Below are 108465 nucleotides of genomic sequence, written 5' to 3'. Positions count from 1 at the left end.
GCGCCCGATGCCCTTCTTCACGCGCTTGTGGGGTGGGAGCCGGGAGACGTCCTCGCCCTGGAAGATGACCGCCCCCTCGCTCGGGTACAGCGCCCCCGAGACGAGGTTGAACAGGGTGGTCTTCCCGGCGCCGTTCGGGCCGATGATGCTCCGGAACTCGCCGGCCTGGACCTCGATGGAGAGGTCGTCCGTGGCAACCAGCTCGCCGAAGCGCCGGGTGAGCTCACGCGTCTCGAGCACGGGGTCGCCGGTGTCGAACGAGTCGGTCGCGTCGTGTGCGGTCGCCATCAGTCACTCACCTCCGTGGGTTCGGCGTCGGGAGAGCCACCTTCCCCGCCGGACATCGCCTGCTGGCGCTGCTTGATGAGCGACGGCACCGAGACGAGGCCGCGCGGGACGAAGATGACGAACAGGACGAAGACGACGCCGAGGACGCCCTGCCAGTAGCCGATACCCTGTTCGAGCAGCAGCTCCTGCAGCGAGATGAACCCGGCCGCCCCTATCATCGGGCCGTACAGGGTCCCCATCCCGCCGAGCAAGGTCATGACGATGACCTCGCCCGAGAGGAGCCAGTCGAGGAACCCGGGCGACGCCCGACCCAGCGTCTGGGTCGCGCGCAGGCCGCCGGCGAGGCCACCGAGGGCCCCGCTGACGACGAACGCCCGGCGCTTGTACGCGGTCGTGTCGTAGCCGAGGAACGACGCGCGCTGTTCGGACTCGCGGATGGACTGCAGGACGCTCCCGAAGGGGGCGTCGATGAGGCGGCGAGCCACGAAGTACGAGACCACGACCAGCACGAGCACGACGTAGTAGTTCAGCATGATGTCGCCGAGCAGGGCGACGTTGCCGAACTCGGGCCCGGACGTGAGTCCGTAGTACAGCTCGCCGGCCCCGATGCCGTCCTCACCCTGCGTGAGCGGCGGGATGGTCGGGACGCCGATGGAGGCGAGGAACGGGTTGATCTCCGCGCGCAGGCCCGGCATCTTCACCGTCAGGCTGGCGAACAGTTCGGCGAACGCCAGCGTGATCATCGAGAAGTAGACGCCGGAGACCCGGATGGACAGGTACCCGACGACCCACGCGATGAGTGCCGCGACGAGGATGCCGACCAGGAGCGCGATCCAGACCGACGGGAGCAGGTACAGCGCGAACAGCACCGTCGCGTACGCGCCGACCCCGTAGAACAGGACGTGGCCCAGCGACACCAGGCCGGTGTAGCCCATCACGAGGTCGAGACTGAGCGCGAACAGCGCCCAGATGAGGATGTCGACGAGGAACGTGTTCACGAAGTACGAGCCCCAGAGGTTCCCGATGCCGAGTGGCGCCAGGAACAGCAAGGCGACGACGCCCCCGCCGAGCAACTTCCGTTGCTGTGGCGTGAGCAGGCCGCCGCCGGCGCCCGTGAGCAGGTCGCCACCGGACTCGCCGGGGTCGTGCCACTCGGGGCTGCCGAACAGGCCCTGCGGGCGGACCAGCAGGACGCCGATCATCAGCAGGAAGACGACGAGCCCCTCGAGGAACGGGAGTTGCCAGCGTACCAGCGTCTGGACGACGCCGACGAGCAGGCCACCCGCGACCGCGCCGCGGAAGCTCCCGAGGCCGCCGAGCACCACGACGATGAACGCCGGGATGATGACGCCGGCACCCATGCCGGGGTCGACCGACTGCCGGCCGGCGAGGATGACCCCGCCGACGGCGGCCAGGAACGCCCCGAACGCGAAGACGAGGGTGTAGTAGCGGTCGATGTCGATGCCGAGGTGACGGACCATGTCGCGGTCCATCGAGCCGGCGCGGACGACGAGCCCGAACCGGGTCTTCTCGAGCACCAGCCACGCGCCGGCCGCGACGACCGACCCGGCGATGATGACGAAGTAGCTGTACAGCTGCTTCTGGAAGCCGAGGATGGTGATGGTCCCCGAGAGCGCGCCGGTGTCGAGCGTCCCGAGGGACTGTGTCCCCCATATCAGCTCGATGGCGTCCACGAAGATGAGCACCAGCCCGAACGTCAACAGGATGTGATACAGCGGGTTGCGCCCGTAGAGCGGCCGGATGGTCAGCCGCTCCATCGCGCCGCCCAGGACCGCCACCGCCAGTGGCGCGACCAGCAGGGCCACCCAGAAGTTGCCGATGCCGGCCGTCGAGAGGGCGACGGCGAGGTACGCGCCCAGGGCCAGCAACTCGCCGTGGGCGAAGTTGATGACGTCCATCACGCCGAAGATGATGGACAGACCCGCGGCGAGGAGGACGTACACCATCCCGACGGTCAGCCCGTTGATGAGCTGGTCGAGGATGGCTGCACCTGAGACCAGTGGTAGCGTCGACATCTTAGAGCGAGCACTCGGTTTCGTCGCAGGGGATCATCGCGTCCTTGCCCTCGACCTTCTTCAGCAACTCGACGTCCGCCATCTCGCCCGACTCCGGTTCGACACACTTGCCCATCCAGGTCGGGTTGAGCGCCTGGTGGTCGCAGGCCCGGAACTGGTTGGTCCCGAGGATGCTGTCCATCTCGAGGCCCTCGAGCGCGTCGATGACGTCGTCGACGTTGGTCGAGCCGGCCTCCTTGACGCCCTCGGCGGTCATCATGATGGACTGGTAGCCGACCCGGGCGAAGTTGTCCGGGACCGCGTCGTACTCGCTCTTGTAGGCGTCGACGAAACTGTTGTTCTTCGGGTTGTCGATGTCCGCGACGTAGCGGACGCCGCCGTAGGTCCCGTACGCCTTCGGGCCGAGTGCGCCGCGGACGACCTGGAAGGTCATCGTCGGCGCCATGATGTCGACGTTCTCCGTGAGGCCGCTGTCGACGGCCTGGCTCACGAACGAGATGAGGTCGCCGCCGGTCATCCCGAGGACCACGACCTCGGCGTCGGAGTTGTCGATCTGTGAGATGTACGAGTCGAAGTTGCTCGCCCCGAGTTCGGACTTGGAGGTGCCGACGACGTTGACGTTCGAGTCGGCCTCCTCCATGCGCATCTGGACGCGGTTCTGGACCGAGGTCCCGTAGGCGTAGTCCGCGATGTGGAACCAGACGTCCGTCCCGAGGTTGTTGACCGTGTACTCGGAGACGGCCTCCGCGATCTGTGCCGTGTTGGTCTCGGCACGGAAGACGTACTCGTTACACCCACTCCCGGTGATGGGCACGGCGGCCCCACCGGGGTTGTAGATTACCTGTTCGTCCTTCGCGAGTTCGTTCAGTGCGAGCGCGACGGAACTGGAGATGGCCCCCATGACGAAGTTGGCGCCGTCCTGTTCGACCGCCCGGCGGGCGGCCTGTACCGACGCGGTGTCCTCCGTCTTCCCGTCCTTGTACACACCCTCGATCTCGAAGTCGAAGTCCTCGGACTCCTGGAGCGTCTTGATGGCCAGCTTCGCACCGTTGCGCTGGCCCGGCGCCAGACCGCTGTATGCGCCGGACATCGGACTGACGACACCGTAGGTCAGTGTGTCGTCGGTCCCGCCTGCGCCGCCGATGTTACCCAGACAGCCGGCGAGGCTCAGTGCACTGCCGCCCGCTGCAAGCTTCAAGAACGCGCGACGAGACCCGATGCTCGTCTCTTTATTCCGACCCGAAACCAGATGGTCATTGTTTCCCCGTGCCATGGATGATTCATTATTAAAAATAGGGTAAAGCCGTTCGCCCCTGCATAGACGGGGTTTATATATGGGCTCGGCGAACACATCAAATGGATGCAAGGCTTGTGTCTTGCGAAAACGCCTAGTAGGTGGTTCTCAGTTGGTGCCCCCGACCGCCCCGACTTATAGCGTATCCGACTGTTGACTGTTGGCGGGGTTGGTCACCAGATGCGAAGACGGGGCGACGATTCGACGCAGCGTTGGCAACGACTGGCGTCCCGAGGACGCCATGGAACCACCAGTTATCACGTTACTCGGTGACGCGGTAATCCTTATCATATCGCGTCCCCTACAGAGACCATCATGACAACCTCGACAGAGTACGAGTGTCTGAGTTGCGGTCTCCGGACCGAAGACCCCGACGAGAACGAATGCCCGAAGTGCGGTGGCGAGCTTCGGAACGTCTCCCTTCCCCGGGAGTAACCAGGGTCGGGATTCTTACTATTCTGCCGCGACGGCGTCCTCGCTCCCCATGTAGACGACGGCGACGAGGGCCAGTCCGAGCACCAGCGCACCGCCACCCACGGCCATCGCCATCCCCTGGCCGCTGACGGAGTTCGCGAGGGTGAGGACGCCCGCGACGACCGCCCCGCCGCCGAGACCGACACCGAAGCGGTCGAGGAAGCCCGCCCTGGCGGGGCCGTCGGCGGGGTCCGTGGTCGCCTCGCGCTCCTCGCGGAGGTCCTCGACGGCGTGCCGGAGGTCGGCGAGGTCCTGCTCCGTCGCGACCGACTCGCGGAGGTCCGCGAACCGGTCCTCGGTGACGACCCGTGATTCGAGCGCGTCGAGCGCCTCGGCGGTCGCCAGCCGGTCTTCGAGGGCGGTCAGCTCCTCCCCGGTGAGCATCGAGTCCCGGACGTCGGCGAGGTCGTCCGCCGTGACCAGTTCCTCGCGCAGGGAATCGAGGTCCTCCCCGGTGACGACATCGGCCTCCAGGTCGTCGAGGCGCGCCGAGAGCGACGAGTGCGAGTCGCGGAGGTCGGTCACCGCGTCGGCGTCGGCGGTGGCGGCCGCGACGTCCTCGAGTCGGGTCGCCAGTTCTGCGAGGTCCTCGGTTGTCACGGGGTCGCCATCATCGAGTTCGGCCTCGACCGCCGCGACTGACTCCTCGAGGGCGTTCAGGTCGGCGCGGAGGCGCGAGACGTCACCGGCGAGGTCGTCCAGGTCGTCCGCGTCCGGGGTCGCGGCCGCCTGCTCCTCGAGACGCTCGCGGACCGACGAGAGGTCGGACTCGAGGTCGGCGACCGCGGCGTCGGTCTCCTCGACCGCGTTCTCGACTGCCGAGACGGTCTCGGCGTCGGGCACGTCCTCCTCGAGCGCGTCGTCGAGGGTCGCCAGCTGGGTGGCGAGCGAGTCGACCTCGTCCCTGACGGCCGCGACCTCTTCCCCGACGCTGTCCACGTCCTCGGTGACGCGCTCCTCCACCGTCTCGACCTCGTCCTCGACGGTCGCGGTGCGTTCCCGGAGTGCGGCGACCGTCTCGGCGTCGGCGCTGCCCGCTTCGAGGTCGGCGAACGACTCCTGCAGGTCCGCGATGGCCATGTCGACCTCCAGCACGTCCGACCGCAGCGCCTGCAGGTCCTCGTCGGTCGCGCCCTCGTCGGCGAGGGTCTCGACCCGCTCGGCCAGCGCCGCGAGGTCCTGCGAGAGCGAGGCGACCTCGTCGGTCTCGGCCGCCGTCTCGGCGAGGCGGTCCAGCCGGTCCCGGGCGTCGGTGAGGTCGGCGCGGACCGCATCGACGCTCTCGTCGACCGATTCGAGGTCGTCGGCCAGCGAGTCGGTGTCCTGCTCCAGTGCGTCGACTGCCGACTCGACCTCGTCGATGCTCGCAGCCTGTGTCTCGCGCTCCGTGGCTGCCTCGTCGGCCCGGGACGTCAGCGACTCCTGGCCGGCCTGCAGCGTCTCCACGTCTGCCCGGACGTCGTCGACCGACGCCGTCACCTCGGCCACGTCGGCCGCGAGGTCGTCGGTGGTGGCGGCGGATGCATCGAGGGCGGCCAGGTCGTCCCGGAGCGAATCGAGGTCCCCGGCCACGGAATCGAGGTCGTCGGTGGTGGCGGCGGATGCATCGAGGGCGGCCAGGTCGTCCCGGAGCGAATCGAGGTCTGCCGCGGCCGTGTCGAGGTCCTCGCGGATGCTGGCGATCTCGTCCTCGCGGTTGCCGAGACGCTCGAACATCTGCTCGATGGCGCGGTTCGAACTCTCGCCTTCGGGGTCGCCACGTGCCGGAGGCGGGGACGTGTCGTTCGTGCCTGCCGCGGCTGTCGCCGTCGTACTGGCACTCGCGGCAGTCAGCGACTGCTGGCTGTCCTCGCCGGCGTCACCGTCTCCGGATTCCTCCTCCTCGCTCGCCGCGATTCCCTCGTCACCGTCGACACCCGACTCTGCGGCGGCGAGGGCTCCCAGCGCCGCGCTGTTCGCGGGGTCATCGGCCAGTCGTACGTCGTCGACCGAGAAGGGAAGCGGGGCCGCGTCGAGTTGCGCGCCGAGGAGCATCTCCATGCCGGGGACGCTCCCGCTACCGGCGACGACGACCGTCGCGGCGACCCCGGACTGCAGGTCGCCCTCGTCGGCCTCGCGCTGGATGGCCGCCGACACGTCCGCGAGGAGGTCGTTGTAGGCGTCGGCGAGTGCACCCTCGACGCCGTCCGAGCTGGTGTCCAGCCCGAGGGTGAACTCTTCGCGTGCGTCCGCGACGGCCTCGACCGACTCGCCGGATTCCGCGGCGGCCTGCTCGACGAGCCAGTCGCGGCCCTTCCCCAGCGAGAACCCGAGGACCGGGACGCCGTAGAACGCCAGACAGACCGTCGTGACGGCGGGGCGGACCGCCACGCCGAGGCCGGTGTAGTTCCCGTCCGAGAGCGCGTCGTAGAGGACCGCGAGCCCGGTGTTCACCGGCGTCGGGTCGTAGCCTTCCCCGGAGAGGCCCTCGGCGACGGCCTCGCGGTGGTCTGTCGTCGGTTCGTCGGCGTCGAGGAATCGCCCCGGCGTGGTGAAGCAGACGGCCTCACCCTCGTCGCCGGCGAGCACGTCGTCGGCCAGTGCGCCGATGAGTGCGGCGTCGTGCTCGCGGGGAATCACCACGTCGTTGGAGAAGAGCGGTTCCGGGTCGGCATCGGTCGCCTCGGCGACCGTCGACGCGTCCCCGCCCAGGACGAAGACGGTGTCGTCGCGCTCGATACAGCAGAGGTCGGCCGGGTCGAACCCGGCGTCCGTGAGTGTCGCGGTCGGGACCGCGACGACCGACGCCCCGGCCGTGGTGAGCGTCGCGTCGCCGTCCCCGGCCCGTGCAGCAGTCAGCACCGCCGTCCCGATGTCGAGTCCAGCCACCATGTCGAATCAATCGTTCCCCCGGTTGTCGGCCATCTGTCTTGGTGTTTGTGTCGGCAAGATAGTACGATAGGTGCCGGGAAGGCGGTCGCTGCTGCGATTTCGGCTCGATATCCCGGACCGGCTGGTCTGCGTCCGTAATCCGCAGACGGATGCTGGCGTCGGTGACCCGACCGCACCACGCCCTCCCCGGCCGACTCCGTCCGTTCCGCGTTCGCTCCACTCCAGTCCTCCCTCGCGCGATTCGAATCGCGGTCTCTCTACCGGTCGACCGACTCGTCAGCACGCGCCACCACACCAGACAAGAAGCAGTCGTCGCGGGAGTGTCCGAGGAGCTCGAATCGACTCCGTCAGACCGGGTCCAGTCCCGCTTCCTCCCGCAGCACCTCGATGTACTTGCGGAAGCCGGATTCGAGGTCGTACTGCACCTCGTACCCCGTATCTTCCTGGAACTTCGTCATGTCCAGACGCTGGGTCCAGGGGAGTTCGCCCTCGTCGGAGACCTCGATGTCGGCGTCGGGCATGATCTTCTCGACGGTCTCGGCGGCCTCGCGGATGGTGGCGAGCTCGCCGCGCACGTTGTAGACGCGCTGGCTGAGCTCTTCGTCGGGGGTGAACGCGGCGAGACGGAACGCCTGGGCGATGTCCTCGACGTGCTGCCAGTCGATCTCCTGGTCGCCGTACTCGACCGAGAAGGACTCGCCGACGGCGGGCTTCTCGATGATGTTCGCGAGGAAGGCGCTTCCCCCAGTTTCGCGGTAGGGACCGTAGGCGACGGTCGGTCGGATGGCGACGTGGGACAGGTCGTGGTCCTCGTGGTAGACGCGGGCCTGGTGCTCGTTGTACTCCTTGGTCGCGCCGTAGAGGGTGTCCGGGTAGACGAGGTCGTCCTCGGAGACCCACCAGTCCGAGCCGTCGTCGTAGTTGTGCGGCGGGGCGTACACCGCGGCGGAGGACGCCCAGGCGACGCGCTCGACCTGGTCGTCGAGGGTGCGCGCGGCCTCGAAGATGTTGTTCGTGCCCTCGATGTTGACCTGCATCGCGGCGCGGGGGTTGTCCCGCGCCGTGTTGGTCAGCAGGGCCGCGAGGTGGACGATGTGGGTCGTGCCGGTCTCCTTGACCGCGCGGACCACGTCTGTCGAGTCGCTCACGTCGCCGCGGCGGATGGTCACGTCGTCGGCGATACCGAGTTTCGAGAGGATGCGGTCGTCGGTCGAGAGGTCGTAGGCGACCACGTCGTGGCCGTGGTCGACCAGGTCCTTCGCGACGTAGGAGCCGATGAAGCCCGTACCACCGGTGACGAGTACCGTGCTGTCTGCCATGGTCGCAAATTCTGCCACAGGTCGCAAAAACCTTCCCGTCGCCCGGTGGCGACCCACCGCTGACGGACCCCAAGATTGAGGCCCTGGCGACGTGACCCACCACCATGGTAGAGGCTGGCGAACACTACCGGCCGCCACCCGACAGCGACCATCCGGCGGGCGTGTACCGGGTCGTCGGACGGGCCGACGACCGGGTCACCCTGCTGCGGGTCGGCGACGCGGCCGAGAACCGCGCCGTGACGGGCGAGGTGGTCCACGTCTCGCACGAGGCACTCGCGCGGTTCGAGTCGGTGCGCGAGCCCCGGACCGGGCTCGCCGGCTTCGTCAGGAACGTCGGGCAGGGCCTCGTCTGGTCGGTGCGCGGCGTCTTCCAGCGGTGAGACAGGCCGCGAGGCGGGCCGAGACGCAGGTCGAGAACGTTTCGTCCCTCTCGCAGAGGAATCGACGCACGCCCGCCCAGAGGTTCTCCGATGTTGACAGCTCAGCACGAATTATCAAGAGGGAGACGGTCGAACCGTGACCCGTGGCCGAACACGACGTCGATACAGACACGCTGCTGGGGGAACTCGACACCGCCGAGGAGGGCCTGTCGAGCGACGAGGCGGCGAGACGGCTGGAGGAGTACGGACGGAACGAGTTCGTCGAGGGCGACCGCCGGAGCGTCGTCGACATCTTCGTCGCCCAGTTCGAGAGCGCGCTCATCTGGGTGCTGATCGCGGCGGCCATCGTCGCCGCGGTGGTCGGACACGGCGTCGACGCCGCGCTCATCACCGGCATCGTCGTCCTCAACGGCATCTTCGGGTTCGTGCAGGACTACCGGGCCGAGGAGAGCCTGCGCGCCCTGCGCGAGCTCGCTGCGCCGACCGCGACCGTCCTCCGGGACGGCGAACAGGTCGAGGTGCCGGCGCCCGAGGTCGTCCCCGGCGACGTACTGGTACTGACGGCGGGCGACGCGGTCCCGGCCGACGCCCGGCTCCTGCGGGCGAGCGACCTCGCGGCCGACGAGGCCGCGCTCACGGGCGAGAGCCTCCCGCAGTCCAAGGAGACCGGCGTCCTCGACGCCGACACCGCGGTCGCCGACCGCGACAACCTCGTCTACAAGCAGACGACCGTCGTGCGCGGGTCCGGGCGCGCGGTGGTCTACGCGACCGGGATGGACACGCAGGTCGGGGCCATCGCGGCCGAGCTCGGGACCGTCGAGAACCGCGAGACGCCCCTCCAGGAGGACCTCGACAGGTTCGGCCGGCGCGTCGGCCTCGGCGTGCTCGTCCTCGCGACCATCATCGGCGGCGTGCTCGTGGCCGGCGGCGCGAGCCTCCTCCGGGCGGGCCTCACGGCCATCTCGCTGGCGGTCGCCGCGGTCCCGGAGGGGCTCCCGGCGGTGGTCACCCTCACGCTCGCGCTCGGGGTCCGCCGGATGGCCGACCAGAACGCGCTCGTCCGCGAACTCCCCGCGGTCGAGTCGCTCGGGTCGGTCGACGTGGTCGCCACCGACAAGACCGGGACCGTCACCGAGGGCCAGATGACCGTGACGAAGGCGTGGGTCCACGGCCGCGAGTTCGCCGTCGAGGACACCGACCTCGACCACGAGCGCGAGCGACTCCTGTTCGAGATCGGCGCGGTCTGCAACGACGCTACCGGCGAGAACGGCGACCCGACCGAGGTCGCACTGGTCGACTCGGCGGCGGCGGTCGGTCTCGACCCCGGGACCCTCCGCGAGGAACGCCCCCGGACCGACGAGATTCCGTTCTCCTCGGAGCGCCGGCGGATGGCGACCGTCCACGACGACCGCAGTTTCGTCAAGGGCGCTCCGACGACGGTCCTCGAACACTCCTCGCAGATTCTCACCGAAGACGGGCCGGTCGACCTCGACGAGGCGACCCGCGAGCAGGTCCACGAGATGGCCGACGGCTTCGCCGACCAGGCCCTTCGCGTGCTGGGATTCGCCTACGGCGACCCGGCAGACCCCGAATCCGACCTCGTGTTCGTCGGCCTGCAGGGGATGCAGGACCCGCCCCGGCCCGAGGTCCGCGGCGCCATCGCGGAGACGCGCGACGCCGGCATCGACGTGAAGCTCATCACCGGCGACAACCGCCGGACCGCGGCCGTCATCGGCGAGCAGGTCGGGCTCTCCGGCGAGGTCGTCACCGGCAACGACATCGACGCGATGGAGGAGGGCGACCTCGACGAGGCGGTCGAGACCCACGACGTGTTCGCCCGCGTCCTCCCCGAGCACAAGGTCGCCATCTGCCGCGCCCTGCAGGCGAACGGGCACACCGTCGCCATGACCGGGGACGGCGTGAACGACGCACCGGCGCTGAAACACGCCGACGTGGGCATCTCGATGGGCGAACGCGGGACCGAGGTCGCCAAGCAGGCCTCCGACCTCGTCCTGCTCGACGACAACTACGCGACCATCGCCCGGGCCATCCGGAACGGCCGGACCATCTTCGACAACATCTGGAAGTTCGTCGCCTACCTGCTGTCGGCCAACGCCGCGGAGGTGCTGCTCGTGTTCATCGCCTCGCTGTACGGGCTGCTCATCCTGCCGCCGGCACAACTGCTCTGGATCAACCTGCTCACCGACGGCCTGCCGGCGGTCGCCCTCGGCGTCGACCCCGAGAGCGGCGACGTGATGGACCGGCCGCCTCGCGACCGGAGCGAGGGCATCCTCGACCCGCAGATGCGCCGGACCATCGCCGGGCTCGGCCTCTCGTCGACCGTCGTCATGCTCGGGCTCGTCTACTGGTTGGTGACGAGTGGCAGCACGACCGAGTACCTCGTCACGATGGTGTTCACCACCTTCGTCGTCGTGGAGTTCGCGAAGCTCTACGTCGTGCGGTGGATCCCGGGCCACCCCGAGCCGAACCGCTGGCTCGCCGTCGCCGTCCTCGCCTCACTCGTCTTGCAACTGGCGGTGCTGTACGTCGGGCCGCTCCAGCGCGCCTTCGACGTCGTGCCCCTGACGCTCGCGGACTGGGGCATCGTCGGCGCGACGACGCTCCTGACCGCGATTCCGATGGTCGGCGTCGTCTGGCTGCTCAGGAAGCGCGCACCCGGAACCGGGAGGCAGGCGGTCGGGGAGGCGCGGCCGCAGCAGGCCGACTGAGTTCCCCCCTGTCTGGTCGCTACTTCTTACCGCGGCCGGGGTGGTCGTCGTCGGATCTCCCCTTCCCGCGGCTTGGGTGACCATCGCCCGACGTTCCTTTGCCGCGGCCGGGATGGTCGTCGTCGGATCTCCCGTTGCCACGGTCCCCGAGCTGGAGAACGGTCTCGGTCGAGGTCTCCCGGCGGACGTCCCGGTGGTCGAACAGCAACTGCTTGTACTCGAAGTCGACGAACATGTCCAGCTGGTCGTCGTAGTGCTCGCTCTCGGTCCCGTCCGGGGCGACGTAGCCGGAGTTCCCCGGTGGGAGGACGTTCTCGGCGCGGGGGTCGTCACCGAGGCGGACGAAGTGGTTCTCGGTGCCGCGGTTCATCCAGGGCATGTCGCCGGCGTCGCCGACCCCGATGGGCATGCCGAACAGCGCCATGTTGTCGAGAGAGTCGATACGTGCCGGCTCCCGCCACGAGTCGACGTCGCTGCCGTAGTCTCTTTCGAGGTCGTCACAGGCCTCCCGGAAGGCGTCGACGAAGGCCTGTTCGGCCCCGTCGCTCGCGTAGTCGGCCGCGAGGTCCAGTTCGGTCTCGTCGGGGTTGAGCACCCGCATCAGCGTCCCGCGGCCGTACCGGTAGGTGAGGAAGAACGAGGCGAGACCGTACGCCCCGCCGAACTCGTCCGCGAAGACGTTCTGTGTGACCTTCGAGAAGGCGGCGTCCCAGACCACGTAGCCGACGGGATACAGGCCGGAGAAGTCCTCGCCGGCACCCTGTCGGTAGTGGTCCCACCCGGCGACCGCGTCGCGGGCGGCCTGTTCGGTCTCGGTGAGGTCGGCGCCTTCGAGGGCGTCGAGGAGGGCGTCGCGGTACCGGATGCTCCGGAGGTCGGCGAACGAGATGTCGTAGACCACGTCCTTCAGGTCGTCGTAGCCGACCGACCCCGTGGTGTCGAGTTCGTGCTCGACGAGGTTGATGATGCGCTGGACCCGGTGGTCGGTGCCCCAGGAGTAGCTGAGGTCGCCGTTGTTCCAGTCCGGGGCGGGCTTGTTGTTCCACTGGGCCGAGTACCCCCGCGGCGGGTTGATGCTGTAGGGGACCTCACCGTCAGCGGCCCGGAGGTAGTCGTCCTCGGTGAGTTCGTACTGCGTGCCGTCGGCCGGCAGGCGGGTGTCCCACTCGACGGATTCGGCGTCGGGGTAGCGCCCGAGGTGGAAGTAGCCGATGTCGCCGTCCTCGCCGGCCCACATGAAGTTCAGGGCGTAGTCGCACTGGCGGGCCGCCTCGCCGTACTCCTCGACGGACTCGGCGAACTGGGACTCGAAGAACGCCGCCCACGAGTTCATGTCCCGCCCGGCGTAGGACTTCGTCTGCGCGATGGCCTCGCCTGCCTCGGGGTTCCACTGGGTGACGACGCCGTGGTGGGTCCGCCGGAGCGTCACGGTCTGGTCCGCGCCGTCGGCGACCGGGATGGTCTGCTCCTCGGCGTACACCTCGCGCTCCTCGCCGCGGAACTCGTAGGTGTCGGGGCCGTCCTCGTGGGTCTCGATGGACTCGACGAACGTCTGGATGCAGTTGTCGATGCCGGCGGTCGAGGTGAACGCGCCGTTGCGATTGCGCCCGAACATGATGAACGGGTAGCCGGCGACCGTGATGCCCGCGACGTCGAAGTCCGGGCCGTGGAGGCCGGCCTCGTACATCACCGACGGCGTGGAGAAGCCCATCTGCGGGCCGCCCATGAGTATCGCGTCGCCGCTGTCGGTCACCTCGCCCTGGACGGCCAGCGCGTTGCTCCCGTACTTGATCGGCAGGCCGAGGTCGTCGAGCCCCTTCGCGAGCGTCCTGACCCGGTCCATCTCGGCCTCGTGGACGCCTCGCGCGTCGGTCGGGACGCGGGTCTCGCCGCCCGTCACCCGGTTCGTCGGCTGGTTCTGCTCGCCCGTCGCGCCGCGTTCGTTTCCTGCTGCGGCCGTCGCGCCCGCACCGGCGTCGTCCCCGGCCGGGGTGTACGGCGGCACGTAGGCGTCCTCGGGCTGGACGCTGGAGGTCGGCGAGCCGGGGTCGTTCCCCCAGTTGAGGTCGTGGAACAGCTCCATCGCGCGCTCCTCGCCGACCTGCCCTCCGAGGATGTCGACGACCAGCGCGCCCAGGGTCTCCAGCTGGAACCCGCTGAAGAAGGCCATGCTGGCGACGTACATCCCCGCCACGTCCTCCTCGGTGAACGGGTCGGGCTCGAAGCCGTTCTCGACGAACCCCCGGTGGAACTCGCGGTCCCCCTCGCGCACCGACTCGATGTAGCGGTTGATACCCGAGGCGAACGCCTGGAGGATGGCCCGGTTGTCCGGGTCCATGTTCTCCAGTTGCTCGGGCAGCGTCGTCTCGGTGAAGGTGTTCTGGCGGGCCGCAGCGTCGAACTCGACCCAGTCCGCCCCGAACACCTCGGCGACCGTCCCGTGGTAGTACCGCCGGTAGAGTTCGAGCTGGAACAGGCGGTCCGTGGCGACCGCGTAGCCGAACCCGAAGAACACGGGCGGCCGGCCGTCCGCGTTCGGTGCGTAGATGTGCGGTACCCCGTAGCCGTCGCGCCGGATGGTGACCGTCGTCGGGTCGCGCTCGTCCCCGCCGTAGGCGAGCGTCGTCTCGCTCGCGACCGAGGCTGCGGCCAGGCCGGTCCCCGCTCGGAGCAGGTCGCGGCGCGAGACTGTCCCCCGTCCATGGCTGTCACTGTCTGCCATACATCTGCTGACTGACCTGTGTCTTGTATAGCCGACCCCCGCTCTATGGCCGTTTTTTACGAACTGGTTGTCCTATAATGTTGTTCGTACAACAGGAATCTGGGGCCCGTTCGGCCGCACTCGGCGTCGCTCACCTCAGAGACGGTTCGCGGTCGACTCGACCCAGCCAGTCACGAAGAGGACGCCGCCGATGGCGACCGGCCCGAGCCCGAGCAGGGCGACGGTGCCCGGCAGAGATGTCCCGAACCCGTCGAAGACCAGCGAGCCGGCCGTGACGCGAAGCAGTGGCTGGTAGGGGTCCGGCGGGCTCACCGCCCAGAGCAGGGTCCAGCAACTGCCGAGGAGGAGAAACAGGAGTCCGAACACCGCCCGCCCGTTCATACCCGGTCCACGACGACGGGCGAGAAGAAGCTACTGCCCGGGTGCGGGCGGCGATCCACCTACTCGTGCAGGCCGCCGACCTCGGCGTAGAACGAGGACTGCAGCGTCTCCGCCATGTCCTCCTCGCGGTCGATGCGCACGTCGAGGACGGTCGGCACGTCCGCGGCCTTCGCCTCCTCGAGTGCGGGCACGAGGTCGGCGGGCTCGGTGACGTGCTGGCCCCGGCCGCCGAGGGCCTCGGCGACCTTGACGAAGTTGGTGTCGTGGAACTCCACGCCGGGGATGGAGTCGTCCATCTGGCGGACCATCCCCAGACTCGTGTCGTTGAGCACGACGAACGTCGGGGCCACGTCGTGGTCGACCGCGGTCTCGACGGCGGTCATCGTCATCGTGAAGCCGCCGTCGCCGGCGACGCAGATGGCGTCCTTGCCGAGGAGTGCGGCCGTCACCGCGGCGGGGGCCGCCCAGCCCATCCCGCCGACGCCGCCGGAGCCGAAGTACGTCTCCGTATCGGGCGTCTGGAGGTAGTTCAGGAGCCAGAAGCGGTTGTTCCCCGAGTCGGCGGTGACCACGGTGTCGGAACCGACGACCGACTCGATGGCCTTGCAGGCGCGCTGGGGCTTGATGGGGACGTCGTCGGACTCGCACTCGGGCACCGCGAAGTCCTCGCGGGCCTCGGCGGCGCGGTCCAGCGCCCACTCGTTGTCGGCGGCGCCTTCGGTCGCCAGCGCGGCCAGCGACTCCGCAGCGTCACCGATGAGGCCGACGTCGGCGGGGTAGACCCACCCCGCGTTCCGGGTGTCGATGTCGGCGTGGACGATGGTCTGTTCGTCCGGGCGGATGAACGACTCGGCCTGCCAGTTGGTGTCCATCGGGTTCATCCGGCAGCCCACCACGAGCAGCGTGTCGGCCTCGGAGACGACCTGGTTCGCGCCCTCGTGGCCGAACGAGCCGATGACGCCGGCGGCGCGCTCGTGCGTCTCCGGGATGGTCGACTTGCCGAGGTAGGACGTGGTGACGACCGCGTCGTAGGCCTCGGCGCAGGCGACCAGTTCGTCGTAGGCGTTCGCGGCGTGGACCCCGTTTCCGGCGAGGATGACGGGACGCTCGGCGGTCTGGAGCGCCTCGACCGCGTCGACCACGTCCGAATCGGTCGGCTGGGACTGCCAGTTGCGGACCTGGCGCTCCTCGTCCCACACCGCCGGGGTCGAGTCATCGGGGAACTCCTCGGAGACGGCGTCCCCGTCGAGGATGACCGCGGTGGGGCCGGGACGGCCGGCGGTCGCGTGCTTGAACGCCAGCTGGAGCGACCGGACCGTCTCCGTGGGCGTGCGCGGGAACCACCACTCCTTGGTGACCCCGTCGAGGATCTTCGGGAGCGAGAGCCCGCCGTAGTCGCCGCGGGACTGCTGGTAGGGCGCCAGCGTGGAGTAGTCGCCGCGCTCGGAGGCCTCGGTGATGGCGACCATCGGGGAGGAGGCGAGCCGGGCCTCCATCTGGCCGATGTTCCCGAGACTGCCGATCCACGGCCCCTGCCCGGCCAGCACGCCCGGCTTGCCGGTCATGCGGCCGTAGGACTCGGCCATGACGCTCGCCTCGCGCTCGTCTCGCGGGCGCACGACCCGAATCTCGGGGTGCTCGGACAGCTCCTCGAACACCTCGATGACGCGGCCGCCGGGGTAGCCGAAGACGAACTCCGTGTCGAGGGCCGCGAGCCCCTCGACCACGCGTCCGGCCGTCTTCATGCGTCGTCGTCGAGCTGGACCGTCTCCTCGACGTACAGCGTCGGCCCCTCGTCGGGCTTGGCGAACGTCTCGAGGTCGGCCATGACCTCCTTGCCGACCTCGGAGTCGAACGCGGCCTTCAGGTCGCCCATGTCCTCGAAGTACAGTTCGACGATGCCGTCGTACTCGCTGTGCTCCGGGCTGTTCGGGACGCTCGTGACGTACTTCTTGGCGTTGGGCAGGTCTTTCGCGAGCGGGACGTGCTCCTCGTACCAGTACTCGACGAACTCCTCGTGGGTCAGGTCGTCCGCGCGGACCAGCAGGTTCACCAGTTTTATCATGACAGTAAAAAACGACGGGCGGCGAGGCCTTGGTTGTACCGGTGCGGCCGGTTCTGGACGCGGGGAGGCCGGGGCGGTGGAGACGGCTCAGCCCCGGTCGTACGTGCCGGTGAGGCGCGTCTCCGCGATCTGTGCGTCCCGGATGGCGCTGCGGACCTCGTCGCCTGCCGCACCGCCGGCCACGTCCAGGTCGCTGTCGCACGCGTAGAGCGTGAACCGGTAGGTGTGCGCGCCGTGGGCCGTCGGCGGGCAGGGCCCGCGGTACCCGACCGAGTCGAACCCGTTCTCCCCCTGCCGGGCGTCGCCCAGCGAGGGGACCGTCTCGCCGTGGGGGACCTCCTCCGGGAGGTTCACCGTGTCCGGCGGGAGGTTCCACAGCAGCCAGTGGTCGAAGGTGCCGCCCGGTGCGTCGGGGTCGTCGACGACGAGGGCGAGGCTGGCGGTCTCCTCGGGGATGCCGCCGATGGTCAGTTCGGGCGAGACGTCCGCACCGTCGCAGGTGTACCGGGCGGGAATCGACGCTCCCTCGTCGAACGCGGTGGCTTCGATGGCGAACTCGCTCGCGGCTCTGGATGACATTGTCGTACCTGTGGTAGTTGGCGTTCTGGTGGCTGTCCGCCGGGTCTGCGTCGGCGCCCCGGGACCCCCGAGACACCCTGCGACGGCGGTGAGTCCACTGCCCACGACGAGCAGTGCCGCACGTCTCGTCGCCATACCAGAGTTACGGTAGGTGTCGCCAAGAGCGTGGGGGCTTATATATCCCGCAACGGAACGTCAGGACATGACGAAGCTTCGCAAACCCACCGCCCGCAGTTGCGAGCGGTGCGGCCGGAAGGAGGCGTGGAACGACGAGGTCGAGTCCTGGCGCATCGTCGACGACGAGGTCGGGAACCCCTGGTGCATCCACGAGTGGGACATCGACGGGACGTTCAACCCGATAGAGGAGTAGCGAGACCCCCGAGAGCGGTCGGGGAGCGAAACGACCTGGTCCGGAGTCGGGGAACCACCGACGCCGACGGAGCCTTTTCGTGCCCGGCCTCGAACCATCGCGCATGCCGACCGTCTACATCACGGCGCCGCCGGACGAGGCCGGCCGCATCGCCAGAACGCTCGTCGAGGAACGCCTCGCGGCCTGCGTCAACCGGGTCCGCTGCCGGTCGACGTACCGCTGGGAGGGCGAGGTCCACGACGACGACGAGGAGATACTGCTGGCGAAGACGACCGACGCGGGCTACGACGCGCTGGTCGCGCGTGTCCAAGAACTCCATCCCTACGACGTGCCGTGCATCGAGCGGTTCGACGAGGCCGACGTGACCGACGCCTTCGGCTCGTGGCTCGCGGAGTCGGTCGAGTGACGTGGGGTCACCGGGCTCTCCGGTGCGCGACGACGGCCCCGGTTCCGCGGTTCCAGTGGACCCACGAAAAGTAAGGGTTAAAAACGCCGCGAGACACCGGTCACATATGGCTGGAACTATCGAAGCGCTCGTCCCGGGCGGGCAGGCCAACCCTGGCCCGCCGCTCGGCCCCGAGCTCGGTCCGACACCCGTCGACGTGCAGGAAGTCGTCAACGAGATCAACGAACAGACCGCCGCGTTCGACGGGATGGAGGTCCCCGTCACCGTGGAGTACGAGGACGACGGCTCCTTCACCATCGACGTCGGTGTCCCGCCGACGGCCGCGCTCATCAAGGACGAGGCCGGATTCGAGACGGGCAGCGGCGAACCCCAGGAGAACTTCGTCGCCAACATGACCATCGACCAGGTCAAGAAGGTCGCCAAGCAGAAGCAGACCGACCTGCTCTCGTACGACCTGAAGAACGCAGCGAAGGAGGTCGTCGGGACCTGCACCTCGCTGGGTGTCACCATCGAAGGTGAGAACCCGCGCGAGTTCAAGGAGCGCCTCGACAGCGGCGAGTACGACGAGCAGTTCACCGAGGAATAAGCCGACTTCTCTTCGCTTTCTCCCCGTGGCTAGCGGTCGCGCCGGTCGGCAGGGCCGCGTCTCGTCAGTACCCGAGCGAGTCGTCGAGCAGTCGCCCCGCCAGCAGCAAGGCGACCCCGATGCCGACGGCGAGCGCGGCCAGCATCGTCACGGTGAGGCCGGTGCCCGAGGCCGCGAACGCGCCGCCGCCGTGGGCCGGCCGGAGCGTCTCGAGCGCGCCGGGAGCGACCGACGCGACACCAAAGTAGCACACCGTGACGAGGATGGCGATGGCGCCGGTCCCGAGACCGAGCATCGATGCCACGTCTTCGACGTTCAGGAGCCGATGTGCGGCTCGTTCTCCGATGTCGTCCAGTCGGAGCCGTGCCAGTGCAACGGCGACCAGTGCTGTCCCCGCGAGTACCTCCACGCCCAGGCCGAACAGCCCGAGCAGCACGACCTTCGGTGACGCGACCGATGGGTCACCGACCGCCAGCTCCGGGGGTGCCGCGAGGGCCAACGGCAGGATAGCTACCAGCGAGGCGGTAATCACGCCCTGGTGAGTCAACTTCCGCGCGAGCGACCCGGAGAAGAAGCTATATCGGCTGACGCGGAGCCGTTCGTAGGTGTTTCCATGTACTATCGCTTTCGAGATATGATCGTCTACTCTGTCGTTATTGTCTCCCATCGGTCCGTTCTCACCCGGTGTTCTCACCCTCGTTGGGATTGTGGTCAGAAGACCGCGCAAGGACAAAAATTCACTGGTCCGGCGGGTGATTCCTCGCTGACGGGTTCACGTCATATCCTCTAACCATCCGCCGAGACAGTCCCACCACCTATCAATTAGCGAACTGTTAGCTATGCCTGTACGTTCCGTACAGTGCGTGTAATGGCGCAAGTTGGAGCTGAATCACTCTGGTTGCTGATCGGTACCATCGGAATGACCATCGGGACACTGTACTTCGTGGGTCGCGGCCGCGGTGTCACCGACAAGAAGATGCAGGAGTTCTACATCATCACCATCTTCATCACGGCCATCGCCGCCGCGATGTACTTCCTGATGTATACCGGGTTCGGGGTCACCACCGTCACCGCCGGTGGCGAGGAACTGACCATCTACTGGGCCCGCTACGCGGACTGGCTGTTCACCACGCCGCTGCTGCTACTGGACCTCGCACTCCTCGCGGGTGCGAGCCGTAACACCATCTTCACGCTCGTCGGCCTCGACGTGTTCATGATCGGGACCGGCCTCATCGCCGCCCTCGAGACGACGCCCGCCTACCGCATCGTCTGGTGGGGCATCAGCACCGGTGCGCTGCTCGTGCTGCTGTACTTCCTGGTCGGCACGCTCTCGAAGCAGGCCAAGACGAAGTCCCCGCAGGTCCAGACCCTGTTCGGCCAGCTCCGGAACATCATCATGGGCCTCTGGCTGCTGTACCCCGTCGTCTGGCTCATCGGTACCGAGGGAACCCTCGGTATCCTGCCCCTGTACTGGGAGACGGCCGCGTTCATGGTCCTCGACCTGAGCGCGAAGGTCGGGTTCGGGATGGTGCTGCTCGGCAGCCGCTCCATCCTCGAGGACGCCGCCGGCGTCACCCCGAGCGAGCCCGAGCCGGAAGCCGACGTGGCGGCCTGAGCCGCCACGCGGTATCGACGGTTCCCCACGAACCACCGACGATTTTTTCGCCCCGGTCATCGGGACCGAATGACACGAAACGCCCGGCACGTGAGCGAGCGCGCCGGTTCGCGGGTCGCGTGCGGGTTCGCTTCGACGGCTTTAAGTTTCCACTGGGCCACCGTCCGGACGAGACAGGCTTTTGCCTGTTTCACTGACCCGTAGGAGCACTACGCGTACTACGGAGGTGAACGATGGCAGACCAGGACATAGTAGACGCAGTCTCTCGCGCTCTCGAGGACGCACCCGAGCGGAACTTCCGCGAAACGGTGGACCTCGCGATCAACCTGAGAGATCTCGACCTTAACGATCCGTCACAGCGTGTCGACGAGTCCGTCGTCCTGCCGTCCGGAACCGGCCAGGAGACCCAAATCGTGGTCTTCGCCGAAGGCGAAACCGGCCTTCGCGCAGAAGACGTCGCTGACGAGGTATTCAGCGGCGACGAACTGGCCGATCTGGGCGACGACGACGACCGCGCAAAGGACCTCGCCGACGAGACAGACTTCTTCATCGCGCAGGAGGACATGATGCAAGACGTCGCTCGTCATCTCGGTACCATTCTGGGTCCACGCGGTAAGATGCCGACCCCGCTCGGCCTCGACGAAGACGTCGTTGAGACGGTGAATCGCATGAAGAACACAGTGCAGCTCCGGAGTCGTGACCGGCGGACGTTCCACACTCGTGTCGGTGCAGAAGACATGAGTGCGGACGACATCGCCGACAACATCGACGTCATCATCCGTCGCCTGCACGCCAACCTCGAGAAGGGCCCGCTCAACGTGGACTCCATCTACGTGAAGACCACGATGGGCCCCTCGGTGGAGGTGAACGCCTGATGAGCGCAGAAGCCGAACGCAAGACCCAGAACCTTCCGCAGTGGAAGAAGGACGAGGTCGACGAGCTCGTGGACATCATCGAGTCCTACGAGTCCGTCGGTATCGTCAACGTCGCCGGCATCCCGAGCCGGCAGCTGCAGGCCATGCGTGCGGACCTCTACCCGGACACGCAGCTGCGGATGAGTCGGAACACGCTGCTGACGCGTGCACTCGAAGAGGTCGACGACGGCATCGAGGTGCTCACCGAGCACATCGAGGGCCAGGTCGGCCTCATCGGGACCGACGACAACCCGTTCGCACTGTTCAAGATTCTGGAGGAGTCGAAGACGCCCGCACCCATCAACGCCGGGGAGGTCGCCCCGAACGACATCGTCATTCCGGAAGGCGACACCGGCGTCGACCCGGGTCCGTTCGTCGGCGAGCTCCAGCAGGTCGGTGCGGCAGCTCGCATCATGGATGGCTCCATCCACGTCACCGAGGACTCCAACGTCCTCAGCGCTGGAGAGGAAGTTTCCGAACAGCTCTCCAACGTCCTGAGCGAACTCGGCATCGAGCCGAAGGAAGTGGGTCTGGACCTGCGCGCCGTGTATTCCGACGGCGTCGTGTTCGACCCCGAGGACCTCGACATCGACGTGGACGCCTACCGCAGCGACGTCCAGACCGCAGCGGCTCGCGCACGGAACCTGTCCGTGAACGCGGTGTACCCGACGGCTCAGACGGCCCCCACCCTCATCGCGAAGGCGACGGGCGAAGCCAAGAGCCTCGGCCTCTACGCCGCCATCGAGAGCCCGGACCTCGCGGACGACCTCGTCCGCAAGGCCGACGCGCAGGTTCGCGCGCTCGCGGCCAACATCGACGACGAGGAGGCACTCCCGGAGGCGCTGCGCGGCGTGTCCGCGCCCGCGGCCCCCGCCGAGGAGACCGCCGAAGACGAATCGACTGACGACCAAGACACGACCGAGACGGACACCGACGCCGACGCCGCCGACGAGGAAGACGACGACGACGGCGACGAGGAGGACGGTGCAGCCGGTCTCGGAAACATGTTCGGATAATTAACAATGGAGTACGTTTACGCAGCACTCATCCTGAACGAATCGGGCGAAGAGATCAACGAAGACAACCTGACCGCCGTGCTCGACGCAGCTGGCGTCGACGTGGAGGAGTCCCGTGTGAAGGCGCTCGTCGCCGCACTCGAGGACGTCGACATCGACGAGGCCGTCGCAGAGGCCGCTGCCGTCCCCGCGGGCGGTGCAGCCTCCGGTGGCGCCGCCGGCGGTGCCGACGAGGGTGGCGACGAAGGTGGCGACGAGGAAGAGGTCTCCGACGTGCCGGACACGACGGACGAAGACGAGGGCGAGGAAGAAGACGAGGACGCCTCGGGCGAGGGCCTGGGCAACCTCTTCGGCTGAACTCGCACGCCACACACCAGCAACGATTTTCTTTCGACGCAACCGGGTAGCGACGGCGTCGTGACCGACACCGACGACGACCGTCCAGTGGCGACGCCATCCTTTAAATCCGAGACCGCGGCCAGAGTCGGCGATGGCCACGCCCGAGACCGACCTGTTCCTGCTGGCGTCGGTCGTCGCCGGTATCGCGCTGGGGACGGCGAGCGGGCTGACGCCGGGACTCCACGCGAACAACTTCGCGCTGTTGCTGGCGGCCGTGGCGCCCGCGGTGCCGGCGCCGCCGACGGTCGTGGTCGCCGCGATGCTCGCGGCCGGGGTGACACACACCTTCCTCGACGCGGTGCCCGCACTGGCGCTGGGGGTGCCGGACGCGGCGATGGCGGCCTCGGCGCTGCCGGGGCACAGATTGGTACTGGCGGGGCGGGGCCGCGAGGCCCTACGGCTGTCGGTGCTTGGCAGCGCCGGGGCGCTGGTCGTGTCGGTCCCGGTGGCGGTGCCGGCGACCGCGGCGATGACGGCGGCCTACCCGACCATCCGGGCGCACCTCTCGCTGGTGCTGGCCGGCGTGGTGGCGCTCACGCTGGCGACCGAGGTGACGTGGCGCGCCCGTGGTGGCGGGCTGGTCGTCCTCGCGCTGGCGGGTGGGCTCGGCGTGGTGGCGCTCCCGCTGGAACCCAGGGCGCCGCTACCGGCCAGCGTCCTGACCCCGCTGTTCGCGGGGCTGTTCGGCGCGCCGGTCCTGCTCGACGCGCTGGAGGGCGCCGGGGTTCCGCCACAGGACGGCACCGGCCTCCTGCTCGCGCCCCGGTCGGTAGCTCTGGCGACGGCCGCCGGGGCCTGCGCGGGTGGGGCCGTGGGCTACCTCCCGGGCGTCTCCAGCGCCATCGCGGCGACCGCGGCACTGGCGGTCCTGCCGGGCGACGCGGGCGACCGGGGCTACGTCGTCGCAACGAGCGGGGTGAACACGGCGAACTCGATATTCGCACTCTTCGCGCTCGTGGCACTCGGGACGCCCCGGACCGGGGTGCTGGTCGCGGTGGACAGGGTCGGTGGGGCGCCGGCGCTCGGCACCGCCCTGCTCGTCGTCGTACTCGCGGGAGCCGTCGCCACCGGGCTGGTCCTCACGGTCGGGGACCGCTACCTCTCGGTCGTGGGTGCGCTCGACCCACGGCGGCTCTCCGTCGGCGCGCTGGTGCTGCTCACCGGGCTCTCGTGGCTGTTCGCCGGCGGCGTCGGACTGCTCCTGTTCGTGACCGCGACCGCCATCGGACTGGTCCCGCCGCGGCTCGGAACCCGGCGCGTCTACTGCATGGGTGTGTTACTCGTTCCACTGGCGCTGTGACCGGAAAGACAACCGTTAAAACCAGCCGGACGGAAAGCCACGGTATGAGCGATTCCGAACAGCGTGCCCGGCGACGGTGCGTCTCCTGTGGGATCAACATCTCCGGGACGAACGCCGCCGCGTTCAAGTGCCCCGACTGCGGGACACAGATCTACCGGTGCGCCAAGTGCCGAAAGCAGAGCAACCTGTACAACTGCCCGAACTGCCAATTCGAGGGTCCGTAACAATGGGAAAAGTCGCCGCCAAGATCAAGGTAATGCCGAACAGCCCCGACATCGACCTCGACGAGCTCCAGGAGCGCCTGGAGAGCTCGCTCCCCGAGGGTGCGAAGATCAACGGCGTCGAGCGTGACAACGTCGCGTTCGGCCTCGTCGCCCTCTTCCCGACCGTCATCGTGCCCGACGACGCGGGTGGCACGGAGGCAGTTGAGGAGGCCTTCACCGAGGTCGAGGGCGTCGAGTCCGTCTCCGTCGAGAACGTCGGCCGCATCTGAACTGGCCGAACCACTCCTGCGTTTCACGCCTCCTTACTGGCGAGACTGCGACAGCGACTCGTATATCTCCCGGATAGCGTCGGTGCCCGCGTCCGCGGTCCCGCCGTGGTAGCAATGCGTCGTCTCGACGTCGAGGTCGGCGAGCGTGCCGACCGACTCGATGGCGGTCGCCATGTCGGGGGTGTACTCCGGTTTCGGCCCCACGAACCCGTCGTCGTTGTTGAGCGCGTCCGCGGCGACGAGGAACCGGTGGTCGGGGAAGTACAGCGAGACGTGCCCGGGCGCGTGACCGGGGGTCTCGACGACCCGCATCGGGCCCGCGTGGGTCCGGAAGACCTCGTCGCCGACCAGTTCGAGGTCGACTGGAACCGGCGGGTAGCGTTCGGCGTCCGGCGGTGACTTGACGGGCTGTTCCTCCCCGTCGACGTAGGGGACCTCGTCGGCGTGGGCGACGACGAACACGTCGGTCGCCTCCTCGAGTTCCGAGAGGCCGCCCGCGTGGTCGCCGTCGTGGTGGGTGAGCATGACCGTCGAGACGTCCGCGAGGGCGAAGCCGAGGTCGTCGAGCGCCGGTTCGAGCCGGTCGACCGCGCCGGGCAGTCCCACGTCGACGAGGACCAGCCCGTGGTCGGTCTCGACGACGGTCGGATGGATGGTCAGCTCGCGGTCCCCGAAGTCGAACTCGAGCGAGAGGGGGTGGACGCCGTCCGGTGTCATGTGGTATCGTGGGACGGCCAGCAGAAAAGTCGTTGTGCCCTAGAGGCCCGCCGCGTCGAAGGCCTGTTCGAGGTCCGCTTTCAGGTCGTCGACGTGCTCGATGCCGACCGAGGCGCGGATGAGGCCGTCGGTGAGCCCGGCCTCGAGACGTTCCTCGCGCGGGATGGCCGCGTGGGTCATCGCCGCGGGCTGTTCGATGAGGCTCTCGACGCCGCCGAGGGACTCCGCGAGGGTGAACACCTCGGTCTCGGAGACGACGGTGCTGGCCTGTTCGAGCGTCCCGTCGACCTCGAAACTGAGCATACCGCCGAAGTCGTCCATCTGTGCGGCCGCGACGTCGTGGCCGGGGTGGTCCTCGAGGCCGGGGTAGAAGACCTCGGAGACGGCGGGGTGGTCGTCGAGCCACGTCGCGATGGCGCTGGCGTTCTCGCAGTGACGGTCCATCCGCACGGGCAGGGTCTTCGTCCCGCGCAGCACGAGGAAGCAATCGTGCGGGCCGGGCGTCGCGCCCACGGAGTTCTGGTAGAAGCCGATGCGCTCGTCCAGGTCCGCGTCGTCGGTGACGAGTGCGCCACCGACCACGTCGGAGTGGCCACCGAGGTACTTCGTCAGCGAGTGGCTCACGATGTCGGCGCCGAGTTCGAGCGGTCGCTGGAGGTACGGCGTCGCGAACGTGTTGTCGATGGCACAGAGCGCGTCGTGCTCGTGGGCGACCTCGGCGGCGCCCTCGATGTCGACGATGGACATCAGGGGGTTCGTCGGGGTCTCGAGCCAGAGGAGTTCCGTGTTCGCCTGCATCGCGTCAGCGATGGCGTCGAGGTCGGTCATGTCCACGAACGTGAACTCGAGGTCGTAGTCCTCGTACACCTGCGTGAAGATGCGGTGGGTCCCACCGTAGACGTCCTCGCCGGTGACGACGTGGTCGCCCGATTCGAGCAGGTTGAGGACGGTGTTGATGGCCCCCATCCCGGAGGAGAAACAGCGCCCGAACTCGCCGCCTTCGAGGCTCGCCAGGTTGGCCTCGAGGTCGGTCCGCGTCGGGTTCGCGGTCCGGGAGTACTCGTAGCCGCGGTGGTCGCCGGGGCCGTCCTGCTTGTACGTCGAGTTCGCGTAGATGGGCGTCATCAGCGCGCCCGTCTCCTCGTCCGGTTCCTGCCCTGCGTGGATCGACCGCGTCTCGATGCGATGGTCCTCGTCGTCGGTCATGTGCGGGGCATCGATGCCGGGACGGGTTACTCTTGCGTTGCGCGCTGGCGCAGCGGCGTGGCGAGTCCTCCGATGCGGCGCAGGGTCAGCCGGACCGGCTGTCGTCACCCGGGGAGGTGGGTTCGAGTCGCATGACCGCCGCGGTGAACAGGCCGGCGAGGCACCAGACCGTCACCGTCAGGACGAACAGTGGGTCGGCCCCGGCGAGTGGTTGCGTGGCCGCGTTCGTCGCCTCGGCGGGGGCGGGCGGGTCGACGTCGGTCACGTAGACGCCACCAGTGAGGGCAGCGCCGAGGCCGGCGAGGAGGGCGGCGTACCGAGCGCGGGACATGTTGCATGGTTCTCATTCACATGATAAAAACGTCAGACACTCTTCGGGAACCGTGAACGTCGGGTCGGTCGCGTCTCAGGCCGGCAGCGACAGCCGCATCTCCAGTTCGCCGGGGCCGACGACCTCCCCCTCGAAGCCGACGGACTCGTAGAGCCCGATGGCGGCGTCGTTGGAGTGCTCGACGTAGAGACGAACCTCCGGGACGTCGCGGTCGACCGCCATCGCGAGGACCTCGGTGAGTATCCGGGTCCCGATGCCAGCGTGGCGGTAGTCCTGGTGGACGAAGATGGCGAGTTCGAAGGCGGCCTCGTCCGTGGGCACCAGGACGGCATGCCCGACGACCCGCCCGCGGTGCCGGCCGAGGGCGTGGAACCCGATGGAGAGGGCGTCGAGCCACTCGCGGATCCGCGACTCGCGGACCGGTGGGAGGCCGTGTGCCCCGCCCGGGGGGTCGAACTCCGCGTACATCTCGACCAGTTCCTTGACGTCCTCGGTCGTCAGCTCGTCACGGCGGGCGAGGCCGACCGTGCGGCCGGTGCGGTCGTGGAACCCGGACGCGCCGGTCCCGTCCGCGGCTGGCCACTCGTCGAAGTCACCAGTGGTGCTGTTGGTCGTCCCGATACTATTTTCCAGATTACGACTACGAACATCCATATTTTGAACCCGATAGCAACTGATTGGACACAGTATAAAGAACTTTCCAGTCGAGTGTTCCATTCTGTATAAGGTCTTCCCAACCCCTGGGTGACGTTGCCGGTCGGCCCGACGGCCCGATACCCAGCGAGACGGCCGGGAACGGGGGCGAGCGAACAACGTGCGTTTTATAATGGCGACGGGACAAGAGGGGCGTACGACTATGCCGAACTCGCACGGACCCCTCAAGAAGACACGCAACAAACTCAAGAACCACCCCCGAGAGCGCGGTACCTCCCCGCCGCAGCGCGCGATCCAGGACTTCGAGGAGGGCCAGAAGGTCCACCTCAAGATCGACCCGTCGGTCGCGAAGGGTCGGTTCCACCCGCGTTTCTCCGGTCAGACCGGCGAGGTCGTCGGCAAGCAGGGCTCGGCCTTCCTCGTCGAGATCACCGACGGCGGCAAGAAGAAGAAGCTCATCGCCGCGCCGGCCCACCTCAAGGCCCAGCAGTAACCCCATGACGATATTCAAGGAGAAGCTCGACGAGGAGTATCTCACCGTCTCCGAGACGAAGGAACTCCTCGCCGATATCGAGGCCGAGCGGGCAGTCGACGAGGACCGCGAGATGCGCTACGAGCTGGCTCGCGCCATCGAGCACGTCAACCGGTTCACCGTGCTGAGCGTCGAGGACTCGCAGGCGCTCGTCGAGGAGCTGCAGGAACTGGAGAAGGTGGACGAGGCCACGGCCTACAAGATCACCAACCTCCTCCCGCAGGACCGCACGGAACTCCGCTCGCTGTACGCACAGGAGCGCTACTCGCTCTCCGGCGACGAACTCGACGAGATCCTCAACGTCGTCGCGAAGTACGTCTGAACGCGAGTATCGTCTCCGCCGTAGATTTCTCCGGTGGTCTCCACCCGGTCCGCAGCGTTTGCTCCGGCCCGCGATGGGTCGACGAGGGTTCCACACGCCAATCTTTTAAATACGCGGTCCCCCTATCATAGAACTAGAATGAGCGATTCCGAACGCGACGAGGAGCCGCCGGTCCAGGCTGTCGTTCTCGACATCTTTCCGAACGGCCGGTCCAGCGACGGACGCAGTGGATACGGCAAGGACCCGCTCGCGTACGCCCTCGGCACGCGCGACTTCCGGCTGTTCGAGGTGACCTTCGAGTCCACGCCCGAGGTCGGCATCGACGACTACGTCGACGTCGACCCGCCCGCAGAGAACGTCAAACGCATCAGGAACGTCGAGTACGACGACCTCTCGGGAGGTGCACAGTCCGAACTGGAGTACGTCGTCGCCGACATCGTCGAGGCGGACGAGGACCGGTTCGTGGACTTCTACAACGACGCACAGCCCATCACCCTGCGGCTCCACCAGCTGAACCTGCTGCCGGGTATCGGCAAGAAACTGCGCAACTCCATCCTCGACCAGCGCAAGCAACAGCCCTTCCAGAGCTTCGAGGACCTCGAAGAGCGCGTCGCGGGCCTGCACAACCCACAGGAGGTGCTGGTCGAGCGCATCATCGAGGAACTGCGCGACGACGACCTCAAGTACAAGACGTTCGTCGGGCGGCGCGACGAGTAGGCAGTTTTACCCCGTTCGGCCCCGTAGCCGGCGCCAATCGATGAGAGACCCCGACGGACTGCTGTCGCGCGCCGGTGTTCGTGGTGACCCGAACCGCGACCAGCACTTCCTCGTAGACGACCGCGTCCTCGACCGACTCACCTCCTATCTGCCCGAGGACGCCGACACGAGCCACCTGCTCGAGATCGGTGCCGGGAACGGCGCGCTGACCGACCGACTGCTCGCCCGCGGCGACCACGTGACCGCCATCGAGCGCGACGACCACCTCGCCGACTTCCTCCGCGAGGAGTTCGCCGCAGAGCGCGACGACGGCCGCCTCGACGTGGTCGAGGGCGACGCCCTGCGGGTCGACCTGCCCGACTTCACGGCCTGCGTCTCGAACCTCCCCTACGGCGTGTCGAGCCAGATCACGTTCCGGCTGCTCCCCCTGAAGAAGCCCCTCGTCCTGATGTTCCAGCAGGAGTTCGCCGAGCGCATGGTCGCCGAGGCGGGCAGCGACGACTACGGCCGTCTCTCGGTGTCGACCCAGCACTACGCCGACGTGGAGATCGTCGAGACCATCCCGAAGGAGGCGTTCTCGCCCCCGCCGGCGGTCGAGAGCGCGGTCGTCCGCTGTACCCCGCGCGACCCGGACTACGAGGTCGAGGACGAGCAGTTCTTCCTCGACTTCGTGAAGGCGGTGTTCACGCAGCGCCGGAAGACGATGCGCAACGCCATCCGCAACACCGCCCACATCTCCGGGCTGGACGACGCGGACGCGGTGGTCGACGCCGCCGACGAGGACCTCATGAGCAAACGCGCCGGGAACCTCGAGCCGGCGACCTTCGCGGAGCTGGCCACGCTTGCGGCCGACGTCGGCCGTGGTGTGACGGATGGCTGAACTGGCGTCCTGGGACGCGCTGGCGCGGGAGGTGAACTCGCTGTCGACGCTGGTCGACAGCACGCTGTTGAAGCTCCTCCTGACCCTCGCGGCGTTCGGCGTGATGGCCGGTCTCGGCTACGTCACGAACCGGGTCCAGGACCGCATGCGCGACGAGTTCGGTGACGCGCTCGCGGACGTGTTGACCATCCTCGTCATCGCCGTGACCTTCGGTGGGGCCGCGACCGTCGTCGTCGGCCTCTGGGGGTCGGCGGACGAGGTGGTCGCCGCGATGCGCGGGCTGCCAATCAACCAGGACGACGGGCCGCGCATCGCCATCTCCGCCGTCGTCGCGCTGACCGTCCACCTCGTCTCGCGGGTGACGAAGCGGATCCTGGAGGAGTTCCTCGCCTCGACGAAGGCCCTCTCCGACCACCAGCGCCAGCTCACCTACCGCATCACGCAGGTGGTGCTCTGGACCATCGGCCTCATCGTCATCCTCGGCATCTGGAGCGTCCAGCTGACCGGGCTGCTGGTCGGGGCCGGCTTCGCCGGCATCGTGGTCGGGATGGCCGCCCGGCAGACGCTCGGGGCCGTGCTGGCCGGGTTCGTGCTGATGATAGCCCGACCATTCGAGATCGGCGACTGGGTCGAGATCGGCGACAGCGAGGGCATCGTCACCGACATCTCCATCTTCAACACCGCCATCCAGACCTTCGACGGCGAGTACGTGATGATCCCCAACGACATCGTCAGCGGCGAGCGCGTGGTCAACCGGTCCCGCAAGGGGCGCCTCCGGCTGGAGGTCGAGGTCGGTGTCGACTACGACAGCGACGTGGAACACGCCGTCGCCGTCGCCGAGGACGCCCTCGACGACTGCGAGGACATCCTGTCGGTGCCGACCCCGCAGGTCATCGTCAAACGCTTCGCCGACTCGGCGGTGGTCCTCGGCGTCCGCTTCTGGATCGACAAGCCGAGCGCCCGGCGCAAGTGGCGGGCGCGGACCGAGGTCGTGACCGCCCTGAAGTCGGCGTTCGAGGCCGAGAGCATCAAGATCCCCTTCCCGCAGCGCGAACTCTCCGGGCGCGCCGAGGCCGGTGGCTTCCAGGTCACCGGCGAGGCGGTCGGGGTGGAGTCCTCGGCCGAGGCCGCCGCCGACGGCGGCGGTGGCGAGGGCGGCAGGAATAGCGACGGAGGTGACTCGTAGATGCCGAAGGACCTCGCTGACCGTCGCGGCGTCGAGACCGAGGTGTACCAGCCCGCGGAGGACTCCCACCTGCTGGCGGAAGCGGCAGCAGCCGACATGGGCGAACGCGAGGCTGGCGAAGCCCGCCGCGCCCTGGAGGTCGGGACGGGCTCGGGCTACGTCGCCGAACACGTCGCGGCCGAGACAGGGGCCGAGGTGGTCGCTTCAGACCTGAACCCGCACGCGTGCAGGCAGGCGCGTGAGCGCTCGGAACACGGTGTCGCCGTCGTGCAGGCCGACCTCGTCTCGCCCTTCCGCGACGGCGCCTTCGACGTGGTGCTGTTCAACCCACCGTACCTGCCCGAGGACGCGGCGGCCGCCCGCGACGACTGGATGGAGGTCGCGCTCACGGGCGGGGAGGACGGCCGGGCCGTGGTCGACCCGTTCCTCGATTCGGTCGGTCGTGTACTCGCACCCGATGGCGCGGTGTACCTCCTCGTCTCGAGCCTGACCGGCGTGGACGAGGTCGTCGACCGCGCCGCCGAGAACGGCTTCAGCGCGGTCGCGCTGCGCGACGAGTCGTTCCCGTTCGAGACGCTGACCGTGTTGAAACTGGTTCGCTAGCTCGGATTACTACTGCGCATTTGCGAGGTTCGAAAATATTAAAGCCCCGCATTTCCAAGCGACGGGTACGAATGACAGAACTCGTCTCTACGACACTGGGACTGTTCCCGCTCCCAGACTGGGCGAAATCGGACCTCTCGGACCTCAAGGGCCACCAGAAGCACGACCTCATCTCCGGCGACGAGGGCGAGGAGATCCAGGCCGTGTACGAGCAGGCCCGCGAGGAGGTCGTCACGGCGCAGGTCGACTCGGGCGTCGACCTCGTCGGCGAGGGCCAGCTCCGCTGGGACGACATGCTCGCACACCCCCTGACGGTACACGACAGCGTCGAGACCCGCGGCATCGTCCGCTACTACGACAACAACAACTTCTACCGCGAGCCGGTCGTCCAAGAGGAACTCACCTTCGACGGCGACGTGGCCGCAGAACTCGAGGCCGCCACCGCACTGGTCGACGACGGCCTGCAGGCCGTCCTCCCCGGCCCGTACTCGCTCGCCGACCTCGCCACCGACGAGTACTACGGTGACGAGACCGCGTTCCTCCACGCTGTCGCGGACTTCCTCGCCGGCGAGGCCGCGGCCTTCCCCGAGGTCGAGACCCTGTTCCTGCTCGAACCCTCGCTCGTCGAGAACGCACCCGCCGAGGGCCTCGACGCGGAGGTCCCCGAGGCCGTCACGACCGTCGCGAACGCTGTGGACGCCGAGGTCGTCGTCCAGCCCTACTGGGGCGCGCTGGAGGAGAAGGTCCACGCGCACCTGCTGGACGCCGAGGTCGACGCCGTCGGCTACGACTTCGTCAGCGACCACGAGCAGAACCTCTACAACCTGCAGGAGTACGGCACCAAAGACGACATCTCGCTCGGCCTGCTCGACGGCCAGAACACCCTGGTCGAGGAGCCCGAGGCCGTCGTAGAGCGCGTCGACTGGGTCCACGAGAACCTGCCCGTCGCCGAGTTCGACACCGCCTACGTGACGCCGAACACCGAACTGTTCTACCTGCCCTACGCGAAGTACGAAGACAAACTCGACGCCGTCGCCGAGGCCGTTGCCCTCGCCGACGCGGAGGTGACAGCATGAGCCAGAACCCCAACCGCGACCAGTTCAAGCCGGAGGACCACCCGAACGAGCACTTCATCCTGACGACCGTCGTCGGCTCCTACGCCAAGCCCAAGTGGCTCAACCGCGCGAAAGAGCAGTACGAGGACCCCGACTCGAAGTTCGACGAGGACGACTGGCAGGAGGCCAAGGACGACGCCTCCCGCCTCATCACCGACGAACACGAACGCGCCGGCCTCGACGTCGTCGTCGACGGCGAGATGCGCCGCAACGAGATGGTCGAGTTCTTCGCCCACCGCATCGACGGCTACGAGTTCAACGGGCCCGTCAAGGTGTGGGGCCACAACTACTTCGACAAGCCGTCGGTCGTCTCCGAGGTCGAGTACGACGAGTCCTGGCTGGTCGACGAGTACGAGTTCACCGCCGCGGTCTCGGACGCGCCGGTCAAGGTGCCCATCACCGGCCCGTACACCCTCGCGAACTGGTCGTTCAACGAGGCCTACGACGACGACGAGGAACTCGCCTACGACCTCGCCGACCTCGTGAACGAGGAGATCGAGAAGCTCGTCGACGCCGGCGCGCGCTACATCCAGATCGACGAGCCCGCGCTCGCGACGACGCCGGACGACCACGCCATCGTCGGCGAGTGTCTGGAGCGTATCGCGGACGACATCCCGGACGACGTGCGCATCGGCCTGCACGTCTGCTACGGCGACTACTCCCGCATCTACCCCGAGATTCTCGACTACCCCGTCGAGGAGTTCGACCTCGAACTCTGCAACGGTGACTACGACCAGCTCGACGTGTTCACGGACGACGAGTTCACGAAGGACCTCGCACTCGGCGTGGTCGACGCCCACGTCGCCGAGGTCGAGTCCGTCGAGGAGATCAAGCGCAACATCCGCAAGGGCCTCGAGGTCGTGCCCCCGGAGCGCCTCATCGTCTCGCCGGACTGCGGTCTGAAGCTCCTGCCCCGCGAGGTCGCCTACGAGAAGATGGCCAACCTCGTGCAGGCGACCCGCGAGATCGAGGCCGAACTCGACGCCGGCGAGATAGACGTGCCCGCCGCCGAGCCGACCGCCAGCGCCGACGACTGAATCCCCGTCGTCGCCGTTCCTACTCCTTTCGTGCTTTCAGCGAGAACGTCAGCGGGAGTTCCACCGCCACATCCTCGGGCAGCCACCAGTAGCCCTGCTCGTCCTCGGTCATGCCCTCGTAGCATCGCCACGTACAGAACGGGTGCTCGTGGAGGAACTCGATCCGCAGGCCGCGGGTCGCCAGTTCGGTGACGATGTCGCCGAGCGTGTGTGCCCACTCGTAGTGTTCGCTGTGTTCGAATTCGGCGTCGGCGGCGTAGCTCCCCTGGACGTCGAAGTGCAGGGGTTCGTCCGAGAAGTACGGGTACGCGAGTTCGGCACTGTCGCCCTCGACCGACGCGAACGTCCCCGCGACGGGGTGGTTCTCCGCGATGTAGAAGACACCGCCGGGCGCGAGGTGTCGGTCGACCGTGTCGGCCCACGCCGCGAGGTCGTCCAGCCACGCGAGCACCCCGTAGGAGGTGAACACCACGTCGAACTCGCGGTCGAGGTCGAGGCCCAGCACGTCACTCTCGACGAACTCGGCGCGGTCGGCGAGGCCGGCCTCGTCCGCCAGGATGCGTGCCTCCCGGACCGCCTCACCCGAGAAGTCCACGCCGACGACCTCGGCACCCTCGCGGGCCCACGAGAGCGTGTCCATGCCGAAGTGGCACTGGAGGTGGAGCAGGCTGGTCCCCTCGTCGACGTGGGGGCCGAGTTCCTCGCGTTCGAGCGGCCAGAGCGACGACTCGCCGTCGAGGAAGCCGGCCACGTCGTAGTAGTCCGTCTCGGGGTGGACGCGGGCGCGTTCGTCCCAGTTGCGCCGGTTCGACTCGTAGTAGTCGTCCATACCGGCCCGGGGGCACGGCAGGACAAATGTCTTCAGGTCCGGTGGGTCGGGGTCACGCGCTCAGTTCGCCCGCGGGAGGGTGATGTGGACCTTCGTCCCCTCCGGGTCGTTCACCGCGAAGGAGATGTCGCCGCCGGCCGACCGGACGGTCCAGTTGACCAGCCAGAGGCCCAGCCCGGAGCCGTGTTCCAGCGGCGTCTCCTCGCCGTTCTCGAGCACCTGTCGCTCGGCCGGCGGGATACCGGGTCCCCTGTCGGAGACGGTGATGGTGACCGATCGCGGCGTCGACTCGACGTCCACGGCGACCGAGGGGTAGGGGTCGTCGGTGTGTTCGACGCCGTTCTCGATGAGTTCGAACAGCGCCCACTCCAGGGTGGAGTGGCCGAGGACGCGCTCGTTGGCGCTCGCGGGCGTGAACACCGACGCGTCCGGATAGCGCTCCTGGACGCGTTCTGCGGCGCTGTCGACGGTGGGACCGACCGCGATGTCGCGCCGTTCCACCTCGGTGTCGTCGAGTGCCCGTTCGACGTAGCGGGCCCGGTCCGACCAGTCGACGAGCTGGTCGGCGGCGTCGAGCATCGCGTCCAGATGGGGCACGCCGGCGTCGTCGACCGTCGGTTCGATGAGGTCGCCGTGGCCGAGGATGATGTTCGTCTCGTGGCGGACGTTGTGGCGCAGGACCCGGTTGAGGACGTTCAGGCGCTGCTCGCGCAGCACCCGGTCGGTCACGTCCTGCAGCGTGAGCAACCGGCCGACGAGCAGGTCGTCGCCGCGGTGCATCGGTTCCGACTCGACGGTGAAGTAGCGCTCGCGGCCGCCGTCGTCCTCCAGCAGGAGCTTGCGCATCTCCTCGGCCTCCGCGACCGCCGCGAGGTCGGCGTCGACGTCGGCGATATGCTGGCCGACCGGGTCCGCCACCCGGAGCACCTCCTCTGCGGCCCTGTTGGTCTCGGTGATGCGGCCCTCGGCGTCCAGCACGATGACGCCCGCGGCCATGCGTTCGACGACCGCGTCCGCCGCGACGGTCCGCGAGACGGGGAGCACCGAGAACAGCCGCTGGCCGAACAGCGCCACCCCGAACGCGACCATCGACACGGCGAACGCGAGCGGGCCGGCGTTCAGGCCCGGGACGGGATGCACGTCGAGGACGGTCATGACGCTCCCGACCCACGGCACGGCGACGCCGAGGAGCACCGCGCTACTCCGGCCGCGGTACAGCTGTGGCACCGCAACGGCCAGTTTGACGAGGATGGCCGAGCCCAGGAAGACCAGCAGGTAGACGTACCCGATGGACGCCCAGTAGGCCGGGCCGTGTGCGACCACCAGGTCGGAGAGCCCGGGCCCCGCCGGCCGGAACCCCTCGACCGTCCGGAACCAGCCGTGGCTCGCGTTCGTGAATAGCACGGTGAGGGTGAGGACGGGCTGGACCGCGAGCACGGTGAGTGCCCGCGACGAGATGCGGTCCTTGCGGCCGGTGTACGCGAGGGTGAACAGCAGGAAGGCGGGCGCGACGAGCAGGATACCGACCCACTCCACGTTCGCCAGGAGGACGGCGATCTCGCGGTCGGTGGTCCCGACACGCAGGCCGTGTGCCGCAGTCCAGACGACGATGCCGACGGTCACCCCTGCGAAGGGCGTCGCGCCCGGGACCGCACGCTCGCGGAGCGCGTAGGCCGCGAGCGCGAGCATCGCACCAGCGACGACGAACAGTGCCGCAGTGAATGGGTTTGCGAGGAACATCGAAACTGGGCGGACAGACCCGAACGCTGTCGTTGTGTGGAAGTATCGGCACGCCCACTTGGCTCTATTTGCCGTTCAGATGATAGCTCGGGACAGCGCCCCGAACAGGGGGAGGACGATGCCGATGGCGACCGGTAGGAGGGCGAGCGTGCCCAGCCCCGCGAACCCGTCGAGGGCCCCGGCGAGGGCCAGGTCGGCGAGGAACCCGAGCAGCACCAGCCCGGCGAACGCCAGACTCGCCCCGAGGCCGCGTCGGAGCGAGGACTGGGGGAGCGCCACCAGCGCCCCGGCGACGACCAGTCCGAGCCAGTGGACCCAGGCGAGCGCGAGGCCGAGCACAACGGCCGACACCGTGGCGAGTCGGCGGCGCCGGTCGTCCTCACGGAGGGGCGCGAGCGCGTCGCTACCGCTCATCGCGACACCTCCTCGAACCGCAGGTCGGTGCCGTCGGGGAGCGACCGGTCCATCGGCTTGTACCGACCGTTCGCCCAGTCCGCGAGCTGGTCGGCGTAGCTGTCGGAGAAGTAGTCCCCCGAGTTGCCACCCGGGAGGACCGCCTGCGAGCCCCCGTCGAAGGTCGCGACCATCCGCCAGCTCGCGCCCGTGGAGCCCTCGCTGTGGAAGTTGCGGACGGTACCGGGCGAGCCGGCGGTCCGCAGTTCGTCGTAGTTGAGGAAGTCCTGGTCGAAGGGGTGGGTGAACCGGACGCGATTCCAGTCCCCGTAGTCTTCCCAGCCCTCGTCGGCGATCTCGGCCGTGGCCTCGTCCATCGCGTCGATGGCGTGTGTCACCGGGTCGGGGCCCTCCTCGAACCAGTCGCCCCCGGTGGCCAGCGTCCCGAGCACCCAGTCGTTCGGCTTCCCGAAGTCCTCCGGCAGCCCGGCGTCGGCGAATCGCCCCTCGAACACCTGCTCGCGGTAGGCCCGGAGCCAGCGTTCGAACACCAGCGCCCCGACGGAGTCCGGGCGCATCTCGCCGTCCCAGTCGAGCACGGTCTCGAAGGGGTCGTACGGGAGGTCGGTCGTCGGCGAGTCGTCCGTCTCTGCCGCCGCCTCCAGAACCGGCCGGAACAGGGTGAACCGCGGGTCCTGGGTGTCGAGCTGGACCTCACGCAGGAACTCGGCGTCCATCGGCTGGTCGCTCGCGGCGCGCTCGTCAAGCAGGTCGTAGATACGTGCTCCGCGGAATGGCGGCGCGTACCCCGCCGAGATGTAGTGTTCGGGGTCGTTCGTGAGGCGCTGGTTCGCGGTGGCGAGGTAGTCGGGGTTCTCGACGCCCGGCTTCTCGTCGAAGGGGACGAACCCGTCCCACGAGGACTCGCCGTAGGGCGTGTAGCCATCGCCCCACTCGCCCTCCTTCGCCGAGCCGTCGAAGACCCGCGTGCCCTGGACGACCTCGCCGTCGGTCGTCCGGATGGGAATCTGGCCCGTGACCCAGTAGTAGGTGTTACCGTCGCGGTCGGCGTAGACGAAGTTCTGCGTCGGTTCGTCGAACAGTCGGATGGCCGCCTTCGCCTCCTCCAGGCCGTCGGCGAGGTTCAACTGCCGGACCGCGTCGACGGTCCGGGTCGCCGAGAGCCCGGTCCAGGCGACCCCGAGTTCGTCGGCGACGCGCAGGTCGTCCCCGTCGGGGAACTGCGAGAGGACCGCGCCGTGGACCGACCGCTTGACCGTCACCTCGCGGTCCTCGCCGTCGGCGACCGCGACCGTCTCCGTCCGGCTCTGGAACTGTCGTTTCTCGTCGCCGTAGTCGTAGGCGTCCCCGGTCGGGGAGTCGTACGTGTAGAAGTCGACGACGTCCGCGCCGGTGTTCGTGAAGCCCCACGCCCCGGCGTGGTTCTGGCCGATGATGACGAAGGGCACGCCCGGGAAGCAGACGCCGCGGACGTCCAGCGGGTCCGGGCCGACGACGTGCTGTTCGTACCACACCGGCGGGACGGTCAGGTTCAGGTGCGGGTCGTTGGCGACGATCGGGTCGCCCGAGTCGGTGTGCTCGCCGGAGACGACCCACGAGTTCGACCCGATGCCCGGCTCGGTCTCGAACTCGGCCAGCCAGGAGAGCATGCCGGGGTCCGGGACCGCCGCGTCCTCGTGGCGAGTCGATTCCGGCGGCTCTCCACCCCGGATGATGGGCGTGTCGTGGCCCATGAGCCGCGGGTACAGCGTCTCGGTCGTCTCCTGACCCAGTCGCTCCCGGGCCAGCGCCTTCCGGAGTGTCCGGAACGACCCCGTCAGCCCCCACGATATCTGCTTCGAGATGACGAGCGAGGCGGCCGGCGTCCACGCCTCCTGCTCGTAGGAGAGCAGCCGGTATTCGAGCGGTTTCGTCTCCTGCTCGCGGGCGGCGTTCACCCCCTCGACGTACGCCTCGACCATGTCGCCCGTCTCCGAGCCCTTCGTGCGCTCCCACGTCGCCTCGGCGGCCGCGGCGAAGTCCAGCTGGCGGTGGAACACGTCCGAATCGACCGCCCGGTCGCCGAACACCGCCGCGAGCCGCCCCTCCATCAGGCGCCGGTAGAGGTCCATCTGGAACAGCCGGTCCGCCCCGTGGCAGTAGCCGACCGCGAAGTACGCCGCCGCCTCCGAATCCGCCTCGATGTGCGGGACGTGGTCGTCGTCGTACCGGACCGTCGCCGGTCCGTAGGGGCTCTCGACGGTCCCGTCGGCTCCCGACTCCGCGGCGCCCCACACCGACCCCGACCCCGGCGCGAACCGGTCGAGGTAGCTCCGCGCCTCCGTGAGTGTCATCCCCCCGATACCCGCCCCGAGGACCGCGGTAAGGAGGGCCCGGCGGGTGGTCTCTGTGTTCATCACCCACACACAAACGAGGGCAGTATTTATAATTTGTTTCGCTGCCGACAGTCGCGCCGCTACGGGATGTGGATAAAACGGGAGAAACGGCGCGGTTATTCGTAGAGCCAGGTCGCGTCGACCTGCTCGTAGTCGACGAGCTCCTCTTCGTCGAAGAAGAGGTCGATCTCGCGCTCGTTCGAGCCGGGGTCCTCGTGGTCGGAGCCGTGGATGACGTTCCGACCGAGGTCGAGACCGAAGTCACCGCGGATGGTGCCCGGCGCGGACTCGGCCGGGTCGGTCTCGCCCATCATGTTGCGGACCTGCCGGATGGCGTCCTGGCCCTCCCAGACCATCGCCATCACGGGACCCGAGGTGATGAAGTCGACGAGGCCGTCGAAGAACGGCTTGCCCTCGTGCTCGCCGTAGTGCTCCTCGGCGAGGTCCTGGTCGATCTGCATGAACTTCGCGCCGACCAGTTTCAGGCCGCGGTCCTCGAAGCGGGCGATGATTTCGCCGATGAGGCCGCGCTGGACGCCGTCGGGCTTGACCATGACGAACGTGCGCTCGTGGTCGTCGCTCATTCTTCAGTGTCCTCCTCGGTTGCTGCCTGGGGGGCACCGCCTTCTTTCGTCCACTCCAGGTCACGGGGCTCGCGACCCAGGTCCGCGTTCTTCTCGCACTTCGCGGAGCAGTAGTGGACGGTCGTGCCGTCCACGTGGACGAACATCGTGCCCGTCCCGGGAACGATCTCGTCACCGCAGTACTCACAGTCGCGGGTTCGAACCATTATTGTCCTCCGATGGAGTCGGCCTCGCGGGCAGTCTCGCGCAGCTGCAAGACGTCACCCTCGCGAACGGGGCCGAGGCAGTTTCGCGTGATGATGCGACCCTGGTTTTCCCCCTCGCGGATGCGGCACTTGACCTGCATGGCTTCGCCGTGCATGCCGGTCTTACCGACGATCTCGATGACTTCCGCGGAGGTGGAGCCGTCTGTAGACTCTTCGGCACTCATGGATTACCTCTACAGGTCCTCGACCTTGCCGGCGATGTCCTCGACGTCGCTCGAGGCGTCACCAGCGTCGACGATGGCCGCGGCCGCGCTGCCGACCTCGAGGCCGGCGGCGTGCCCGACGTCGTCCTGCGTCTCGATGAAGACGACCGGGATACCCTTCTCACTGGCGAGTTCGGGGAGGTGCATGACGATCTCCTCGGGGGAGACGTCCTCGGCGACGTAGACGATCGAGGCGTTGCCGCGCTCGACGGCCTTCGTGGTCTCGTTGGTTCCTTTCTTTACGCTACCTGTGTCTCGTGCGACCTCGAGGGCCTCGAGGGCGTCCTCTTGGAGGTCGGCTGGGATCTCTTTGTTGACGTAGACTGGCATGGTTGTTCACCTACTCCCACGCGTGGGCTCGCGCTCCCCTGCCGTCGTGGGGCCGAATCCCCACTGACCACCGGCTGGGTAGTCGGCGGCCGGAATCCTGTGCGGCTAGGAGCATCATCAACCCCGCGTAGGGCGTATCTCGTTTGTACTGGGCCACCCCTTATAAGGGTGTTCAAACGCTCGCAGGCGTGCGAAAACGACGCATGCAGAATCGGCACAGATTCCGGTCGACGGCACCGGCTCGCGGGCTGGTCGCCCCGGTCGTGTGAGAGTGCCGGAGAAAGAGGGTGGTCAGCGCGCGAACGAGAACGGGTCCGGGATGATACCCATCGCGAACCACAGGTCGTTGTGGCCATAGCCGTCGATCTCGACGATCTCGCCGTCCTCGAACCGGCCGGTGTAGGCGAGTTCGCAACGGAACTGCTCGCCGGTCGGGTCGAAGACGAGCTCCTCGCCCTCGATGACCAGTCGCCACTCGTTCTCGAAGGTCCCCTCGCGGACCGTGCGGACCACCACGACGTCACCGTCGACGTGGATGCTCTGGACGCGCTCGGTCATGTCCGGGACGGCCTCGTGGAACCGGATGATGCGGTCCGCCAGTTCGCTGGGCCCGAAGGCCCTCTCGGGGTCCGACATGAGGACGCAGTCCTGCGAGAAGTACTCGTAGAAGACCGTGGGGTTCCCCCCATCGTGGCCCTGCTCGACGAGGCGGCGGACGATGCGTTCGTATTCGGTGCTGCTCAGGTGTTCTTGCCCCCCAGGCATGGGTGAGAGTAGTCGCGCGTACACTTATAGTTGACCGCATGATGTGTCGGCAGAGCAATACTCTCCCACCGGGAACGACAACGCACTTCCTGCCCGCTCGTCAAGGCCAGTACATGGACGCAGCCGAGGTTGCGACCGGGTTGCGAGACGAGGCCCGGTCGGTGAACGAGCGACGGGTACTCGTGTTGACAGGTAGTCGCGACCGCTGCGAGGCGACCGCCCGGCAGGTCCTCGACGCGCTCTCGGTCCCCATCACGGCGACCGCGCTGGTGAGCGAGCGTGACTTCCTCCGGTGCGAACAGGTCGGCCCCCGGCAGGCGGGGTCCATCCTCGGCACCACCCACGAGTGCATCGTCGTCGACGCCCACGACCAGTTGCGCCCGAACACCCTCGGGCAGGTGGTCGGCGCGGTCGACGGCGGCGGCCTGCTCGTCCTCCTCGCGCCGCCCCTCGACGAGTGGCCGACCCGGCGCGACGACTTCGACGCCGGGATGGCCGTCCTGCCGTTCACGGTCGAGGACGTGACCGGGCACTTCCGGGAGCGGTTCGTGGAGACGCTGCGGGCGCATCGCGGCATCGCAATCTACGACGTGGATGCTGACACCGTCGAGGCCGACGGGTCGACCCACCCGGCCCCGCGCCGACTCGACCCGCCGGTGCCACACCCCGCGCAGTTCGAGTTCCCGGAGGCGGCGTACGACGCCTGCCGGACCGCCGACCAGGTCGAGGCCGTCCACGACTTCGAGTTCCTGCGCGAGCCGTGCCGGGCACTCGTCCTGGAGGCCGACCGCGGCCGCGGGAAGTCCAGTGCGGCCGGCATCGCGGCCGGCGCGTTCGCCGCCGAGGGACAGGACGTGCTCGTGACGGCCCCGAGCTACCGGAACGCGGCGGAGGCGTTCGACCGCGCGAGAGAGCTGTTCGAGACGCTGGGCGTGGCCGGCGACCATCCCGACGAGAACACCCACCTCGTGACGACGACCGGCGGCGAGGTCAGGTACGAACCGCCGCCGGAAGCCGCCGCAGAGGCCACCGAGCCGGACCTCCTCGTCGTCGACGAGGCCGCGGCCATCTCGGTCCGGCTGCTGGACGAGACCCTCGCGGCCGACCGGGTGGCCTACGCCTCGACCATCCACGGCTACGAGGGCGCCGGCCGGGGCTTCTCGGTGCGGTTCCGGGCCCACCTCGACGAGAGCGCCCACGAGGTCCGCGAGAACCGGCTGGCGACGCCCATCCGGTACGCGGCGGGCGACCCGGTCGAGGTCTGGTCGTTCAACGCCCTCGGGCTGGACGCCCGGCCCCCGGTCGACGAACTCGTCGCGGACGCCACGGTCGACTCGGTCGAGTACGGCCGCCCCACGCCCGAGGACCTGCTCGCCGACCCCCAGCGCCTCCGGGAGACCTTCGGCCTGCTCGTCCTCGCGCACTACCAGACCCAGCCCGACGACCTCGCCCGGCTGCTCGACGCCCCGAACCTCTCGGTGCGGACGCTGACCCACGACGGCCACGTCGTCAGCGTCGCCCTGCTGGCCCGCGAGGGCGGCCTCGACGAGCAGACCCGCGAACGCATCTACGAGGGCGGGCGCATCAACGGGAACATGATACCCGACGTGCTGACGAGCCAGTTGCGCGACGAGGCCGCCGCCGGCCCGGTCGGCGAGCGCGTCGTCCGCATCGCGACCCACCACGCCGCCAGAGAGCGCGGCCTCGGCTCGCACCTGCTCTCGTGCATCCGCGAGGAGTTCGCCGACGACGTGGACTGGCTCGGGGTCGGCTACGGGGCGACCCCCGACCTGCTCCGGTTCTGGGACGCGAACGACTACCACACGGTCCACCTCTCGACCACCCGGAACGACGTGAGCGGGGAGTACTCCGCCGTGATGCTCTCGCCGTGTTCGCCCGCCGGCGAGGCCCTCCACGACCGGCAGGCCGACTGGTTCGCCCGCCGCATCGGCGGCGTCCTCACCGACGCCCTGCGCGACATGGACCCGGACGAGGTCCGTGCCGCGCTGGCGGCCTGCGACGCCGACGTGTCGCTCTCCCTCGACGAGCTGGCGTGGCGCGCGGTCGCCGGGACCGCTTACGGCCCCGGCCTCTACGACGTGGCACCCGGGCCGTTCCGCGACCTCGTCGTGAAGCACCTCGTGGATCCGACCGGGAGTGGGCCCGCCCTCGACGCCGAGCACGAGCGCGTCCTCGTCGCCCGGGTCCTGCAGGCCCACGACGCCGACGCCGTCGCCGACGAACTGGACTATCACTCCGCCCGGATGGCGATGCGGGCCGTCGGCGAGGGACTGCGCCAGCTCGTCGACCACTACGGCGACGAGGCGGCCATGGCGGAGCGCGACAGGCACCAGTAGCGCTCACCAGTTCCCCCGCAAGAGGCTCTTACGTCCTCGATTCCTACCCTCAACGGATGGAGGGGGTGTCGAGACGGCGATTTCTCGCACGGGCGGCCACGGGCGTCGGGAGCACGTCGCTCGTGAGTGGCTGTCTGGACCTGGGGGACGGCGGCGGGCCGACCATCCCGGTCGACCGCCGGCTCAGCGTCGGCTCGAAGCACTTCACCGAGAACCGCATCCTCGGCTTCATGACCTTCGAAGCCGTCAACCACGTCCTCGACGTCCAGCCGGTCCACGAGATCGGCTACGGCCGCACCAGCACCATCTGGGAGGCGCTGGTCGAGGGCGCCGTCGACACCTACTGGGAGTACACCGGCACCCTCTGGTACGTCCACCTGCAGGACGACGGCCCCCCGGCGCGTATCGACGACCCCCTCACGCTGTACCAGCGCGTGCGGAAGGACGTGCGGGCGGCCTACGACCTGGAGTGCTTCTCGCCCGCGCCCTTCGACAACCCGTACGTGCTCTGTGTTCGGCCCGAGTGGGCCGCCGAGACGGGCATCTCGACCCTCTCCGGGCTGTTCGAGTACGCCGCCGACGGGAACCCCGTCCCCGTCGCGGTCGGCCCGGAGTTCTACCACCGGGCGGACGGCTGGCCGGGGCTGCTCGACCACTACGGGGTCTCCGAGGGGACGAGACGGGCGTGGGACCCGACCGTGGCGGTCGTCAACCTCGTGCTGGGCTACGAGTTCCTCGTCGGGGAGACCATCGACGTCGCGATGGGGTTCGGCACGGACCCACAGATACCCATCAACGACCTGGTCGTCCTCGAGGACGACCGTGACTTCTTCCCGCCGTACAACCCGTGCCCGGTCGTCCGGGCCGGCGTCCTCGACCGCATCGACGGGCTCGGGGAGCTGCTGGACCGCCTCGGCCCGACCATCGAGACGGCCGAGGAGATGCAGGCGCTGAACGCCCGGGTCGTCGTCGGGGGCGAGGACGCCCGGGACGTCGCACTCTCGGTCCTCCGCAGGGAGGGTATCCTCGGATGAGGCCGCTTCGACGCGTCGAGGAGTCCATCTCCCTCCAGCTCGGACTCGCCCTGCTGGTCGTCGTCCTCCTCCTCGCGGTCGTCGGGGCCGGCACGTGGCTGGTGACCGCCGACGCGGTCCAGACCGACGTGAGGACCAAGCTCGTCTCGCAGTCGGAGGCGGAGGCCGACGGCCTGAACGACTGGTTCGCCAGCAACAAACTGTTCGTGCGGCTGGTCTCCGACGACGGCGTCTTCGCGACGGGTGACGACGACGCCGTCCGGCGCTACCTGCACCGCAACGCCGCGAGCGACGACGTCGACGTCCTCGGGTTGCACTACATCGACATGCGCGAGAACCGGGTCCTCGTCTCGACCGTCGAGGACGCGGCGGGCGAGGACCTGTCCGACCGCCCGTGGCCGCCGCGGCTCCGCTTCCAGGGCTTCGGGGACGTGTACGTCTCCGAACCGTACACCTCGCCCCGGAACCGGACCGTCGTCGCGTTCGTGAGCCCGACCGAGACCATCAACGGCGCACTGGTCTCGGTGGTCGACGTGACCGAGATCGGCGAGTCGTTCCGGTCACCCATCCCCGGGACCGTGACGCACGTCATCGACTCGCGGGGCATCGTCATCTTCTCCGAGAATCCCGAGGAGCGCCTCCAGCCCTACCTGACCGACCAGCAGGCCATCCCCGAGGCGCTGGTCCGCGCGGTCGACGGCGAGTCCGGCTTCCAGGAGACCTCCCTGAAGGAGCGAGAACTCGGCTACGACGTGGTCACGGCCTACGCCCCGGTCGAGGGGACCGACTGGGTCGTCATCATGCAGGCCCCCACGTCGTCGGCCTACGCGGTCCTCGACCGCATCGTCGTCGGCATCGTCACGTTCGTCGGGCTGGCACTGGCCGGCGTCCTCGTGGTCGCACTCACCTTCGGCCGGACGACCACCCGGGACATCAGCGAACTCACCGAGACGGCCGAGGCGTACGCCTCCGGTGACTACGACGCCGAGCCGTCGCTCGACCGGGACGACGAACTCGGGACGCTCGCGGCCCAGATGGGGGCCATGCGCGACGCGCTGGAGTCCCGCATCGACGCCCTCGAATCGGCCCGCGGTGACGCCGAGCGCCGGAAACTCCAGTTGCAGCGCCTGCTCGCGAACCTGCCGGTCGTGCTGTTCGTCGTCGACGCCGACGGCGAGCTGGTGGACGTGCAGGGGCACACTCCCGAGGGGACGTTCGCCCTCTCCGACGCCGTCGGGGCCCGCGTGGAGGAGCGATTCGGCCGATACCCCGAACTGGTCGACGCCTGCACCCGGGCGCTGTCGGGGGCCGCGAGCAGCGTCACGGTCGACGTCGAGGGCGGCATCTTCCACGTCCAGGTCCAGCCCATCCAGGAGGACGGCGAGGTGGAACAGGCCATCGCGGTCGCCAGCGACGTGACCCGGGAACACAACCGCGAACAGCAGATACAGGTACTGAACCGGGTCCTCCGCCACGACCTCCGGAACCGCCTCAGCGTCATCGTGAACTACGCACGCCACGTCGCCGAGACCGTCGACGACCCCGACCTCGACGACGCCCTCGACCGCATCGTCACCCAGAGCGAGGAGCTCGTCGAGACCAGCGAGAAGGCCCGGAACGTCCAGCGGGCGCTCGACAGCGCGGGCGAGTCGGTCGACATCGTCGAACTCGCCGCGGACTGCCTGGACGCGTTCGAGGAGACCCATCCCGGCGTCGCGGTCGAACGCTCGCTGCCCGCGACCGCCCCGGCGAAGGCGACGGTCCACCTCGGCATGGCGCTGGAGGAACTCCTCACGAACGCGGTCGAACACACCCAGGACGGGTCGCCGACGGTCCGGGTCTCGGTCGCGAACACGCTGTCCCACGTGGACCTCGTCGTCGAGGACGACGGCCCCGGGATGCCCGCCTCCGAGAAGCGGGCCATCGTCGAGGGCGAGGAGAAACCCCTCGCCCACTCCAGCGGCCTCGGGCTCTGGTTCGTCTACTGGCTCGTCACCGCCGCCGGTGGCCAGTTCGCGTTCGAGGAGAGCGACCTCGGTGGCCTCGCGGTCCGGCTCTCGTTCCCGCGAGCCGAGGGATAGCTTCGAGGGCGAGGACGGTCAAGAGGGGGTATGGAGTGTTCCGAACCGGACTGCGACCGCGAGGCGGCGGTCAGGCTGCACGTCCCGTGGGACGAGGACCGGAACGTCTGCGTGGCGCACGCTCGAAGCCTCGGACAGCAAGACGGGGTCGTCACCGAACCCCTCGACGGAAAAGAGTCGGAGTGGCCCTGACGCCGACCGGTCTACAGCCGCACCGCCATCATCACTTCGTCGACGTAGTCGCCGTCCATCTTGTAGTGGTCCTCGCGGACGGCCTCGGTCTCCCAGCCGTGCTTCTCGAGGAACTGGATGGCGCCCTCGTTGGTCGCCGGGACGCTGTTGTAGAGCTTCTCGTACCCGTTGCGCTTGGCCCAGTTGACGCCGCGCTCCAGCAGGTGGCTGCCGATGTCGTGGTCGCGGTACTCCCCGAGCACGCCGACGGTCAACTCGGCGGTGTGGTGGAGCTTCGACAGTTCCGGCACCCGGATGTGGACCCAGCCGACCACGTCCTCGTCCACGGTCGCGACGAAGAACATCCGCGATTCGATCTCGTTGTGTCGTAACAGTACCTCCTCGTGGTCGAGGATGTCCGCGACCTCCTCGGCCTCGATGTAGGTCCCCTCGTCGGCGACGTGCCGGATGGCGCCGATGAGCCCGGAGAGGTCGGACTGGTGGGCCTGCCGGATGACGAACTCCACCTCGTCGCTGACGTGCTCCTCGGCGGCGGCCTCGTCCTCGAAGGCGACCTTCAGGACGCCGCCCTCGTCGGTCAGGTAGCCGTCGCGCTTCAGGATGGCGACGTGGTGGCGGACCGCCCGCGGGTCCATCTTCAGGGCCTGCTCGACCTCCTTTCGCTTTACCGTCCCGTGGCTCTCGACGTACTCGTAGAGTTCGCGCCGGTCCTCGTGGTCGAAGCTCAGTTTGTCAGTGAGTTTCATGGGTAGTGATACCACGGCACTGTACTTAATGGTTGTTCGGGTAGGTTCGAGGATTCGATACCCGTCACCCCTCGACGCTCGCGGGCCCGACCTGCCGTCGGATCCAGAAGAAGACGGTCCCGAACGAGAGGACCAGGGCGCCGCCGAAGACCAGCACTCCCTGTATCGTCACCGTCATCAGGACGAGGGTGTAGGCGACGAAGAGGACGACCAGCCAGACGAACGTCGTCCACGAGTCCAGGGTCGTCTCGACGTACTCGAGGCGTTCTTCGGGCGTCATCGGGCGCACCAGTTCCGGCATCGTGCGGAGCCGCCGGCGCTCCCAGACGAAGACGGTCCCGAACGAGAGCCCGATGGTCACCGGGACCACGAGCCAGCCCTCGGGGACCACCTGCGAGAGCACGAAGCCGAAGGACGCCATCGCGAGCAACAACAGGACGAACACCCGCACTCGCTCGATGGTCTCGACTGCGGTCATCACGTCCACAGAGGGACGCGACCAGAATGAACAGCACCCTGATTTCTCAGAAGAGAATAGGGACCGCGGTCAGTGCCGGTCCGGCACCGTCGTCAGCAACTGTGCCACGTCGACCGCGTTGTGCGTCTCGACGAGCACCTCTGCAGCCGTCCGGAGCGCGAACGTCGTGTTCAACTCGACCCCGTAGCAGTTCGCGTACAGTTCGAGCCAGCGGTTCAGTATCGATTCGAGCCGGCTGCACTGGGCCGCCGGCAGCTCCGGGCCGCCGGTCCGGCAGTCGACGTAGAGCACGACCGTCGGGCCGACGCCCTCGCGGCAGTAACGCTTCGCGCGCACCTCGGGCTCCTCCGGCGGCTCGAACGCGTCCTCAGCGCGTGCGACCGCCGCCTCGAGTTCGTCGACGCGGGTCGCGACGCCGCCGCGCTCGTCCGGCACGGTCGAACTCATCCCTGCCTGTACTCGACGCCCTTCCCGCCGCGCGGGTGCTCCCAGTGGGTGTCGGCGACCACGGCACAGGTCCCGCACTCGACGCAGGGCTGCGTGTCGAGGCTGACGAGTTTCTCCTCGGAGCCGTTCGTCTTCACCGTCTCGGCGCGGTAGCAGCCCCCACCGAAGCCCTCGGCGGAGACCGGACAGGCCGTGACGGCGGTCCCGCTGGCCGCGAAGGACTCGTCCTCCAGCGTGATGTGCGGGTTGCCGATGTCGGTGTCGTAGGTCAGGTCACCGATGCGCTCCTCGAGGCTCGGCGTCTCGATGGCGTTCTCGCTCTCGACCCTGACGCCCTGGGTCTTCGCCAGCAGGACGGGGATGGTGACGTACGCCGGCCGGATGTCCGGCAGCATGCTCATCATCCGCGGGGAGTTGAACGCACGCTTGACGATGGACTCGGTGATGCCGAGCCCGAGCGCGGCCTTGCCGACGGGCGACTTCGCGACCGCCTCCATGACGTTCGCCAGCGTGTCGTTCTCGGTGACCGGCCGGGTCATCTCGTAGGAGCTGGGGCGGAGCTTGTCCATCACGCCCTCGCGTTCGAGCATCTGGGTGTATCGCTGGCCGGCCGTGACGCCGGAGCGACCCTTCGCCGTGACGAAGGCGTCGGCCGCGAGTGCGCCCGCGGTGACCGCGTGGTTCATCCCCTTGATGATGGGCCCCTGTGCCTGCATCTGGCCGGCGGCGTCGCCGACGACCAGCAGGCGGTCGCGGTGCGGGCTCTTCAGCGCCGCCTTCTTCGAGTCGGGCACGAGCTTCGCGGAGTACTCCAGCTCGACGTACTCGTCGGGGAGCCACTGGCCCATGTGCGGGTGCGTGAGCAACGCGTCGAGCAGTTCCTGCGGCTCGGCGCGCTCCGCGGCGATGCTGTCCAGGTGGAACACGGTCCCGATGGAGAGCGTGTCCTCGTTGGTGTACATGAACCCGCCGCCCCGGACGCCCTGGAACAGGTCGCCGGAGAACAGGCGGGCGACGCCCTCCTCCTCGCCGATGTCGAAGGTCTCCTCGATGTGACCCTCCGGCAGGTCGACGACGGCCTTGACGCCCTGGAAGTACTCGTCGGGGTCCTCCCAGTCCATCAGGCCGGCCTCGCGGGCGAGTTCGGAGTTCACGCCGTCGGCCGCCACGACGATGTCGGCCTCGATGTCGTCGAGTTCGTCGCAGGTGACGCCGATGATCTCGCCGTTCTCCCGCAAGAGGCCGTTGACCCTGACCTCGGTCAGCAGGCCACCGCCGGTCTCGCGGCACTTCTCGTGGACGCGCTCGGCGAGCCAGGAGTCCATCTTCCGCCTGAGGACCGCGTCACACCACAGCGTGTCGTTCTCGTGCAGCGGCGTCAGGTCGACCGTCTTGACCTTCCCGTCCGCGAGGTTGTCCATGTAGTAGTCGGTTATCTCGCGCTCGGCGGCCTCCTCGCGGAAGCCCGGGAACAGGTCGTCGATGGTGTACGGCGCGGACCGCTCGGCGTAGATGAGCCCGCCGGAGACGTTCTTCGAACCGGCGTCGACGCCGCGTTCCAGCACCAGGGTCTCGACGCCGTGGTCGGCGAGCCGGGCCGCGGCCGCGGCGCCACCGGGACCGGCCCCGACGACGACGGCCTCGTAGTGCTCTCGATCAGTCATCGTCGTCACCTCCGGCACCGGCGACGGCGGTGTTCGCGACGGCGGCACTCAGCTCTCCGGTCTTGGCGGCTTCGATGAGTCGTGGTAACACGTCGAAGAGGTCTCCTTCGATGAAGTAGTCGGAGAAGTCCCGGATACGCGCGTCCGGATCGGTATTGATGGCGATGATGGTGTCCGATTCGTCCATGCCGACCTTGTGCTGGACCGCCCCCGAGATGCCGGCGGCGATGTACAGCTGTGGTTCGACGATCTGGCCGGTCTCGCCGATCTGGCGCTCCTCGTGGGTGTACTGCTCGACGTGGCCGTCGAACTGGTACGACCCCGTGACGATGCCACGGGTGACGCCCAGGTCGGCGTCCTCGAAGCAGTCGGCGAGTTCCATGCCCAGTTCCATGCCGCGGGTCGGGTCGTCCCCGATGCCGCGGCCCATGGCCACGATGACCTCGTGGCCGGTGAGGTCGACGCCGCTGTCGAGCACGTCGGCCTCCTGGACGTCGACGCGGAACCAGTCGTCCGAGAGGTCGGTGTCGCGCTCTATGACCTCGCCCTCGCGGCTCTCGTCGGGGTCGGGTATCTCGAAACTGCCCGGGATGACGGAGCCACCCTGCGGGTGGAAGTCCCGGTGCGGGTTGTCGATGCAGAGGATGGTCGAGTACTCGAACCCGGAGAAGTCCGGGCGCTTCATGTGCAGGATGCGCTCGAACGTCTTCGTCGTCCCCGGCTTGCCGGTCTTCACCGGGTTGGATATCTCGGCGCTCTCGATGTACAGTCCAGAGCAGTCCGAGGCCAGCCCGGAGTCGAGTTCGCCCTGGACCAGCGCGGAGAGGTCGCGGCCGTTGTTCGTCGCCGGGAAGAGGACGTACCGGGGCTCGTCGTAGTCCCGCCAGTCGCTCTCCTCGGGGTTGCCCTCGCCGGGGTCGCCGCCCCAGCGGGCCATGTCACAGAAGATCTCGGTGAACGCCTTGTGCCGGAAGCGCTCCAGCCGGTCGTCCTCCTTGTAGACGACCACGTCGGCACCGAGCGCGATGCACTCGTCGGCGAGGCGCTCGACGTCGTCGCCGATGAGGACCGCGACGACGCGTTCCTCCTCGTCGTAGTCCTCGTTGTAGTCGTCCATCAGCTGGCGGGCCTTGCCGAGCATCTCGCGGGAGACGTCCAGCAGTTCGCCGCGCTGGGTCTCGCAGTACACCCACATGTCCTGGTAGGTGCCGTCCTCGATGGCCCGGACGTGGCGCTTGTCCGCGGTCGGGTGGTCGAGTTCGGGGTACTTCTCCTCTGGCGGGAGGTCGGCCTCCGGTTCGCCCTCCTCCTCCTCGCTCTCGGAGAGGTCGTCGATGCGCTTGCGGATGAGCTTCTTCGCGCTGTCGCGGTCCTCGCCCGCCTCCTCGCGTTCGAGCAGCGATTCGAGCTGGGCGACCTCCTCGATGTCACGCACCGCGTTCCCGACGTCCGCGACGCTCATCTCGGTCGGGTCGAGTTCGTCCGCGTCGACCGCCTCGCCGTCGTCCTCGAACTTCTCGATGCGGCTCTCGATGAGCTTCTTCGCGCCGACGCGGTCCTCGCCCGCCTCCTCGGCGGCCAGTATCTCGCGCAGTTCCTCGACGTCGTCGATGTCCTTCAGTGCGGGGCCGAGTTCGGAGATGTCGTAGTCGTTTGGGTCCAGTTCAGGCATCGTCAATCACCCGCCACGAACGGCGTCAGTTCCTCCATGACCGATTCCATACCCTCCTCGTCCTCCGGTGTCACCATCGTCGCCTCGCGCTCGGCGGGCGCCTTCGGGATGGGGTCGACGGAGGAGACGATGGTCGGCGAGCCGTCCAGGCCGACGTAGTCCGGGTCGAGGTTCAGCTCCTCGTGGTCCCACATCGTCAGGTGGTCCTTGAAGTTCTCCGCGCGCTCTTTCGTCTCCTCGCGCAGGTCCTTCAGCCGGAGCCGGTGTTCCGCCCGCCGGTAGCTCGGCTCGAAGTCCGGGTCCGTCACGACGAAACACGGCATCGGCGCCTCGACGGTCTCGATCTCGTCGACGTCGCCCTCGACGAGTCGCTTGGCACGGAGCGTGCCCTCCTCCTCGTCGATGTCGAGCGAGATGACGTGGGTCACGATGGGCCAGTCCAGGCACCAGCAGGTCTGGGGCCCGGTGTGGCCCGTCTCCCCGTCCGCGGTCTTGAAGCCCGCGAAGACGATGTCCGGCATCTCGCCCATGTGCTCCATGGCGGTGCCGAGCGTGATGGCGGTCGCCCACGTGTCCGCAGCCGCGAACTCGCGGTCCGACACCAGCACGAGGTCGTCGGCGTACACGTCGCGCATCCCCTCCTCGAGGATGCCCTCGTAGCCGGGCGGCCCCATCGACAGCAGCGTCACGTTCCCGCCGTGGCGGACCTTCGTCTGCAGGGCCGCCCGCAGGGCGAACTTGTCGTTCGGGTTCATCACCGTGGGTGTCTTCCCCCGTTCGAGGTGCCCGTCCTCGTCGAACGACACCTGCCCCTCACGGAAGTCCGGTACCCCCTTCGTCATCACAGCGATGTTCAGCGACATGGTGGCTTATGCGCGCCCCTGTCGACCGGCGTCGACGTCGATGGCGTCGACCGGGCAGACGTCCACACAGAGCATGCAGTCGATGCACTGCGCCTCGTTGGCCGGGTCGGCCTTGATCTCGGACTCGGGATGGCCCGGCGTGTCCACCCATTCGAACACGTCGACCGGGCAGTCCTCGAGGCAGGCACCGTCGGCGAGACAGATGTCGAAGTCGACCGCGACGTGGGTGCCGTGGATACCCAGCGTCTCTGGTTCGTCGACAGGCCCCCACACGTCGTGGCCGTTGTGCTCGTCGACGACTTCTCTGTTATCTTCGAAGTTTGGGTCAATGGCCATTGTCATCTAGTGGCAACCCACGGCGGGAACTTAAATCTACGTCCATGAACAACCACGCTCGCCTGCGATTTTCGGGCGCGTGAGGGGTCGGGGCGACCCGCCACACCTGCCTCGCGGCCGTCTCGGGGCCGGGGTCACCGGGGGACTCACCGGCCCGGGTTCGGCCCCGTCGCTGGGAAAGAGTCATCTCGCAGAGGCGAGTACCACCACGCATGCTACCGACCGGTTCGATCGACCCGGCCCTCCTCGCCGCCGTGACCCTCCTCGTGGTCGGTATCGTCGGGAGCGCCATCCCGTCGATGCCCGGCCCCCTCGTCTCGGTCGCGGGCGTGGCCGGCTACTGGTGGTTCGCCGACGGCCTCGGAACCGTCGCTGCCGTCGCGCTCGTCCTCGTCGGCCTGTTCGCTGTCGCCGCCGACCAGCTCGCGGACGTGGTCTCGACCCGCGCCAGCGGCGCCTCCTGGACGACCACGGCACTGGCCGGGGTCGCCGGGCTCGTCCTCATGTTCGTCGCCGGACCCATCGGCATCATCCTCGGCGTCGCCGGCACCGTCTTCGCGGTCGAGCTGTACCAGAAGGGCGACCGGAACCACGCCGCCCGTGCCGCCACCTACACCACGGTCGGTATCCTCGCCAGCATCGTCGTGCAGGTGCTCCTGACGGTCTCGATGCTGGCCGGGTTCCTCGTCGCGGTGTTGCTGTAGAAGAGAGCCGCGAAGACCGCCTACTTGTGCGCGAAGTACGCCACGGACCCGTCGTCCTCGTGGGCGTCGACCCGGGCGAATCCGATGCGCTCGAACTGCACCATGGCGTCGACCGGCTGGTCGCGGAAGCCGGGTTCGGCGTGGCCCTCGACGACGCCGTCCATGGTCCAGAGTTCGACCGGGACGTTGTCCTCGGCGGGGACCCAGTGGATGACGTCGACGCCCTCCTCGCGGACCGCGTCGATGTCGTCGCCGGTGTACTGCAGGGCGTCACGCGTGTACCGGAAGCAGCCGAGCCCCTTCAGCCAGATGCGCTCCTCGCGCTCGGGGAGGTCCTCGGGCTCGACGAGGACGGCCGACCCGACCGGGATGTCGCGGTCGCCACGGTCCTCGTGGTCCGGGTGGACCGGCGGGTGGCCGGCCTCCGGGGCACCGCCGAGGATGCCGAGTTCGGTGCCCTCGCGGACGAGGAACTGGCGGTCGGCGGTGTCGTCGATGTGGTCGCGGTTCTTGGAGTAGACCGTCGACATCGCGAGGTCCACGTCGCTCGTGGAGGTGCCGAGTTCGAGCATCGACTCGACGATGGCGTCGCCGCGGATGCCCCGCCGGCGCAGGCTCTTGATGGTCGGGGCGCGCGGGTCGTCCCAGCCGTCGAGCTTGCCCTCGTCGATGTACTGCTTGATGGTCGAGGTGGACATCTTGATGTCGTAGGCGTCGACCTGGACGTGGCCCCAGTGGACGACCTCGGGGTACTCCCAGTCGAAGTAGTCGTAGAGGAAGCGCTGGCGCTTGGCGGAGTCCTGCAGGTCGATGCCGCGGATGATGTGGGTGATGCCGACGAGGTGGTCGTCGATGCCGGACTGGAAGTCGAGCATCGGCCAGCAGCGGTAGTCCTCGGCCTCTTCGCGGGGATGGGGCGTGTCGATCATCCGGAAGGCGACCCAGTCACGTAGTGCGGGATTCTTGTGCTCGATGTCGGTCTTCACGCGCAGGACCATGTCACCAGAGGAGTACTCCCCGGCCACCATGTCCTCGAACTCGGCCATCGTCGTCTCGGGGTCCTTGTCGCGGTGCGGGCACGGCTTCCCGCTGTTCTTCAGCTCGGAGAACTCCTCACCCGAGCACGAGCAGGTGTACGCCCCGCCCATCTCGATGAGCTCGCGGGCGTGGTCGTAGTAGGTCTCGACGCGGTCGCTCGCCTTGAACACCTCGTCGGGCTCGAAGCCGAGGTACTCGACGTCCTCGAGGATACCCTCGTAGGCGTCGAGGTCCGGGCGCTTCGTCTCGGGGTCGGTGTCGTCGAAGCGGACGCAGAACCAGCCGTCGTAGAGCTCCTTGTACGTCCCGATGACGGCTGGCATCCGGGCGTGGCCGAGGTGCCACGGGCCGTTCGGGTTCGGCGCACAGCGCATCCGGACCTGGTCGTACGCCTCGACGTTCGGGAGGTCGCCCAGCACGCGGTCGTCCTCCTCGTCCTCGGCGTCGAGTTCCTCGAGCATCTCGGGCGCGAGTTCGCCCAGTCGCTCTCGCTTGCCCGCGTGGTCGAGGCCGTTGACCCGGCCACAGACCTGCCCGACGATGCCGGGGATCTCGTCGCCGTGCTGGCGGAACTCGGGGTTCTCGCCCATCAGCGGGCCCATGACCGCGCCGACGTTCGCCTCGCTCTCGTGCTTGATGGCGTTGAACAGGGCGTGTTTCTCTGCCTCCTCCTCGACCTGTTCGCGGAGTGTATCGTCCATTACCCGAACGTACTGCGAGGGGCGTCAAAACAGTCGTGATGTATCGGCGGGTCGTCGCCGTGGGACATCGGCCACCGGCCGCATCGAGAGAACACCGCAGGGAGAGCCACTATCGTCGGGACAGTCCGCCACCATCGTCGGCCGCCGTCGTTGCCTGGACCGTACCTGGGAGCCGCCATGGTACGACACTCGGGATGCCAGCTCGCACTGGCACTCGCCACGGACACACCGGTTCCTGCCTACTGACTCGCGGACTTCGGGAAGGTCCGCGTGTTGAACACCCGCTGTGCCACCAGCGAGTCCGACATGTCGCCGTTGCGCCAGCGCTTCACCCACGAGGCCTGTATCTGGTAGGACGTGGCCTGCTCGGCGAAGCGGTCCTCGATGGTCGCCCGCAGGACCTCCGAGGGGCCGTCGTGGGCGACGATGAGACCGTACGCCGAGATGACCGCGCCGATCTCCTCGCGGGACTCGCCACGGGAGGTCGCCTGCGACTGGTACGTCAGGTCGACCCGGCCGTCGCCGAACGTCATGCTCGTCACCTGCATCGAGTACTGCTCCTCGAGGATCCACCGCAACTCGCCGAGGCTGCCCTCGCCGTCGTCGTTCGGGCGCTCGGGTTCGACCTGGGAATCGCCGCCGAGACAGCCCGCCAGACCGAACGCTGCTGCCGCCGCGCCACCGGCGAGCAGCCGCCGGCGCGTGATGCTGGTGTCGTCCTGTGGCATACCTACGGCTACCGGGGGAGTCCCACTAAAACCGCGCACGGTTTCGACCGCCGAGTCAGCCCTCGACTCAGGTTCTGAGTCGTGGCGGAACCCGGAGACTGCGGGGCGGCGGGTGAAGCCGCATCCGGCAGGCGGTCAGTAACCGCGCTCGATGAGGTAGTCCGCGATGTCACACAGCAGGTCGCGTGCCTCGTTGTCGGGGAGACACTCGAGACGCTCCTTGCCGCGCTCGACCAGCTCGCGTGCCTTGTCGTTGGCGTAGGCGATGCTGCCCGACTCCTCGAGGGCCTGGACGGCCTCGTCGATCTCGGCCTCGGTCACGTCCTCGACGCTGTCGGTGTCGACCAGGTTGTCGACGTCGACGCCCTGCTCGCGGGCGTGGACCGTGATGAGGGTCTGCTTGTTCTCGACGAGGTCCGACCCGCGCTGCTTGCCGAGTTGCTCGGACGGGACGGTGAGGTCGAGCACGTCGTCCTGTATCTGGAACGCGCGCCCGATGTCGAGCCCGTAGCCGTAGAGGGCGTCGACGGTCGCGTCGTCCGCCGAGAGCAGTTCGGCCGCGATGGCGGCCGAGGCGGCGTACAGCACCGCGGTCTTCTGCTCGATCATCTCGAGGTACTCCTCGGGGAGCACGTCCGCGCGCTCCTCGAAGGCCACGTCGAGACTCTGGCCCTCGCAGATCTTCGTGCAGGTCGAGGCGAGCGTGTCCATCGCCGCGACGACCTCCGAACTCGGCGCGTTCGCGTTGAGCATGATCTCGAACGCCGAGGAGTAGAGGGTGTCGCCCGCCAGGATGGCGGTGTCGAGGTCGAACTCCTTGTGGACCGCCGGGACGCCGCGCCGGAGGTCGTCGTCGTCCATGATGTCGTCGTGGATGAGCGTGAACGTCTGGATGACCTCCACGCTCACCGCGGCCGCCATCAGGTCGACCGGCTGGTCCGCCAGCGAGGGGAACTCGCGGTAGTCCGTCGACAGCGGCTCGACGTCCATCAGCGCCTCGCCGACCACCAGGAGGACGGTCGGCCGGAGGCGCTTGCCACCCGCGTCGAGCAGGTAGCGGGAGGCCTCCCAGAGGCGTTCGGGGCGCTTGATGGGCATCTCCTCCTGGATGCCCTGGTTGACGAGTTCGCGGCGCTCGCCAACCGCGTCGAGCACGGTCTGTTCTCGCGTCTCGGGGTCTGTCATCATTCAGTGAGTTGGATCATGTTCCCGTTCCGGGTCACGTGAAGGTCACGGCCCATCTTGTACCCCTCGCTCTCGCACAGGTTGACGTAGCCGGAGAAGCCCTTCATGTCCTGGTGTGCAGGGATGATGTTCTGGGGCTGGAGGGCGTCGAGCATCTCGTAGTGGCCCTCGCTGTTGAGGTGGCCGGAGACGTGGATGTCGTCGTAGATGCGGGCGCCCTGCATGCCCAGCAGTTTCTCGGCCTGGTAGCGCTGGCCCTCGTTCGTCGGCTCCGGGATGACCCGGGCCGAGAAGACGACCTTGTCGCCGTCCTCGAGTTCGTACGGCGTCTCGCCGCGGGCCATCCGGGTGAGCATCGCGCGGGGCTCGCCCTGGTGGCCGGTGACGATGGGCAGGAAGTTGCCCTTGCCCTCCTTCATGATGCGCTTGAAGGTGCGGTCGACGGACTTGCGGTGGCCGAACATCCCGAGGTCGCCCGGGAAGTCGACGAAGCCGAGGCGTTCCGCCGTGCCGGAGTACTTCTCCATCGAGCGCCCGAGCAGCACCGGCTGACGGCCGATGTCGCGGGCGAACTCGACGAGCGACTTCACGCGTGCGATGTGGCTGGAGAACGTGGTGGCGACGATGCCGCCCGTGTAGTCCTCCATCGAGTAGAGCACGTCCTTGAGGTGGCGTCGTGCGACGGCCTCCGAGGGCGTGCGACCCTTCTTGTTCGCGTTGGTACAGTCCTCGATGTAACACAGGACGCCGTCGCCCTCGCGACCGATCTCGCGGAAGCGGTCCATGTCGATGGGGTCGCCGATGACCGGCGTGTGGTCCATGCGCTTGTCCAGCCCGTAGACGACCGCGCCCTCGGGCGTGTGCAGGACCGGGTTGATGGCGTCGATGATGGAGTGTGTGACGTTGACGAACTCGAGTTCGACCTGGCCGGAGTCCCCGATGGACATCGTCTCACCGGCCTCCATCTTGATGAGGTCGTTCTCGACGCCGAACTTCTGCTCACCCTCGATCTGCTGTTTGACCAGCTCGATGGTGAACGGGGTCGCGACGACCGGCGCGTTGTAGCGGTGCGCCAGTTTCGAGATGGCCCCGATGTGGTCGAGGTGGCCGTGCGTGGGCACGATGGCCTGCACGTCGCCCTCGAGTTCGCTCATGACCCGGTCGTCCGGGATGGCCCCCATGTCGATGAGGTCCAGGCTGTGCATCTTCTCTGTCTCGACGTTGTCGTGGATGAGGACCTGGGACAGGTTGAGCCCCATGTCGAACACCACGACGTCGTCGCCCGCGCGGACGGCAGTCATCTGCCGACCGACCTCTTCGTAGCCGCCGATGGTTGCGATTTCGACTTCCATTGTTGGTAGCACCGAAATGCCGCGTCTCGGTATGTAAAGACCCGCGACTGGTCGGGACACTCGCCCCGGCGTCTTACAGCACGTCGGCGTGAATCCCGCTATGTGGTGGCGGTACGCGGTCAGGAAAGGACCGACGGCGCGTGCCGTGACCCCCACCACACTTACCCGCGGGGTCTGTTATTGCCCCATTCAAGCCCCGGGCTTAAAAGCGCGTGGGTTACGCGGTGGCCGGGGTCTGTCACCTCGACCGTGACACCTCGGGCCGGACACGGGTCACGGCCAGCGCTAGCACTCACTGTGGTACCCTCGGGCACAGACTTAATGCTCGCCAGAACTAGACACGGCCATGGGAGAGTGCGCTTACTGCGGGACTGAGCCCGAGGGGTTCCCGTACACGTGCAACGAGTGCGGCGAGAACCACTGCAGCACGCACCGGCTGCCGGAGCGCCACGACTGCGACGGCCTCGCCCGCGTCGCGGACCGGCAATCGGGGCAGGGCGTCTTCATCGGCCAGTCCTACGACCAGTCCGACGGTTCTCACGGCGACGGGAACACCCTCTCCAGTGCGCTCGATTCGCTGCTCGGCCCCTTCCGCCGGTTCCGGCGCTGAGCCGGCCTGGCCGGGAACACGACCGTTTTCTCCTCAGAGCGACTAGAAGAGTCGACGATGTCTCGCCCCCTTCGCTCGATACTCATCATCCTCGTCTGCTCGCTGACGCTCCTCCAGCTCGGCGGCGTCGTGGACGTCGTCGGTGAAGCGTCGTCCCTGCGCGCGGATCTGCTCGGGGGCGGGGCCACCACGGGCGCGACACCGCCCACGCCCGACGTGGGGACCTCACAGCCCGACGACGAGTCGGCGTCCCTGAGCCCGTCCCTGCTGGAGCGACTCGTCCACGAGGAGGTCAACGAGGCCCGGGCCGAGCGCGGCCTCGCCCGGCTCGGCTTCGACCCCAGCCTCGCCCAGGTCGCCCGCTACCACAGCCGGGACATGGCCACCGACGACTACTTCGCACACGTCTCCCCCGAGGGCGAGACCCTCGCCGACCGGTACGCCCTGTTCGGCTACGACTGCTACATCAAGACGGGGCCGCTCTCCTACGCGAAGGGCGGCGAGAACATCTTCTACACCAGTTTCGCCGGTGTCTCCTACACCGAGACGGAGCTCGCCGAGCGAACCGTCACCGGCTGGCTCGACTCGCCGAGCCACCGCGAGAACCTGCTCCGGTCCTACTGGGAGAACGAGGGTATCGGCGTCTGGGTCCGCGAGGACGGCGGGCGCACCCACGTCTACGTCACGCAGAACTTCTGCTGAGACGGCGCCACTCGAAGCGAGCCGGTGGCGCGACGGGCGTGCTGGATGGAGACGCGACCGCCAGCGGGGTGACAGCACCCCGAGACAGCTGGCTCTCGACCGGACCTGTCGGATGACAGCCAACCAGAGTGTCAGCCACTCTAACCCCTTTCAACCGAGAGAACGAACTTTTTCACTCTGCGCGGCGACCACCCGACGATGCCAGACAGGTCCCCCTCCCGGGCGAGCTCCCGCCACCTCGGCCTCTGGGCCGTGCTGGTGGTCGTCCTCGCCATCGCGGGCGGACAGGTCGCCGGGGTCGTCGACCTGCCGGCCGACACGCCCATGGAGACGACGGCGGTGCCCACGGCAGGAACCGTGCAGGATACCGCCCAGCCGGGCGACGCAGCGACCCGGGCGAACAGTACCTCCCGGTCTGCGACACCGACGAGGATACCGACGACGACCGCGACCGGCGCCGGCGAGGAAGCCGCCATCGACGCCAGCGAACTCGAACGTCTGGTGCACCAGGAGATCAACGAGCGCCGCACCCAGCACGGGTTGTCCACGCTGGACCGTGACGCCGGCCTCCGGGAGATCGCCCGTTACCACAGCCGGGACATGGCCCGGAACGACTACTTCGCTCACACCGCCCCCGACGGGGAGACGATGGGCGACCGCTACGACCGGTTCGGGTACGACTGCCGCGTCGACAGGGGTGACGGCTACTACGCCACCGGCGCGGAGAACATCTACGCGTTCCGCTTCGGCGGGTCCGGCCCCTCGGAGGCCGCGCTCGCCGAGCGCGTCGTCGACGGCTGGATGAACTCCGAGGGCCACCGGCGCAACGTCCTGCGCGACTACTGGGAGAACGAGGGTATCGGCGTGGCGGTCGTCGAGCGCGACGGCGTCACGACCGTCTACGTCACGCAGAACTTCTGCTGACTATGCGATGGTCGTGCCCGGCGACTCGCCGTCGAGGAAGGCATCGAGGGCGTCCAGCCCGAAGATGGACGCCGGCATGCCGAGGGCGAGGAGGGTCCGGACCTTGCCCGCCATCCCGCCCGAGACGTCGGTCGTGTCCGCGCCGCCGAGCACGTCGGCCACGTCGTCGTAGGCCTCGATGCGGGGAATCACGTTCTCCTCCCCGTCCAGCACACCCGGGACGGTCGAACAGAGGCCGACCCGCGAGGCGTCCAGCGACGCGGCGAGCGACGTGACGATCTCGTCGCCCGAGAGGACCGTCACGCCCTCGCCGGCGTGGGCGACGACGTCCCCGTGGAGCACCGGGACGAACCCTTCTGCGAGCATCGTCTCGACCTGCCCTGCCGGCAGGGTCAGTCCGCCCGATTCGTCCCGGCTCGCCGCCGAGAACGGGTGGACGGGCACCGCCGGCACGTCGCGCTCGTGGAGCCGCCTGAGGACCAGGCCGTTCAGGGCCTTCATCGCGTTGTGGATGTCGAGGACCCCGTCGACCTCGTGGGTCCCGTCGCTCGTGCTGACGCCGTACTCCTGTGCGTGGTGATGGCCGAACGAGCCGCCGCCGTGGACCAGCACGAGGTCGTCGTGCCCGGCGACCGCGTCGGCCGCCCGGGCCAGCGCCCGCCCGTCGACCGTCTCGGCGCGGTCCTTGTCCGTGATGACCGACCCGCCGAGTTTGAGGACCGTCGGAGCGCTCATTCGAGGCGCACCCCCTCGTGGGCGAGTTCCGCCCGGAAGACCTCCTCACAGGCCGCCTCGTAGGAGAGCGCCGTCTCGGTCCCCTCGGTCCGGTCGAGTGCGACGATGCAGCCGCCACCGCCGCCCCCCGTGAGCTTCGCGCCGTGGGCGCCGGCCTCGCGGGCCGTCCAGACCATGTCGTCGAGCGACCGCGAGGAGACGCCCAGCGCCTCCAGCAGCCCGTGGTCGAAGTCCATCAGCCGGCCGAGTTCGGCGAGGACCGCCTCGTCCTCGGCCGCCCCGCCCTCGCTCTCTGCGAGCAGCTCCTCGCCCTCGCGGACCACGTCCCCGATGGCTGCGACCGTGTCGGCCGCGAAGCCGTACCGGTCGCGCAGGTCCCGCACGCCCGCGACCAACTTTCCGGTGTCGCCGCTGCCCCCGTCGTACCCGATGACGAAGGGAAGGTCCGGCGCGTCGAGCGTCCGGCAGTCGTCGCCCTCGACCCGGACCGCGCCGCCCATCGCCGAACAGAACGTGTCCGCACGCGAGGCCTGCCCGTCCTGCACGTCGAGTTCGACCTGGTAGGCACGCTCTGCGACCTCGCGTGGAGCCAGCTCGACGCCCAGTTCGCTCGTCGCGGCCGCGATGGTGGCGACGACCACCGCCGCCGAGGAGCCGAGGCCGGCCCCCAGCGGGATGTCGCTCTCGACGCTCACGTCGAAGCCGACGTCGGTCGCGCCGGCCGCGTCCCGGGCCTGCGCGATGGCCCCGTCGACGTACTTCGTCGCGGCCTCCAGCATCGCGTTCGGCACGTCGACCGCCGGCGAGGTGCCCGTCTCGCCGTACTCGACGGTGAACCCCTCGATGTGGAGGTCGTTCGCGTCGACCCGGAGTCGCCCGTCCGACCGTTCCTCGACCGTCACCGTCGCCCGGCGTTCGACGGCGCAGGGAATCGCCGGTTCGCCGTAGACGACGGCGTGCTCCCCGAACAGGTACACCTTGCCGGGAGCGCTTGCCGTGTGCATACCGACTCTCGCCGGGGGGAGACAAAGAGTGTTGTCGAATCGACGTGGTCACCGCCGGCCGCGGTGGACCACCAGCGCCACGAGCGCCACGGCGAGGGCGCCGGCCCGCACGCCGAAGCCGGGGGTCCCCTCGATGCCGTCGTCCTCGGGCAGGGTGCCGCCGGGGCCACCGTCGTCGGTCGTCGCCGTGGTCGTCGTCCCGTCGGTCGTCTCGCCCGGCGTGGTCCCACCAGCGGTCGTCGTGGTCGGGGCGGTGGTCGTCGTGGTTCGGCCGGTCGTCTGCGTGGTCGTCACGCCGGTCGTGGTTCCGGGCGTGGTGGTCGTCCCGGTCCCCGTGGTGGTCGTCCCGGTCGTCGTCGTGCCGGTCGTGGTCGTCGTGCCGCCGTCGGTATCACGGACCTGGACCGTGTCGATGCGGGTCGGTGCGACGTTCCCCGCCGAGCTGTCGACGACGGACCCCGTGATGGGAACCTGCTGGTCACGCTGGACGTCCGGCCAGCGGACCAGCGTCGTGAGCGTCACGGCCACGTCGATGCGGCCGCTCCCGTCCGGGCTCACCGCGAACCGGATGGTGTCCCGGACCCCGTCGCTGTCCGGGCCGTCGACGACCGTCGGACTCGAGGATACCGCGACCGTCTCGCCAGTCTGTCGGTTCCGCACCTGGACGTCCTCGGACGCCAGTGCGACCCCGTTCGGGAACGTCACGTAGAACACGTCGGTGTTGCCGTCCGCGCTCACGTCGTCGACGCTGTAGGTCACCTCGTGGCTGACCGTCGTGTCGTCGTCGACGGTCCCGGGCGATATCTGGCCGTCGTGGAGGTTCGACGCGGTCGCGGCCGCCGCCCCGCCCGTCACCGCGACGGCGACGGCGAGCACGACGACAGCGAGTACCGAGACAGTTCTGGGGACACCGTCGTAGGGCATGTTACTCCCGCAGAGAACGCCCAGTCGTATCGACCCCGACCCTAACCTGCATAGGGTCCGGCGGGGCTGGCTGCCGGCTCACCGGGACGGTCGGCACCACACCGGCGTCGCCACTCAGGGGCGTGACAGCGCGAAAACGAAGTCGAAAACGGTCGTCTAAATCCCGCTCTCGAAGTCGTCGAGCGAGTAGCTCGGCTCGGCACCGCGGCGGTCGAGCGTCTCGTTGGCCAGCAGCCAGTAGACGACCGACAGGGCCTTGCGACCCTTGTTGTTCGTCGGGATGACGAGGTCGACGTTGCTGGTCTGGTTGTTCGAGTCACACATCGCGATGACCGGGATGCCGACCGTGATGGCCTCCTTGACGGCCTGGCTGTCACCGATGGGGTCGGTGACGACCACGACGTCCGGCTCGATGTAGCCGTCGTACTTCGGGTTCGTCAGCGTGCCCGGGATGAACCGGCCGGTACGGGCGCGGGCGCCGATGGCGTCGGCGAACTTCTTCGCCGGGAAGCGACCGTACTGGCGCGAGCTCGTCACGAGGATCTGCTCGGGGTCGTAGTTCGCGAGGAAGTCCGCGGCCGTGCGGATGCGCGAGTCCGTCTTGCCCACGTCGAGCACGTAGAGACCGTCGGTCCGGACGCGGTGGATGAACCGCTCCATGTCCTTGGTCTTCTGCTGGGTACCGATGTGGACACCGGCGCCGAGGTAGTCCTCGACCGGGATGAGGAGGTCGGCCTCCTCGTCCGACATGACGTCCTCGTCGAGTGTCGGCTCTGCTTCTTCGGCCTCGGCCTCCTCGGCCTCGGCGTCCTCTGCCTCGACGGGCTCTGCGTCCTCGGCGTCGGCCGCGGGACCGGCACCCTCGCTGGGTTCGGGGTCCACGTCGACGTCGGAGGCGTCGAGCCCTTCCTGTTCTTGCTCTTGGTCTGTCATAGTGCGTCGTCTGCGATTCGGATGAGTTCGTTGAGCTTGGCGGTTCGCTCGCCGCCGACCGCGCCCGTCTTGATGAACGGCGCGTCGGTCGCCACGGCGAGGTGTGCGATGGTCGTGTCCTCGGTCTCGCCCGAGCGGTGGGAGATGACCGAGTCGTACCCGTTGCGGGTCGCGAGTTCGACGGCGTCGAAGGCGTCGGTCAGCGTCCCGATCTGGTTCGGCTTGATGAGGATGCTGTTGGCGGCGCCCTGGTCGATGCCGTCCTGGAGACGGTCCGTGTTCGTCACGAACAGGTCGTCCCCGCAGATGAGCGTCTGGTCGCCCACGCGGTCGGTCAGCTCGGCGAACGCCTCGTAGTCGTTCTCGTCGAGGGGGTCCTCGACGTAGACGAGGTCGTACTCCTGGACCAGCTCTGCGACGTAGTCGACCTGCTCGGCCGTCGTCTTCTCGTCGTCACCGTAGCGGTAGACCTCGTCGTCGGCGTCGTACAGCTCGGCACCGGCCATGTCGAGGCCGAAGCCGATCTCGAAGCCGAACTCGTCTGCGACCTCGCTCGTCGCCTGCTCGACGATCTCGAAGGCCTCGGCGTCGTCGATGGACGGCGCCCAGGCACCCTCGTCGCCCTTGCCGCAGGGTTCGTCGCGCTCGTCGAGGATGTCCGCGACCTCGCCGTGGACCGCCGCGTTGGCGAAGACGGCGTCGGAGACGCTCGGCGCGCCGACGGGGGCGGAGAGGAACTCCTGGATGTGTGTCGCGTCGGCGGCGTGCTCGCCACCACCCACGACGTTCCCGAGCGGAATCGGGAAGTTCTCACCACGGAACGCGCCGCCGAGGTGCTGGTACAGCGGGGCGCCGAGCATGTCGGCGCCGGCCTTCGCGGCCGCCATCGAGATGGCGACCGCACTGTTCGCACCGATCTCCGAGAAGTCCTCGGTGCCGTCGGCAGCGTGCAACGCGGCGTCGACCTCGCGCTGGTTCCCGGCGTAGGCCGAGTTCACCAGCCGCGGGACGGCGTGTTCGCGAGCCTTCGCGATGGCTTCGCCCGGCGGGAGCTCGATGGCCTCGTACTCGCCGGTGCTGGCACCCGAGGGTGCAGCAGCACGGCCGAAGCCACCGCTCTCCGTGAGCACGTCGGCCTCGACGGTCGGGTTACCCCGCGAGTCCAGTACGCGTCGCAGTCTGACGTCCGTGATGAGCGTCATGTATCGTCATCACCGCGCTTTACCGTAAAGGGTAGCACGTTCGCGTCGTACTCCTCGGCAGCGATGAGGATCGGTTCCGTCTGGTCGGTATCGATGAGGACTGGCGCCCCGTACGACACCTGCAGCGCGCGTGCGCCGAGGATGCGAGCCTTCTCGTACCGATTGTAACGTTGTCGTGGCATCACTGGTAGGGGGAGACGATGTCGACCAGGTCCTTGTGCGAGACCAGCATGCGCCGGCAGCAGTACCGGTCCACGCCGAGCTCGTCGAGCACCTCCTGTGGGTCTTCGTCGCCTTCGCGCGTTCGCGCCTTGAACTCCTCCCAGTGCTCGCCGACGACCTTGCCGCACGTGAAACACCGGACTGGTACCATCATGGTCAGATCACCTTAGCGGTAGGACTTCTGGTAACGGGCACGGGCGCCGGGACCGCCCCACTTCTTGGGCTCGGACTGGCGCACGTCGTTGACGAGCAGCGAGCGGTCGAACTCCATGTACGCGTCGCGGAGTTCGGCGTCGCCGGTGTGCTGGACGATGCCGCGGGCGATGGCGGTGCGGACGGCGTCTGCCTGGCCGCTGATGCCACCACCGGAGACGCGGACGTCCACGTCCACGTCGTCACGAACGTCGTCGACGATGCGGAACGGCTCCAGCATCTTCAGCCGGGAGATCTCCGGCTCGACGAGTTCGACGGGCTTGGAGTTGATTCGAACGCGACCCTTGCCGTCCTTGACGGTCGCGCGAGCGATGGCCGTCTTCTTCTTTCCGGACGTGTTGGTTACCATGTGACGTTAGCACCCAGTTTGGCGGAGATGTCGCCCAGCTGGACGAACTTGATGTTCGAGAGGCGGTCCAGTGACGTGCCGTCGAGGATCTCCGCGTCCTCGTCCTCGTAGGGGTTCCCCACGTACACGCGGACGCTCTCGAACGCCTCGCGACCGTACGTCTCCTTGTACGGGAGCATCCCGCGGATGGACCGCTTGAAGATGCGGTCCGGCCGCTTGGGGTAGTACGGGCCCTGGTCGGAGCCGACGTCCACTCGCTTCTCGTAGACGGACATGATGTCGTCCTCCGAGCCGGTGATGACGGCCTGCTCAGCGTTCACGACGGCGATGGATTCGCCGTCGAGCGCGCGCTCTGCGACCTGGGACGCGACGCGACCCATGATGCAGTCGCGAGCGTCCACGACGACGTCTGCGTCGAATTCTGCGAGACTCATCGGATCACCCGGACGTTCGAGCCCTCGGGGTTCTGTTCGATTGCCTGTTCGAGATCGAGCGTCTCGCCGACCTGTTCGATCTTGGTCTTCGCGGACGAGGAGAAGTCGACGGCTGCAACCGTCACGGACTTCTGGATGGCACCGGACCCCAGCACCTTGCCGGGGACGATGACCGTCTCGTCTTCGCGTGCGTAGCGCTCGATCTGACCGAGATTGACCTCGGCGTGCGTCCGCCGTGGTTTCTCGAGTCGGTCTGCGACGTCGCTCCAGACGTCAGCGTCTTCTGTACGAGACACCGACTTCAGCTCGGCGATGAGACTGCCGAGCCTCGGGTTCGTCTTACTCATTGCTTTCCTCCTGATAATTGTGAGAGAAGTGATGCAGGGAGCAGGATTTGAACCTGCGGACCCCTATGGGACAGCGCCCTGAACGCTGCGCCGTTGGCCAGACTTGGCTATCCCTGCTCGCACCCTTGCGGGTACTATCTTGTTCCGTGCCCCCCTTCAAACCACTTTCGATTATCGACCGCGTTCGCCCGACGCGAGCGACTTCGCTCGCGATGGTCACGGGACGCTGGCGGGAGCCAGCGCTCCGTGCGGGGCGTGCGGCCGTCAGGGTGTGGTTGGAAAGGGTCACGTGTCTATTATAGCGTTACTGCGTCCTGCAGTTCCGTCGCCCGTGCCTCGATGGTGTCCGTGGCGCGGGTGACGAGTTCCTCGACCGTCATGGAGCCGTCCGTCTCGACGTGGAAGACGAACGCCTTCTCGACGTCGGTGACGGAGAGCTCCTTGCCGGGGAACTTCTTCGTGAGGTCGTTGTCGAACTCTGCCGTGTTGACGAGTTCACCGTCGATCTCGACGACCCCACGGATGATGTTCGGCTCTTCCTCCTCGAACTCGGCGGCGTCACCGACGACCTCGACGTGCTGGAGGTGTCGGTAGCCGACCGAGACACCACCCTGGTGTTTGGCGTGTTCCTTCCCGGTGTCGAGGACCGCGTCGGCTTCGAGTTCCAGCCGCTGGTCGTCCTTCAGGTCGATGATGGGGACGTTCTGGTCCGCCGGCTGGACCATCCCGTCGCTGCTGACGAGGTCGCCCGAGTACGCCGTCGCCGGGCCCGCCACGTCGATGGAGAGCGTGATGACGTCGTCCTCGTCGAACTCGCCTTCCGGCGTCGTCAGCGGGATCATCCCGAGCCGGTGTGCGATCTGTTCGTCGAACATCACCGACGAGTTCTCGATGACACGGACCTCGTCGATGGACAGCGTCGGCACGTCCGCGATCATCGCCCGTCGGATACCGTTGGCGAACGCGGGCGTCACGCCACGCACCAGGAACAGTGCGTCGCGTTCCCCGCGTTCGACGAACTCGACCTCGTAGTCCTCGTCCATGGGTTAGAACCCGCCTTTTCCTTTGGGTGCTCGGGAGCCGTCGTGCGGGATCGGCGTGACGTCCTCGATGCGGCCGATCTCGAAGTCCTCGCGGGCGAGTGCGCGAATCGCGGCCTGCGCACCCGGGCCGGGGGACTTCTGGAGGTTGCCACCGGGGCCGCGCACGCGGACGTGCAGGCCCTCGATGCCAGCCGCGCGGATCTCGTCCGCGATGGACTCGACCATCTGCATCGCCGCGTAGGGCGACGCCTCGTCGCGGTTCTGCTTGACGGCAGTCCCGCCGGAGGACTTCGCGATGGTCTCCGCACCCGTGAGGTCGGTCACGGTCATGACGGTGTTGTTGAACGATGCGTGGACGTGGGCGACTCCCCACTTGTCGTTGTCTTCTTCTGCCATTTATTGACCCTCCGCACGTTCGGGGTGGAGTTCGTCTGCGAGCGGACTGTTCTCGTCGAACGCGATGGAGTCCTCCTCGTCGACGTCGACCGTGTACGAGGGGACGCTCACGCGGGCACCGTCGACCGTGATGTGCCCGTGGACGATGAACTGTCGCGCCTGCTGGGTCGTGTTCGCGAGACCCTTGCGGTAGGCGACGGTCTGGAGGCGGCGCTCGAGGATGTCCGAGATCTCGAGTGCCAGGACGGCGTCCAGCTGGTCGTCCTCGCTGAGGACGCCGATGCGCTTGAGGCGGGTGAGGAAGTCGACTGCGTTCTCCTCGGCCTCCTCCAGCGACTGCGACTGCCCGAGCAGGCTACGCGCCTCGCGGCGGTAGTCGCGCAGCTCGGACTGTGCGCGCCAGAGCTCCTCCTTGTTCTTCAGGCCGTAGCGGTCGACGAGGCTGTGTTCCTCGCTGATGCGCTCGCCCTGGAAGGGGTGGTTCGGCGTCTCGTAGAGCTTGGTGTTGCTGCCGAGCGCCATTATTCCTCACCACCTTCTTCGGCCTGTTCTTCGCGGATCTCTTCGACGTTGACGCCGATGGTCCCCTCGGTACGCCCGGTGGACTTCGTGCGCTGACCGCGCACCTTCTGTCCCTTCTTGTGACGGACGCCCTTGTAGGAGTCGATCATCTTCATGCGGTTGATGTCGTGACGGCGGGACATCTCGAGTTCGTTCCCGAACTCGTGAGAGGTCTCGCCGGAGTAGAACTCCTTCTGGCGGTTGGTGAGCCAGTCGGGCACCTCGTCGGCGTAGTTCTCGACGGTTTCGACGACGGCTTCGATCTCCTCGTCCTCGAGCAGCCCGAACGTGGCCTTTCGGTCCACGCCGGCCTCCTCGGCGACGATTCGAGCCGTCCGTCGGCCGATGCCGTTCATCTCGATGAGCGAACGTTCGACCGACTTCGTCCCATCGAGGTCTGTCTGCCCGATGCGGACGAAGTACCGAAGGTCCTCGTCCTCTTGTTCGCCCTGTGGTTCTTCTGCACTCATGTGTGGTTAGTGGAGGAAGTGCTCGACGCACTTCCGGTCTGGTTGGAAGACTCACACCGTGCCCAATTGCCGGTGTGAAAGGTCCGACGTTGTGGCGGGGATTCGAACCCCGGAGGCTTGACGCCACAGAGTTAGCAACCCTGCGCCTTGGGCCAGGCTTGGCTACCACAACTCGTATGTCTATCTTCGCCCTCTCGGACTCGGGGCGCGGCACCCCTGCAGCGTATTGCGTTCACACGTATTCCCGTCCAGTACTTAAGGGCAACGGAACGCGGTTCCGGTGTCAGGGAGTGTCACGCCCCCGGATTCTCCGCGCTGAGCGTCACGGGGAACGACATGCCGAGCACCGGGGACCCAACCGGGACTACGGCTTCTGGACCTACGAGCCGCGGCGGGTCGACACGCTGGTCGCGTACTTCGACCGCGAGTATCGACCTGTACGGTTACGACTAGATATTGGGATACTATCGGTAACCTGCTTCGCGCTCGCCACGCACACGCGGGCAATCGACTATACTCGCTCTCCCGACTGTACGGATACCATGACGAACTACGACCTCGTCGTCGTCGGCGGCGGCACCGGCAACAAGGTAGCGCGAGCAGCGGGCGACAGTGGGCTGGAGACCGCCCTCGTCTCGAAGGGGCCCATCGGCGGGACGTGCCTGAACTTCGGCTGCAACCCCTCGAAGATGCTCATCGCCCACGCCGACGCCGCGAACGCGGTCCGCGAGGCCGGCCGGTTCGGCATCGACGCCACGCTCGAGGACGTCGACTTCGGCGGCGCCACGGCCGCCGTGACGGAGACGCTGACGGGCATCTCCGACTCGATGGAGCAGGGCTACCGCGAACACGAACACGTCGACCTCTACCGGACCGAGGCCCGGTTCGTCGACGACCGCACGCTCGCCCTCGCAGGCGAGGAGGAGCCCATCACGGCGGACCGCATCGTCGTCGCGACCGGGTCACGGCCACTCGTGCCGCCCATCGACGGTCTCGACGAGGTGGACTACATGACCAATCGGGAGGCACTGCGCCGCACCGAGCAACCGGACCACCTGGTCATCATCGGCGGGGGGTACATCGGCGCCGAGATCGGCTACTTCTACGAGTCGATGGGGACCGAGGTGACGGTCGTCGAGATGCTCGACCGGCTGGTTCCCAACGAGGACCGCGAGGTCGGCGAGGCGTTCACCGCGGTCGCCCGCGAGCGCCACACGGTCCACACCGGGGCGCGCGTCACCAGCGTCTCGCAGGACGGCGCCGACATCACGGTCCACGCCGAGGACGAGACGGGTGAGCCCCTCGTGGTGACCGGCGACGCACTGCTGGTCGCGGTCGGCCGCCGGCCCAACACCGACCGGCTGGACCTCGACGCGACGGGCATCGAGACGGACGACCGCGGCTTCCTCGAGACCGACGAATACCTCCAGACGACCGTCGAGGGCGTCTTCGCCATGGGCGACGTGGCGGGGAACTTCATGTTCAAGCACAGCGCGGACTACGAGGCGGAGCTCCTGACCGGGAACCTGCTCGGCGCCGACGAGACGCCGGTCGACTACGCGGCGATGCCCCACGCGGTCTTCACGGACCCGCAGATCGGCGGGGTCGGCGAGACGGAGCAGGCGCTCGAGGAGGCCGGGACCGAGTACGTCGTCGGGAGGGCGACCTTCGCGGACACCGCGATGGGGCGCGCCCGCAAGTACGAGGTCGGGTTCGCGAAGGTGCTGGCCGCCCCCGACACGGGCGAGATACTCGGCTTCCACGTCTTCGGCGACGAGGCGTCGACCCTGCTGCACGAGGTCGTCGTGGCGAAACGCGCCGGCCTGCGGGTTCCCGACCTCGCCGACACGGTCCACGTCCACCCGTCGCTCTCGAAGGTCGTCTGGAAGGCCGTCAGGGACGCCGAGTCGAAACGGTAGAAGGAGACCCCTGCGGGGCGGTCAGTCCGAGGTCTGGGGCGGCGCGTCGACGTACTCGTCGTTGATCTCCCACTCGCCGTCGCCGTTGCGGACCATGTACTCGCCGTAGTAGGGGACGCGCTCGGCCACGGTCTGGCGGAAGGCCTCGCGGATCTCGGGTTTCGTCATGTCGCCCATCGGCTTCAGGTCGTCGTTGCGGTTCAGACAGCCCTTGAGGTAGCCGTCGTGGGTCACCCGGACCCGGTGGCAGTTCGCACAGAACGTCGGGTTCTCGACGGGGTCGACGATCTCGACCATGCCGCCCTCGCCCGAGGCCCGCGTCCCGCCGATCCAGTACCGCTTGCGGTCGTGCATCTCGCGGTGTTCGATCTCCTCGGCCTGCTCGGCCAGCCAGTCGTGGACCCGCTGGATGTCGATGGCCCACTCGGGGTTGCCCGTGAGTTCGGGCATGTACTCGATGAGCTGGAGCCGGAGCCCGCGGTTCGCGGCGACGTGGTCGACCATGTCGGGGACGTAGCCCGCGGTGCGCTCGAACACGACCATGTTGAGCTTCACGGGGTCGAGGCCGGCGTCCAGCGCCGCCTCCACGCCCTCCATGACGCGGTCGTAGGCGCCGGACTTCGTGACCTCGGCGAACGCCTCGGGGTCCATCGCGTCCTGCGAGACGTTGACGCGTTCGAGGCCCGCGTCGACGAGGTCCCCGGCCCGGCCGGGCAGGAAGGTCCCGTTGGTCGTCATCGAGACCTCCATCGAGTCGGGCGTGCGCCGGATTATCTCTTCGAGGTCCTGCCGGAGCATCGGCTCGCCGCCGGTGAACTTCACGCTGTCGACGCCGAACTCGGCGACGACCTCGAGGAAGCGGACCACGTCGTCGGCGCTCATCTCGTGGTCACGTGGGTCCATCGGTCCCCGCGTGTCCCCCAGCCCCTCGTTGTGACAGTAGACACAGTCGAAGTTGCACCGGTCGGTGAGGGAGACCCGGACCCCGGTGACCTCGCGCCCGAACTCGTCTGTCAGCATGTACCAACCCCTTGTGCATCAGTGTTATTAAGTTCGGTGTCCAGGCAAGGGGGAATGTAACCAGAATAAGTTACGTCATGGGGGTGGTGTGACCGGGTGCGCCGACCTGTTCAGGCCATGCCGGGGATGGTCTCCAGTTCCCCGGCCTGCACGCCCCAGAGGTCGGCGTAGGTGCCGTCCTCCTCGAGCAGCTCGTCGTGGGTGCCGCGCTCCTCGACGCGGCCGTCCTCGAGCACGAGTATCTGGTCGGCGTCCTTCACCGTCGAGAGCCGGTGGGCGATGGCGACGACGGTGCGGTCGGCGACGAGGTCCTCGATGCTCTCCTGGATGCGCAACTCGGTCTCCGTGTCAACGTCGGAGGTCGCCTCGTCGAGCAGGAGGATGTCCGGGTCGCGCAGGAGCACGCGGGCGATACCGATGCGCTGGCGCTGGCCACCGGAGAGCTTCACGCCGCGCTCGCCGACCTCGGTGTCGTAGCCGTCCTCGAAGTCGGTGATGAACTCGTGGGCGTCGGCGGCCTTCGCGGCCTCGCGGATCTCCTCGTCCGTGGCGTCGAACTGCCCGTAGGCGATGTTGTCGCGGACACTCCCGTAGAACAGGTAGGTGTCCTGGCTGACGTAGCCCACCGAGTCCCGGAGGCTCTCGGGCGAGACCTCGCGGATGTCATGCCCGTCGATGCTGATGGCCCCCGAGTCCACGTCGTAGAGCCGTAACAGCAACTTCAGGACGGTGGACTTGCCGGCCCCGGTCGGGCCGACGAGCGCCAGCATCTCGCCGCCGGAGACCTCGAAGGAGACGTCCTCGAGGACGGTCTCCTCGTCGTCGTAGCCGAAGGTGACGTGGTCGTAGGCGACGGTGCCGTCGTGGACCGCGAGGTCCGGCAGGTCCTCGCCGCCGCCGAGGGTGCTCGGCTCGTCCATCAGGCCGAAGATACGCTCGGCCGAGGCGCGGGCGTTCTGGTAGAGGTTCACGAGTTCGCCGAACTGGCTCATCGGCCAGATGAACCGCTGGCCGAGGTAGACGAACGCGACGAACGTCCCGACCCGGAGCGTGCCACTCATGAACGGCGGGGCCTGGTTCGTCAGCACCCAGTGGCCACCGACCGCGAAGGTCAGTACGAACCCGATGCCGGCGGTGAAGCGCAGGCCCGGGAAGAACTTCACGCGCGTCGTGATGGCGTCCCAGTTCTTGTCGTAGTACTCCTGGGAGGCGTCGGTGACGCGGTCGGCCTCGAAGTCCTCGGTCGTGCTGGCCTTGATGACCTCGATGCCGCCGAGGTTGTTTTCTAACCTGGAGTTGAGCTGCCCGACCGTCGAGCGTACCTCGGAGTACATCGGCTGGATCGTCTGGACGAACTTGTACGTGAAGAACCCGATGAGCGGGACCGTGATCATTGTCAGCAGCGCCAGCTGCCACTGGAGGTACGCCAGCAGCACGGCGGTCACGCCCACGTTCACGAACAGCATCGTGGCGATGAAGATGCCACCGTTGAGGAACTGCTCGAGGCGGTTCACGTCGTTGTTCAGGACGCTCATGAGCTCGCCGGTCTGCTTGTCGGCGAAGAACTCGTAGTCGAGTCGCTGCATGGCGTCGTAGCTGTCCGCGCGGACGTTGTGCTGGACCGACTGGGCGAAGGAGTTCAGCCCCAGCCCCATCAGCCAGGTGAACAGCGAGGAGCTCAGGTACGTCAGCCCGACCAGCCCGAGCGAGAACCAGAACTGCCCGGTCCTGCTCGCCGGGACCAGCGCCTGCGGGACCAGCGGGAGCGAGTACTGCGGCTTCGTCTGGAGGAAGACCGCGTCGATGGTCTCTGCGAGGACGTACGTCGGCAGCAGGGCCATCGTGTGGGCGGCGATACCCATGAGGACGCCGCCGACGATGGCGACCCAGTGGTCGCGGCCGTACTCGCGGAACAGTCGGACCATCGGCCGGTCGACCCGGTCTCGCTGCTCCTCGAACGTGTCGTCGTCTTCGTCGTCTGTCGGTGTCGTCTCGGTCATCGTTTTGTCTTGAATCCTGTCATGTCGTGGTACAGGGTGGGCGGTGTACAGGCGATACTACCGGCTCGTGGGTGTGAACGGGCTCGTGGGTGGTGGCTTCGCTGAGATAGCCGCAGTGCCGCGGCTATGGCCGCGGGAAGCCAGGCCCGTGCCGCCCGGGACGGGCGGCCGAGAGAATCAAGCGAGTGCGGGGCGGAGGGTCAGCATCTGTCTGCCTCTACACGGTCATATCACCCATTTCACATCAAGTTAACTGAGTGGTGTTAGCATACCACATACGTCGTTCGTCCGTGCTTCCAGCCATCACGAACGACAGCCCGGTCTCGGCACGCTGGTCGACCGAGATGGTCCATGTATAACACAGAGCTCCAATAGCGCGGCGACCACTCCGCCGTCGGTCGAACGTGTGGCATCGTCCGTCCTATCCGATTGGGCCGGGCACCTACCAGTGGCCGGCACCGACCGTCTGGTATGGAGTCATCCGATTCAGCGCCGGTCGATATCGGCGACGAACTCGTCCTCGAGATCGAGGAGACGGGCGAGGAGGGCGACGGTATCGCACATCGACAGGGCTTCACCATCATCGTCCCCGGCGCGTCCCTCGGGGAGCGTATCGAGGGACGCATCCGCCATCTGGAGGCCGACTACGCGGTCGCGGAGCTGGTCCGCCACGAGAGCGGGGTCGACTGACCGCGCCCGGTTTCGGTCCGCGAACGAACACAATCCTTTTCGCTCGCTCGCCCCGACTCCCGGCCATGGACGCAGACGCGATCCTCGACCGGCTCCGGCAGGTCGAGGACCCGGCACTCGGCGACGACATCGTCTCGCTCGGACTGGTGAACGAGGTGGAGGTCACCGGCGACGAGGTCCACATCTCGCTGGCCCTCGGCGCCCCCTACTCGCCCAAGGAGACGAAGATGGCCAACGAGGTCCGCGAGGTCCTCGCCGACACCGGCCTCGACGTCGACCTCTCGGCGAAGACCGACACCGGGCTCACCGGCGACGAACAGGTGTTCCCGAACGTGGAGAACGTCATCGCGGTCGCCTCCGGCAAGGGCGGCGTCGGCAAGTCGACGATGGCGGTGAACATCGCGGCCGGCCTCTCGGACATGGGTGCCCGCGTCGGCCTGTTCGACGCCGACGTGTACGGCCCGAACGTCCCGCGGATGGTCGACGCCGACGAACCGCCGGGTGCGACCGAGGACGAGCAGCTCGTACCGCCGACGAAGTACGGGATGAAACTGATGTCGATGGCCTTCCTCGTCGGCGAGGACGACCCCGTCATCTGGCGCGGTCCGATGGTCCACAAGGTCCTCACCCAGCTCTGGGAGGACGTCGAGTGGGGCCACCTCGACTACATGGTCATCGACCTGCCGCCGGGCACCGGCGACACCCAGCTGACGCTCCTCCAGACCGTTCCAGTCACCGGGAGCGTCATCGTCACGACCCCGCAGGAGGTCGCCCTCGACGACGCCCGCAAGGGCCTGGAGATGTTCGGCAAGCACGACACCGTCGTCCTCGGAATCGCGGAGAACATGGGCTCGTTCAAGTGCCCGGACTGCGGCGGGGAACACGCCATCTTCGGTGAGGGCGGCGGCCAGAAGTTCGCCGACGCCCACGACATGCCGTTCCTCGGCTCGGTCCCGCTCGACCCGAAGGTCCGGACCGGCGGCGACGAGGGCAAACCCGTGGTGCTCGACCACGACAGCGAGACGGGCCAGGCCTTCCGCGACATCACCGAGGCCGTCGCGGACAACATCGGCTTCGTCAAGCGTCAGCAGCACGTCGACAGCCGATGAGCCCGCCCGAGGACGAGTCCGACCGCCGGTTCGAGCCCGACCCCGAGAAGGTGCAGTTCCTGCGCGACATCGCCGACGAGATCCGCGCGGAAGACCCCGAGAGCACCGAGTCGGACCAGCTCGCGAACATCCTCTACCGGACGAGCGACCTCTACGACGAGCGCGAGGACACCTCGCCCGAGGAGATCCTCCGGAACGTGAAGTTCATCCTCGACGTCATCGAACGCGGCGGTCTGGGCCGGTAACCTCGGTCCGCGCTACAGTTTCTCGCGGAGTCGCTCGATGCGCTCCTCCGTCGGCGGGTGCGACGACGGGAACACCCTCGGACTGACCAGCGTCTTCTCCTCGCGCTCGTCGACCATCTCCGACGACAGCGGCACGATGTACAGCGCGCTCTCGCCACCGTCGAGGTCGCGGAGGTCGCGGTCCGGCGCCCGTTCCATCCCGGACTCGATGGTCGTCAGGGCGCTCACGAGCGCGGCCGGGTCGCCCGTCGCCTCGGCGGCGGCGCGGTCGGCGGCGTACTCCCGGTAGCGCGAGAGCAGCCGGTAGCTCAGGAAGCCGGCGGCCCAGAAGACGACCGCGAGCAGGCCCATGAGCAGTAGCGAGAGGACGATGGCGGCGATGGCGACGAGGAAGCCGCCGGAGTCGTCGTCGCCGGGGATGATCCAGAAGTGGCCGAGCCCGTTGAACACGGTACTCACGAGTTTCGCGACGAAGAACGCGACCGTCGGGACGAGGAAGGCGACGCTCATCAGTGCGGCGTCGCGGTTCCGGACGTGGGCGAGTTCGTGGGCGACCGCGGCGTCGAGTTCGTCGTCGTCGAGGTCGTCGAGCAGCCCCTCGGTGACCGCGATGGTGGCGTCCGAGGGGGTACGGCCGACCGCGAAGGCGTTCGGCGCGCTGGCGTCGACGACCCGGACCTCGGGCGTCGGGATGCCGAACTGCTGGGCGGTGCGGCCCACCGAGGCGTGGAGGCGAGGGTACTCGTCCTCGTCGGCGGGTCGTGCGTGGCCGAGGCGGAGCGCGAGCGACGGGCCGACGAGATACTGTATCACGAGGGCGACCGCGGCGACCCCGGCCACGACCAGCGGGGAGATGGCCGGCACGATGGCGCCCTGGTGCCGACCCAGCAGCGACAGCACCGCGAAGGGGACCGTCAGCAGGCCGTAGAGGAACACCACGGGGAGCGCGGCGACGACCACGAGGGTCAGCAGCATCCGGACCACGAGGCCGCGGTCGGTGTTCGTGGCCGCACTCATCGGGCGGACACCTCCGGCAGGCGGGCCGGCCTGTCTGGCACCCGGCAGGGGTATCGTCGAGGACTGGAGGGACGCATGGCTCTGCCGAGAGTTAGCAACTTTTCGACATAAGTCTTCCGAGCACGCCCCGTCACCGGCGGTGGCGGCTCCGAAGCGCTTACCCACGTCCCAGCCCTCGCACCCGGTGTGGACGCGAATCAAGACGACCTCGCCAACCCCTTCGGGATGGACGAGGACTGCGAGAACTGCGACCTCTGCGGCCCGCGCGAGCGCGTCGTCCACGGCTACGGCGACGTGGGCGCGGACTTCCTCTTCGTCGGCGAGCGCCCGTCGGCCGACGCCGAGCAGGCCGGCGTCCCGTTCGCCCGCGACGAGACCTTCCTCTCCATCCTCCGGCGGCTCATGCTCTGTCGGGCCGACAGCGACCCCGACGAGCCCGAACTCGCGAACGTGTTCGTGACCTACCTCACCCGGTGCCGGGACCCCGAACGTCCCCCGACCGACGAGGAGGTCGCCACCTGCGAGCCCTACCTCAACGCCGAGATCCGGATGATCAACCCGGAGGTCATCGTCCCCGTCGGCGAGCGCGCGCTGTTCGAGATCGCCACCGAGTACACGACGACCCCGGCCGAGCGCTTCGACCTGCAGGCGGACCACGCCGAGCGCATCCGCGGGCGCGGGTTCGAACTCGTGCCGATGATACACCCCGCCGACCAGGCCGAGGACGACACCCAGACCTTCGTCGAGGCGTTCGCATCGCTGATGGCCTCGGACTACCGCCAGACGAAGGGTCGCAGGAGTCGCTGAACCGCGTTCTACCAGTACGTGTTCGCGCGCCACTCCTTCGAGCGCGCGCCGACGACCGACACCGCACCCATCACGGCGAGGACCACGAGGAAGCCGGCAGCCACCGCCACCAGTGTCACCTCGCCCGTGAGCGCGTCCAGGTTCGTCCCCATCGTCGCGAGCGCGCCGAGCCCCGACGCGAGGATGCCGAGGGGCACCAGCACGCCGAGAACTTTCAACCAGTTCATGTGCCATCCCACGGGACGGCCCCACATAAGTCCGCCCGGTCGCAGCAGGTGTGGACCCGCTCGTCGGTGTGACGAAGCCGACCCGAAGCGGCGGGTTCAAGACGCCCGCGACGCCAGACTCGGGTATGACACTCGTGGTCGTCCTCGCCGACCCGCCACGCGAGGGCCTCGTGCTGCCCCGACTCGCCGAGGAGACGCCCCTGTCGGCCGCCGAGGCCGCCGACTGCTACCGGGCCATGCTCGCCGACACCTTCCGCGCCGCCGCCGAGAGTGGTGGCGAACTCCTGGTGAACTATCGCGACGAGGACCGCCTCCCCGACGAGCACACGAAGGAGGACGGCACCGCCGAGGCCGAGGTCCGCGCCGTCGCCGAAGACGCCCTCGGCGACATCGACGACACGCGCTTCGAGGTGCAGGTCGGCTCCACCTACGACGCCCGCGTCGGCAACACCGTCACGCACCTCCTCGACCGCGAGGAGCACGCGTCCGTGCTCGTCATGGACGGGAACGCTCCCCTCGCTGGCCGGAAGGACATCGACAACGCCTCGATGAAGCTCCGGCGCTACGACGTGGTCCTCGGACCCGCCAGCGACGGCCGCGTCTGGGGCAGCGCCTTCACCGACCCCATCGACTTCGACGGCGCGTTCGCCCGCCCGGCGGTCGAGACGCTCACCGACCGCGCCTGCGACGCCGACCTCGAGGTCGACTACATCCCGAACTACGAGACGGTCGAGACTGGGGACGACCTCTGCTCGGTCGTCTCGGTCCTGCGCGCCCGGCAGCGCGCCGGCCGCATCGTTCCGCCACACACCACCGAGTTCGTCGACGACCTCGGGCTGGCGGTGGTCGAGGAAGACGGCGACCTGACGCTCGTCCGGGAGTAGACCGACAGGTCTTAGACGGTTCCGGGGATACACCCGACCGAGGGTGGGATGGCGGAGTGGACTAACGCGCCTGCCTTGAAAGCAGGTGGCCTTCGGCCTCCTGGGTTCGAATCCCAGTCCCACCGCATTTGCTCCGAGCGCTACCGCGAGGAGCAATGCGTAGATGCTGGCGATTCGAATCAGGGAGCGAAGCGAACGAAGTGAGCGGAGAGACCGTGGTTCGAATCCCAGTCCCACCGCGTTTTTCACGAGAACCACGCGAGGAGCGTCAGCGACGAGCGTGGCGAGTGAGAACGCGTACATGCTGGGATTCGAGCAGCGAGCAGTGCGCGGTTCGGAGTGAAACGAGAACCGCGAGGCGAACGGCGTAGCCGTGAGCAGCTCCGCTGCGAGTGAGTTCGAATCCCAGTCCCAGCGCATTCTCACGAGAACCACGTGAAGAGCGTCAGCCTCATCCCGACAGTACCGCTTCCGGGACTGTCCACATCGGTTGCGCGTCTACCACCGAGCGCGACCACCGAACGATAGCACCGGAAACCGCCATCCGTCGCGGTACAGAGTCTCTCACGGGCTTACTCTCCCTGCACTCAGTTTATGCTCTCTTGTCTACAATACTATAGTAGACTTATGAGTTGGGCCCGGGAGGACGAGCTGTTACTCCAGTACACGACGGACATCGTGACAGTCGTCGATTCCGCCGGGGTCATCAGGTACCAGAGCCCTTCCATCGAACGGATCCTCGAGTACGACCGCGAGGAACTCGTCGGGGAGGACGCCCTGCAGTACGTCCATCCCGACGACCGTGGCCACGTCGAGAGGGGGCTCCAGATGGCGCTGGAGGACCCGGAGACGGTTGCGTCGCTCGAGTACCGGTTCCGGCACGCCGACGGCTCGTGGCGGTGGATTGAGACGGTCCGGATAGAGTACCGGGACGCCCAGCGAACCGACGAACTGGTGGTCAGTTCGCGCGACGTGACCGAGCGAAAGCGCCAGGAGCAGCGACTGGACGCCGTGGTCTCGAACGCCCACGAGGCCATCTACGTCAAGGACGTCGACGGAACGTACCGGTTCATCAACGAGTACGGGGCCCAGTTCTTCGACATGACGCCTGAGGAGATCGTCGGCAAGACCGACTTCGACCTCTTCGACGAGGAGAGCGCCAGACAGATCCAGATGCTGGACGAGCGCGTGCTGGCCGGCGAGGAGAACCGCATCACCGAGGCGACCCAGTACATCGACGGCGAGGAGCACGTCTTCCTCGACAACAAGTTCCCGTACTTCGACGACGACGGGCAGGTGCGGGGACTGGTCGGCTTCAGCACGGACATCACGGACCGCAAGCGGCAACAGCGCGAGCTAGCGGCGCTGAAGGAGGAGTTCGAGACGGTCTTCGAGAACGCCCAGGCCGGGCTGGTACTCATCGACGCCGACAGCGGCGAGGTGTTCCAGTTCCAGCGACTCAACCCGGTCGTGGAGTCGGTCTTCGGCGTGCGCAGTGAGGAGGCCAGCGGGCGGACGCCCCGCGAGGTCCTCGGGGAGGAGACCGGGGCGGCCCTCGAGGCGAACTACCGGGCGTGCTACGAGCGACAGGAGCCCCTGACGTTCCGTGAGACGCTGGAGCTCCCGGGCGGGCGTCGGACCTACCAGACGAAACTGGCGCCCGTCCTCGTCGGCGGCGAGGTGAGCCACATCGTCGCCTCGAAGCTCGACGTGACCGAGCGCGAGCGACGCGCCGAGCAGGTCGAGGCGCTCCACGGGGCGACCCAGCGATTGCTGGAGGCCGAGACGGAACAGGAGATCGCCGACATCGCCGTCGACGCGGCCCAGCGACTGCTCGGCTACCCGATGCCGACGGTCTGGCTCGTGAACGACGAGGGCACCGAACTGGCACTGGCCGCCCAGACGAGCGAGCACCGGGAACTCCTGCTCGACACGGAGACCGACCAGCCGACGCACCCGCGTGGTGACTGGCTCTGGGACCTGTTCGAGACGGGCGAGACGGAGGTCTTCGAGTCGCTCGCACAGGAGCGGCTGGCGGCCGACGTCCCGGTGGATTCGGCCATCATCGTCCCGCTTTCGGACTTCGGCGTGCTCTCCTGTGGCGCGACAGAGGAACGGACCTTCGACGACTCGGACGTGACGCTCGTCACCATCCTCGGCCAGAGCGTCGCCACCGCACTGCGCGAACTCGCGAACCAGCGCGAACTCCAGCGCAAGAACGAGCACCTCGAGGAGTTCACGAGCGTCGTCAGCCACGACCTCCGGGGGCCACTGACGGTCGCCAGTCTCCACACCGAGTTGCTGGGCGACGCGGTCGAGAGCGAGCACCTCGACGCGATCCGCCGGTCGCACGACCAGATGGCGGCACTCATCGACGACCTGCTCACGCTCGCCCGGCAGGGCCGGAGCATCGACGAACTCGTCGAGGTCGACCTGGAGAGCATCGCCCGTGAGGCGTGGGAGAACATCTGCGTGAACGACGTGGACGCCACACTCGCGGTCGAGGGCGGCCGCACGGTCCTGGCGGACGACCGCCGGCTCGGCCAGCTCCTCGAGAACCTGTTCCGCAACGCGGTACAACACGCGACGACGGCGCCCGACGACGGTGACCCGTCGGTTCGCGTCCGCGTCGGCCCCCTCGATGGCGGGTTCTACGTCACGGACGACGGCCCCGGCATCCCGGAGACGGAGCGCCGGTCGGTGTTCGAGTCGGGGTACTCGACCGCCGAGTCCGGTACGGGCTTCGGGCTCGCCATCGTCAAGAACGTGGCCGAGGCCCACGGGTGGGACGTCTCGGTGACCGATGGCATCGACGGCGGTGCCCGGTTCGAGTTCACCGGCGTCGAGTTGCCCTGAGCCCCGGCGAGCCACAGAGATTTATCCACCGGAATCGATTACTACAGCATGACAGATATCTCCGCGTCACACCCGGCGGTCCGCCGGACCGAACTGGTCGCCTCGTTGCTCGACGACGCCATCAGGGTCCCGGGGACGAACATCCGCATCGGGCTCGACCCCATCGTGGGGCTGCTCCCGGGCGTCGGCGACGCGGCGTCGGCTGCGGTCTCGCTCTACATCGTCGCCGAAGCCTACCGCGCCGGCGTCCCGAAGACGACGCTCGTGCGGATGCTCGCGAACGTCGGCATCGACGCGAGCGTCGGCGCGATACCCATCGTGGGTGACGCCTTCGACGCGGTGTGGAAGGGCAACCGGAAGAACGTCGAGTTGCTCAAACGGTCGCTGGAGAACTGAGTCCGGCTACTCCCAGGACGTGTCCACGGTGAGGGCACGCTCCAGCAGGGTGTCGTCGTACATCTCGCTCGTCTGGTCGGGGTGGGCGGCGTCGATCTCGCGGACCGTCTCGACCGTGTTCACGAAGTTCTTGAACGTCGCCTCGTCGACCATCTGGCCGTCGACGGTGACCGCCCCGGTCCCGCCCGCCTTGGCCTCCTGGAACTGCTCTATCTTGTGGACGTCGCGCCGGAGTTCCTCGGTGGTCGGCATGTGGATGCGGTTGGCCTGTGCAGTCTGCTTGGGGTAGAGCGACCACGACCCGTCGAGCCCGAGCTGGGCCTCGTGTTCGACCTGGTCGGCGTAGCCGTCGGCGTTGTAGAACGTGACGCCGGCGCGTTCCTTGAACAGGTGGTCGAAGGGGCCGCCGATGGCGACGAGGTCGTTCGCGCTCGCCTCGTTCGACATGGCCTCCAGCAGGCCGTCCCACCGCGGGCGGCCGGAGCCGATGTCCCGTCCCCCCAGTTCGGCGGTGTAGTCGACCGGGCCGAAGACCAGCCCTTCGAGGCGCGAATCGCTCCCGAACAGCGAGATCTCACGCAGGTCGGAACGCGCCTGAGCCGTCTCGACGATGACCGAGAGCCCGATGGCGCCGTCCTCGAAGCCGAACTCGCGCTCGGCCTCGGCGACGACCCCGGCAGCCGCCTTCACGTCCTCGAGCCGGCCGACCTTCGGGACGACCACGCCGTCGATGTACTCGCCGACCTCGCCGACGAGCCGGCGGATCTCCTCGCGGCCCTGCTCGCGGGCGGCCTCGGAGTCGTAGGCCCACTGGACGCGCGGCCAGATCTCGCCGGGGAAGTCGTCGGCGTGCTCGGGGAGCCGGTCGACGACGTTCTCCAGTGCCTCGGCCTTCATGTCCGGCGCGGTGCCGTCCTCGAGGTCGGGCACGAGCCAGTCGGGGGCTTCGAAGCCCGCCGCGCCGAGCGCGGAGTCGAGATACTTCGCCGTGTTGTCGCGGGGGACGGCGGCCGGTGCGGTCTGGAAAGTGCGTGCGAGTCCTGTCATGTTAGTTCCTCGTCTGGATTCGGGCGCGACGGGTGCCCGAGTAGACGGGCTCGTCGCGCTGGTTGAAAGCGATGTGCTCGAACGTCACGGTGCCGGCAGTCTCGTCGGCGTCGCCCGCATCGAGGACGCGGGTGAACCCGTAGACGGTGTCGCCCGGCGTGACGAACGTGTGGAAGCGCTCGTCGTCGCAGCCGATCTCTCGATACGTGGCCTCGTCGGAGCGTGCGTGGCCGAGTGCGACCGACCGCGTCACGTCCCCGTAGGCGACGATGTCGCCCGAGGGCGAGTCACCCATCACGTCGACGTTGTGGTGCTGCTTCGCCGTGTTGAGCGTCATCAGGGGGAGCGTGGCGACCAGCACGTCGTCCATGGTCCGGCCGCGCTCGTGGCGATAGGCGACCGCGGCGTCGCGGTCCGCCGCCTCGTCGAGGGCGGCCTGTAGGTCCTCGAAGTAGGGGCCGTCTGGGGTGACGAACTCTGCGGGCGTGTCGTCGCCCGCGTCGTCTTCGGGGTCCTCCATGGTCTCGCCGTCGGTCGCCTGCCCACCGTCGGTCGCCACCGGCTCCCGTCGCGGAATCATGTTCGTGCGCTCGTAGCTGAGCAGGGCCTCGCCGGTCTCGGCGTCGATGCCCTCGGTCTCCCACGTCACGATGCCGTACTCGGGCCGCGACGAGGAGGCCTTCTTGCCCTGGACCGTCGAGGACACCCGGAGTTCGGTCCCGGGCGCCACGTCCTGCTGGTGGTACCGCAGGTTCGTCCGCCCGAGGAAGTAGCCGCCCTTCTCCGAGAGGTCCTCGACCGTCGGCCCCATCACGGCCGCCACGAGGTAGTCCGGGTGGACCGGCGGTTCCTCGAAGCCCACCTCGCGGGCGGCGTCGGTCCGCCAGTAGATGGGGTCGTGGTTGAGCGTCTGGCTCGCCCACAGTTCGTTCGCGTAGTTCGAGAGGGTGAGGCCGGGGGCGTGGTCGATGGTCTGGCCCTCGGTGAAGTCCTCGAAGCAGTTGCCCTTCTCGCGTGTCTCCGTCTGTTCGAGTATCGTCTGGAACGTCTCTGTGTCCGTGTAATCCATTGTCGTCTGCTACTGGAATCTCCTGAATCGTCAATCGTCCGCCGGTGCCTCGGGTGCGGTCTGCATCCGGGCGAGGGCCCGGTGCATCTCGTTGGTCACGACCATGAAGCCCTCGTCGAAGCCCATGCCGGGCTTGGCGAGGGTCTGGGCCGCGTCGGTCGCCAGCGCCACGTGGGCGCAGGCCCGCGCCGAGGTCACCGTCTCGTTGCAGGTACCACCCAGGTACGCCCGGGTGTCGGTACCTTCGCAGTACCGGACCGCCTGTCCGGAGCGCTGGACCCCGCCGAGGTCGGGCGTCTTCACCTGCACGAGGTCGGCCGCACCCGCGTCGACGAACGCGCGAACGTCCTCGAAGGTGTTGCACCACTCGTCGGCGACGATGTCGACGCCGACGCCGTCGTCGCGGAGGCCCTCCCGGAGTTCGGCCATCGCGTCGATCTGGGCCTCGCGGCTGCCCTCGTCCATCGGCCCCTCTATCTGTAGCTCGAAGGGGCCGGCGGCGTCCGCGAGGGTGGTGAAGTAGTCGGTCACCTCGGCGCGGTCGTAGGGTGCCCCGAACACCTCGCCGAGGATACCGTACACGTCGATGTGGATGGTCGGGTCGTAGCCCTCGGGCCCGAGTTCCGGTGCCCGGGTGGCGAGCCACGCGATGTACTCGCGGAGGCGCTCGCCAGATTCGCCGACCTTCTCGACCGAGTTGAACAGGCCGTGCGGCAGGACCGGGACGCCCTTTATCATCATCTTCTCGGCGTTCACCCGGCGGTCGTCGCCGGACTGCCCGAAGACCGGAATCGGCTCGGTCGCCGGGGTGGTCCCGAGGGAGTCGGCCAGCACCTCCGTCATGGTCTCACCGCGAGCGCTGGCCGCCGCGTCCAGCAGTGCCTGCGAGACGCCGTATCTGACCGCGGTGTGGAGCTGGTCGCCGTCGGACTCTGCAGAGGGCAGTTCCTCGATGGCCGCCGCGTTGTCGTCGAACGCGTCTGGGTCCCGGCCCCGCAGCTCGCGGGCGACCGCGCCCTCGACGACCTCGCGGTAGGTCTCGGCGCGGAACAGCGGGTCGCGCCCGCCGGCGCCGGAGTACTGGACCGCACAGCAGTCGCCGGAGGCGACGGTGCCGTCCGAGAGTTCGAGTTCGACCACGAGGGCCTCGCCTGCCTCTCGCACCTCGTCGAAGCCGGGCGTGACGGGGTCGCCGGTGTAGGCGAAGCCGTCGTGTTCGGCGCCCTGCTTGATGGCGCGCTGGTCGTCGAAGAAGAACCCCGAGACCGCCGGGATGGCGCGGACCCGTTCAATCCGCACGGGTCTCACCCCCGTTCTGGCCGCCACCGTCACGACGACCCTTCCCGGTCCCCGGACGGCCGATGAGCTTCCCGTCGCTGATGGCGTCGACGTCGTCGGCGACCATCCGGAACGACTGCTTGCGCCCTTCGGTCTCGGCGCGCGTGTCGAGTCGGGCCGCGTGGATCTCCTTGACGTCGTCCTCGATGGCGAGGTTGCCCCACTCGAAGATGCGGACCCGGCCGTCGTCGTCGCGGGCCGGGAGGACCGCGCTCTGGGCCGCGTCGCTCGGGGCGAAGGGGACGTCCAGCGCGCCGGTCGAGAACGCCTCGACGGTGCCCTGGGCGACGTCGCCGTCGCCGTGGGCCTCGATGGCGGTGAGGAGCTGGCGCGTCTCGCGCTCGATGAGGTCCTGTTCCTCGTCGACCCCGTCGAGCGAGATGGCCTGCTCGACGACCATGTCGATGAGCTGGCGGGTCGTCCGGAGGCCGGCCGCGTTGGCCTCCTTGGTCGGGACGCCCTGGAACTCCTGTGGCGACTTCGTGATGACCTTGTCCGGCTGCGCGATGGCGGCCGTGGTGCCACCGAGGCCGATGACGCCGTTCGCCCGGGCCTCGTCCGGCGGGAAGCCGCCCATCCACTCGTGGAAGACGGTCGTGACCGTCACGTCGTCGGGCAGGTACTCGTTGCCGAGCTTGCGCAGGGCGCGCAGGGCGGCCACGTCCTGGACGACGTTGCCGACCTGCCCGTACCCGAGCGTGACGCTCTTGACGCCCTGGGTCGCCGCGAGCTTCCCCTCGACCAGCCCGATGGCGATGGCGATGCTCGGCGGGACGAGCGTCCCCGTCAGGGGGCCGAAGGGTTCGCGGTTGATGGTGACACCGCGCTCGGTGTACGCGCCCGCCAGTCGGTCGACGTACTGCCAGTGCTCGATGGTCTCCGCGAGGTCGCGCTCCTTGGTGTAGGGGATGTTGTACGAGATGGGACCGCCCTCGAAGCTCTGGAAGCCGCCCGCGAAGGTGACCGCGGCCAGGAGCCGGGCGTCGGGCGTCCCGTGACGGACCTCGATGGGTGCGTCGACGCGCTCGATGAGCTCGCGACAGCCTTCGACCCCGTGGTTGACCGCCGGGAACCCGTTCAGGGTGTCCTCGTCGGTTTCGCGGGCCTTCTCGAGGCCCTCCTCGGCCTTCCCGTACTCGTTGTCGCGGGTGTAGGAGTCGATGGTCGTCGGGAGCAGGTCGGCCGCGCCGTCCTCGTGGAGGTGGCACAGCAGGTTGACCTGGTCGTCGATGCGGGGGACGCCGGCGCGTGGCTGTAACAGTGGCCGGTCGGCCGACTCCAGCACGTCCGCGAAGCGCTTGTGCTCGGGGAGGGACTCGTGGTAGGCGATGGCCTCCTCGAAGTCCACGTCCTGCCCGGTGGGCCAGTTGTCCCGGATGCGTTCGTCGATGCGTTGCAACTGCTCGGCCGGAATGCGTTCGTCGCGTAACATCTAGGTCAGGCCTGAACCGTGTCGACCTCCCGGTCGCGCGTGCTGAATGTGAGGTCTCGTTCGAGGGCGCGGATCGCCTCCTCCGGCGTCGTCTCCGAGTCGAAGACGCGGTCGAAACCGAGCGCGCGGAAGGTCTGGCGTGTCTGCTCGAAGTCGTCCTGCCCGACGGCGAGGTTCCCACCGATGTAGGTGGTGGCCTCGATCCCTTCGCGGGCGAGCAGCTCGTGGAAGCCCTGGCAGTCCTGCTCGGCGTGCCCGTAGAGGGAAGAGACGAGTACAGCGTCGGCGTCGTTGTCTTTCGCGGCTGCGGCGAAGTCCTCCTGGGAGGTCTGGACGCCGAGGTTCTCGACCTCGAACCCTGCTGCCGAGAGGGCCTGGTCGAGGATGGTGATACCGACGACGTGTGCGTCGGAGCCGATGACACCGAGTATGACTGTCGGGGGCATGTGGTATTCAGCGAATTGCATGAACGATAGTTAAAGATAATGGTTTTTCATGATAATACTCCCTAGACACCTTATACAGGATTGAGGACCCTAGCCAGACCATCATGATTTATCCGGAAGGTTTTAGCCCCGCAGACGAGGACCCGGTGGCATGGGTGCGCTCTCGGACCTACGGATAATCGATTGCACACAGGTCCTCGCCGGGCCGTACTGTACCATGCTCCTCGCCGATATGGGCGCGGACGTGGTGAAGATCGAACGCCCCGGTGGCGACCTCATCCGGTCGAACCCGCCGTTCTGCGAGGGGCCGGACGAGGAGGCCTACGGTGGCTACTTCCAGTCCGTCAACCGCGGCAAGCGCTCGCTCGAACTCGACTTCGGCGACGAACGCGACCGCAAGGACTTCCTCCGCCTCGTCGAGGAGGCCGACGTGGTCGTCGAGAACTACCGCGCGGGCACGATGGAGAAGTACGACCTCGGGTACGAGACGCTGACGGAACACAACCCCGAACTCGTCTACTCCTCCATCCGCGGCTTCGGCGACCCACGCACGGGCGAGACCGAGCGTCAGGGCCAGCCGAGCTTCGACCTCATCGCGCAGGCGCTCGGCGGCGTCATGGAGATAACCGGGCAGGAGGACGGCCCGCCGACGAAGGTCGGCCCCGGCATCGGCGACCTGTTCACCGCCGTCCTGAACGCGGTCGGCATCCTCGGTGCGATCCACCACCGCGAACGCACGGGCGAGGGCCAGTACGTCGACACCGCCATGTACGACGCGATGGTGTCGATGTGCGAACGCACCGTCTACTACTACTCCTACACCGACGAGGTGCTGACCCGACAGGGGAACTCCCACCCGACGCTGTTCCCCTACAACTCGTTCGAGGCCGCCGACGGCCACGTCGTGATTGCGGCGTTCTCGGACGGCCACTGGCGCGCATTGTGTGACGCCATGGACCGGCCGGACCTCGTGGCGGACTACCCGGACGCGGCCTCGCGCCTGCGCAACCGCGACGACCTGCGCGCGGAGATCGCCGACTGGACCCGCCAGCACCCCGAGGCCGACATCGTCGACGCTCTCGAGGGCCGGGTCCCGGCCGCCCCCGTGCAGGACACCGCCGACATCTTCGACGACCCGCACGTCCACGCCCGGGAGATGCTCGCCGACGTGGAACAGCCCGGCGCCGACCGCGACGTGACGGTCGCCGGCTGCCCCATCAAGTTCTCGGAGACGCCGACCGGCCCGCAGGGTCGCGCACCCCTGCTCGACGAGCACCGCGACGAACTGCTCGGGACCGGCGGCGACAACGGGGACGGCGCCGCGACGGCCCGCGGCGACGACTGACCGGCCAGGGCCGTCTCTCGCCCGACCGGCGACCGCGGCTGCCGGTAGATTTCTCAGGCCGCGAGAACCACCGCGAGCATCATCGTCGGTGCTGACGTGTTCTCTCGTATGCAGGTCCCATCGCCAGCGCGAGCCCGGTCGCCCCGGGTGCTCGCGCCCCTCCTCGCCCTCGCGCTCCTCGTCGTGCTCGCCGGGTGTCTCTCTGTCCCGAGCAGCGACTCGACCCCCTCGACCGGCGACCAGAACGTCACCGTGGCCGTGACCGGGAACTCCTCTGCGAGCGTCTACGTCAGTGTCCACCTGTTCCGCGAGCCGGCCGGCCCCATCCGGGTCGAGTACCTCAACGGGAGCGTCGAGACGCGGTCGTTCTCCGAGAACGTCGTGGTGTCCTACGGGCCGGAGTCGTCGGTGAGAGCCGTCTCGCCGCCCGAGCAGTCCGACCCGGTCGACCGGGTCGTCTTCGAGGGCGAGCCCGAGTGGTCGGTCGAAGCGAGGGACATCGCGCCCGCCAGGGCCGCGGTCTACGTGGTCCGGATCGGCGGGGCCGACGCGGTCGCCGCCTGGGGCATCGTCGCCTGCCCGGCACACGTCGAGCGAATCGACCTCGCGGTGAACGGGACCGCGGTGACCCAGACGGGCATCGCGTGTACGGGGTAGGTCAGCCGACCAGCACCAGTATCGCCGGGAGCAACACCAGCACGGCGACGAACCAGCCGTAGGTCCGCGGGTCGCGTCGGACCGCCTCGTCCGCCGACTCGATCCCCCCCGTGAACCGGTCGCCAGCGGCCACGAACAGGACCGCCAGCAGGGCGCTCGCGGCCATCACGAGCACGACGGTCGCCACCCCGACCGCGGAGTCGAGCACGGCCGCGACCAGCAGAGTGTCGCTCATCGTGCCGACGTTCGCGCCCAGCAGGTACGGGACGAGTTCGTCGCGCTCGAAGAAGTCACGGTTGTAGAGTGGCACGAACACGCCCACCGAGAAGGCCACGCTCGTCGTCACCGTGGTCAGCGCGACCCCGACGAGGAACGTCGCCCAGGGCCGCCGCGCCAGCGGAACGACGGCCTCCCGGAACTGGTCGGTGTCGACCGCCGTGAGCGCCCGGTCGAACAGCCGGAAGCTCCCGAACAGCAGCGCCACCGCGAGGAGCGCGCCGAGGTGCGGCCCGAACAGCCCGACGAGCGCGTCGACGGTCGAGGCGACGGGGCCGTCCCCGCCGATGCCGAGAGGTGGGATTCGATCGGCGAACGCGGCGGTCGGGTCGCCGAGCCAGTGTCCGAGCAGGCCCGCGACGGTCACGGGGACGAACAGCGCGAAGGTGACCAGCACCGAGAGCACGCCGAGGGAGGTCGCGTCCCGCAGCGAGTACGATTCCTTCTGGACGTACTCGAACACGCCGAGGACGATGACGACGCCGGACGCGCCGAGGCGGCTCCCGGCGATGGCCCCGAACAGCTCGGAGACCCCGAGCAGCCCGGAGTGCGACAGGGTCACCGACACCGCCGCGACCACCGACCCGTTCAACACGGCGTAGGAGACGAGCCAGCTCGTGCCGACCGCGGAGAGGTCACCGCGGATGGCCCGGTCGAGGACCGGTTCGAGGTCCGGGGCGAGCACGGCTGTCGACGTACCGAGCAGCCGGATGCCGAGGAAGAAACAGACCGCTGCGACGGCCGCCATGAGGGGCGGCCAGCTGACGACGCGACGAATGTCCATCGCTCCCGTGGTTGTCACCCCCCGGACATAAATCCCGACCGCTCGCCTCCCTGCCCGGGCGAACCCCCACGCTTTCGCCCCCTGTGACCGACGACCACATCAGAAATCCTTTTGCGGGTTCCGTCCACAGGCTCGGGTATGAGCAACCAGTGGCCCCACGACCCCGACGGCGAAGAGGGGAGCGAGGGGATGCGCAAGTACGGCATGGCTGTCCTCGCGAAGAAGCTCGACGAGGACGAGGACTTCCCCCTGCAGGCGGCCGACTTCGTCGAGGAGCACGGCGACGAACCCATCCGCCTGAACTCCGAGCGCGTCGTCAGCGTCGCCGACATCTTCGAGCACGTCACCGAGGACGAGTTCGAGGACATCCTCGCGTTCCACAAGTCCGTCGGCAAGGCCATGCGCTCCGGTGGCTTCTGGGAGTTCCACCCCAAGGCCGGCGAGTCCAACGTCAAGCACGCCTGACCGACCGGGCCACCGGACCGGCCCGCCAGCCCGGAAACCGGGAACCCGGCTCGTCCGGTTCAGATTCACTTATACGCTCGCGCTCGTTAGGACCCCCCAACAGTGACGAACACGCAGGTCAGTCTCATCCAGATCGACAACTACGGGCCGTGGACCGTGACGCCGGAGCCCCGGCGCGAGGTCGACCTCCAGACGCTGCAGTCGCGGCTGTACGCCGACCTCTCCCAGCTCGTCGGGAACCGCGACGGGTACGTCTTCTTCACCCGCTTCGACAACATGGTCGCGGTCACGAACGGCCTCGACATGGACGACCACGCGCTCATCCAGGAGTCGGTGCGCAACCGCTACCCCGTCACCATCAGTTTCGCGGTGGCGACCGGGACCAACCCCGCACAGGCCCTCGCGGACGCGACCGACCTCCTGCAGGACGCCGGCAGCGCCCAGGACAAGGGCCGCCGCGAGATACTCCGCGGGCGCGTCATCGAGGAGGAGTTCCGCACGCCCGACGACGTCCAGATCGCCCACTTCGACGTCATCGACGCGACCGGGAAGTTCACCGACGAGCACCACGCGTTCGACTCGTTCATCCACATCGAGCAGGCCTACGCCTCTCTGATGCGCTACATGCGCGAGGCCCACGACTCGCTCTCGTTCTTCGTCGGCGGGGACAACATCATCGCGACCTGTCCCGACCTCGGCGAGGCCGAGTACCGCGACGCCATCGACCACGTGGTCGAGGAGACGGGCATCGACCTCCAGGTCGGCATCGGCACCGGTCGGAACGCCCACGACGCCGGCTTCGCCGCCAAGCACGCCCTCGAAGAGTGTCGCGCGAACAGTACCAGCGTCGAGTTCGACTGACCGGACACATTCGCACGGCGAGGGCATAAGGGTAGCGGGGGTAGATTTTATAGGCGCAGTGCCAACCATTCACACATGGAACGCGACGTGTCGATTCGTGACGTAACGACGCGCGAATTCGTCGGCGTCAGCGAGTCCGACACCGTCCTCAGTACGGTTCGGCTGATGCGCGACGAAGGCGTCGGGAGTGTACTGGTGATGCGGGGGAGCGACCCCGTCGGCATCATGACAGAGCGGGACGTCCTCGAACTGGTCGCGGACGACCTCGACCCCGAGGCGACCACGGTCGACCGCCTCATGTCCCAGCCGGTGGTCTCCATCGACGCCGACCAGTCGCTGGCGGCGGCGGCCGACCGGATGTCCCGCGAGGAGATACGGAACCTGCTCGTCACCGACGAGGACGAGGTCCTCGGCATCCTCAGCGAGCGCGACGTCATCGACGCCGCCGGGACACTGCGCGAGACGCGCAGCCTGGAGGTGGCGACCGAGGAGGCCGCAGCCGACCCGACCACGCCCGAGACGGCCGTCGCCGCGAACGGCGGCGATTCGGACCAGTACGGTTCGCAGGGCGTCTGTGAACTGTGTGGCTCGCTCGCCGACACGCTCCACGACGCGAACGGTCAGCTCGTCTGCCAGAACTGTCGACAGGTGTAGACCTTCGGGCATCGGTGTCTTCTCTCGGCGCCAATCCGTCGGACAGCGGGGGGTATATTTATAACACAGTAGTAAGTACACCGCTACCATGGCACGGAATATCCAACGACGGGATGTGCTGAAGGGTGCCGGCCTCGCCGGCATGGCTGGACTCGCTGGCTGTATCGGTGGGCTCGGTGGCGGCGGCGGCGGTGGCCGCGAGATCAAGTACGGTGTGCTGATGCCGGTCACCGGCGACCTCTCCTCGGTCGGGAAGCCAATCCGCGACGGCGCGACCCTGCCGGGCAAGCAGCTGAACGGCAACAGCGACTTCGAGACGACCATCGACTTCCAGGTAGAGGACACCGCGACCTCGCCCCAGACGGGCATCAACGCGGCGAACACACTCGTGAACGCCGGCTACCCCGGCGTCTGTGGGCCGGCCTCGTCCGGTGTGAACATCCAGGTGTCGAACCAGGTGTTCATCCCGAACGAGGTCGTCGGCTGCTCGCCCTCGTCCACGTCACCCAGCGTGACGGACCTCGACGACAACGGCTACATCTTCCGCACCGCGCCGAGTGACGCGCTGCAGGGCCAGGTCATGGCCCAGGTGGGTGTCGAATCCATCGGCGCCTCCACGGCCGCGACGATGTACGTCAACAACGACTACGGCCAGCTGCTCTCGCAGTCCTTCTCGGACTCGTTCAAGAACGACGGCGGGACGGTCCAGCGCCAGGTCGCCTTCGAGAAGGAGCAGTCCTCCTACAGCTCGAAGCTCCGGCAGGCCCTCACCGACGACCCGGACCTCCTGGTCGTCATCGGCTACCCGGCCTCCGGCGTCCAGCTGTTCAAGGACTACTACGCCGACTTCGGCGGAAACGGGACCCAGATCCTCGTGACGGACGGTCTCCAGGACCCCTCGATGCAACAGAAGATCGGGAACCCGATGGAGAACGTCACCGGGACGGCACCGCAGCCGTCCGGCCCGGCCGCCGACGCATTCGCGAGCCTCTACAACGAGGAGTACGGCCGCGACCCCGGCATCTTCAACGCACACGCCTACGACGCGTCCGCGACGCTCATCCTCGCGAACGCTGCAGGCGGCGAGAACACCGGACAGGCCGTCCGCGACAACATGCAGGCAGTCGCCAACCCCGGCGGCATGGAGGTCACCGCGAACAACCTCGCGGAGGGCGTTCAGGCAGCCCTGGACGGCGACGACGTGCAGTACGCCGGCGCATCCAGCGCCGTCGACTACGACGACAACGGCGACATGAAGGCCGTGACCTACTCCGTCTGGGAGTTCGCACCCGACTCGGAGTCGGGCATCGAGGTCACGGACACGATCAACTTCAGCGCCTGAGCAGACGCTCACGCTTTTTTCGCGACGCGACCGGAGAGAGGCATCCATCCCTCGCCAGTTGCAGGCCAGTCTCGGGACAGGTCCAGAAGCGACGAACACGCGCCGCTCGCGGGCGTCGAGTACGGAAAAGGGACGGGTCCGGAATCAGCCGCCGAGGAACTGCTGGCGGACGTCGTCGTCGTTCAGCAGCACGTCGCCGTCGTCCATGTAGCGGTTCTGGCCCTGGACGAGGACGTAGCCGCGGTCACACCGGCGCAGCGCCTCCTTGGCGTTCTGCTCGACCATGAGGACGGCCGTGCCGGCGTCGTTGATGTCGTCGATGCGGTCGAACATGTCGTCGACGAGGTCGGGCGCGAGGCCCGCGGATGGCTCGTCGAGCATGAGCAGGTCGGGTTCGAGCATGAGCGCCCGGCCCATCGCCAGCATCTGCTGCTGGCCGCCGGACATCGTGCCGGCCTTCTGTTCCCTGCGCTCCTCGAGGATGGGGAAGCGGTCGTACACCGCCCGCATCGCGTCCTGTGGCACCTCGTCGAGGATGTACGCACCCATCTCGAGGTTCTCCTCGACGGTGAGGTTCGCGAACACGTTGTCGTTCTGGGGGACGTAGCCGAGTCCGTGGTGGATGATCTCCTCCGGGTTCAGCCCCGAGATGTCCTCGCCCGCGAAATCGATCTGGCCACCCATGTAGGTGGTCAGCCCGAACACGGACTTCATGACGGTCGACTTGCCGGCCCCGTTCGGGCCGACGATGGTGACGTACTCGCCGTCCTCGACGAACATGTCCACGTCCGTGAGGATCTGGAGGTCGCCGTAGCCGGCGTCGAGCCCGCCCACCTCGAGCAGTTCCGACATCAGACGTCACCTCCGAGGTAGGCGTCGATGACCTCGTCGTTCGCGCGGATCTCCTCGGGCGTCCCGTCGGCGAGCACGCGCCCCTGGTGGAGCACGATGACGCGCCGACAGTTCTCCATGATGAGGTCCATGTCGTGTTCGACGAGCAGGAACGTGTAGCCCTGCTCGCGCAGTTCGTGGATGTGGGTCAGCAGCCGCTTCTCCAGCGAGGGGTTGACGCCGGCGAAGGGCTCGTCGAGCAGGAGCATGTCCGGGTCCGTCATGAGCGCCCGGGCCATCTCCAGTAGCTTGCGCTGCCCGCCGGAGAGGTTGCCCGCGTACTCGTTGGCGAGGTGCTCGATCTCGAAGAAGTCGAGCATCTCCCAGGCCCGTTCGAGGACCTCCTGCTCGTGTTCCATGGTCTCGTTCCGCCGGATGACCGAGCGCCACAGCGACTCGCCGAACTGGTGTTTCGGCCCGAGCATCATGTTCTCGAGGACGGTCATGTCCGAGAGCTCGCGGGCGATCTGGAACGTCCGGACCAGCCCGCGGTCCGCGAGGTCGTGCGGGGCCATCCCGGTGATGTCCTCGCCGTTGAACGTGACCGTCCCGGCGTCGGGCTCGATGAACCCCGTGATGAGGTTGAACGTCGTCGACTTCCCGGCCCCGTTCGGACCGATGAGGCCGGTCAGTGTCCCCTTCTCGACGTCGAAGGTGGCCCCGTTGACGGCGTTGATACCGCCGAAGGACTTCTGCAGGTTGTCGATGCGAAGCGGCAGGTCCGCGAAGTCGTCGGAGACGTCCTTGTCGAGGCTCAGCTCCGCCGGTTCCGTCGTCGTGTCCGATTCACTCATTCGTCATCACCACCGTCGGTCTCGGCGCCACCGTCGGTCGCGGCCGCCTTCGCGGGCGGGCGGGTGACGCTCCGTGGGTCGAGCGAGGTCGCGAGTTCCTTGCGGTCGCCGAGCAGCCCGTCCGGCTTGTTCTGCATGAACCAGACGAGGACGGCGCCCATCAGGACCAGCCGCAACGGCTCGATGTTCGCCATGATGTACTCGAACAGTGGCATGATCTGTCCCTGCAGGACCAGCGCGAAGGCGTCGACGATGGTCCCGGGGCCGCTCCCCTGGACGTTCAGCGCCTCCTTCAGGATGCCGACGAACGTGATGGGGCCCTGGTAGAGCGTCCCGATGAACAGGACGCCACCCATGACCGACCCGGTCGTCGACCCGGAGCCCCCGATGATGAGGGCGATCCAGATGAAGAACGTCGTCTTCGGCTTGAACGGCTGCGTGTTGATGAAGCCGGCGTTGGCCCACCAGAGGATGCCGACGAGGCCCATGAGGGCACAGCCGACGACGAACGCCTTGATCTTGAAGTTGGCCGTGTCCTTGCCGAGGGCGTTCGCGACGTCCTCGTCCTCGCGGATGGCCTTCAGGACCCGTCCGAACGGCGAGAAGCCGATGCGGACGAGCAGCCAGTAGAAGCCCGCCGCGACGACGACGAGCAACAGCGTGTAGAGCCACGACACCATCACGGAGCGGTTGACCCCGATGGACGTGCCGACCGAGATGAACAGGTCGACGAGCGCGCCGATGCCGGGGATGGCGCCGAGGCCGTCCGTGATGAGCACCCGGGACGGTGGCTTGTCGACGCTGATACCGCCGGCGCCACCGGTCCCCATCTTCGCCCCGAGGATGCTGAACTGCGACAGCGCCTTGGACTTGAGCCCGAAGCGGATGATCTCGGAGAGCGCGATGGTCACGATGGCGAGGTAGTCGGCCCGGAGCCGGAGTGCCGGGAGCGCCGCGACGAAGCCGACGACACCTGAGACGACCACGGCGAGTAGGATACCGACGAAGAACGGGAGTCCGAGGCCGGGGATGTCGGACGGGTTCGCGGGGTTCGGCGAGGCCGTCGCGATGGCGAACGTGTACGCCCCGATGGCCATGAAGCCCGCGATACCGATGTTGAACAGCCCCGTGTAACCCCAGTGCAGGTTCAGCGCCAGCGAGAGCATCACGTACACCGTGATGAGGAACGTGAGCCCCTGCAGCGCGTTGAAGTGCCCGTTGATGTCGTTGCCGAGCAGGACGCCGAAGATGATGAAGATGGCATAGAGCGCGAGCACCGTCGTCACGACCATCGTCAGGTCCGAGTCGAAGTGCTTGTCGAAGATGTTGCCAGCCTCGCGGTTCTCCTCGGCGTCTGCGGCCTCCTCGGTCGTCTTGGCGTCCGGATGGGGATTGTCGTCGCTCATGCGGTCGACCTCCCCGAGAACAGACCCTGCGGCCGGTACAGCAGGATCAGGATCATCAGGACGAACGCGGCCGCCCGAGACAGGTCGCTCAGTTCGGCACCCAGCCAGATGAGCGACATCTTCTCGGTCAGGCCGATGATGAGGCCGCCGAAGATGGCCCCGTACGTCGAGCCGATACCACCGAGGATGACCGCGGCGAAGATGAACAGCAGGAGCGTCCACCCGCGCGTGTAGACGAGGGTGGTCGACTCCAGCGTGAGCAGGAACCCGGCCATCCCCGCGAGTGCCGCACCGATGATCCACGTGAACTTGACGACCCGCTCCGTCGGGATGCCGGTGACGCGGGCGAGGTCCTCGTTGTCGGACATCGCACGCATCGCCTTCCCGAGCTTCGTGCTCTGGAGCAGGTAGTGGACGATGAGCATGAGGATGACCGCGGCCACCACGAGGACGATCTCGTGGTAGTTCGCGTTGATGGTGCCGCCGGGGACCGCGACCGCGAGCTTGCCCGGCGTGTTGTTCGCCACGGAGAGGTTCGCCTCACCGAAGACGAACAGGAGCAGGTTGCGCAGCGCGAACGCCACACCGACGCTCGCGATGAGCAGCGAGATGCCGCCCTGCCCCCGCATCGGCTTGTAGACGATGCGGTCGATGACCAGGGCCAGCACGACGGTCAGGACGCCGGCGAACACCAGCCCGACCAGGATGGCAAGCGGCGTCGCGACGATGTCGATGCCGATCTGTGTCCCTGCGATCCGGTTCGCACCCACCAGCACGAGGTCGCCGAAGGCGTGACTGCCGAGGCCGGCGACGACGAACGTCGCGGCCCACCCACCGAAGGCGCCACTCGTGATGTAGTCGCCGTGTGCGAAGTTGGCGAAGTTCAGGATACTGTACGTCATGGAGAGGCCGATGCCGGCGAGGCCGTACACCAGCCCGATCACGATGCCCTGCCACAGGAAGGTCAGGAACAGCGCGATGGTAACGTCGTCACCCGTGGTGACCAGCTTCATCAGGAGGTCCACGAACAACAGGACCCCGACCAGCAGCGCCACCATGGCTGCTGGACGGTCGGCGATGAAGCGCCACCCACGGGTGACGTTCGAATTAGACTCGGTCATTGATACCCCTCAACACGCTAAACAGGCTCTCCCAGTAGCTATTAAACCTTTCACCTTTGCCACCCGGTTCATTCGCGTACATGATAGGTGCAGGAGTCCCCGTTGTCGGTCGATATTGCGGGTTCGTGTACGTGTGGCAATTGTTAGTACGAATCACAAACGTCCCCGCCGACGAGACAAAGAAAACTCTTTCACCGGCCCCTGCCCATCCCGAGACAACATGCCGGTAGGCACCCTCGATGACCTCGCGGTCGCCGACCGTCGGGTCGGGGTACGGGTCGACATCAACAGCCCGCTGTCCGATGGCGGCCTCGCAGACGACGCTCGCCTGCAGGCCCACCAGCAGACGCTCTCGGAGCTGCTCGACCGCGGCGCCCGTCTCGCCATCCTGGCCCACCAGGGCCGCCCCGGTGGCGACGACTTCGAGACGCTGTCGCCCCACGCCGAGCGGCTGGACGAACTGCTCGAGTACCCCGTCTCCTACGTGGACGCTACCTTCTCGTCGGCCGCCCGCGAGGCCATCGACGGGCTGGACGCCGGCGAGGCCGTCGTCCTCGAGAACACCCGCTTCTACGCCGAGGAGTACATGGAGTTCGACCCCGAACGGGCGGGTGAGACCCACCTCGTCGAGGGGCTCGTGCCGGCGCTCGACGCCTACGTCAACGACGCCTTCGCGGCGGCCCACCGCTCCCAGCCGTCGCTCGTCGGCTTCCCCCAGCACCTCCCGAGCTACGCCGGCCGCGTGATGGAGCGCGAACTCGACGTCCTCGGCGACATCGAATCCACCCCGCGCCCCCGCGTGTACGTCCTCGGCGGCGCGAAGGTCCCCGACTCCATCGACGTGGCCTGGTCCGTCCTCGAGAACGACCTCGCCGACACCGTGCTCACCGCCGGCGTCGTCGGCAACGTCTTCCTCGCCGCCGACGGCGTCGACCTCGGCGACGCCAGCATGGAGTTCATCATGGACCAGGGCTACTGGGACGAGATCGACCGCGCTGCCGACCTGCTCGACGCCCACGGCGACCGCATCCGCTTCCCGCAGGACGTGGCCGTCGAACGCGACGGCGAGCGCCGGGACATCGGGCTGAACGCACTCCCCGGCCGCCAGGACGAGGCGGCCATGGACATCGGCGAGGAGACGCTCAAGGTGTACCGCTCCATCCTCGACACCGCCGAGACCGTCATCCTCAACGGCCCCGCCGGCGTCTTCGAGGACCAGCTGTTCGAGGACGGGACCCGCGAACTCTACACGGCCGCCAGCAAGGTCGGCGAGAGCATCGTCGGCGGCGGCGACACCGCCGCGGCCATCCGGAAGTTCGGGCTCGAGGACCGCTTCGGCCACTTCTCGACCGGCGGCGGCGCCTGCCTCCGGATGCTCACCGACGGCGACCTGCCGGCGGTCGAGGCGCTCCGCCACGCGCATGCCGATTGAACCGGCCACCCTGCAGGACCTCGAGACGCTCGCCGACCAGTGGGTCGACCTCGCCCGCGAGCAACGCCCCCACGGCAGCGCCATCCTCCCCGACGAGAACCGCGACCGCATCCTCCAGCACTTCGCCCACCACATCGTCGACGACGACGTCCTCGTCGACCGGCTCGACGACCGCATCGTCGGGTTCGTCATGTTCGGCCAGAACACCGGCAACCTCGAGCTCGACACCGACCGCGGCATCGTCCACAACCTCTACGTCCTCCCCGAGTACCGGGGCGCCGGCCGCGGGACCGCCCTGCTCGGCGCAGCCGAGGACGCCCTCACCGACCGCGGCATCGAGACCATCCAGCTCGAGGTGATGGCGGCCAACACCGAGGCCCGCGAGTTCTACGACCGCGCTGGCTACCACCAGCACCGCGTCGTCATGGAGAAGCGAGTCGGAGTCGAAAGTGATACTAACCCGAAGGGCCACGACTGACGTACGGAAAGCGCGCCAGGGGAGCATGGGCGGTTCATGCACTCGACTTGTAATCGAGACTTCGTGGGTTCGAATCCCACCCCTGGCTCTTCTGTCCGAGCCCTGCGAGAACCGCGTGGGGTAGTGAGATTCGAACTCCCAATTCCTGATTAAATTCTCCCGGCGCGAAGCGAACAGATAGTGGCACGGCTCCGCCTGCAACTGGAGGTGGCGCCGCGTGAACCGGCTGGCACCACACCCTCACCATTCCTGCCTTACCTGTGGGAGCCACGTCCCCCGAGAGTTCGCCAGAATCTTCGGTGGCCGTACTTGGACTTCGCGAGCAACTCTGGGACTCCCGCTCTAGTGCGAATCCTCCAGTGAGAGGAAGATACTGTGACGAGGGAACCATTTATTATAGATTAGCAACAGGTTATGGCTATGTCTTTTGTCCGCAAGAGGGGGGATTGGAGACGGGAGGGGAAAGATGGCCTCGGCTGAGCTGCTCGGCTTCCACGTCGACCACGGTACGTACGGGTACGATGGGCAGGTCGACACGACAGTCTACGTCGAGAACACCGGATCCAGCCGACATACGTTCTTCGTGGGCTATACCGTATACGGTCCGAATGGCGACACGTACGACAACGACGCGACGACGGGGACGACGCTCTCCCTAGACCCGGGGTCAAGAGGGAGCGTCACCGTCGAGTGGGACGTCGAATCAGTGGCACCCGAGGGGAGTTACGACGTCAGGATATCCGTCTGGGAGGAGAGCGATCCGTCTAACCTCCGGACACGCCTCGCCGACGACCGGGAGTACGACGCGTTCTACGTCCAGGAACAGACAGTCTCCGCGACTATCCGGTCGATATCCGTAGACAACGGGACGTACTCCGCGGGCGAACGTGTAGACACGGATGTCAGTGTCGAGAACACTGGATCCGACAGTCATACGTTCTACGTCGGGTACACCGTCCACGGTCCGGACGGAGACTCCTACGACAACAACGACACGACGGGGCAGGCGGTCACCCTCGACGCTGGCGAGGTTCGTGAAGTCCAGGTCGAGTGGGACGTCGAGAGTGACGCACCAGACGGGAGTTACGACGTTCAGGTCGCAGTGTGGAAACAGAGCGACCCCGACAATCTCGTGGATCGACTGGACGAAGTCTGGGACTACGACGCGTTCTACGTCCAGGAAGAGACCGTCTCTGCGAGAGTCCAGTCGATTGCTGTCGATAACGGGACGTATTCTCACGGACAGCGCGTCGATACGAACGTCGGTGTCGAGAATACTGGGACAGAAACCCATACGTTCTACGTCGGGTACACTGTCCACGGTCCGGACGGTGACCCCTACGACAACAACGACACGACGGGGCAGGCGGTCACCCTCGACGCTGGCGAGGTTCGTGATGTCCAGGTCGAATGGGATGTCGAATCGGCTGCTCCGGAGGGGAGCTATGACGTTCAGGTCGCGGTGTGGAAACAGAGTGACCCGGACAACCTGGTCGACCGGCTCGATGAGGAGTGGGATTACGATTCGTTCTACGTCGAGGAGGCTGAAGCCACGGCGGCTATCCTCGATTTCACTCCCGCGACGGGCGAATATCGACCCGGTGACACGGTCACAAGCAGTGTGACCGTCGAGAATACCGGGACCATCGACCACACCTTCTTCGTCGGCTATACAGCGTATGATCCGAACGGAGGAAGCTACGATAACGACGATACGACCGGCCGGACAGTAACCCTGGCCCCCGGCGAAGACCGGACTGTGAGCCTGGAGTGGGTCGTTCCATCGGACGTCCCAGAGGGTCTGTACGATATCCGGACCTCCGTCTGGCAGGAGTCCGATCCGTCGAGTCTCCAGACGCGCCTGGACGACTGGACAGCCGAGGATACGATCAGCATCGTGACGGAATCGGTGAGCGCCCGTATCGAATCTACCGAGACGCAGGCTGGCCAGTTCACCGAAGGACAGGTGGTCCAGACTGCTGTCGAGGTGACGAATACCGGTGAGACCGACCACACCTTCTTCGTCGGATACTCGGTGTGGGGGCCGGACGGCAACGATTACGACAACAGTGGCGCGACCGGTCGTCAGATTTCGATTCTCTCTGGCGAGACCGTCACCGTCGACGTGGAGTGGCAAGTGACTCGGTCGGCACCGACGGGCGTGTACGACGTTGAGATAGCTATCTGGCAGGAGTCGGACCGCGACCGGCTGGAGACCAGACTGGCGAACTCGTACCAGCGAGATGTCTTCGAAGTCGTCGAGACGCTCGCTGCCGGAACTATCGACGACGTAACTGCCGAGACCGAGACGGTTGCGGGTGGTGAATCCCTTCCAATCGAGATTGGAGTCACCAACGACGGTGAGACCAGCCACACGTTCTTCGTCGGCGTCGAGCCCGTCGATCCGGATGGTGTGGTCGTGACCGAGGAGCTACTCGGTCGCCAGATCTCCCTCGCATCGAGCGAATCCGGGCGTGTGCAGGTAGAGTGGGACCTTCCGGCGGACGTTCCGTCCGGGTCGTACGACCTTCGGGTCCGACTCTGGAGCGAACGTGACAGGGAGAACCTCGACACGCTCCTCGACGAGATGACCGCTGAGGACGCAGTGGTCGTCGACAACCCCAAAGTCACGATCACTGATTTCGTCACAAAACCCGCTGACGGGGAGGTGTCCTCGTTCGAGGTGACGGCAACGGCGACGGTGGTGCTGGAAAATACGGGAACGGAGATAGCGGGTGTCGACGTCGAACATCGAATCACGGGCCCCGATGGGTCGCTCGTCGTCTCCGATACAGAACAGGTCGAAGTGACCCAGACCGAGACCCAGCGATCGTCGATACAGTGGGAACCGTCTCGAAGCCAGAACCTCAGCCAGGGACGCTACGATTACGAGGCCGTCGTCAGGTCCAGCACCGACGAGGAACTCGTGAGACGAAGCTTCGACCGGGCATTCTCGTTGACGGTCAAAGAACTCGGCCGAACAGACTTCACTCTCGAACTCCGCGAGTCGACTGGTGATCCAGTCGAACGGGCAGATATCGACCTCGCGCCAGTCGAAGGGGGCGAGAGTTTCTCCCAACAGCTACGGAACGGCGACGTGCAGTTCGATCGGATACCCGCCGGACTCTACGAGCTAACGGTCGACCACGGTGACGCTCTCATCGAGGAAACGAAAGAGGTCTGGGTCAGCTCCACGTTCACGGATGCGTACCTGACGGTCGCGGCTGCACAGGTAATCACCGGCTCTGTCGTCGACTCGACCGGTTCCCAGCCGGTCGCAGATGCGACGGTGAGTCTGGAAGGTGTCGAACAGACCTCCACGGACCCGATGGGTAACTACTCGTTCGACCGCCGGGTCCCGGACGGCACCTACGACATAGAAGTCGAGGGGCCTGACGGATCGACGACCCAGCGGTCGGTGACGGTCGGTCCGTCCCGACACGTCGGCCTCGAGCTCGACCGCCCACTCGTCGACCCGCAGGAGCGGGAGAAAACTCCAAGCAAGGAACTCATCAGTGAGGATAACCAGGTGGTGACGGTCTTCGCGCGGTATCTACAGAACACCGAGACCGAAGATGTGGTCCTCAACGGCTACACCGATCTGGTTCACGGTGCTGTAAAAGGAGTCGTGGCCGCCATCATGGATATTTTCGATTCTTTGAAAGAAACCGTGATGATGATTCTCGGGTTGGACCTAGAAGAGGTACTGAAAGGAGTTGCCCGGTTCATCGACGCCATTGTGGAAACGCGTGGCGGAATTTTCTTCGACATAGCGAAAGCAATGATAGCGAGCACTGTCGACGGAATCGAGGCGCTTCACCAGGAGCAGCGTGAAGACAATCCCTACGAGATGCCGAACCCGAGGGCTTACGTATTTCTGGAGGGGTGGTATTTTGGCTACATCGGATTCAACTTGCTCCTAGGGTGGGTCGCGAAGTTGGTGGCACTCGGTGCAAGAGGAGTATTGACCGCGTCGGATGCCATGGCGGATGCGCTCGATAGGATGACAGATGTAGTCCGCCGATTCGACCGAGGTGAAGGGTCGATTGCCGACCCCGGTGCGGTGAGTAAATTTCCACTCCTGCGTTCGCAGGCGGCCAAGAACGCCCCCGATGGACTGCCAGTTGGCGGTTCGCTGTTCGGCGGCACCGCCGTCATGGCGTACGTCGAGGCTGCACCGCACAGTGGCATCCTCTGGGACATATTCGACTCCCTCTACCGGACCAACCACCGGTACCTGGGTCGGATGGACCCCGACAATCCGGCAGGGACCTTCGGTGACCCACTCGAGGACATCCGCAAGTCGGTTCCGACCAGCGGCGACGTGGGCAACTTGGCCGGGGCCCTGGCGGAACGGGTGATGGCAGCTCGGTTCCTCGAAGGACGAGGGGATTTCACAGAAGTGGACAAGATACTGACCGACTTCGAACCGAGAAAACTCAATGAGGGGGAGACAGCACTACTGTTGAACTGGAAGCGTCAGACCGGTAGTTACAGCGCAGAGTTCGATTTCCTCGAAATCGAGATGCGACGAATGGCCGACGGAGAAGACCCAAAGCCGGTCGTTGTCAAGAACTGGGAGTCGACCGCTGCTGACGATCTCGCGGCAGAATTGGAAAAGAAGGAGCGTACGATGCAAAAAATCATCGACCGCACGAATGACAAGGGTATGCAGACGCCATCTGCGTCAGGACTGTCGGGCGAAGCATTCGTTCGTGACGGAATCCCGGACGTGGAGCTGGTGAAGTGGGAGAGAGCCCTCGGCGTATCTAGCAAGGAACTGCGACAACTCGCGACGTACATCTTCCGTACTGTCGACCCCGACGACGAGGGGTTCAAACTTGAAAACCTGGACATCGACTTCGACAACCTCGACTTCGATATAGACGACGTTGAGGTCCAACTCGACCAGGTGGACTTCCTGTTCAAACCACGAACCACCGATGACTGACGAAACCATCACCGACGAGACGGAGATCGAACCGGAAATCGACAACGCCGCGTACAGGACAAGCAAGGAACTGACCGACGATGCGGATACGGACACGACCAGGCGCCGGTTCTGTCAGGCGTTGTCTGTCCTTGGTGGGGCCTCACTCGCCGGCTGTGGTGGGTTCGCTGGCGAAGGCGACGGAACAGGGACTGGAGATTCCCGACGAAGTGCCAGGGGTACTAGCACCCCGGTTCCGTCCGCTGCCGATATGGGGGACCTCATCGATGGTCACGTCGACGCAATCGGAGGACAGAGCTACACTGTGGCCGTCGAACTGCAGGGTTCCGGCTCCGACCCCGACATCAAGAAGAAGATCGAATATCTCCGCTCGATGAGCGGCAAGCCCTTCGTTTCGCTCACCGAGGTATCCACCATTGACGACGGCGTCGAATCACTAACCCACTACTTTACGCCAGACCTGCACGGGGTCGACATCGGCTTCATCGATGGCACGTCCAATGCGGCGGCGCTCGATATCTCCAGCCGGGTTATCGAGATTACGGGTGCTTCGGTCTTCGACCGATTCCTCGTCGGTGCGGCAGTCGAAGAACCCGAATCCACAACGGCTGATGAATCGGGGGAAATCCACGATCGGTACGAAATCCGGGCACATGGGCGGTACGACCTCGACCAGGGATTCGTCACGGTCGACCAAAACGACGTCATCCGCCGGTTCAGACTGGAGTGGACCGATTCAGATGGCATCGGGCGCTGGGTCGATGCAGAGATAGACGACGTCGGGTCGACTCAGGTCGATATTCCGGACTTCTAGGGCCGAATCCGGATTTGAGAATCTGTCTGACAGGGACTATAGAGCAGGGTTGGATCTCTCACAGCTAACGGAACAGATACGATCGAGTATCCAGACCGTCCTATTCGTCGTCCCGGTTCTCGAACAGCGAGTGAGACGCCTCGGATTCGACGTCGGGGTGGATGATGAGGTTCTCCCGGCCGAGCGCGACCTTCCGAATCTCGCCACTGGAGGCCATCTTCGAGAGGACTCGCGAGACCTTGGACTTCGACCAGTCAGTCTCGGAGACGAAGTCCGACTGTTTGAGGCGGCCGTCGTTCTGGTCGAGCAACTGGAGGACACGGTCTTCGTCGGTCAGGTAGTCGGGGTCCACGGGCTCGGAGTCCGGGCCAGAGACGGGTTCCGGCGAACCGGTGGGCCCCGGACCTCGACCATTCCCGTTCGATGGGTCTGCAGATGGTCCGCCGGTCTCGGCGTCTGCTGGAGGTTGCGTGTCGTCGGCGGTGTCGGCCTCCGGGCGCCCGAGGTACCATCGCCCGACGATGGCGCCGCCGCCGATGAGTAGGGCCAGGCCACCGAGCACGACGACCGACGCGTCGACCCCGAAGATGGTGTTGGTGGACTTCGCGGTGCCGGGGTTGGACCCGGCAGCAATCTCTGCGCTGTCGTTCATGCCGTCACCGTCCGTGTCGGGTTTCGTCGGGTCGGTGTTGTACTTGTTGACCTCTTCGCCGTCGGTCAGGCCGTCCTCGTCCGTGTCGGGTTTCGTCGGGTCGGTGTTGTACTTGTTGACCTCCTCGCCGTCGGTCAGGCCGTCCTCGTCCGTGTCGGCGATGGTGGAGTTCGTGTCGTACTGGTTGACCTCCTTCCCGTCGGACAGGCCATCGTCGTCTGAATCCGGATTCGTGGGGTCCGTCGCGCCGTCGACCTCCGCACCGTCGGTCAGGCCATCGCCGTCCGTGTCCTGCTCGGCGGGGTCGGTGTTGTACTTCACGACCTCGGGTCCGTCGGATAGCCCGTCACCGTCGCTATCGCCGTTCGTCGGGTTGGTGTCGTACTTGTTGACCTCCTTGCCGTCCGGCAGGCCGTCGCCGTCGGTGTCCGAGTCAGTGGGCGAGGTCTCGAGGACGTTGACCTCCTCGCCGTCGGCCAACCCGTCGCCGTCGGTGTCGGGTTCGAGGGGCTGGGTGCCGCTCTCGAGTTCCGCGCGGTTGCTCAGCCCGTCGTCGTCGTAGTCACCGCCCGACGGCAGGACGTGGACGGTCCGTTCGTGGCTGTCGACGACGCCACTGTCGTTGACCAGGGCGACCGTGAACTGCTGTTTGCCGGTCGTGTTGTCCGGCCAGTCGATGGTCAGCGACGTGGTCGAGGGCGAGGTCGTCGCTGCGACCTGTGTGCAGGTGAGTTCCGTGCCCTCTGCCCCGCCGGCGTAGGCACACAGGTCGGCCGATCCCGAACTGTCGTAGGAAACCGTCACCGTCTGTGACTCCCAGCCGGCCACGTAGACCACCCCCGAGGTGACCGTGATAGTCGAGTCCTTGGAGAACGAGACCGAATCGACGGTCCCGCCGGGCGCCGCGGCGGCCCCCGCTATCGTCGCGGTCACGAGCAGGAGGCACGTGACCAGACACGCCACAGTGGCGGCTACAGAATCAGTGGTGTTCGACATCGGCACGTTGGTTCATGCTTCATCTCTCTCGGACAAGTGGTTTTCCCTATCAACGTGTTGGTTAAAATTGATGTCTGGTGCGTGAAACCCGTTGCTGTCCGGTTAGTTTCCGGTCGAATCACCGTTATTCCGACCCGCCGTTGGCAGATTCGTTCTCGGATTCGAGAACGTTCTAGCGTGAGTACAGTCCACCGCCACCGGAACGTTGACAGGTCTGGCGACGGAGATGAACCTGTGCAGACCGACGCCCTCCTCTACTCGATCCGACGCTGGCTCGTCGCCATCACGTTCCTGCTGTCGATGCTCGTCCTCAGCGCGACGGCGGGCGACCCCTGGACGCTCCTCGCCCAGCTC

The 108465-nt window shown here is 67.5% G+C and carries 113 protein-coding genes and 4 tRNA genes (2 of these 117 cut by a window edge); 51 read left to right on the top strand and 66 right to left on the bottom strand.

Features of this window, described 5'->3' with window-relative positions; translation table 11 throughout:
* The 3 genes in view from NOV86_RS02000 to NOV86_RS01990 are tightly spaced (at most 1 nt apart) and all read right to left on the bottom strand, a layout consistent with a single transcriptional unit that may run on beyond the window.
* Positions 1–288 carry the beginning of an ABC transporter ATP-binding protein gene (locus NOV86_RS02000; RefSeq protein ID WP_267639551.1) on the bottom strand. 510 nt of this gene lie to the left of the window's left edge, so 288 of the gene's 798 nt are visible here — the first part of the coding sequence; it begins with the start codon at positions 286–288; its stop codon lies beyond the left edge, outside the window.
* Positions 288–2324 carry an ABC transporter permease gene (locus tag NOV86_RS01995; RefSeq protein WP_267639550.1) on the bottom strand — a complete coding sequence of 679 codons (2037 nt, stop codon included), beginning with the start codon at positions 2322–2324 and terminating at the stop codon, positions 288–290. The genes NOV86_RS02000 and NOV86_RS01995 overlap by 1 nt, the downstream gene beginning before the upstream one ends.
* 1 nt (position 2325) lies before the next feature.
* Positions 2326–3597 carry an ABC transporter substrate-binding protein gene (locus NOV86_RS01990; RefSeq protein ID WP_438266700.1) on the bottom strand — a complete coding sequence of 424 codons (1272 nt, stop codon included), beginning with the start codon at positions 3595–3597 and terminating at the stop codon, positions 2326–2328.
* A 336-nt stretch (positions 3598–3933) separates the two neighbouring features.
* Between NOV86_RS01990 and NOV86_RS01985 the strand changes: the two genes are divergently transcribed.
* A complete protein-coding gene (locus tag NOV86_RS01985) occupies positions 3934–4053 on the top strand; it encodes a rubrerythrin-like domain-containing protein (RefSeq protein ID WP_267639548.1) in 120 nt (39 codons plus the stop codon).
* Between the two features lie 18 nt (positions 4054–4071).
* Here the strand turns inward: NOV86_RS01985 and NOV86_RS01980 are convergent, their stop codons facing one another.
* Positions 4072–6963 (bottom strand): disk-shape morphogenesis protein volactin, encoded by a 2892-nt coding sequence (locus NOV86_RS01980; RefSeq protein ID WP_267639547.1) that lies wholly within the window; start codon positions 6961–6963, stop codon positions 4072–4074.
* A gap of 347 nt (positions 6964–7310) precedes the next feature.
* A complete protein-coding gene (locus NOV86_RS01975) occupies positions 7311–8282 on the bottom strand; it encodes an NAD-dependent epimerase/dehydratase family protein (protein WP_267639546.1) in 972 nt (323 codons plus the stop codon).
* 104 nt (positions 8283–8386) lie between these two features.
* Between NOV86_RS01975 and NOV86_RS01970 the strand changes: the two genes are divergently transcribed.
* Both NOV86_RS01970 and NOV86_RS01965 read left to right on the top strand, forming a co-directional pair.
* A complete protein-coding gene (locus NOV86_RS01970; RefSeq protein WP_267639545.1) occupies positions 8387–8662 on the top strand; it encodes a hypothetical protein in 276 nt (91 codons plus the stop codon).
* 143 nt (positions 8663–8805) lie between these two features.
* Positions 8806–11391, top strand: a complete 2586-nt coding sequence (locus NOV86_RS01965) for a cation-translocating P-type ATPase (RefSeq protein ID WP_267639544.1) — start codon at positions 8806–8808, stop codon at positions 11389–11391.
* A gap of 19 nt (positions 11392–11410) precedes the next feature.
* Here NOV86_RS01965 and NOV86_RS01960 read toward each other — a convergent pair whose 3' ends face one another.
* The 5 genes from NOV86_RS01960 to NOV86_RS01940 form a co-directional block, all read right to left on the bottom strand.
* Positions 11411–14113, bottom strand: coding sequence for a penicillin acylase family protein (locus NOV86_RS01960; protein WP_267639543.1), 2703 nt, complete (start codon positions 14111–14113; stop codon positions 11411–11413).
* 135 nt (positions 14114–14248) lie between these two features.
* Positions 14249–14494 carry a hypothetical protein gene (locus tag NOV86_RS01955; protein ID WP_267639542.1) on the bottom strand — a complete coding sequence of 82 codons (246 nt, stop codon included), beginning with the start codon at positions 14492–14494 and terminating at the stop codon, positions 14249–14251.
* Positions 14495–14553: 59 nt separating this feature from the next.
* Positions 14554–16239, bottom strand: a complete 1686-nt coding sequence (locus NOV86_RS01950; protein ID WP_267639541.1) for a thiamine pyrophosphate-binding protein — start codon at positions 16237–16239, stop codon at positions 14554–14556.
* Complete coding sequence (locus tag NOV86_RS01945) at positions 16236–16559, bottom strand: EthD family reductase (RefSeq protein WP_267639540.1); 324 nt, start codon at positions 16557–16559, stop codon at positions 16236–16238. The genes NOV86_RS01950 and NOV86_RS01945 overlap by 4 nt, the downstream gene beginning before the upstream one ends.
* Positions 16560–16646: 87 nt before the next feature.
* Positions 16647–17138, bottom strand: a complete 492-nt coding sequence (locus tag NOV86_RS01940) for a YbhB/YbcL family Raf kinase inhibitor-like protein (protein ID WP_267639539.1) — start codon at positions 17136–17138, stop codon at positions 16647–16649.
* Positions 17139–17340: 202 nt separating this feature from the next.
* Here NOV86_RS01940 and NOV86_RS01935 point away from each other — a divergent pair, with 202 nt between their 5' ends.
* The 3 genes from NOV86_RS01935 (at position 17341) to NOV86_RS01925 (ending at position 18500) form a co-directional block, all read left to right on the top strand.
* Positions 17341–17508 (top strand): HEWD family protein, encoded by a 168-nt coding sequence (locus NOV86_RS01935; protein ID WP_267639538.1) that lies wholly within the window; start codon positions 17341–17343, stop codon positions 17506–17508.
* Positions 17509–17611: 103 nt separating this feature from the next.
* Positions 17612–17914 (top strand): divalent-cation tolerance protein CutA, encoded by a 303-nt coding sequence (cutA, locus tag NOV86_RS01930; protein ID WP_267639537.1) that lies wholly within the window; start codon positions 17612–17614, stop codon positions 17912–17914.
* A 106-nt stretch (positions 17915–18020) separates the two neighbouring features.
* The gene (locus NOV86_RS01925; RefSeq protein ID WP_267639536.1) at positions 18021–18500 is read left to right on the top strand and encodes a 50S ribosomal protein L11; all 480 of its coding nucleotides are present in this window, start codon (positions 18021–18023) and stop codon (positions 18498–18500) included.
* A gap of 64 nt (positions 18501–18564) precedes the next feature.
* Here NOV86_RS01925 and NOV86_RS01920 read toward each other — a convergent pair whose 3' ends face one another.
* Positions 18565–19167 (bottom strand): hypothetical protein, encoded by a 603-nt coding sequence (locus tag NOV86_RS01920; protein ID WP_267639535.1) that lies wholly within the window; start codon positions 19165–19167, stop codon positions 18565–18567.
* A 201-nt stretch (positions 19168–19368) separates the two neighbouring features.
* Between NOV86_RS01920 and NOV86_RS01915 the strand changes: the two genes are divergently transcribed.
* From NOV86_RS01915 to NOV86_RS01885, 7 genes are all read left to right on the top strand, one after another.
* Positions 19369–20115, top strand: coding sequence for a bacteriorhodopsin (locus tag NOV86_RS01915; RefSeq protein ID WP_267639534.1), 747 nt, complete (start codon positions 19369–19371; stop codon positions 20113–20115).
* A gap of 233 nt (positions 20116–20348) precedes the next feature.
* Positions 20349–20990 carry a 50S ribosomal protein L1 gene (locus NOV86_RS01910; protein ID WP_267639533.1) on the top strand — a complete coding sequence of 214 codons (642 nt, stop codon included), beginning with the start codon at positions 20349–20351 and terminating at the stop codon, positions 20988–20990.
* Positions 20990–22045 (top strand): 50S ribosomal protein L10, encoded by a 1056-nt coding sequence (locus tag NOV86_RS01905; RefSeq protein WP_267639532.1) that lies wholly within the window; start codon positions 20990–20992, stop codon positions 22043–22045. Before NOV86_RS01910 ends, NOV86_RS01905 begins: the two co-directional genes overlap by 1 nt.
* A 6-nt stretch (positions 22046–22051) precedes the next feature.
* Complete coding sequence (gene rpl12p, locus NOV86_RS01900; protein WP_267639531.1) at positions 22052–22402, top strand: 50S ribosomal protein P1; 351 nt, start codon at positions 22052–22054, stop codon at positions 22400–22402.
* 133 nt (positions 22403–22535) lie between these two features.
* Positions 22536–23744, top strand: coding sequence for a tripartite tricarboxylate transporter permease (locus NOV86_RS01895; protein ID WP_267639530.1), 1209 nt, complete (start codon positions 22536–22538; stop codon positions 23742–23744).
* Between the two features lie 44 nt (positions 23745–23788).
* Positions 23789–23968, top strand: coding sequence for an HVO_2753 family zinc finger protein (locus NOV86_RS01890; protein ID WP_267639529.1), 180 nt, complete (start codon positions 23789–23791; stop codon positions 23966–23968).
* 2 nt (positions 23969–23970) lie between these two features.
* Positions 23971–24237 carry an elongation factor 1-beta gene (locus NOV86_RS01885; RefSeq protein ID WP_267639528.1) on the top strand — a complete coding sequence of 89 codons (267 nt, stop codon included), beginning with the start codon at positions 23971–23973 and terminating at the stop codon, positions 24235–24237.
* A gap of 33 nt (positions 24238–24270) precedes the next feature.
* Here the strand turns inward: NOV86_RS01885 and NOV86_RS01880 are convergent, their stop codons facing one another.
* The 4 genes from NOV86_RS01880 to NOV86_RS01865 form a co-directional block, all read right to left on the bottom strand.
* On the bottom strand, positions 24271–24954 hold the full coding sequence (locus NOV86_RS01880) for an MBL fold metallo-hydrolase (RefSeq protein WP_267639527.1): 684 nt from the start codon (positions 24952–24954) through the stop codon (positions 24271–24273).
* 39 nt (positions 24955–24993) lie between these two features.
* Positions 24994–26160: a cystathionine gamma-synthase gene (locus NOV86_RS01875; RefSeq protein ID WP_267639526.1), complete on the bottom strand. Its 1167-nt coding sequence runs from the start codon at positions 26158–26160 to the stop codon at positions 24994–24996.
* Positions 26161–26245: 85 nt separating this feature from the next.
* Entirely contained in the window at positions 26246–26491 is a 246-nt protein-coding gene (locus NOV86_RS01870) for a hypothetical protein (RefSeq protein WP_267639525.1), read from the bottom strand.
* 75 nt (positions 26492–26566) lie between these two features.
* The gene (locus NOV86_RS01865; protein ID WP_267639524.1) at positions 26567–27145 is read right to left on the bottom strand and encodes a GNAT family N-acetyltransferase; all 579 of its coding nucleotides are present in this window, start codon (positions 27143–27145) and stop codon (positions 26567–26569) included.
* Positions 27146–27347: 202 nt separating this feature from the next.
* On the opposite strand from NOV86_RS01865, the gene NOV86_RS01860 reads away from it, so the two are divergent.
* The 8 genes from NOV86_RS01860 (at position 27348) to NOV86_RS01825 (ending at position 33537) form a co-directional block, all read left to right on the top strand.
* Positions 27348–27638 carry a 50S ribosomal protein L21e gene (locus tag NOV86_RS01860; RefSeq protein ID WP_267639523.1) on the top strand — a complete coding sequence of 97 codons (291 nt, stop codon included), beginning with the start codon at positions 27348–27350 and terminating at the stop codon, positions 27636–27638.
* A gap of 4 nt (positions 27639–27642) precedes the next feature.
* On the top strand, positions 27643–27999 hold the full coding sequence (locus tag NOV86_RS01855) for an RNA polymerase Rpb4 family protein (protein WP_267639522.1): 357 nt from the start codon (positions 27643–27645) through the stop codon (positions 27997–27999).
* A 138-nt stretch (positions 28000–28137) separates the two neighbouring features.
* Positions 28138–28716 carry a DUF655 domain-containing protein gene (locus NOV86_RS01850; protein ID WP_267639521.1) on the top strand — a complete coding sequence of 193 codons (579 nt, stop codon included), beginning with the start codon at positions 28138–28140 and terminating at the stop codon, positions 28714–28716.
* Positions 28717–28756: 40 nt separating this feature from the next.
* Entirely contained in the window at positions 28757–29596 is an 840-nt protein-coding gene (locus NOV86_RS01845) for a 16S ribosomal RNA methyltransferase A (protein ID WP_267639520.1), read from the top strand.
* On the top strand, positions 29589–30782 hold the full coding sequence (locus tag NOV86_RS01840) for a mechanosensitive ion channel family protein (RefSeq protein WP_267639519.1): 1194 nt from the start codon (positions 29589–29591) through the stop codon (positions 30780–30782). The genes NOV86_RS01845 and NOV86_RS01840 overlap by 8 nt, the downstream gene beginning before the upstream one ends.
* Positions 30783–31385 (top strand): HemK2/MTQ2 family protein methyltransferase, encoded by a 603-nt coding sequence (locus NOV86_RS01835; RefSeq protein WP_267639518.1) that lies wholly within the window; start codon positions 30783–30785, stop codon positions 31383–31385.
* 71 nt (positions 31386–31456) lie between these two features.
* Positions 31457–32461: a 5-methyltetrahydropteroyltriglutamate--homocysteine methyltransferase gene (locus NOV86_RS01830; RefSeq protein ID WP_267639517.1), complete on the top strand. Its 1005-nt coding sequence runs from the start codon at positions 31457–31459 to the stop codon at positions 32459–32461.
* Positions 32458–33537: a methionine synthase gene (locus tag NOV86_RS01825; protein ID WP_267639516.1), complete on the top strand. Its 1080-nt coding sequence runs from the start codon at positions 32458–32460 to the stop codon at positions 33535–33537. The genes NOV86_RS01830 and NOV86_RS01825 overlap by 4 nt, the downstream gene beginning before the upstream one ends.
* Positions 33538–33556: 19 nt before the next feature.
* Here the strand turns inward: NOV86_RS01825 and NOV86_RS01820 are convergent, their stop codons facing one another.
* The 9 genes from NOV86_RS01820 to NOV86_RS01780 form a co-directional block, all read right to left on the bottom strand.
* A complete protein-coding gene (locus NOV86_RS01820; protein ID WP_267639515.1) occupies positions 33557–34366 on the bottom strand; it encodes a class I SAM-dependent methyltransferase in 810 nt (269 codons plus the stop codon).
* A gap of 60 nt (positions 34367–34426) precedes the next feature.
* The gene (locus tag NOV86_RS01815) at positions 34427–36106 is read right to left on the bottom strand and encodes a sensor histidine kinase (RefSeq protein ID WP_267639514.1); all 1680 of its coding nucleotides are present in this window, start codon (positions 36104–36106) and stop codon (positions 34427–34429) included.
* A gap of 75 nt (positions 36107–36181) precedes the next feature.
* A complete protein-coding gene (locus tag NOV86_RS01810; RefSeq protein ID WP_267639513.1) occupies positions 36182–36520 on the bottom strand; it encodes a hypothetical protein in 339 nt (112 codons plus the stop codon).
* Positions 36517–38916: a penicillin acylase family protein gene (locus NOV86_RS01805; RefSeq protein WP_267639512.1), complete on the bottom strand. Its 2400-nt coding sequence runs from the start codon at positions 38914–38916 to the stop codon at positions 36517–36519. Before NOV86_RS01805 ends, NOV86_RS01810 begins: the two co-directional genes overlap by 4 nt.
* A gap of 95 nt (positions 38917–39011) precedes the next feature.
* On the bottom strand, positions 39012–39479 hold the full coding sequence (gene ndk, locus NOV86_RS01800) for a nucleoside-diphosphate kinase (protein ID WP_267639511.1): 468 nt from the start codon (positions 39477–39479) through the stop codon (positions 39012–39014).
* The gene (locus NOV86_RS01795; RefSeq protein ID WP_267639510.1) at positions 39476–39685 is read right to left on the bottom strand and encodes a 50S ribosomal protein L24e; all 210 of its coding nucleotides are present in this window, start codon (positions 39683–39685) and stop codon (positions 39476–39478) included. The genes ndk and NOV86_RS01795 overlap by 4 nt, the downstream gene beginning before the upstream one ends.
* Entirely contained in the window at positions 39685–39909 is a 225-nt protein-coding gene (locus tag NOV86_RS01790) for a 30S ribosomal protein S28e (RefSeq protein ID WP_261651289.1), read from the bottom strand. Before NOV86_RS01790 ends, NOV86_RS01795 begins: the two co-directional genes overlap by 1 nt.
* Positions 39910–39918: 9 nt before the next feature.
* A complete protein-coding gene (gene rpl7ae, locus NOV86_RS01785) occupies positions 39919–40278 on the bottom strand; it encodes a 50S ribosomal protein L7Ae (RefSeq protein ID WP_267639509.1) in 360 nt (119 codons plus the stop codon).
* A 291-nt stretch (positions 40279–40569) separates the two neighbouring features.
* Positions 40570–41043: an ester cyclase gene (locus NOV86_RS01780; protein WP_267639508.1), complete on the bottom strand. Its 474-nt coding sequence runs from the start codon at positions 41041–41043 to the stop codon at positions 40570–40572.
* A 113-nt stretch (positions 41044–41156) separates the two neighbouring features.
* On the opposite strand from NOV86_RS01780, the gene tmcA reads away from it, so the two are divergent.
* From tmcA to NOV86_RS01760, 4 genes are read left to right on the top strand one after another with little or no spacing between them, the layout of a single operon-like run.
* Positions 41157–43400, top strand: a complete 2244-nt coding sequence (gene tmcA / locus NOV86_RS01775) for a tRNA(Met) cytidine acetyltransferase TmcA (RefSeq protein ID WP_267639507.1) — start codon at positions 41157–41159, stop codon at positions 43398–43400.
* Between the two features lie 56 nt (positions 43401–43456).
* On the top strand, positions 43457–44434 hold the full coding sequence (locus NOV86_RS01770; protein ID WP_267639506.1) for a glycine betaine ABC transporter substrate-binding protein: 978 nt from the start codon (positions 43457–43459) through the stop codon (positions 44432–44434).
* Positions 44431–46515, top strand: a complete 2085-nt coding sequence (locus NOV86_RS01765; protein ID WP_267639505.1) for a cache domain-containing protein — start codon at positions 44431–44433, stop codon at positions 46513–46515. Before NOV86_RS01770 ends, NOV86_RS01765 begins: the two co-directional genes overlap by 4 nt.
* Positions 46516–46545: 30 nt before the next feature.
* Positions 46546–46707 (top strand): DUF8014 family protein, encoded by a 162-nt coding sequence (locus tag NOV86_RS01760; protein WP_267639504.1) that lies wholly within the window; start codon positions 46546–46548, stop codon positions 46705–46707.
* Between the two features lie 11 nt (positions 46708–46718).
* On the opposite strand, the gene NOV86_RS01755 is transcribed toward NOV86_RS01760, so the two are convergent.
* From NOV86_RS01755 to NOV86_RS01725, 7 genes are all read right to left on the bottom strand, one after another.
* Positions 46719–47453 carry a GNAT family N-acetyltransferase gene (locus NOV86_RS01755; protein WP_267639503.1) on the bottom strand — a complete coding sequence of 245 codons (735 nt, stop codon included), beginning with the start codon at positions 47451–47453 and terminating at the stop codon, positions 46719–46721.
* A 64-nt stretch (positions 47454–47517) separates the two neighbouring features.
* Positions 47518–47931 (bottom strand): hypothetical protein, encoded by a 414-nt coding sequence (locus NOV86_RS01750; RefSeq protein WP_267639502.1) that lies wholly within the window; start codon positions 47929–47931, stop codon positions 47518–47520.
* Positions 47932–48000: 69 nt separating this feature from the next.
* Entirely contained in the window at positions 48001–48378 is a 378-nt protein-coding gene (locus NOV86_RS01745; protein ID WP_267639501.1) for a DUF8055 family protein, read from the bottom strand.
* Entirely contained in the window at positions 48375–50042 is a 1668-nt protein-coding gene (locus tag NOV86_RS01740) for an FAD-dependent monooxygenase (RefSeq protein WP_267639500.1), read from the bottom strand. The genes NOV86_RS01745 and NOV86_RS01740 overlap by 4 nt, the downstream gene beginning before the upstream one ends.
* Complete coding sequence (locus NOV86_RS01735) at positions 50035–51714, bottom strand: electron transfer flavoprotein subunit alpha/FixB family protein (protein ID WP_267639499.1); 1680 nt, start codon at positions 51712–51714, stop codon at positions 50035–50037. Before NOV86_RS01735 ends, NOV86_RS01740 begins: the two co-directional genes overlap by 8 nt.
* Positions 51715–51716: 2 nt before the next feature.
* Positions 51717–52556, bottom strand: a complete 840-nt coding sequence (locus NOV86_RS01730; protein ID WP_267639498.1) for an electron transfer flavoprotein subunit beta/FixA family protein — start codon at positions 52554–52556, stop codon at positions 51717–51719.
* 27 nt (positions 52557–52583) lie between these two features.
* The gene (locus tag NOV86_RS01725; RefSeq protein ID WP_267639497.1) at positions 52584–52913 is read right to left on the bottom strand and encodes a 4Fe-4S dicluster domain-containing protein; all 330 of its coding nucleotides are present in this window, start codon (positions 52911–52913) and stop codon (positions 52584–52586) included.
* Positions 52914–53125: 212 nt separating this feature from the next.
* On the opposite strand from NOV86_RS01725, the gene NOV86_RS01720 reads away from it, so the two are divergent.
* Complete coding sequence (locus tag NOV86_RS01720; protein WP_267639496.1) at positions 53126–53617, top strand: DUF456 family protein; 492 nt, start codon at positions 53126–53128, stop codon at positions 53615–53617.
* Positions 53618–53637: 20 nt separating this feature from the next.
* Here NOV86_RS01720 and NOV86_RS01715 read toward each other — a convergent pair whose 3' ends face one another.
* The 4 genes from NOV86_RS01715 to NOV86_RS01700 form a co-directional block, all read right to left on the bottom strand.
* Entirely contained in the window at positions 53638–55356 is a 1719-nt protein-coding gene (locus NOV86_RS01715; RefSeq protein ID WP_267639495.1) for a glutamate--tRNA ligase, read from the bottom strand.
* 239 nt (positions 55357–55595) lie between these two features.
* A complete protein-coding gene (locus NOV86_RS01710; protein WP_267639494.1) occupies positions 55596–56084 on the bottom strand; it encodes a DUF8159 domain-containing protein in 489 nt (162 codons plus the stop codon).
* Positions 56085–56219: 135 nt separating this feature from the next.
* Positions 56220–57269 carry a geranylfarnesyl diphosphate synthase gene (idsA3, locus tag NOV86_RS01705; RefSeq protein ID WP_267641696.1) on the bottom strand — a complete coding sequence of 350 codons (1050 nt, stop codon included), beginning with the start codon at positions 57267–57269 and terminating at the stop codon, positions 56220–56222.
* The gene (locus NOV86_RS01700) at positions 57269–58621 is read right to left on the bottom strand and encodes a ribonuclease J (protein ID WP_267639493.1); all 1353 of its coding nucleotides are present in this window, start codon (positions 58619–58621) and stop codon (positions 57269–57271) included. Before NOV86_RS01700 ends, idsA3 begins: the two co-directional genes overlap by 1 nt.
* Before the next feature lie 346 nt (positions 58622–58967).
* Between NOV86_RS01700 and NOV86_RS01695 the strand changes: the two genes are divergently transcribed.
* The 3 genes from NOV86_RS01695 to NOV86_RS01685 all read left to right on the top strand — a co-directional run bounded on the left by NOV86_RS01695 (position 58968) and on the right by NOV86_RS01685 (position 60857).
* The gene (locus tag NOV86_RS01695) at positions 58968–59231 is read left to right on the top strand and encodes an AN1-type zinc finger domain-containing protein (protein ID WP_267639492.1); all 264 of its coding nucleotides are present in this window, start codon (positions 58968–58970) and stop codon (positions 59229–59231) included.
* A gap of 57 nt (positions 59232–59288) precedes the next feature.
* Complete coding sequence (locus NOV86_RS01690) at positions 59289–59933, top strand: CAP domain-containing protein (RefSeq protein ID WP_267639491.1); 645 nt, start codon at positions 59289–59291, stop codon at positions 59931–59933.
* 198 nt (positions 59934–60131) lie between these two features.
* On the top strand, positions 60132–60857 hold the full coding sequence (locus NOV86_RS01685; protein ID WP_267639490.1) for a CAP domain-containing protein: 726 nt from the start codon (positions 60132–60134) through the stop codon (positions 60855–60857).
* On the opposite strand, the gene NOV86_RS01680 is transcribed toward NOV86_RS01685, so the two are convergent.
* From NOV86_RS01680 to NOV86_RS01605, 16 genes are all read right to left on the bottom strand, one after another.
* Positions 60858–61592 (bottom strand): isopentenyl phosphate kinase, encoded by a 735-nt coding sequence (locus NOV86_RS01680; RefSeq protein ID WP_267639489.1) that lies wholly within the window; start codon positions 61590–61592, stop codon positions 60858–60860.
* Positions 61589–62596, bottom strand: a complete 1008-nt coding sequence (gene mvk / locus NOV86_RS01675; RefSeq protein WP_267639488.1) for a mevalonate kinase — start codon at positions 62594–62596, stop codon at positions 61589–61591. The genes NOV86_RS01680 and mvk overlap by 4 nt, the downstream gene beginning before the upstream one ends.
* 48 nt (positions 62597–62644) lie before the next feature.
* Positions 62645–63520: a hypothetical protein gene (locus NOV86_RS01670; RefSeq protein ID WP_267639487.1), complete on the bottom strand. Its 876-nt coding sequence runs from the start codon at positions 63518–63520 to the stop codon at positions 62645–62647.
* Positions 63521–63676: 156 nt separating this feature from the next.
* A complete protein-coding gene (rpsB, locus tag NOV86_RS01665; protein ID WP_267639486.1) occupies positions 63677–64453 on the bottom strand; it encodes a 30S ribosomal protein S2 in 777 nt (258 codons plus the stop codon).
* The gene (gene eno, locus NOV86_RS01660) at positions 64450–65655 is read right to left on the bottom strand and encodes a phosphopyruvate hydratase (RefSeq protein ID WP_267639485.1); all 1206 of its coding nucleotides are present in this window, start codon (positions 65653–65655) and stop codon (positions 64450–64452) included. Before eno ends, rpsB begins: the two co-directional genes overlap by 4 nt.
* Positions 65652–65837 carry a DNA-directed RNA polymerase subunit K gene (locus tag NOV86_RS01655; protein ID WP_261651262.1) on the bottom strand — a complete coding sequence of 62 codons (186 nt, stop codon included), beginning with the start codon at positions 65835–65837 and terminating at the stop codon, positions 65652–65654. Before NOV86_RS01655 ends, eno begins: the two co-directional genes overlap by 4 nt.
* Positions 65837–66031, bottom strand: a complete 195-nt coding sequence (locus NOV86_RS01650; protein WP_267639484.1) for a DNA-directed RNA polymerase subunit N — start codon at positions 66029–66031, stop codon at positions 65837–65839. Before NOV86_RS01650 ends, NOV86_RS01655 begins: the two co-directional genes overlap by 1 nt.
* Before the next feature lie 12 nt (positions 66032–66043).
* Positions 66044–66439, bottom strand: coding sequence for a 30S ribosomal protein S9 (locus tag NOV86_RS01645; RefSeq protein ID WP_267639483.1), 396 nt, complete (start codon positions 66437–66439; stop codon positions 66044–66046).
* Entirely contained in the window at positions 66433–66873 is a 441-nt protein-coding gene (locus tag NOV86_RS01640) for a 50S ribosomal protein L13 (protein ID WP_267639482.1), read from the bottom strand. The genes NOV86_RS01645 and NOV86_RS01640 overlap by 7 nt, the downstream gene beginning before the upstream one ends.
* Positions 66870–67220 (bottom strand): 50S ribosomal protein L18e, encoded by a 351-nt coding sequence (locus tag NOV86_RS01635; RefSeq protein WP_267639481.1) that lies wholly within the window; start codon positions 67218–67220, stop codon positions 66870–66872. The genes NOV86_RS01640 and NOV86_RS01635 overlap by 4 nt, the downstream gene beginning before the upstream one ends.
* A 32-nt stretch (positions 67221–67252) precedes the next feature.
* Positions 67253–67337 (bottom strand) — tRNA-Leu (locus NOV86_RS01630).
* Between the two features lie 179 nt (positions 67338–67516).
* A complete protein-coding gene (locus NOV86_RS01625) occupies positions 67517–68263 on the bottom strand; it encodes a DNA-directed RNA polymerase subunit D (protein WP_267639480.1) in 747 nt (248 codons plus the stop codon).
* Positions 68264–68266: 3 nt separating this feature from the next.
* The gene (locus tag NOV86_RS01620) at positions 68267–68659 is read right to left on the bottom strand and encodes a 30S ribosomal protein S11 (RefSeq protein ID WP_267639479.1); all 393 of its coding nucleotides are present in this window, start codon (positions 68657–68659) and stop codon (positions 68267–68269) included.
* Positions 68660–69181 (bottom strand): 30S ribosomal protein S4, encoded by a 522-nt coding sequence (locus tag NOV86_RS01615; protein ID WP_267639478.1) that lies wholly within the window; start codon positions 69179–69181, stop codon positions 68660–68662. It lies immediately after the preceding gene.
* Complete coding sequence (locus tag NOV86_RS01610; RefSeq protein WP_267639477.1) at positions 69181–69690, bottom strand: 30S ribosomal protein S13; 510 nt, start codon at positions 69688–69690, stop codon at positions 69181–69183. Before NOV86_RS01610 ends, NOV86_RS01615 begins: the two co-directional genes overlap by 1 nt.
* Positions 69691–69777: 87 nt before the next feature.
* Positions 69778–69862: transfer RNA gene (locus NOV86_RS01605), tRNA-Ser, on the bottom strand.
* 370 nt (positions 69863–70232) lie between these two features.
* Here NOV86_RS01605 and NOV86_RS01600 point away from each other — a divergent pair.
* Positions 70233–71609 (top strand): dihydrolipoyl dehydrogenase family protein, encoded by a 1377-nt coding sequence (locus tag NOV86_RS01600; protein WP_267639476.1) that lies wholly within the window; start codon positions 70233–70235, stop codon positions 71607–71609.
* A gap of 21 nt (positions 71610–71630) precedes the next feature.
* On the opposite strand, the gene moaA is transcribed toward NOV86_RS01600, so the two are convergent.
* Positions 71631–72629 (bottom strand): GTP 3',8-cyclase MoaA, encoded by a 999-nt coding sequence (moaA, locus tag NOV86_RS01595; protein ID WP_267639475.1) that lies wholly within the window; start codon positions 72627–72629, stop codon positions 71631–71633.
* A gap of 110 nt (positions 72630–72739) precedes the next feature.
* The gene (locus NOV86_RS01590; RefSeq protein WP_267639474.1) at positions 72740–74629 is read right to left on the bottom strand and encodes an ABC transporter ATP-binding protein; all 1890 of its coding nucleotides are present in this window, start codon (positions 74627–74629) and stop codon (positions 72740–72742) included.
* Between the two features lie 471 nt (positions 74630–75100).
* Between NOV86_RS01590 and NOV86_RS01585 the strand changes: the two genes are divergently transcribed.
* From NOV86_RS01585 to NOV86_RS01575, 3 genes are all read left to right on the top strand, one after another.
* Complete coding sequence (locus tag NOV86_RS01585) at positions 75101–75319, top strand: TRAM domain-containing protein (protein ID WP_267639473.1); 219 nt, start codon at positions 75101–75103, stop codon at positions 75317–75319.
* A gap of 65 nt (positions 75320–75384) precedes the next feature.
* A complete protein-coding gene (locus NOV86_RS01580) occupies positions 75385–76428 on the top strand; it encodes an Mrp/NBP35 family ATP-binding protein (protein ID WP_267639472.1) in 1044 nt (347 codons plus the stop codon).
* Positions 76425–76673, top strand: a complete 249-nt coding sequence (locus NOV86_RS01575; protein ID WP_267639471.1) for a DUF7976 family protein — start codon at positions 76425–76427, stop codon at positions 76671–76673. The genes NOV86_RS01580 and NOV86_RS01575 overlap by 4 nt, the downstream gene beginning before the upstream one ends.
* 12 nt (positions 76674–76685) lie before the next feature.
* On the opposite strand, the gene NOV86_RS01570 is transcribed toward NOV86_RS01575, so the two are convergent.
* Positions 76686–77690 carry a M48 family metalloprotease gene (locus NOV86_RS01570; protein ID WP_267639470.1) on the bottom strand — a complete coding sequence of 335 codons (1005 nt, stop codon included), beginning with the start codon at positions 77688–77690 and terminating at the stop codon, positions 76686–76688.
* A 186-nt stretch (positions 77691–77876) separates the two neighbouring features.
* Between NOV86_RS01570 and NOV86_RS01565 the strand changes: the two genes are divergently transcribed.
* On the top strand, positions 77877–78497 hold the full coding sequence (locus NOV86_RS01565; RefSeq protein ID WP_267639469.1) for a uracil-DNA glycosylase: 621 nt from the start codon (positions 77877–77879) through the stop codon (positions 78495–78497).
* 8 nt (positions 78498–78505) lie between these two features.
* On the opposite strand, the gene NOV86_RS01560 is transcribed toward NOV86_RS01565, so the two are convergent.
* On the bottom strand, positions 78506–78724 hold the full coding sequence (locus NOV86_RS01560) for a hypothetical protein (protein ID WP_267639468.1): 219 nt from the start codon (positions 78722–78724) through the stop codon (positions 78506–78508).
* A gap of 125 nt (positions 78725–78849) precedes the next feature.
* On the opposite strand from NOV86_RS01560, the gene NOV86_RS01555 reads away from it, so the two are divergent.
* The 4 genes from NOV86_RS01555 (at position 78850) to NOV86_RS01540 (ending at position 82860) form a co-directional block, all read left to right on the top strand.
* A complete protein-coding gene (locus tag NOV86_RS01555; protein ID WP_267639467.1) occupies positions 78850–79608 on the top strand; it encodes a glycosyltransferase family protein in 759 nt (252 codons plus the stop codon).
* A 42-nt stretch (positions 79609–79650) separates the two neighbouring features.
* Positions 79651–79733: transfer RNA gene (locus tag NOV86_RS01550), tRNA-Ser, on the top strand.
* Between the two features lie 502 nt (positions 79734–80235).
* Positions 80236–82464 (top strand): sensor histidine kinase, encoded by a 2229-nt coding sequence (locus NOV86_RS01545; protein WP_267639466.1) that lies wholly within the window; start codon positions 80236–80238, stop codon positions 82462–82464.
* A gap of 48 nt (positions 82465–82512) precedes the next feature.
* Positions 82513–82860, top strand: coding sequence for a DUF4112 domain-containing protein (locus tag NOV86_RS01540; RefSeq protein ID WP_267639465.1), 348 nt, complete (start codon positions 82513–82515; stop codon positions 82858–82860).
* A gap of 6 nt (positions 82861–82866) precedes the next feature.
* On the opposite strand, the gene citE is transcribed toward NOV86_RS01540, so the two are convergent.
* The 5 genes from citE to glmS are packed head-to-tail and all read right to left on the bottom strand — an operon-like array spanning position 82867 to position 88192.
* Positions 82867–83907 carry an L-malyl-CoA/beta-methylmalyl-CoA lyase gene (gene citE, locus NOV86_RS01535; protein ID WP_267639464.1) on the bottom strand — a complete coding sequence of 347 codons (1041 nt, stop codon included), beginning with the start codon at positions 83905–83907 and terminating at the stop codon, positions 82867–82869.
* A 1-nt stretch (position 83908) separates the two neighbouring features.
* Positions 83909–84976: a 2-methylfumaryl-CoA hydratase gene (gene mch, locus NOV86_RS01530; protein ID WP_267639463.1), complete on the bottom strand. Its 1068-nt coding sequence runs from the start codon at positions 84974–84976 to the stop codon at positions 83909–83911.
* A gap of 30 nt (positions 84977–85006) precedes the next feature.
* Entirely contained in the window at positions 85007–86275 is a 1269-nt protein-coding gene (locus NOV86_RS01525; protein ID WP_267639462.1) for a methylaspartate ammonia-lyase, read from the bottom strand.
* Positions 86265–87746 (bottom strand): methylaspartate mutase subunit E, encoded by a 1482-nt coding sequence (locus tag NOV86_RS01520; RefSeq protein ID WP_267639461.1) that lies wholly within the window; start codon positions 87744–87746, stop codon positions 86265–86267. Before NOV86_RS01520 ends, NOV86_RS01525 begins: the two co-directional genes overlap by 11 nt.
* A gap of 5 nt (positions 87747–87751) precedes the next feature.
* Positions 87752–88192, bottom strand: coding sequence for a methylaspartate mutase subunit S (gene glmS, locus NOV86_RS01515; RefSeq protein ID WP_267639460.1), 441 nt, complete (start codon positions 88190–88192; stop codon positions 87752–87754).
* Positions 88193–88343: 151 nt separating this feature from the next.
* On the opposite strand from glmS, the gene mct reads away from it, so the two are divergent.
* Together mct and NOV86_RS01505 are read left to right on the top strand one after the other, a co-directional pair.
* Entirely contained in the window at positions 88344–89537 is a 1194-nt protein-coding gene (gene mct, locus NOV86_RS01510) for a succinyl-CoA:mesaconate CoA-transferase (RefSeq protein ID WP_267639459.1), read from the top strand.
* Positions 89538–89645: 108 nt separating this feature from the next.
* On the top strand, positions 89646–90194 hold the full coding sequence (locus NOV86_RS01505) for a hypothetical protein (protein WP_267639458.1): 549 nt from the start codon (positions 89646–89648) through the stop codon (positions 90192–90194).
* Between the two features lies 1 nt (position 90195).
* Here NOV86_RS01505 and NOV86_RS01500 read toward each other — a convergent pair whose 3' ends face one another.
* Positions 90196–91254 (bottom strand): hypothetical protein, encoded by a 1059-nt coding sequence (locus tag NOV86_RS01500; protein ID WP_267639457.1) that lies wholly within the window; start codon positions 91252–91254, stop codon positions 90196–90198.
* Positions 91255–91392: 138 nt separating this feature from the next.
* Here NOV86_RS01500 and NOV86_RS01495 point away from each other — a divergent pair, with 138 nt between their 5' ends.
* The 4 genes from NOV86_RS01495 (at position 91393) to NOV86_RS01480 (ending at position 94576) form a co-directional block, all read left to right on the top strand.
* A complete protein-coding gene (locus NOV86_RS01495; protein WP_267639456.1) occupies positions 91393–91719 on the top strand; it encodes a DUF5785 family protein in 327 nt (108 codons plus the stop codon).
* A 102-nt stretch (positions 91720–91821) separates the two neighbouring features.
* Positions 91822–92580 (top strand): GTP cyclohydrolase III, encoded by a 759-nt coding sequence (locus NOV86_RS01490; protein WP_267639455.1) that lies wholly within the window; start codon positions 91822–91824, stop codon positions 92578–92580.
* Positions 92581–92655: 75 nt separating this feature from the next.
* Positions 92656–93234, top strand: coding sequence for a CBS domain-containing protein (locus NOV86_RS01485; protein ID WP_267639454.1), 579 nt, complete (start codon positions 92656–92658; stop codon positions 93232–93234).
* Between the two features lie 88 nt (positions 93235–93322).
* Positions 93323–94576: an ABC transporter substrate-binding protein gene (locus tag NOV86_RS01480; protein ID WP_267639453.1), complete on the top strand. Its 1254-nt coding sequence runs from the start codon at positions 93323–93325 to the stop codon at positions 94574–94576.
* A 144-nt stretch (positions 94577–94720) separates the two neighbouring features.
* Here the strand turns inward: NOV86_RS01480 and NOV86_RS01475 are convergent, their stop codons facing one another.
* The 4 genes from NOV86_RS01475 to NOV86_RS01460 are packed head-to-tail and all read right to left on the bottom strand — an operon-like array spanning position 94721 to position 98788.
* On the bottom strand, positions 94721–95428 hold the full coding sequence (locus NOV86_RS01475; RefSeq protein WP_267639452.1) for an ABC transporter ATP-binding protein: 708 nt from the start codon (positions 95426–95428) through the stop codon (positions 94721–94723).
* Positions 95428–96261 (bottom strand): ABC transporter ATP-binding protein, encoded by an 834-nt coding sequence (locus NOV86_RS01470; protein WP_267639451.1) that lies wholly within the window; start codon positions 96259–96261, stop codon positions 95428–95430. Before NOV86_RS01470 ends, NOV86_RS01475 begins: the two co-directional genes overlap by 1 nt.
* Complete coding sequence (locus NOV86_RS01465; protein ID WP_267639450.1) at positions 96258–97667, bottom strand: branched-chain amino acid ABC transporter permease; 1410 nt, start codon at positions 97665–97667, stop codon at positions 96258–96260. Before NOV86_RS01465 ends, NOV86_RS01470 begins: the two co-directional genes overlap by 4 nt.
* Positions 97664–98788, bottom strand: coding sequence for a branched-chain amino acid ABC transporter permease (locus NOV86_RS01460; protein WP_267639449.1), 1125 nt, complete (start codon positions 98786–98788; stop codon positions 97664–97666). Before NOV86_RS01460 ends, NOV86_RS01465 begins: the two co-directional genes overlap by 4 nt.
* A gap of 220 nt (positions 98789–99008) precedes the next feature.
* Between NOV86_RS01460 and NOV86_RS01455 the strand changes: the two genes are divergently transcribed.
* The 6 genes from NOV86_RS01455 to NOV86_RS01435 all read left to right on the top strand — a co-directional run bounded on the left by NOV86_RS01455 (position 99009) and on the right by NOV86_RS01435 (position 106463).
* Positions 99009–100220, top strand: a complete 1212-nt coding sequence (locus NOV86_RS01455) for a phosphoglycerate kinase (protein ID WP_267639448.1) — start codon at positions 99009–99011, stop codon at positions 100218–100220.
* Positions 100210–100698 carry a GNAT family N-acetyltransferase gene (locus NOV86_RS01450; protein ID WP_267639447.1) on the top strand — a complete coding sequence of 163 codons (489 nt, stop codon included), beginning with the start codon at positions 100210–100212 and terminating at the stop codon, positions 100696–100698. Before NOV86_RS01455 ends, NOV86_RS01450 begins: the two co-directional genes overlap by 11 nt.
* Before the next feature lie 14 nt (positions 100699–100712).
* A tRNA-Thr gene (locus NOV86_RS01445) sits at positions 100713–100786 on the top strand.
* 129 nt (positions 100787–100915) lie between these two features.
* Entirely contained in the window at positions 100916–101044 is a 129-nt protein-coding gene (locus NOV86_RS23375) for a DUF7563 family protein (RefSeq protein WP_438266699.1), read from the top strand.
* A 120-nt stretch (positions 101045–101164) separates the two neighbouring features.
* Positions 101165–105649, top strand: a complete 4485-nt coding sequence (locus NOV86_RS01440; protein ID WP_267639446.1) for a hypothetical protein — start codon at positions 101165–101167, stop codon at positions 105647–105649.
* Entirely contained in the window at positions 105642–106463 is an 822-nt protein-coding gene (locus NOV86_RS01435; protein ID WP_267639445.1) for a hypothetical protein, read from the top strand. Before NOV86_RS01440 ends, NOV86_RS01435 begins: the two co-directional genes overlap by 8 nt.
* A gap of 100 nt (positions 106464–106563) precedes the next feature.
* Here the strand turns inward: NOV86_RS01435 and NOV86_RS01430 are convergent, their stop codons facing one another.
* Entirely contained in the window at positions 106564–108078 is a 1515-nt protein-coding gene (locus NOV86_RS01430; protein WP_267639444.1) for a helix-turn-helix transcriptional regulator, read from the bottom strand.
* A 267-nt stretch (positions 108079–108345) separates the two neighbouring features.
* Here NOV86_RS01430 and NOV86_RS01425 point away from each other — a divergent pair, with 267 nt between their 5' ends.
* Positions 108346–108465: the 5' portion of a hypothetical protein gene (locus tag NOV86_RS01425; protein ID WP_267639443.1), read on the top strand. 108 nt of this gene lie beyond the right edge of the window; only the first 120 of its 228 coding nucleotides appear in the window; it begins with the start codon at positions 108346–108348; its stop codon lies off the right edge, out of view.

It is taken from the genome of Haloarchaeobius amylolyticus (assembly GCF_026616195.1).
Taxonomy (GTDB): Archaea; Halobacteriota; Halobacteria; order Halobacteriales; family Natrialbaceae; genus Haloarchaeobius; species Haloarchaeobius amylolyticus.
Note: the sequence above shows the minus strand (reverse complement) of the source record. Positions and strands in the feature narration are given on the sequence as shown.

Bases quoted from the DNA above. Each gene is read 5' to 3' on its own strand.
- NOV86_RS01985 (WP_267639548.1), top strand. From the start codon at position 3,934: ATGACAACCTCGACAGAGTACGAGTGTCTGAGTTGCGGTCTCCGGACC.
- NOV86_RS01835 (WP_267639518.1), top strand. From the start codon at position 30,783: ATGCCGAAGGACCTCGCTGACCGTCGCGGCGTCGAGACCGAGGTGTAC.
- NOV86_RS01970 (WP_267639545.1), top strand. From the start codon at position 8,387: ATGGTAGAGGCTGGCGAACACTACCGGCCGCCACCCGACAGCGACCAT.
- NOV86_RS01865 (WP_267639524.1), bottom strand. From the start codon at position 27,145: ATGGATGTTCGTAGTCGTAATCTGGAAAATAGTATCGGGACGACCAAC.
- NOV86_RS01755 (WP_267639503.1), bottom strand. From the start codon at position 47,453: ATGAAACTCACTGACAAACTGAGCTTCGACCACGAGGACCGGCGCGAA.
- NOV86_RS01600 (WP_267639476.1), top strand. From the start codon at position 70,233: ATGACGAACTACGACCTCGTCGTCGTCGGCGGCGGCACCGGCAACAAG.
- rpl7ae (WP_267639509.1), bottom strand. From the start codon at position 40,278: ATGCCAGTCTACGTCAACAAAGAGATCCCAGCCGACCTCCAAGAGGAC.
- NOV86_RS01695 (WP_267639492.1), top strand. From the start codon at position 58,968: ATGGGAGAGTGCGCTTACTGCGGGACTGAGCCCGAGGGGTTCCCGTAC.
- NOV86_RS01715 (WP_267639495.1), bottom strand. From the start codon at position 55,356: ATGGACGATACACTCCGCGAACAGGTCGAGGAGGAGGCAGAGAAACAC.
- NOV86_RS01730 (WP_267639498.1), bottom strand. From the start codon at position 52,556: ATGACGAAGGGGGTACCGGACTTCCGTGAGGGGCAGGTGTCGTTCGAC.
- NOV86_RS01960 (WP_267639543.1), bottom strand. From the start codon at position 14,113: ATGGCAGACAGTGACAGCCATGGACGGGGGACAGTCTCGCGCCGCGAC.
- NOV86_RS01575 (WP_267639471.1), top strand. From the start codon at position 76,425: ATGAGCCCGCCCGAGGACGAGTCCGACCGCCGGTTCGAGCCCGACCCC.
- NOV86_RS01795 (WP_267639510.1), bottom strand. From the start codon at position 39,685: ATGGTTCGAACCCGCGACTGTGAGTACTGCGGTGACGAGATCGTTCCC.
- NOV86_RS01790 (WP_261651289.1), bottom strand. From the start codon at position 39,909: ATGAGTGCCGAAGAGTCTACAGACGGCTCCACCTCCGCGGAAGTCATC.
- NOV86_RS01945 (WP_267639540.1), bottom strand. From the start codon at position 16,559: ATGATAAAACTGGTGAACCTGCTGGTCCGCGCGGACGACCTGACCCAC.
- NOV86_RS01640 (WP_267639482.1), bottom strand. From the start codon at position 66,873: ATGAGTCTCGCAGAATTCGACGCAGACGTCGTCGTGGACGCTCGCGAC.
- NOV86_RS01540 (WP_267639465.1), top strand. From the start codon at position 82,513: ATGACAGATATCTCCGCGTCACACCCGGCGGTCCGCCGGACCGAACTG.
- mct (WP_267639459.1), top strand. From the start codon at position 88,344: ATGGGTGCGCTCTCGGACCTACGGATAATCGATTGCACACAGGTCCTC.
- NOV86_RS01975 (WP_267639546.1), bottom strand. From the start codon at position 8,282: ATGGCAGACAGCACGGTACTCGTCACCGGTGGTACGGGCTTCATCGGC.
- NOV86_RS01690 (WP_267639491.1), top strand. From the start codon at position 59,289: ATGTCTCGCCCCCTTCGCTCGATACTCATCATCCTCGTCTGCTCGCTG.
- NOV86_RS01995 (WP_267639550.1), bottom strand. From the start codon at position 2,324: ATGTCGACGCTACCACTGGTCTCAGGTGCAGCCATCCTCGACCAGCTC.
- NOV86_RS01620 (WP_267639479.1), bottom strand. From the start codon at position 68,659: ATGGCAGAAGAAGACAACGACAAGTGGGGAGTCGCCCACGTCCACGCA.
- NOV86_RS01590 (WP_267639474.1), bottom strand. From the start codon at position 74,629: ATGACCGAGACGACACCGACAGACGACGAAGACGACGACACGTTCGAG.
- NOV86_RS01880 (WP_267639527.1), bottom strand. From the start codon at position 24,954: ATGACACCGGACGGCGTCCACCCCCTCTCGCTCGAGTTCGACTTCGGG.
- NOV86_RS01500 (WP_267639457.1), bottom strand. From the start codon at position 91,254: ATGGACATTCGTCGCGTCGTCAGCTGGCCGCCCCTCATGGCGGCCGTC.
- idsA3 (WP_267641696.1), bottom strand. From the start codon at position 57,269: ATGACAGACCCCGAGACGCGAGAACAGACCGTGCTCGACGCGGTTGGC.
- rpsB (WP_267639486.1), bottom strand. From the start codon at position 64,453: ATGACAGACCAAGAGCAAGAACAGGAAGGGCTCGACGCCTCCGACGTC.
- NOV86_RS01585 (WP_267639473.1), top strand. From the start codon at position 75,101: ATGGAGTCATCCGATTCAGCGCCGGTCGATATCGGCGACGAACTCGTC.
- NOV86_RS01615 (WP_267639478.1), bottom strand. From the start codon at position 69,181: ATGGCGCTCGGCAGCAACACCAAGCTCTACGAGACGCCGAACCACCCC.
- NOV86_RS01680 (WP_267639489.1), bottom strand. From the start codon at position 61,592: ATGAGCGCTCCGACGGTCCTCAAACTCGGCGGGTCGGTCATCACGGAC.
- NOV86_RS01750 (WP_267639502.1), bottom strand. From the start codon at position 47,931: ATGACCGCAGTCGAGACCATCGAGCGAGTGCGGGTGTTCGTCCTGTTG.
- NOV86_RS01710 (WP_267639494.1), bottom strand. From the start codon at position 56,084: ATGCCACAGGACGACACCAGCATCACGCGCCGGCGGCTGCTCGCCGGT.
- glmS (WP_267639460.1), bottom strand. From the start codon at position 88,192: ATGCCCCCGACAGTCATACTCGGTGTCATCGGCTCCGACGCACACGTC.
- NOV86_RS01820 (WP_267639515.1), bottom strand. From the start codon at position 34,366: ATGGACGACTACTACGAGTCGAACCGGCGCAACTGGGACGAACGCGCC.
- NOV86_RS01700 (WP_267639493.1), bottom strand. From the start codon at position 58,621: ATGGAAGTCGAAATCGCAACCATCGGCGGCTACGAAGAGGTCGGTCGG.
- NOV86_RS01465 (WP_267639450.1), bottom strand. From the start codon at position 97,667: ATGAGCGACGACAATCCCCATCCGGACGCCAAGACGACCGAGGAGGCC.
- NOV86_RS01955 (WP_267639542.1), bottom strand. From the start codon at position 14,494: ATGAACGGGCGGGCGGTGTTCGGACTCCTGTTTCTCCTCCTCGGCAGT.
- NOV86_RS01610 (WP_267639477.1), bottom strand. From the start codon at position 69,690: ATGAGTGCAGAAGAACCACAGGGCGAACAAGAGGACGAGGACCTTCGG.
- mch (WP_267639463.1), bottom strand. From the start codon at position 84,976: ATGGATTACACGGACACAGAGACGTTCCAGACGATACTCGAACAGACG.
- NOV86_RS01915 (WP_267639534.1), top strand. From the start codon at position 19,369: ATGGCGCAAGTTGGAGCTGAATCACTCTGGTTGCTGATCGGTACCATC.
- NOV86_RS01885 (WP_267639528.1), top strand. From the start codon at position 23,971: ATGGGAAAAGTCGCCGCCAAGATCAAGGTAATGCCGAACAGCCCCGAC.
- NOV86_RS01745 (WP_267639501.1), bottom strand. From the start codon at position 48,378: ATGAGTTCGACCGTGCCGGACGAGCGCGGCGGCGTCGCGACCCGCGTC.
- NOV86_RS01980 (WP_267639547.1), bottom strand. From the start codon at position 6,963: ATGGTGGCTGGACTCGACATCGGGACGGCGGTGCTGACTGCTGCACGG.
- rpl12p (WP_267639531.1), top strand. From the start codon at position 22,052: ATGGAGTACGTTTACGCAGCACTCATCCTGAACGAATCGGGCGAAGAG.
- NOV86_RS01825 (WP_267639516.1), top strand. From the start codon at position 32,458: ATGAGCCAGAACCCCAACCGCGACCAGTTCAAGCCGGAGGACCACCCG.
- NOV86_RS01895 (WP_267639530.1), top strand. From the start codon at position 22,536: ATGGCCACGCCCGAGACCGACCTGTTCCTGCTGGCGTCGGTCGTCGCC.
- citE (WP_267639464.1), bottom strand. From the start codon at position 83,907: ATGACAGGACTCGCACGCACTTTCCAGACCGCACCGGCCGCCGTCCCC.
- NOV86_RS01920 (WP_267639535.1), bottom strand. From the start codon at position 19,167: ATGGGAGACAATAACGACAGAGTAGACGATCATATCTCGAAAGCGATA.
- NOV86_RS01810 (WP_267639513.1), bottom strand. From the start codon at position 36,520: ATGAGCGGTAGCGACGCGCTCGCGCCCCTCCGTGAGGACGACCGGCGC.
- NOV86_RS01860 (WP_267639523.1), top strand. From the start codon at position 27,348: ATGCCGAACTCGCACGGACCCCTCAAGAAGACACGCAACAAACTCAAG.
- NOV86_RS01905 (WP_267639532.1), top strand. From the start codon at position 20,990: ATGAGCGCAGAAGCCGAACGCAAGACCCAGAACCTTCCGCAGTGGAAG.
- NOV86_RS01855 (WP_267639522.1), top strand. From the start codon at position 27,643: ATGACGATATTCAAGGAGAAGCTCGACGAGGAGTATCTCACCGTCTCC.
- NOV86_RS01670 (WP_267639487.1), bottom strand. From the start codon at position 63,520: ATGCCCTACGACGGTGTCCCCAGAACTGTCTCGGTACTCGCTGTCGTC.
- NOV86_RS01780 (WP_267639508.1), bottom strand. From the start codon at position 41,043: ATGCCTGGGGGGCAAGAACACCTGAGCAGCACCGAATACGAACGCATC.
- NOV86_RS01435 (WP_267639445.1), top strand. From the start codon at position 105,642: ATGACTGACGAAACCATCACCGACGAGACGGAGATCGAACCGGAAATC.
- ndk (WP_267639511.1), bottom strand. From the start codon at position 39,479: ATGAGCGACGACCACGAGCGCACGTTCGTCATGGTCAAGCCCGACGGC.
- NOV86_RS01740 (WP_267639500.1), bottom strand. From the start codon at position 50,042: ATGACTGATCGAGAGCACTACGAGGCCGTCGTCGTCGGGGCCGGTCCC.
- NOV86_RS01950 (WP_267639541.1), bottom strand. From the start codon at position 16,239: ATGAAGACGGCCGGACGCGTGGTCGAGGGGCTCGCGGCCCTCGACACG.
- cutA (WP_267639537.1), top strand. From the start codon at position 17,612: ATGCCGACCGTCTACATCACGGCGCCGCCGGACGAGGCCGGCCGCATC.
- NOV86_RS01480 (WP_267639453.1), top strand. From the start codon at position 93,323: ATGGCACGGAATATCCAACGACGGGATGTGCTGAAGGGTGCCGGCCTC.
- NOV86_RS01450 (WP_267639447.1), top strand. From the start codon at position 100,210: ATGCCGATTGAACCGGCCACCCTGCAGGACCTCGAGACGCTCGCCGAC.
- NOV86_RS01580 (WP_267639472.1), top strand. From the start codon at position 75,385: ATGGACGCAGACGCGATCCTCGACCGGCTCCGGCAGGTCGAGGACCCG.
- NOV86_RS01910 (WP_267639533.1), top strand. From the start codon at position 20,349: ATGGCAGACCAGGACATAGTAGACGCAGTCTCTCGCGCTCTCGAGGAC.
- NOV86_RS01875 (WP_267639526.1), bottom strand. From the start codon at position 26,160: ATGACCGACGACGAGGACCATCGCATCGAGACGCGGTCGATCCACGCA.
- NOV86_RS01635 (WP_267639481.1), bottom strand. From the start codon at position 67,220: ATGAGTAAGACGAACCCGAGGCTCGGCAGTCTCATCGCCGAGCTGAAG.
- NOV86_RS01830 (WP_267639517.1), top strand. From the start codon at position 31,457: ATGACAGAACTCGTCTCTACGACACTGGGACTGTTCCCGCTCCCAGAC.
- NOV86_RS01645 (WP_267639483.1), bottom strand. From the start codon at position 66,439: ATGGTAACCAACACGTCCGGAAAGAAGAAGACGGCCATCGCTCGCGCG.
- tmcA (WP_267639507.1), top strand. From the start codon at position 41,157: ATGGACGCAGCCGAGGTTGCGACCGGGTTGCGAGACGAGGCCCGGTCG.
- NOV86_RS01685 (WP_267639490.1), top strand. From the start codon at position 60,132: ATGCCAGACAGGTCCCCCTCCCGGGCGAGCTCCCGCCACCTCGGCCTC.
- NOV86_RS01520 (WP_267639461.1), bottom strand. From the start codon at position 87,746: ATGTTACGCGACGAACGCATTCCGGCCGAGCAGTTGCAACGCATCGAC.
- NOV86_RS01455 (WP_267639448.1), top strand. From the start codon at position 99,009: ATGCCGGTAGGCACCCTCGATGACCTCGCGGTCGCCGACCGTCGGGTC.
- NOV86_RS01770 (WP_267639506.1), top strand. From the start codon at position 43,457: ATGGAGGGGGTGTCGAGACGGCGATTTCTCGCACGGGCGGCCACGGGC.
- NOV86_RS01840 (WP_267639519.1), top strand. From the start codon at position 29,589: ATGGCTGAACTGGCGTCCTGGGACGCGCTGGCGCGGGAGGTGAACTCG.
- eno (WP_267639485.1), bottom strand. From the start codon at position 65,655: ATGACGCTCATCACGGACGTCAGACTGCGACGCGTACTGGACTCGCGG.
- NOV86_RS01935 (WP_267639538.1), top strand. From the start codon at position 17,341: ATGACGAAGCTTCGCAAACCCACCGCCCGCAGTTGCGAGCGGTGCGGC.
- moaA (WP_267639475.1), bottom strand. From the start codon at position 72,629: ATGCTGACAGACGAGTTCGGGCGCGAGGTCACCGGGGTCCGGGTCTCC.
- NOV86_RS01475 (WP_267639452.1), bottom strand. From the start codon at position 95,428: ATGTCGGAACTGCTCGAGGTGGGCGGGCTCGACGCCGGCTACGGCGAC.
- NOV86_RS01940 (WP_267639539.1), bottom strand. From the start codon at position 17,138: ATGTCATCCAGAGCCGCGAGCGAGTTCGCCATCGAAGCCACCGCGTTC.
- NOV86_RS01850 (WP_267639521.1), top strand. From the start codon at position 28,138: ATGAGCGATTCCGAACGCGACGAGGAGCCGCCGGTCCAGGCTGTCGTT.
- NOV86_RS01505 (WP_267639458.1), top strand. From the start codon at position 89,646: ATGCAGGTCCCATCGCCAGCGCGAGCCCGGTCGCCCCGGGTGCTCGCG.
- NOV86_RS01545 (WP_267639466.1), top strand. From the start codon at position 80,236: ATGAGTTGGGCCCGGGAGGACGAGCTGTTACTCCAGTACACGACGGAC.
- NOV86_RS01485 (WP_267639454.1), top strand. From the start codon at position 92,656: ATGGAACGCGACGTGTCGATTCGTGACGTAACGACGCGCGAATTCGTC.
- NOV86_RS01440 (WP_267639446.1), top strand. From the start codon at position 101,165: ATGGCCTCGGCTGAGCTGCTCGGCTTCCACGTCGACCACGGTACGTAC.
- NOV86_RS01765 (WP_267639505.1), top strand. From the start codon at position 44,431: ATGAGGCCGCTTCGACGCGTCGAGGAGTCCATCTCCCTCCAGCTCGGA.
- NOV86_RS01560 (WP_267639468.1), bottom strand. From the start codon at position 78,724: ATGAACTGGTTGAAAGTTCTCGGCGTGCTGGTGCCCCTCGGCATCCTC.
- NOV86_RS01805 (WP_267639512.1), bottom strand. From the start codon at position 38,916: ATGAACACAGAGACCACCCGCCGGGCCCTCCTTACCGCGGTCCTCGGG.
- NOV86_RS01570 (WP_267639470.1), bottom strand. From the start codon at position 77,690: ATGAGTGCGGCCACGAACACCGACCGCGGCCTCGTGGTCCGGATGCTG.
- NOV86_RS01470 (WP_267639451.1), bottom strand. From the start codon at position 96,261: ATGAGTGAATCGGACACGACGACGGAACCGGCGGAGCTGAGCCTCGAC.
- NOV86_RS01460 (WP_267639449.1), bottom strand. From the start codon at position 98,788: ATGACCGAGTCTAATTCGAACGTCACCCGTGGGTGGCGCTTCATCGCC.
- NOV86_RS01720 (WP_267639496.1), top strand. From the start codon at position 53,126: ATGCTACCGACCGGTTCGATCGACCCGGCCCTCCTCGCCGCCGTGACC.
- NOV86_RS01555 (WP_267639467.1), top strand. From the start codon at position 78,850: ATGACACTCGTGGTCGTCCTCGCCGACCCGCCACGCGAGGGCCTCGTG.
- NOV86_RS01845 (WP_267639520.1), top strand. From the start codon at position 28,757: ATGAGAGACCCCGACGGACTGCTGTCGCGCGCCGGTGTTCGTGGTGAC.
- NOV86_RS01650 (WP_267639484.1), bottom strand. From the start codon at position 66,031: ATGATGGTACCAGTCCGGTGTTTCACGTGCGGCAAGGTCGTCGGCGAG.
- NOV86_RS01870 (WP_267639525.1), bottom strand. From the start codon at position 26,491: ATGTCCCGCGCTCGGTACGCCGCCCTCCTCGCCGGCCTCGGCGCTGCC.
- NOV86_RS01735 (WP_267639499.1), bottom strand. From the start codon at position 51,714: ATGCCTGAACTGGACCCAAACGACTACGACATCTCCGAACTCGGCCCC.
- NOV86_RS01925 (WP_267639536.1), top strand. From the start codon at position 18,021: ATGGCTGGAACTATCGAAGCGCTCGTCCCGGGCGGGCAGGCCAACCCT.
- NOV86_RS01495 (WP_267639456.1), top strand. From the start codon at position 91,393: ATGAGCAACCAGTGGCCCCACGACCCCGACGGCGAAGAGGGGAGCGAG.
- NOV86_RS01655 (WP_261651262.1), bottom strand. From the start codon at position 65,837: ATGCCACGACAACGTTACAATCGGTACGAGAAGGCTCGCATCCTCGGC.
- NOV86_RS01890 (WP_267639529.1), top strand. From the start codon at position 23,789: ATGAGCGATTCCGAACAGCGTGCCCGGCGACGGTGCGTCTCCTGTGGG.
- NOV86_RS01815 (WP_267639514.1), bottom strand. From the start codon at position 36,106: ATGTTCCTCGCAAACCCATTCACTGCGGCACTGTTCGTCGTCGCTGGT.
- NOV86_RS01725 (WP_267639497.1), bottom strand. From the start codon at position 52,913: ATGGCCATTGACCCAAACTTCGAAGATAACAGAGAAGTCGTCGACGAG.
- NOV86_RS01990 (WP_438266700.1), bottom strand. From the start codon at position 3,597: ATGGCACGGGGAAACAATGACCATCTGGTTTCGGGTCGGAATAAAGAG.
- NOV86_RS01625 (WP_267639480.1), bottom strand. From the start codon at position 68,263: ATGGACGAGGACTACGAGGTCGAGTTCGTCGAACGCGGGGAACGCGAC.
- NOV86_RS01760 (WP_267639504.1), top strand. From the start codon at position 46,546: ATGGAGTGTTCCGAACCGGACTGCGACCGCGAGGCGGCGGTCAGGCTG.
- mvk (WP_267639488.1), bottom strand. From the start codon at position 62,596: ATGCACACGGCAAGCGCTCCCGGCAAGGTGTACCTGTTCGGGGAGCAC.